This window comes from Paraplanobispora siamensis (genome assembly GCF_016863175.1).
GTDB classification, from domain to species: domain Bacteria; phylum Actinomycetota; class Actinomycetes; order Streptosporangiales; family Streptosporangiaceae; genus Planobispora; species Planobispora siamensis.
The window spans coordinates 1-113,659 of record NZ_BOOJ01000018.1; the positions used below are offsets into that span (position 1 = coordinate 1).

The 113,659-nt window shown below is 70.9% G+C and carries 105 protein-coding genes and 1 tRNA gene (1 of these 106 cut by a window edge); 53 read left to right on the plus strand and 53 right to left on the minus strand.

All coding sequences use genetic code 11. The features are described 5' to 3' along the window. Positions 1-723, minus strand: a 723-nt coding sequence (mshD, locus tag Psi01_RS09050; RefSeq protein WP_204063499.1) for a mycothiol synthase, incomplete at its 3' end; no start/stop codon positions are given. A 129-nt stretch (positions 724-852) separates the two neighbouring features. Here mshD and Psi01_RS09055 point away from each other — a divergent pair. Then, positions 853-2,652 (plus strand): bifunctional metallophosphatase/5'-nucleotidase, encoded by a 1,800-nt coding sequence (locus Psi01_RS09055; protein WP_239127357.1) that lies wholly within the window; start codon positions 853-855, stop codon positions 2,650-2,652. Positions 2,653-2,803: 151 nt separating this feature from the next. On the opposite strand, the gene Psi01_RS09060 is transcribed toward Psi01_RS09055, so the two are convergent. Continuing rightward, on the minus strand, positions 2,804-3,517 hold the full coding sequence (locus tag Psi01_RS09060) for a response regulator transcription factor (protein ID WP_203877304.1): 714 nt from the start codon (positions 3,515-3,517) through the stop codon (positions 2,804-2,806). A 274-nt stretch (positions 3,518-3,791) separates the two neighbouring features. Between Psi01_RS09060 and Psi01_RS09065 the strand changes: the two genes are divergently transcribed. From Psi01_RS09065 to Psi01_RS09105, 10 genes are all read left to right on the plus strand, one after another. After that, complete coding sequence (locus tag Psi01_RS09065; RefSeq protein ID WP_204063501.1) at positions 3,792-4,043, plus strand: MoaD/ThiS family protein; 252 nt, start codon at positions 3,792-3,794, stop codon at positions 4,041-4,043. Between the two features lie 166 nt (positions 4,044-4,209). After that, positions 4,210-4,890, plus strand: coding sequence for an LmeA family phospholipid-binding protein (locus Psi01_RS09070; RefSeq protein ID WP_204063502.1), 681 nt, complete (start codon positions 4,210-4,212; stop codon positions 4,888-4,890). A 71-nt stretch (positions 4,891-4,961) separates the two neighbouring features. After that, positions 4,962-5,474 carry a sigma-70 family RNA polymerase sigma factor gene (locus tag Psi01_RS09075; RefSeq protein ID WP_203877301.1) on the plus strand — a complete coding sequence of 171 codons (513 nt, stop codon included), beginning with the start codon at positions 4,962-4,964 and terminating at the stop codon, positions 5,472-5,474. Then, the gene (locus Psi01_RS09080) at positions 5,471-6,274 is read left to right on the plus strand and encodes an anti-sigma factor family protein (protein WP_239127359.1); all 804 of its coding nucleotides are present in this window, start codon (positions 5,471-5,473) and stop codon (positions 6,272-6,274) included. The genes Psi01_RS09075 and Psi01_RS09080 overlap by 4 nt, the downstream gene beginning before the upstream one ends. Before the next feature lie 87 nt (positions 6,275-6,361). Beyond that, positions 6,362-6,778, plus strand: a complete 417-nt coding sequence (locus Psi01_RS09085; protein ID WP_373872477.1) for a TlpA family protein disulfide reductase — start codon at positions 6,362-6,364, stop codon at positions 6,776-6,778. Positions 6,779-6,869: 91 nt separating this feature from the next. Further along, positions 6,870-6,953, plus strand: coding sequence for a putative leader peptide (locus tag Psi01_RS44540; RefSeq protein WP_373872478.1), 84 nt, complete (start codon positions 6,870-6,872; stop codon positions 6,951-6,953). Positions 6,954-7,016: 63 nt separating this feature from the next. Beyond that, positions 7,017-7,415 (plus strand): DUF4395 domain-containing protein, encoded by a 399-nt coding sequence (locus Psi01_RS09090; protein ID WP_204063504.1) that lies wholly within the window; start codon positions 7,017-7,019, stop codon positions 7,413-7,415. A gap of 15 nt (positions 7,416-7,430) precedes the next feature. After that, complete coding sequence (locus Psi01_RS09095) at positions 7,431-8,270, plus strand: sulfurtransferase (protein ID WP_204063505.1); 840 nt, start codon at positions 7,431-7,433, stop codon at positions 8,268-8,270. Then, positions 8,270-8,575 carry a DUF1416 domain-containing protein gene (locus Psi01_RS09100; protein ID WP_204063506.1) on the plus strand — a complete coding sequence of 102 codons (306 nt, stop codon included), beginning with the start codon at positions 8,270-8,272 and terminating at the stop codon, positions 8,573-8,575. The genes Psi01_RS09095 and Psi01_RS09100 overlap by 1 nt, the downstream gene beginning before the upstream one ends. A 145-nt stretch (positions 8,576-8,720) precedes the next feature. After that, the gene (locus tag Psi01_RS09105; protein ID WP_204063507.1) at positions 8,721-10,040 is read left to right on the plus strand and encodes a hypothetical protein; all 1,320 of its coding nucleotides are present in this window, start codon (positions 8,721-8,723) and stop codon (positions 10,038-10,040) included. A 30-nt stretch (positions 10,041-10,070) separates the two neighbouring features. On the opposite strand, the gene Psi01_RS09110 is transcribed toward Psi01_RS09105, so the two are convergent. From Psi01_RS09110 to Psi01_RS09120, 3 genes are all read right to left on the minus strand, one after another. After that, entirely contained in the window at positions 10,071-11,006 is a 936-nt protein-coding gene (locus Psi01_RS09110) for a hypothetical protein (protein ID WP_204063508.1), read from the minus strand. A 734-nt stretch (positions 11,007-11,740) separates the two neighbouring features. Next, positions 11,741-12,400, minus strand: coding sequence for a DUF4352 domain-containing protein (locus Psi01_RS09115; protein ID WP_204063509.1), 660 nt, complete (start codon positions 12,398-12,400; stop codon positions 11,741-11,743). Between the two features lie 37 nt (positions 12,401-12,437). Next, positions 12,438-13,094: a hypothetical protein gene (locus Psi01_RS09120; protein ID WP_204063510.1), complete on the minus strand. Its 657-nt coding sequence runs from the start codon at positions 13,092-13,094 to the stop codon at positions 12,438-12,440. 166 nt (positions 13,095-13,260) lie between these two features. Between Psi01_RS09120 and Psi01_RS09125 the strand changes: the two genes are divergently transcribed. The 4 genes from Psi01_RS09125 to Psi01_RS09140 all read left to right on the plus strand — a co-directional run bounded on the left by Psi01_RS09125 (position 13,261) and on the right by Psi01_RS09140 (position 20,468). Further along, entirely contained in the window at positions 13,261-15,213 is a 1,953-nt protein-coding gene (locus tag Psi01_RS09125; protein WP_204063511.1) for a DUF2892 domain-containing protein, read from the plus strand. A gap of 179 nt (positions 15,214-15,392) precedes the next feature. Next, the gene (locus Psi01_RS09130; RefSeq protein WP_204063512.1) at positions 15,393-18,365 is read left to right on the plus strand and encodes an ATP-binding protein; all 2,973 of its coding nucleotides are present in this window, start codon (positions 15,393-15,395) and stop codon (positions 18,363-18,365) included. Between the two features lie 101 nt (positions 18,366-18,466). Then, positions 18,467-19,759, plus strand: a complete 1,293-nt coding sequence (locus Psi01_RS09135; RefSeq protein ID WP_204063513.1) for a MurT ligase domain-containing protein — start codon at positions 18,467-18,469, stop codon at positions 19,757-19,759. Continuing rightward, entirely contained in the window at positions 19,749-20,468 is a 720-nt protein-coding gene (locus Psi01_RS09140) for a type 1 glutamine amidotransferase (RefSeq protein ID WP_204063514.1), read from the plus strand. The genes Psi01_RS09135 and Psi01_RS09140 overlap by 11 nt, the downstream gene beginning before the upstream one ends. A gap of 160 nt (positions 20,469-20,628) precedes the next feature. Here the strand turns inward: Psi01_RS09140 and Psi01_RS09145 are convergent, their stop codons facing one another. Next, positions 20,629-20,991: a DsrE family protein gene (locus Psi01_RS09145; RefSeq protein WP_204063515.1), complete on the minus strand. Its 363-nt coding sequence runs from the start codon at positions 20,989-20,991 to the stop codon at positions 20,629-20,631. 78 nt (positions 20,992-21,069) lie between these two features. Between Psi01_RS09145 and Psi01_RS09150 the strand changes: the two genes are divergently transcribed. The 7 genes from Psi01_RS09150 (at position 21,070) to Psi01_RS09180 (ending at position 28,331) form a co-directional block, all read left to right on the plus strand. Further along, positions 21,070-21,579 carry a heme-binding beta-barrel domain-containing protein gene (locus Psi01_RS09150; protein ID WP_204063516.1) on the plus strand — a complete coding sequence of 170 codons (510 nt, stop codon included), beginning with the start codon at positions 21,070-21,072 and terminating at the stop codon, positions 21,577-21,579. 117 nt (positions 21,580-21,696) lie between these two features. Next, the gene (locus Psi01_RS09155; RefSeq protein WP_204063517.1) at positions 21,697-22,002 is read left to right on the plus strand and encodes a DUF2470 domain-containing protein; all 306 of its coding nucleotides are present in this window, start codon (positions 21,697-21,699) and stop codon (positions 22,000-22,002) included. 488 nt (positions 22,003-22,490) lie between these two features. After that, complete coding sequence (locus tag Psi01_RS09160) at positions 22,491-22,916, plus strand: HPF/RaiA family ribosome-associated protein (RefSeq protein WP_204063518.1); 426 nt, start codon at positions 22,491-22,493, stop codon at positions 22,914-22,916. Between the two features lie 173 nt (positions 22,917-23,089). Next, positions 23,090-25,744, plus strand: coding sequence for a bifunctional acetaldehyde-CoA/alcohol dehydrogenase (adhE, locus tag Psi01_RS09165; RefSeq protein WP_204063519.1), 2,655 nt, complete (start codon positions 23,090-23,092; stop codon positions 25,742-25,744). A 95-nt stretch (positions 25,745-25,839) separates the two neighbouring features. Then, a complete protein-coding gene (locus tag Psi01_RS09170; RefSeq protein ID WP_204063520.1) occupies positions 25,840-26,253 on the plus strand; it encodes a Fur family transcriptional regulator in 414 nt (137 codons plus the stop codon). A 52-nt stretch (positions 26,254-26,305) separates the two neighbouring features. Continuing rightward, positions 26,306-27,289, plus strand: coding sequence for a CAF17-like 4Fe-4S cluster assembly/insertion protein YgfZ (gene ygfZ / locus Psi01_RS09175; protein WP_204063521.1), 984 nt, complete (start codon positions 26,306-26,308; stop codon positions 27,287-27,289). 901 nt (positions 27,290-28,190) lie between these two features. Continuing rightward, the gene (locus Psi01_RS09180; RefSeq protein ID WP_204063522.1) at positions 28,191-28,331 is read left to right on the plus strand and encodes a hypothetical protein; all 141 of its coding nucleotides are present in this window, start codon (positions 28,191-28,193) and stop codon (positions 28,329-28,331) included. Positions 28,332-28,352: 21 nt separating this feature from the next. On the opposite strand, the gene dtd is transcribed toward Psi01_RS09180, so the two are convergent. Next, positions 28,353-28,778, minus strand: coding sequence for a D-aminoacyl-tRNA deacylase (dtd, locus tag Psi01_RS09185; RefSeq protein ID WP_204063523.1), 426 nt, complete (start codon positions 28,776-28,778; stop codon positions 28,353-28,355). A gap of 72 nt (positions 28,779-28,850) precedes the next feature. Between dtd and Psi01_RS09190 the strand changes: the two genes are divergently transcribed. Continuing rightward, positions 28,851-29,801 carry an asparaginase gene (locus Psi01_RS09190; protein ID WP_275424507.1) on the plus strand — a complete coding sequence of 317 codons (951 nt, stop codon included), beginning with the start codon at positions 28,851-28,853 and terminating at the stop codon, positions 29,799-29,801. Positions 29,802-29,895: 94 nt separating this feature from the next. Here the strand turns inward: Psi01_RS09190 and Psi01_RS09195 are convergent, their stop codons facing one another. Beyond that, the gene (locus Psi01_RS09195; RefSeq protein ID WP_204063525.1) at positions 29,896-31,593 is read right to left on the minus strand and encodes a DUF2207 domain-containing protein; all 1,698 of its coding nucleotides are present in this window, start codon (positions 31,591-31,593) and stop codon (positions 29,896-29,898) included. Positions 31,594-31,725: 132 nt separating this feature from the next. Here Psi01_RS09195 and Psi01_RS09200 point away from each other — a divergent pair, with 132 nt between their 5' ends. Further along, positions 31,726-32,751, plus strand: a complete 1,026-nt coding sequence (locus Psi01_RS09200) for a neutral zinc metallopeptidase (RefSeq protein ID WP_204063526.1) — start codon at positions 31,726-31,728, stop codon at positions 32,749-32,751. Here the strand turns inward: Psi01_RS09200 and Psi01_RS09205 are convergent. Continuing rightward, the gene (locus Psi01_RS09205; RefSeq protein ID WP_204063527.1) at positions 32,709-33,188 is read right to left on the minus strand and encodes a hypothetical protein; all 480 of its coding nucleotides are present in this window, start codon (positions 33,186-33,188) and stop codon (positions 32,709-32,711) included. The two genes, Psi01_RS09200 and Psi01_RS09205, sit on opposite strands and share 43 nt — an antisense overlap. A gap of 495 nt (positions 33,189-33,683) precedes the next feature. Between Psi01_RS09205 and Psi01_RS09210 the strand changes: the two genes are divergently transcribed. Beyond that, positions 33,684-34,235 (plus strand): SGNH/GDSL hydrolase family protein, encoded by a 552-nt coding sequence (locus tag Psi01_RS09210; protein WP_239127381.1) that lies wholly within the window; start codon positions 33,684-33,686, stop codon positions 34,233-34,235. Here the strand turns inward: Psi01_RS09210 and Psi01_RS09215 are convergent. The 8 genes from Psi01_RS09215 to Psi01_RS09250 all read right to left on the minus strand — a co-directional run bounded on the left by Psi01_RS09215 (position 34,195) and on the right by Psi01_RS09250 (position 48,476). Further along, positions 34,195-34,803 carry a hypothetical protein gene (locus tag Psi01_RS09215; RefSeq protein ID WP_204063529.1) on the minus strand — a complete coding sequence of 203 codons (609 nt, stop codon included), beginning with the start codon at positions 34,801-34,803 and terminating at the stop codon, positions 34,195-34,197. The two genes, Psi01_RS09210 and Psi01_RS09215, sit on opposite strands and share 41 nt — an antisense overlap. A 31-nt stretch (positions 34,804-34,834) precedes the next feature. Further along, positions 34,835-35,764, minus strand: coding sequence for an NAD-dependent epimerase/dehydratase family protein (locus Psi01_RS09220; RefSeq protein ID WP_204063530.1), 930 nt, complete (start codon positions 35,762-35,764; stop codon positions 34,835-34,837). Positions 35,765-35,873: 109 nt separating this feature from the next. Further along, positions 35,874-36,473: a TetR/AcrR family transcriptional regulator gene (locus tag Psi01_RS09225; RefSeq protein ID WP_204063531.1), complete on the minus strand. Its 600-nt coding sequence runs from the start codon at positions 36,471-36,473 to the stop codon at positions 35,874-35,876. A gap of 114 nt (positions 36,474-36,587) precedes the next feature. Beyond that, positions 36,588-38,213: an endo-1,4-beta-xylanase gene (locus Psi01_RS09230; protein ID WP_204063532.1), complete on the minus strand. Its 1,626-nt coding sequence runs from the start codon at positions 38,211-38,213 to the stop codon at positions 36,588-36,590. Between the two features lie 149 nt (positions 38,214-38,362). After that, complete coding sequence (locus tag Psi01_RS09235; protein ID WP_204063533.1) at positions 38,363-39,928, minus strand: cellulase family glycosylhydrolase; 1,566 nt, start codon at positions 39,926-39,928, stop codon at positions 38,363-38,365. Between the two features lie 173 nt (positions 39,929-40,101). Further along, positions 40,102-42,630 (minus strand): glycoside hydrolase family 9 protein, encoded by a 2,529-nt coding sequence (locus tag Psi01_RS09240; protein WP_204063534.1) that lies wholly within the window; start codon positions 42,628-42,630, stop codon positions 40,102-40,104. Positions 42,631-42,757: 127 nt separating this feature from the next. Further along, positions 42,758-45,607: a glycoside hydrolase family 48 protein gene (locus Psi01_RS09245; RefSeq protein WP_239127361.1), complete on the minus strand. Its 2,850-nt coding sequence runs from the start codon at positions 45,605-45,607 to the stop codon at positions 42,758-42,760. 511 nt (positions 45,608-46,118) lie between these two features. Next, positions 46,119-48,476 (minus strand): glycoside hydrolase family 6 protein, encoded by a 2,358-nt coding sequence (locus Psi01_RS09250; RefSeq protein ID WP_204063536.1) that lies wholly within the window; start codon positions 48,474-48,476, stop codon positions 46,119-46,121. A gap of 272 nt (positions 48,477-48,748) precedes the next feature. On the opposite strand from Psi01_RS09250, the gene Psi01_RS09255 reads away from it, so the two are divergent. Beyond that, positions 48,749-49,132, plus strand: a complete 384-nt coding sequence (locus tag Psi01_RS09255; protein ID WP_204063537.1) for an STAS domain-containing protein — start codon at positions 48,749-48,751, stop codon at positions 49,130-49,132. A 49-nt stretch (positions 49,133-49,181) separates the two neighbouring features. On the opposite strand, the gene Psi01_RS09260 is transcribed toward Psi01_RS09255, so the two are convergent. The 3 genes from Psi01_RS09260 to Psi01_RS09270 form a co-directional block, all read right to left on the minus strand. Further along, the gene (locus Psi01_RS09260; RefSeq protein WP_204063538.1) at positions 49,182-50,672 is read right to left on the minus strand and encodes a serine/threonine-protein kinase; all 1,491 of its coding nucleotides are present in this window, start codon (positions 50,670-50,672) and stop codon (positions 49,182-49,184) included. Continuing rightward, complete coding sequence (locus tag Psi01_RS09265; RefSeq protein ID WP_204063539.1) at positions 50,659-51,663, minus strand: LacI family DNA-binding transcriptional regulator; 1,005 nt, start codon at positions 51,661-51,663, stop codon at positions 50,659-50,661. The genes Psi01_RS09260 and Psi01_RS09265 overlap by 14 nt, the downstream gene beginning before the upstream one ends. Before the next feature lie 105 nt (positions 51,664-51,768). Then, the gene (locus tag Psi01_RS09270) at positions 51,769-52,320 is read right to left on the minus strand and encodes a GNAT family N-acetyltransferase (protein ID WP_204063540.1); all 552 of its coding nucleotides are present in this window, start codon (positions 52,318-52,320) and stop codon (positions 51,769-51,771) included. A gap of 195 nt (positions 52,321-52,515) precedes the next feature. Between Psi01_RS09270 and Psi01_RS09275 the strand changes: the two genes are divergently transcribed. Beyond that, complete coding sequence (locus tag Psi01_RS09275; RefSeq protein ID WP_204063541.1) at positions 52,516-53,304, plus strand: MerR family transcriptional regulator; 789 nt, start codon at positions 52,516-52,518, stop codon at positions 53,302-53,304. Beyond that, on the plus strand, positions 53,301-54,143 hold the full coding sequence (locus tag Psi01_RS09280) for a hypothetical protein (RefSeq protein ID WP_239127362.1): 843 nt from the start codon (positions 53,301-53,303) through the stop codon (positions 54,141-54,143). The genes Psi01_RS09275 and Psi01_RS09280 overlap by 4 nt, the downstream gene beginning before the upstream one ends. A 91-nt stretch (positions 54,144-54,234) precedes the next feature. Here Psi01_RS09280 and Psi01_RS09285 read toward each other — a convergent pair whose 3' ends face one another. The 7 genes from Psi01_RS09285 to Psi01_RS09315 form a co-directional block, all read right to left on the minus strand. Continuing rightward, positions 54,235-54,564 carry a DUF2516 family protein gene (locus tag Psi01_RS09285; protein ID WP_204063542.1) on the minus strand — a complete coding sequence of 110 codons (330 nt, stop codon included), beginning with the start codon at positions 54,562-54,564 and terminating at the stop codon, positions 54,235-54,237. Between the two features lie 231 nt (positions 54,565-54,795). Beyond that, a complete protein-coding gene (locus Psi01_RS09290) occupies positions 54,796-55,260 on the minus strand; it encodes a hypothetical protein (protein ID WP_204063543.1) in 465 nt (154 codons plus the stop codon). A 6-nt stretch (positions 55,261-55,266) separates the two neighbouring features. Then, positions 55,267-55,794, minus strand: coding sequence for a helix-turn-helix domain-containing protein (locus Psi01_RS44060; protein WP_204063544.1), 528 nt, complete (start codon positions 55,792-55,794; stop codon positions 55,267-55,269). A gap of 69 nt (positions 55,795-55,863) precedes the next feature. Then, on the minus strand, positions 55,864-56,793 hold the full coding sequence (locus Psi01_RS09300; RefSeq protein WP_204063545.1) for a M56 family metallopeptidase: 930 nt from the start codon (positions 56,791-56,793) through the stop codon (positions 55,864-55,866). Further along, positions 56,790-57,146, minus strand: a complete 357-nt coding sequence (locus tag Psi01_RS09305) for a BlaI/MecI/CopY family transcriptional regulator (protein ID WP_275423605.1) — start codon at positions 57,144-57,146, stop codon at positions 56,790-56,792. The genes Psi01_RS09300 and Psi01_RS09305 overlap by 4 nt, the downstream gene beginning before the upstream one ends. A gap of 81 nt (positions 57,147-57,227) precedes the next feature. Further along, positions 57,228-58,037 carry a class I SAM-dependent methyltransferase gene (locus tag Psi01_RS09310; protein ID WP_204063546.1) on the minus strand — a complete coding sequence of 270 codons (810 nt, stop codon included), beginning with the start codon at positions 58,035-58,037 and terminating at the stop codon, positions 57,228-57,230. Between the two features lie 72 nt (positions 58,038-58,109). Continuing rightward, positions 58,110-58,853: an SDR family NAD(P)-dependent oxidoreductase gene (locus Psi01_RS09315; protein ID WP_204063547.1), complete on the minus strand. Its 744-nt coding sequence runs from the start codon at positions 58,851-58,853 to the stop codon at positions 58,110-58,112. A gap of 98 nt (positions 58,854-58,951) precedes the next feature. On the opposite strand from Psi01_RS09315, the gene mshA reads away from it, so the two are divergent. Genes mshA through Psi01_RS09330 form a run of 3 tightly spaced genes read left to right on the plus strand, consistent with a single transcriptional unit; the run spans position 58,952 to position 61,504 of the window. Further along, a complete protein-coding gene (gene mshA / locus Psi01_RS09320) occupies positions 58,952-60,235 on the plus strand; it encodes a D-inositol-3-phosphate glycosyltransferase (protein WP_275424509.1) in 1,284 nt (427 codons plus the stop codon). A 10-nt stretch (positions 60,236-60,245) separates the two neighbouring features. Then, entirely contained in the window at positions 60,246-60,734 is a 489-nt protein-coding gene (locus tag Psi01_RS09325; protein ID WP_204063549.1) for a type III secretion system chaperone family protein, read from the plus strand. 26 nt (positions 60,735-60,760) lie between these two features. Next, positions 60,761-61,504, plus strand: a complete 744-nt coding sequence (locus Psi01_RS09330) for a phosphoglyceromutase (RefSeq protein WP_204063550.1) — start codon at positions 60,761-60,763, stop codon at positions 61,502-61,504. 76 nt (positions 61,505-61,580) lie between these two features. On the opposite strand, the gene phoU is transcribed toward Psi01_RS09330, so the two are convergent. Then, positions 61,581-62,258, minus strand: a complete 678-nt coding sequence (gene phoU / locus Psi01_RS09335; RefSeq protein WP_204063551.1) for a phosphate signaling complex protein PhoU — start codon at positions 62,256-62,258, stop codon at positions 61,581-61,583. Between the two features lie 159 nt (positions 62,259-62,417). Between phoU and Psi01_RS09340 the strand changes: the two genes are divergently transcribed. Continuing rightward, entirely contained in the window at positions 62,418-63,590 is a 1,173-nt protein-coding gene (locus Psi01_RS09340) for a sensor histidine kinase (RefSeq protein ID WP_204063642.1), read from the plus strand. After that, on the plus strand, positions 63,587-64,276 hold the full coding sequence (locus Psi01_RS09345) for a response regulator (RefSeq protein WP_204063552.1): 690 nt from the start codon (positions 63,587-63,589) through the stop codon (positions 64,274-64,276). The genes Psi01_RS09340 and Psi01_RS09345 overlap by 4 nt, the downstream gene beginning before the upstream one ends. Before the next feature lie 67 nt (positions 64,277-64,343). Here the strand turns inward: Psi01_RS09345 and Psi01_RS09350 are convergent, their stop codons facing one another. Then, on the minus strand, positions 64,344-64,937 hold the full coding sequence (locus tag Psi01_RS09350; RefSeq protein ID WP_204063553.1) for a copper chaperone PCu(A)C domain-containing protein: 594 nt from the start codon (positions 64,935-64,937) through the stop codon (positions 64,344-64,346). Positions 64,938-65,197: 260 nt separating this feature from the next. Here Psi01_RS09350 and Psi01_RS09355 point away from each other — a divergent pair, with 260 nt between their 5' ends. From Psi01_RS09355 to Psi01_RS09370, 4 genes are all read left to right on the plus strand, one after another. Continuing rightward, the gene (locus Psi01_RS09355; RefSeq protein WP_012887713.1) at positions 65,198-65,680 is read left to right on the plus strand and encodes a CarD family transcriptional regulator; all 483 of its coding nucleotides are present in this window, start codon (positions 65,198-65,200) and stop codon (positions 65,678-65,680) included. Between the two features lie 17 nt (positions 65,681-65,697). Then, positions 65,698-66,177, plus strand: a complete 480-nt coding sequence (gene ispF, locus Psi01_RS09360) for a 2-C-methyl-D-erythritol 2,4-cyclodiphosphate synthase (RefSeq protein WP_204063554.1) — start codon at positions 65,698-65,700, stop codon at positions 66,175-66,177. Positions 66,178-66,345: 168 nt separating this feature from the next. Then, the gene (locus Psi01_RS09365; protein WP_203877251.1) at positions 66,346-66,627 is read left to right on the plus strand and encodes a GlsB/YeaQ/YmgE family stress response membrane protein; all 282 of its coding nucleotides are present in this window, start codon (positions 66,346-66,348) and stop codon (positions 66,625-66,627) included. Positions 66,628-66,725: 98 nt separating this feature from the next. Continuing rightward, a complete protein-coding gene (locus Psi01_RS09370; RefSeq protein ID WP_204063555.1) occupies positions 66,726-66,992 on the plus strand; it encodes a GlsB/YeaQ/YmgE family stress response membrane protein in 267 nt (88 codons plus the stop codon). 779 nt (positions 66,993-67,771) lie between these two features. On the opposite strand, the gene Psi01_RS44065 is transcribed toward Psi01_RS09370, so the two are convergent. Then, positions 67,772-69,172 (minus strand): DUF2637 domain-containing protein, encoded by a 1,401-nt coding sequence (locus Psi01_RS44065; protein ID WP_204063556.1) that lies wholly within the window; start codon positions 69,170-69,172, stop codon positions 67,772-67,774. 253 nt (positions 69,173-69,425) lie between these two features. Between Psi01_RS44065 and cysS the strand changes: the two genes are divergently transcribed. From cysS to Psi01_RS09390, 3 genes are all read left to right on the plus strand, one after another. After that, positions 69,426-70,823 (plus strand): cysteine--tRNA ligase, encoded by a 1,398-nt coding sequence (gene cysS, locus Psi01_RS09380; protein ID WP_204063557.1) that lies wholly within the window; start codon positions 69,426-69,428, stop codon positions 70,821-70,823. Between the two features lie 23 nt (positions 70,824-70,846). Further along, positions 70,847-71,815 carry a 23S rRNA (guanosine(2251)-2'-O)-methyltransferase RlmB gene (rlmB, locus tag Psi01_RS09385; RefSeq protein WP_204063558.1) on the plus strand — a complete coding sequence of 323 codons (969 nt, stop codon included), beginning with the start codon at positions 70,847-70,849 and terminating at the stop codon, positions 71,813-71,815. A gap of 76 nt (positions 71,816-71,891) precedes the next feature. Then, a tRNA-Thr gene (locus tag Psi01_RS09390) sits at positions 71,892-71,964 on the plus strand. A 105-nt stretch (positions 71,965-72,069) separates the two neighbouring features. On the opposite strand, the gene Psi01_RS09395 is transcribed toward Psi01_RS09390, so the two are convergent. From Psi01_RS09395 to Psi01_RS09440, 10 genes are all read right to left on the minus strand, one after another. After that, a complete protein-coding gene (locus tag Psi01_RS09395; protein WP_204063559.1) occupies positions 72,070-72,435 on the minus strand; it encodes a hypothetical protein in 366 nt (121 codons plus the stop codon). A 207-nt stretch (positions 72,436-72,642) separates the two neighbouring features. Beyond that, positions 72,643-73,878 (minus strand): site-specific integrase, encoded by a 1,236-nt coding sequence (locus tag Psi01_RS09400; protein WP_204063560.1) that lies wholly within the window; start codon positions 73,876-73,878, stop codon positions 72,643-72,645. Beyond that, positions 73,878-74,063 carry a helix-turn-helix transcriptional regulator gene (locus tag Psi01_RS09405; RefSeq protein ID WP_204063561.1) on the minus strand — a complete coding sequence of 62 codons (186 nt, stop codon included), beginning with the start codon at positions 74,061-74,063 and terminating at the stop codon, positions 73,878-73,880. Before Psi01_RS09405 ends, Psi01_RS09400 begins: the two co-directional genes overlap by 1 nt. Beyond that, the gene (locus Psi01_RS09410; RefSeq protein ID WP_239127364.1) at positions 74,056-75,399 is read right to left on the minus strand and encodes a replication initiator; all 1,344 of its coding nucleotides are present in this window, start codon (positions 75,397-75,399) and stop codon (positions 74,056-74,058) included. Before Psi01_RS09410 ends, Psi01_RS09405 begins: the two co-directional genes overlap by 8 nt. Positions 75,400-75,528: 129 nt before the next feature. Then, positions 75,529-75,666 (minus strand): hypothetical protein, encoded by a 138-nt coding sequence (locus tag Psi01_RS09415; RefSeq protein ID WP_204063563.1) that lies wholly within the window; start codon positions 75,664-75,666, stop codon positions 75,529-75,531. After that, entirely contained in the window at positions 75,663-75,839 is a 177-nt protein-coding gene (locus tag Psi01_RS09420) for a hypothetical protein (RefSeq protein ID WP_204063564.1), read from the minus strand. The genes Psi01_RS09415 and Psi01_RS09420 overlap by 4 nt, the downstream gene beginning before the upstream one ends. Before the next feature lie 17 nt (positions 75,840-75,856). Further along, positions 75,857-76,210 carry a hypothetical protein gene (locus tag Psi01_RS09425; protein ID WP_204063565.1) on the minus strand — a complete coding sequence of 118 codons (354 nt, stop codon included), beginning with the start codon at positions 76,208-76,210 and terminating at the stop codon, positions 75,857-75,859. A gap of 18 nt (positions 76,211-76,228) precedes the next feature. Then, on the minus strand, positions 76,229-76,912 hold the full coding sequence (locus Psi01_RS09430) for a DUF2637 domain-containing protein (protein ID WP_204063566.1): 684 nt from the start codon (positions 76,910-76,912) through the stop codon (positions 76,229-76,231). A gap of 24 nt (positions 76,913-76,936) precedes the next feature. Beyond that, on the minus strand, positions 76,937-78,310 hold the full coding sequence (locus Psi01_RS09435) for an FtsK/SpoIIIE domain-containing protein (RefSeq protein WP_204063567.1): 1,374 nt from the start codon (positions 78,308-78,310) through the stop codon (positions 76,937-76,939). Beyond that, positions 78,310-78,645 (minus strand): SCO3933 family regulatory protein, encoded by a 336-nt coding sequence (locus Psi01_RS09440; protein ID WP_204063568.1) that lies wholly within the window; start codon positions 78,643-78,645, stop codon positions 78,310-78,312. The genes Psi01_RS09435 and Psi01_RS09440 overlap by 1 nt, the downstream gene beginning before the upstream one ends. 137 nt (positions 78,646-78,782) lie before the next feature. On the opposite strand from Psi01_RS09440, the gene Psi01_RS09445 reads away from it, so the two are divergent. The 3 genes from Psi01_RS09445 to Psi01_RS09455 all read left to right on the plus strand — a co-directional run bounded on the left by Psi01_RS09445 (position 78,783) and on the right by Psi01_RS09455 (position 81,053). After that, complete coding sequence (locus tag Psi01_RS09445; RefSeq protein ID WP_204063569.1) at positions 78,783-79,148, plus strand: GntR family transcriptional regulator; 366 nt, start codon at positions 78,783-78,785, stop codon at positions 79,146-79,148. 277 nt (positions 79,149-79,425) lie between these two features. Beyond that, a complete protein-coding gene (locus Psi01_RS09450; protein WP_204063570.1) occupies positions 79,426-80,463 on the plus strand; it encodes a P-loop nucleotide/nucleoside kinase family protein in 1,038 nt (345 codons plus the stop codon). Then, positions 80,460-81,053, plus strand: a complete 594-nt coding sequence (locus Psi01_RS09455; protein ID WP_204063571.1) for a guanylate kinase — start codon at positions 80,460-80,462, stop codon at positions 81,051-81,053. The genes Psi01_RS09450 and Psi01_RS09455 overlap by 4 nt, the downstream gene beginning before the upstream one ends. Before the next feature lie 153 nt (positions 81,054-81,206). Here Psi01_RS09455 and Psi01_RS09460 read toward each other — a convergent pair whose 3' ends face one another. After that, positions 81,207-81,500 (minus strand): hypothetical protein, encoded by a 294-nt coding sequence (locus Psi01_RS09460; RefSeq protein ID WP_239127366.1) that lies wholly within the window; start codon positions 81,498-81,500, stop codon positions 81,207-81,209. A gap of 4 nt (positions 81,501-81,504) precedes the next feature. Further along, positions 81,505-81,630, minus strand: coding sequence for a hypothetical protein (locus Psi01_RS44070; protein ID WP_275424508.1), 126 nt, complete (start codon positions 81,628-81,630; stop codon positions 81,505-81,507). A gap of 206 nt (positions 81,631-81,836) precedes the next feature. Between Psi01_RS44070 and Psi01_RS09465 the strand changes: the two genes are divergently transcribed. The 5 genes from Psi01_RS09465 (at position 81,837) to Psi01_RS09485 (ending at position 89,762) form a co-directional block, all read left to right on the plus strand. Beyond that, a complete protein-coding gene (locus Psi01_RS09465) occupies positions 81,837-82,262 on the plus strand; it encodes a GntR family transcriptional regulator (RefSeq protein ID WP_204063572.1) in 426 nt (141 codons plus the stop codon). 70 nt (positions 82,263-82,332) lie between these two features. Further along, positions 82,333-82,917, plus strand: coding sequence for a DUF6461 domain-containing protein (locus tag Psi01_RS09470; RefSeq protein WP_204063573.1), 585 nt, complete (start codon positions 82,333-82,335; stop codon positions 82,915-82,917). 568 nt (positions 82,918-83,485) lie between these two features. After that, positions 83,486-88,354, plus strand: a complete 4,869-nt coding sequence (locus Psi01_RS09475) for a DEAD/DEAH box helicase (RefSeq protein WP_204063574.1) — start codon at positions 83,486-83,488, stop codon at positions 88,352-88,354. Between the two features lie 22 nt (positions 88,355-88,376). Beyond that, the gene (locus Psi01_RS09480) at positions 88,377-89,027 is read left to right on the plus strand and encodes an HAD family hydrolase (protein WP_204063575.1); all 651 of its coding nucleotides are present in this window, start codon (positions 88,377-88,379) and stop codon (positions 89,025-89,027) included. Positions 89,028-89,486: 459 nt separating this feature from the next. Then, entirely contained in the window at positions 89,487-89,762 is a 276-nt protein-coding gene (locus Psi01_RS09485; protein ID WP_204063576.1) for a hypothetical protein, read from the plus strand. Positions 89,763-89,903: 141 nt separating this feature from the next. Here the strand turns inward: Psi01_RS09485 and Psi01_RS09490 are convergent, their stop codons facing one another. The 3 genes from Psi01_RS09490 to Psi01_RS09500 form a co-directional block, all read right to left on the minus strand. Beyond that, entirely contained in the window at positions 89,904-90,089 is a 186-nt protein-coding gene (locus tag Psi01_RS09490; RefSeq protein ID WP_204063577.1) for a hypothetical protein, read from the minus strand. 65 nt (positions 90,090-90,154) lie between these two features. Then, positions 90,155-90,634, minus strand: a complete 480-nt coding sequence (locus tag Psi01_RS09495; RefSeq protein WP_204063578.1) for a nucleoside deaminase — start codon at positions 90,632-90,634, stop codon at positions 90,155-90,157. 98 nt (positions 90,635-90,732) lie between these two features. Further along, positions 90,733-91,332: a TIGR03086 family metal-binding protein gene (locus Psi01_RS09500; protein ID WP_204063579.1), complete on the minus strand. Its 600-nt coding sequence runs from the start codon at positions 91,330-91,332 to the stop codon at positions 90,733-90,735. Between the two features lie 68 nt (positions 91,333-91,400). On the opposite strand from Psi01_RS09500, the gene Psi01_RS09505 reads away from it, so the two are divergent. After that, entirely contained in the window at positions 91,401-91,883 is a 483-nt protein-coding gene (locus Psi01_RS09505; RefSeq protein WP_204063580.1) for a MarR family winged helix-turn-helix transcriptional regulator, read from the plus strand. Between the two features lie 13 nt (positions 91,884-91,896). Here the strand turns inward: Psi01_RS09505 and Psi01_RS09510 are convergent, their stop codons facing one another. Beyond that, positions 91,897-92,640, minus strand: coding sequence for a class I SAM-dependent methyltransferase (locus Psi01_RS09510; protein ID WP_204063581.1), 744 nt, complete (start codon positions 92,638-92,640; stop codon positions 91,897-91,899). Positions 92,641-92,713: 73 nt separating this feature from the next. Beyond that, positions 92,714-93,091, minus strand: coding sequence for a hypothetical protein (locus tag Psi01_RS09515; protein WP_204063582.1), 378 nt, complete (start codon positions 93,089-93,091; stop codon positions 92,714-92,716). Positions 93,092-93,332: 241 nt separating this feature from the next. Here Psi01_RS09515 and Psi01_RS09520 point away from each other — a divergent pair, with 241 nt between their 5' ends. From Psi01_RS09520 to Psi01_RS09535, 4 genes are read left to right on the plus strand one after another with little or no spacing between them, the layout of a single operon-like run. Continuing rightward, positions 93,333-93,659, plus strand: a complete 327-nt coding sequence (locus tag Psi01_RS09520; RefSeq protein WP_204063583.1) for an acyl carrier protein — start codon at positions 93,333-93,335, stop codon at positions 93,657-93,659. Next, positions 93,656-97,909 (plus strand): non-ribosomal peptide synthetase, encoded by a 4,254-nt coding sequence (locus tag Psi01_RS09525; RefSeq protein ID WP_204063584.1) that lies wholly within the window; start codon positions 93,656-93,658, stop codon positions 97,907-97,909. Before Psi01_RS09520 ends, Psi01_RS09525 begins: the two co-directional genes overlap by 4 nt. Continuing rightward, entirely contained in the window at positions 97,906-98,640 is a 735-nt protein-coding gene (locus Psi01_RS09530) for a thioesterase II family protein (protein ID WP_204063585.1), read from the plus strand. Before Psi01_RS09525 ends, Psi01_RS09530 begins: the two co-directional genes overlap by 4 nt. Then, positions 98,619-99,638, plus strand: coding sequence for an LLM class flavin-dependent oxidoreductase (locus tag Psi01_RS09535; RefSeq protein WP_204063586.1), 1,020 nt, complete (start codon positions 98,619-98,621; stop codon positions 99,636-99,638). The genes Psi01_RS09530 and Psi01_RS09535 overlap by 22 nt, the downstream gene beginning before the upstream one ends. On the opposite strand, the gene Psi01_RS09540 is transcribed toward Psi01_RS09535, so the two are convergent. The 6 genes from Psi01_RS09540 to Psi01_RS09565 all read right to left on the minus strand — a co-directional run. Next, positions 99,607-100,875: an MFS transporter gene (locus Psi01_RS09540; protein ID WP_204063587.1), complete on the minus strand. Its 1,269-nt coding sequence runs from the start codon at positions 100,873-100,875 to the stop codon at positions 99,607-99,609. The genes Psi01_RS09535 and Psi01_RS09540 overlap by 32 nt on opposite strands. 78 nt (positions 100,876-100,953) lie before the next feature. Then, the gene (locus tag Psi01_RS09545) at positions 100,954-104,091 is read right to left on the minus strand and encodes a non-ribosomal peptide synthetase (RefSeq protein WP_204063588.1); all 3,138 of its coding nucleotides are present in this window, start codon (positions 104,089-104,091) and stop codon (positions 100,954-100,956) included. Next, entirely contained in the window at positions 104,084-107,305 is a 3,222-nt protein-coding gene (locus tag Psi01_RS09550) for a non-ribosomal peptide synthetase (protein ID WP_204063589.1), read from the minus strand. Before Psi01_RS09550 ends, Psi01_RS09545 begins: the two co-directional genes overlap by 8 nt. Continuing rightward, positions 107,302-110,484: a non-ribosomal peptide synthetase gene (locus Psi01_RS09555; protein WP_204063590.1), complete on the minus strand. Its 3,183-nt coding sequence runs from the start codon at positions 110,482-110,484 to the stop codon at positions 107,302-107,304. The genes Psi01_RS09550 and Psi01_RS09555 overlap by 4 nt, the downstream gene beginning before the upstream one ends. Beyond that, positions 110,481-110,678 carry an MbtH family protein gene (locus Psi01_RS09560; protein ID WP_204063591.1) on the minus strand — a complete coding sequence of 66 codons (198 nt, stop codon included), beginning with the start codon at positions 110,676-110,678 and terminating at the stop codon, positions 110,481-110,483. The genes Psi01_RS09555 and Psi01_RS09560 overlap by 4 nt, the downstream gene beginning before the upstream one ends. Then, on the minus strand, positions 110,675-113,659 hold the 3' portion of the coding sequence (locus Psi01_RS09565; RefSeq protein WP_204063592.1) for a type I polyketide synthase. Its footprint extends 2,409 nt past the window's final position; 2,985 of the gene's 5,394 nt are visible here — the last part of the coding sequence; its start codon lies off the right edge, out of view; it ends in the stop codon at positions 110,675-110,677. Before Psi01_RS09565 ends, Psi01_RS09560 begins: the two co-directional genes overlap by 4 nt.

Genomic DNA, 113,659 nt, shown 5'->3' on the forward strand with positions numbered 1-113,659 from the left:
GCTTCCGCCGTCCGCACCGCTTCCGCCGTCCGCACCGCTTCCGCCGTCCGCACCGCTTCCGCCGTCCGCACCGCTTCCGCCGTCCGCGCCGTCCCCGCGCACCGCGAGGAAGAAGCCCGCCGGGTCGAACCACGACTCCTGCTCGCGCCGCTTCAGGTCGTCCAGCGTCCAGGCGCCCTGCTCCGGATGACTGGCGAAGGCGCGGGCGTTCAGCGCCACCCAGGCCTCCCCGTCTGTGCCGGGGTCGAAGGTGCGCAGCCGTACCCCCTCGGGCAGTTCGAACCCGGGGATGTCGGCGGACAGCGAGCGCCGCATCTGCCACAGCGCCCTGACCTTCACCAGGCCCAGCGAGGCCGCCAGGGCCTCGGCCCCCGGGTGCCCCCCGTGCGCCCACAGCCGCAGCCTGCCCCCGGTCTGCTCCAGTACGGCCCGCAGCAGCCGGTACCCGTAGCCCCGCCGCCGGAAGGCCGGATGGATCACCAGCTCCCCGCTCGGCCCCTCGACCGGGTCCGTGGGGTCCACGTGCGCGTAGCCCGCGAGGGTGTCATCCGCGTAGAGGAGCACCGCGCCCGCGCGTTCGTCGCCTCCGTACCGCAGATGGAGCATCACGTGTTCGTTGAGGGGGCGGACCCCGTCGGTCTCCGTGGCGGCCTCGACCACCGCGAGAACGGCGGCCACCTCTTGTTCGTCGAGTCGTCCCCGATGTTCCACACGCACGTTCATGCCCTGGACTCTAGGCGGGTTCCGGCCCTTGAGGATCACCGGACTGGCAAAAGACGCCAGCTCAGAGCAGGACGAATCGTTACCTTGCAGACATTCCATGCATAGATAGCCCCTCTAATGTCATTGTTCATGATGTCTCGTTCCTTCCAGCGGTTGGCTCTGGCCGGCGTTCTCGCCTCGGCCGGGCTCGTGATCGCGACGGGGCCGGCCGAGGCGGGCGACACCAACAAGCCCGCCAGGACGGTTCCGGTCCGCCTGCTCTCCCTCAACGACTTCCACGGCCACCTGGAGCCTCCGACCGGATCCTCGGGCCGCATGGTCGACGAGAACGGCGCCACCGTGGAGGCCGGCGGCGCCGCGTACGCCGCCACCTACCTCAAGCAGCTCTCGAACAAGAACACGCTGAAGGTCGCCCAGGGTGACCTGATCGGCGCCACCCCGCTGATCTCGGCGGCCTTCCACGACGAGCCGGCGGTGGAGTTCCTCGGCAAGGTCGGCGTCACCACCTCGGCCGTGGGCAACCACGAGTTCGACGAGGGCTACGCCGAGCTCAAGCGCATCATGTACGGCGGCTGCCACCCGGTGGACGGCTGCTCGCCCGCCGGTGAGTGGAAGGGCGCCAAGTACGACTACATCGGCGCCAACGTCCTGCTCAAGCGGAACAACACCGCCGCCGAGAAGAAGGCGCTGGCCGCCCTCGGCCAGAACTCGGCGTCGCTGCGCGCGCTGCTGAAGGACTACGGCATCCCGGCGCTGCCCCCGGTCTCCATCCGCTGGATGAACGGCGTCCCGATCGGCTTCATCGGCCTGGTCACCCAGACCACCCCGAACATCGTCACCGCCGAGGGCATCAAGGACCTGGAGTTCATCGACGAGGTCAAGGCCGCCAACGTCGCCTCCAGGCTGCTCAAGATGGTCGGCGTCAAGGCGCAGGTCGTGCTGGTGCACGAGGGCGACCAGGTCACCCCGAACCAGTCGCCCGACGCCTGCAGCGCCCAGCCGGGCGCGGGCAACCGCATCGCCACCCAGGTGGACGCCGAGATCGACATGATCCTCAGCGGTCACTCGCACCAGGCCTACCTGTGCACGGTCACCGACCCCAAGGGCAACCAGCGCCTCTACAGCCAGGGCGGCTCGTTCGGCCGGGTCATCAGCCAGATCGACTTTCAGGTGGACACGCGCACCCGTGACGTCGTGCGCTCCTCCGTGGTCGCCGACAACCACGTCGTGACCAGGACCGTCACCCCGGACCCGGAGATCTCCGCGTTCGTCCAGACGTGGAAGGACCGCGTCTCCACGGTCGCCAACAAGCCGATCGGCAAGATCTCCGCGGACATCACCAACACCGCGGTGGCCTCCGGCGAGTCCCCGCTGGGCAACCTGATCGCCGACGCCCAGCTCGCCGCGACCAAGACGGGCGGCAACGCCCAGATCGCGCTGATGAACCCGGGCGGCGTCCGGGCCAGCCTCACCTACGCGGGCTCGCCCGCGGGCGAGGGCGACGGCGTTGTGACCTATGGAGAGGCCTTCAGCGTCCAGCCCTTCAACAACCTGATGCAGGTCGTCACCCTCACCGGTGCGCAGCTGAAGACCGTGCTGGAGGAGCAGTTCGTCGGCGGACCCAACAAGCAGGCGTTCACCAAGATCCTGCAGCCGTCGTCGAACTTCACCTACACCTACAGCGCCGGCGCGCCGTGGGGCTCGAAGATCTCCGACATGAAGATCGACGGAGTTGCCGTGACGGACACCCAGACCATCCGGGTCGCCGCCAACAACTTCCTGGTCGGCGGCGGTGACGCCTTCGACACCTTCGAGCTGGGCACCGACCTCTGGAGCGGGCCGCTCGACATCGACGCGTTCGCCGCCTACTTCGCGGCCAACCCGGTGATCGCGCCGCCGGTCCCCAACCACATCACGGTCACGCCGTAGTGGTGGTGGCCGCGGTCGCGACCGCGCATGAATGACGGAGGGCCCGCCGGATCCGTTCCGGCGGGCCCTCTCGGCGTTCCGTTGCGAGCACCCGGCTGTCGTGAGCGCCCGGCTGTCGTGAGCGCCCGGGCGGGCGGGTCAGCGGGGCGGGTCAGCGGCGGGCGGGCTCGCGGTCCTCGCTGTGCTCGTTGCCGCGCTCGGGGACGAACCGGTAGCCGACGTTGCGGACCGTTCCGATCAGCGACTCGTACTCGGCGCCGAGCTTGGCGCGCAGCCGCCGGACGTGCACGTCCACGGTCCGGGTGCCGCCGAAGTAGTCGTATCCCCAGACCTCCTGCAGCAGCTGGGCGCGGGTGAACACCCGGCCGGGGTGCTGCGCGAGATACTTCAGGAGCTCGAACTCCTTGAACGTCAGGTCCAGCGCGCGGCCGCGGAGCCGGGCGGTGTAGGTGGCCTCGTCGATCGACAGGTCGCCGCTGCGGATCTCGTCGGGCACCTCCTCGGCGGCCGACAGGTTCAGCCGGCCCACGGCCAGCCGGAGACGCGCCTCGACCTCGGCCGGGCCGGCGCTGTCGAGGATGACGTCGTCGGCGCCCCACTCGGCGGTCATCGCGGCCAGGCCGCCCTCGGTGACGATCACCAGGAGGGGGCAGTCGATTCCGGTCGTCCGCAACAGCCGGCACAGGCTCTTGGCCTGGACGAGTTCGCGGCGCGCGTCGACGAGGATCGCGTCGGCGGGAGGCGCGTCGATCAGCGCGGACGCCTCGGCCGGGGCGACGCGGACCGAGTGCAGCAGCAGCCCCAGTGCCGGGAGCACCTCCGAGGAGGGTTCCAGGACGTTGGTCAGAAGCAGGAGGTTGCTCAAGGGCACTCCTTCGTCGGGCTCGCCCACAGTTCGTCGCGCGCGGCGGCCCGTGCGTCCGATGGGGTCACGGTGCCTCCTTACCCGCGTCATGCCGGCGGTAGCCGTACAGAAAACACGTAAGGACCCGGGGGCTACGTCGCCCAGGTCCCGTAGGTGAGGATATCCGACGAGAATGGGACGTCCAGTAAGCGTCCACCTGGTGAACAGCCGATATCCGGTTAATTCAATGTGAACGAGTCCGCACAACACGGTTTTCCGAGGAGTTGAACAGCAGATGGCGACGGGAACCATTCGCTATTGGGCGGCGGCGAAGGACGCGGCCGGGGTGGCCGAGGAGCCGTTCGAGGCAGAGACGCTGGCGGAGTTGGTGGTGAACGTCACATCCGGCCGGGAGGAACTGGCCCGGGTGGCGCGGCGCTCCTCCTTCCTCGTGGACGGCAACCCGGTGGGCATGAGGCCGCACGAGGGGATCGTGCTCCCGCAGGGGGCGACGGTGGAGGTGCTGCCGCCTTTCGCCGGTGGGTGACGCCGGCGGATGATGTCTTTTCCGCGCTTCACGGCGGAGTCACGCGAACGTTTCGGGCAAGATTGCCGGGGGAGGTGCCGCGATGGCACTCTGACCTGATCCACGGGCTCGGTCGACGGGTCCGGCCCGGAGCGGGAACGGCTGGAAACGATCGACGAGGAGTCGGATGCGCAAGCTGATCGTCTTTCTGATCCTGCTGCTCGTTCTCGTCGGGATTCTCGACCGCGTCGCGGTCGCGGGGGTCGAGAAGGAGATCGCCACGCGCGCCACCGTGCGCTACGACCTGGACGTCCCGCCCGAGGTGACCATCACCGGCATCCCGTTCCTGACCCAGGCGATCCAGGGCCGTTACCAGGAGGTCAAGGTCGACGTCGGCCGCATCAACCTCGGCGGCGCCGAGGTGTCGGGCGTGGACGCCACGCTGTACGGCGTGCGGGCGCCGCTCTCCGACCTGATAACGAACGCCGAGCAGGTGGACATCCGCGCCGAGCGGGTGGTGGGCGAGGTCGTGATCCCCGAGGAGACGCTGAACCGGCGGGCGCCCCAGGGCATCAGGATCCAGGCCGACGAGGGGGGCCTGGCCGTCAGCGGGGAGATCACCTTCCTGGGCCAGAAGGTGCCGGCGAAGGCCAATCTGAAGATCGAGATGGCCGAGGGGCGGGTGAAGTTCATCCCGGAGAAGGTCACGCTGGGCGGCGGCATCCCGGTGCCCAACCCCGAGCGGTTCATCGCCTACGAGATCCCGATCGGGAAGCTGCCGTTCAACCTCAAGGTCACCGAGGTGACGCCGGTGGCCGACGGGCTGCGGGTCACCGCGGAGGCGGCGGACGTCCCGCTGCGAGGCTGAGCCGCCCCCTTTCCCGGAGCTCTGGTGTCCCCGTGTCTGAACCGATCCGCCCCGCCGTACGTCGTGAGGATGTGAGTCACGCCGGAACCGCCGACGAGCAGCTCGTCAGAGCTCTCTTCGACGAGCACGGCGGGCCGCTGTACGGCTACGCCCTGCGGCTGACGGGCGATTCGGGGAGAGCGGAGGACGTCGTGCAGGAGACGCTGCTGCGGGCCTGGCGGCATCCTGACGCGCTCAGCGGGCGCTCCATCCGCGCGTGGCTGTTCACCGTGGCCCGTAATCTCGTCTTCGACCAGCACCGGGCGCGCAAGTCGCGCCCCCAGGAGACCGGGGACGAGGCGCTGGCCGTGGTCCCCGCCGACGACGAGCTGGAACGGGCCGTGGAGTCCTGGTCGGTGGCCGAGGCGCTGGCCGCACTCCGACCGGAGCACCGCGAGGTGCTCACCGAGATCTACTACCAGGGCAAGTCGGTCAAGGAGGCCGCCGAGACGCTCGGCGTCCCTCCGGGAACGGTGAAGTCGCGCACGTACTACGCGCTGCGGGCGCTCAAGCTGGCCCTGGAGGAGCGGGGGCTCGCGCCATGATGATGACCTGTGACGAAGCCCGCATGTCGCTCGGGGTGTACGTGCTCGGAGCGCTGGACCCCCAGGAGCGCGCCGAGGTCGAGGCGCACCTCGACGGTTGCGCGGGCTGCCGTGCCGAGCTGGAGGAGCTGACCGGGGTCGCCGGGTTCCTGGACCGGGTGTCGGAGGAGGACGTGGCCCACGCGGCCAGCCCGCCGCACGCGGTGCTCGACCGGCTGCTCAACGCCCGGGTACGGCGGCGCAGGCTCACCCGGGTGCTTCTCTCCTTGGCCGCGTCGGTGGTGCTGGTCGGGCTCGGCGGGACCATCTGGGTGACGGCGAGCCAGAACACGGAGGTCCCGTCGGCCGCCTCGGCGCCGGAGCAGGCCGGTCACGGGGCCGCCCGGGACGCCCCCGCCGGGAAGGACGCCGCCGCGGAGGCCCAGGCGGATCAGAAGGCGGCTCCCAGCGCGAGCGCCACCTCCGACAACCAGGCGATGCTGAGCGGCCCCGTGGAGCTGGTGCGCAAGGGGAGCAAGGGCCCCGTCCGCGCCACGGTGACCGCGGTGCCGGGCGAGAAGACGACCGACCTGCGGCTCATGCTCTCGGGGGTGGCCGCGGGCACCCGGTTCCGGCTGGAGGTGATCGGGGTCGGCGGGGAGCGGCAGACCGCCGGGAACTGGACCGTCGACAAGGCCGCCTACGAGGAGTCGGGCGACTTCGCCGGGACCACCACGATCCCGCCGGGGAACATCGAGAGGTTCGAGGTGGTCACCGACGCGGGGCGGGTGCTGGTCGACGTCTCCACCCCCGGCCGCTGAGCGCCGCCCCGAAGCGGGGCGCCGGGACCTCCGCGCCGGATGGGAATGGTCCGGCGACCGTCCGTGTTGTGCTGCTCGATGACCGGGATGATCGGGCCGGCGGTGGCGGCCGCGACGCTCGCCGTGGCCGTGCTCGTGGGCGTGGTGCTGCGGCGGCGCGACGGCGTGCCGCGGGAGGCGAGGGGTGCGGTGGAACGGCTGACGGCGGGCGACCTCGGCGCCGAGCTGGGCGAGCGCGCCACGCTCGTGCAGTTCTCCAGCGCCTTCTGCCAGCCGTGCCGGGCGACCCGCCGGATCCTCACCGAGGTGACGGACATGGTGCCCGGCGTCGCGCACGTGGAGATCGACGCCGAGTCCCGGCTCGAACTCGTCCGTTCCCTGAACATCCTGCGCACCCCGACGGTGCTCGTCCTCGACCGGTCCGGGCGGGTCGTGAAGCGCGCCTCGGGACAGCCGCGCAAGGCCGACGTGATCGCGGCCCTGGGCGCGGCCGTCGAGGGGTGAACCGGGCACCATATCGTGCACCGGACGGGCCTGTCTCAAGAACTGGACATGGATGTGACAGATAGCGGAACGCCGGGGTAATGTCGTCCGCATGCGTCCCACGACAGAGCTGCTCACGAAGCGGCGCGCGGTTGACTTCTGCCGCGTGGCCACCGCGCTCTGTCGCGCTTCCTGAAAGGGCGATCTCAAGCGGCCCCGTGCCGCACCGATCTGCACGACCCTTCGGGAGCATCTAGTGATGCAGGTTGATCCCCGCGCTCTGCGCTTCGCCGCGATCCTCACCAGTGTCGTCCTCGCGCTCGTCCTCATCCTGGACAGCCCGTGGCTGCTGGCGGCCCAGGCCGTGGTGTTCGCGCTGGGCGCCGCCGGTGCCTCGCCGTACGGGATGATCTTCAAAGGGATAGTGAAGAGTCCCCCCGGGGAACTGGAGGACGCCGGGCCGCCGCGCTTCGCGCAGCTGGTCGGGCTCGCCTTCGCCCTGGTGGGCCTGGTCGGATACGCAACACAGATCACGCCACTGGCCCTCGGGGCCACCGCCGCGGCCCTGTTCGCCGCCTTCCTCAACGCCGCGTTCGGCTTCTGCCTCGGCTGCGAGATGTACCTGATCATTCGCCGTCTACTGCCCGCCGCAAGATAACCCCGGAGGAATCCCATGAGCCGCTCCGCCGTCCTGGTGGATGCCGACTGGGTCGAGGCCAACCTCGACACCCCTGGCGTCGTGCTCGTCGAGGTCGACGAGGACACCAGCGCCTACGACAAGGGCCACATCCGTGGCGCCGTGAGGATCGACTGGAGGACGGACCTCCAGGACCCGGTCCGCCGCGACTTCGTGGACCGCGAGGGCTTCTCCGCCCTGCTGTCCGCCCGGGGCATCGCCAACGACGACACCGTGGTCCTGTACGGCGGCAACAACAACTGGTTCGCCGCCTACGCCTACTGGTACTTCAAGCTCTACGGCCACGAGAACGTCAAGCTCCTCGACGGCGGCCGCAAGAAGTGGGAGCTCGACTCCCGCCAGCTGGTCACCGAGGTCCCGGAGCGCCCGGCCACCGACTACGTGGCCAAGGACCAGGACCTGTCGATCCGCGCCTTCCGCGACGACGTCGTGGCCGCGATCGGCAAGCTCAACCTGGTCGACGTGCGCTCGCCCGACGAGTTCACCGGCAAGCTGCTCGCCCCGGCCCACCTCCCGCAGGAGCAGGCCCAGCGCGGCGGCCACGTGCCCACCGCCCGCAACATCCCCTGGTCGAAGGCTGCCAACGACGACGGCACCTTCAAGTCCAACGAGGAGCTGCAGTCGCTCTACGCCGGTGAGGGCGTCGACTTCGGCAAGGACACCATCGCCTACTGCCGCATCGGCGAGCGCTCGGCGCACAGCTGGTTCGTGCTGCACGAGCTGCTCGAGCAGCCCAACGTCAAGAACTACGACGGTTCGTGGACCGAGTACGGCTCGCTCGTGGGCGTGCCGATCGAACTGGGAGAGGCCCGCTGATGACTGTTCCCCAGGGGTGCGCCGCGCCCGAGCAGACCGTCGCCCTGCCCGCCGGGGTCGACCTGTCCACCCAGGCCGTGATCCAGGGCGTCGTGACCGGTGCCCCGGGCACCGCCTACGCCCGCCTGCTCGACCACGCCGGTGAGTTCACCGGGGAGGTCGTCGTCTCCGACGAGGGCGTCTTCCGCTTCTTCGCCGCCCCCGGTGACTGGACCGTCCGCATCATCGCGGGCGGCGGCGTCACCAAGGACATCCCCGCCCAGGCCCATCTGGGCGAGGTCACCCAGCTGTCCGCGGCTCTCTGAGCCGTCCGGCTGAGAAGGACCGGCCACTCCGGAGGGTGCCGGTCCTTTTCGCGTTCACGCGTTTTCGACGCCGCGGGAACCCTCCGTTGAGCTGTGACCGGGGGACGGGATCGCTACGATTCATCGGGTGTCCGGAACGTCTACTATGTCGCCCCCCTCGCCCCCCTCGCCGCCTCCGCCGGCGTCGCCGCCCCGCACCCGGGCGTTCTCGGCGTACGGGCTTCCGGCGCACGCGCTGAGGATCTTCGCCTCCTGCGGCCTGTCGCTGGTCCTGTGGTTCTCGGCGGGCCGTACGATCCGCTGGGCGCTGATGTGGGCGGCCACGGAGGTGGCCCACGGCGACTACCGGCAGGTGCGGCTCATCGTCGTGATGCTCCTGTACACGCTGATCGTGCTGAACGAGCTCGTGGTCATGGTCGGCATGCTGCACTCCGTACGCGGCGCGCTCCGGGAGATCCGGGTGCGCAGGACCGGGGAGGAGGCGGACGAGAGCCTGTTCGGCGCGCTCAACCGGGCCACGCTGATCTTCGCCACGATCTATCTCGCCTGGAGCTTCCACGTGGAGGACGCCAGGGAACTCGTCGCGCTCGACAACATCAAGCAGATCGCCGAGCACGGGATCCTGGCCGGGGCCGCCAGGGACGACTTCGGGACGCTGCTCACCGGGATGGAGGTGTGGATCTCGGTGGCGATCGCGGTGGCGGCCTACGCGCTCAGGACGCTGTTCGCCTGGTGGCACACCAACGGCAAGGGCAGGGCGAGCGGCATGCTCGCCGCCTTCTTCGAGCTGGCCTTCGCCTTCTACGGCATCAACGCGATCTTCACCCTCACCTCGGCGCGCTCGGAGTGGCTGAAGGACCGGGCCGTCGTGGCCACGTTCGAGGGCTGGATCGAGTCGGCCGAGAAGACGATCCCGGTCTGGAAGCCGTTCTGGGACGGCGTCTCGACGGTCTGGCCCCTCGTGGTGGACGCGCTGATCGAGCCGCTGACCTGGCTGACGGTCGCCGCGCTCGTCTACGGCGCCTTCGCCGAGGACACGCGGGCGGTCGTGCGGGGGACCCGCCTGGAGGGCGTGGCCGACCGCATGGACGACCGCACGCACTCCCTGACCCGCTCGACCGTGACCGTGACCACGACGACGACCGGTCTCCGGGAGCGCTGGGTGCCGCCCGTCAACGCCTTCCGGCTCCTCACCCGGGGAGGGTGGGCGCTGTTCGGGACGTTCTGCCTGTGCTATGTCGCGCTCCACGTGGGGATGGAGTACGCCGACCGTGCGTTCCGGACGTTGGTCGGCACCGACTTCCCGCACTTCTGGCTGCTGTTCGGCCACCCCGTGGACTTCGTGCGGAACCTGATCGTGGCGACGCTGACGGTCTGCCTGCTGGCGGCCACGTTCGACATCGCGTCCACCCGCAGCCGCGAGTCGGGGGAGCCGGACGAGGAGGGCGAGGCGTCCGGCTCCTGAACGGCGGCACCCGCGAGGCGGGCCGGGGACTCACCGCCTGAACAGCAGCACCTGGTCCTGGGGCTCCTGCTCCTTCTGCTGCGGGTCGGGCTTGAACAGATCGGCGACGTCCACTTCCTCGATCGGCAGCTCGGCCGTGGAGGGGATGATCTGGACCTCGACCTCGCCGGCCACGGCCGCGGGGACCACGGCGACCACGTTGTACCGGTACGGGGTACCGATCTTGTGCTCCCCGGCCTCTAGGGGGAGGTTGTGGTCGCTGACCAGCGCCTGCCAGTTCCGGCCGTCGGGATGCACGACCTTGATGGTGGGATCCGCCCGGCGGAGCACCCCCTGCTGGTCCAGGGAGGTCCTGACCACGGTGATCTGCAGCCACTTGCGGCCCGGCTTGGCGGCCTGGCCGTCGACGCTGTCCTTGGGCTCGACCTTGACCTGCCATGCCACGTGCTTGTGCTTCACCGTGGCGCCCGCGGCCACGACATGGACCTGCTCGACGGGATAACGGAGCCGGTAGAAGAGGTAGTCGTCCAGGGTGGGGACCCCGGCGGCCAGCGCCACGGCGACGACCGTCCCGGCGATCCGCAGTGCCGTACGGCGGCGCGGCGCGGGGGCGGCGGCCGGGGAGGCCTCCTCCGGTTCCGCCGGAGTCCCGGCCTCGGATCCGTCCTCTGACGGCGGTGCGGCCGTGCCGGCGGGCTGGAACGCCGGGGCGGTGCCGGCGGCGAAGCCGGGCGGCAACGGCGAGGGGATCGAGGGGAAGGGCTGGGTCGAGGTGCCCGGCCCGTCGTCGGCGGGCCGGGGCGGCGGCGGCCAGACCTGCTGGTCGGGGAAGGTCTGCCGCGGGCGGAGCCACGGCAGACTCTCCGGCTGAGCGGGCGCGGGAGGCGGCGGCGGGGACGGCGGGGCGGCCGGGCGAGGAGTCCGCGGGGGAGCGAAGGCTCCGGGGTGGGCCGTCTGCGCAGGCACGGGGGGAGCGGGGGGCGCGGTCGGGTGAGGGCCCTGCGGGGGTGCGAAGACCCCGGTCTGGTGTGCCTGCGGAGGGGCGGGGGCGGCAGGGGGCGCGGCCCGGTGGTGTGCCTGCGGAGGGGCGGGGGCGGCGGCCCGGTGGGGCGCTTCGGGCTCGGGAGTCCCGGGCGGCAGCGGCCAGGTGCCGGTGTCGGGCCAGGGCGCGCCCCGGTAGGGCTCCTCCTGGGGGGCCGCGTGCCGGGGTTCCTGGGGAACGGCGTGCCGTACATCCTGCTCCGGGGCCGCGTGCCGAGGCTCTTGGGGAACGGCGTGCCGGGACTCCTGCGGGGCGGCGTATCGGAAATCCCGCTCGTGGGGGGTCACGGGCGGGGGAGCCGCGTGCTGAGGGGCGGCGTGCTGAGGGGGCGCGGGCTGGGGAGCCGTGTGCTGGGGCACGGCGTGCTGAGGACCTGCGTGCTGAGGAGCCGCGTGCTGGGAGGCCGTGTGCTGGGAGGCCGTGTGCTGGGGGGCGGCGTGCTGAGGACCTGCGTGCTGGGGAGCCGCGTGCTGGGGGGCGGCGTGCCGCTGTGGCGGGCGGGCGCCGTGACGCGCGGGCGGCTGCTCCTGGAGCGGCGGCTGGGCCGGAGGCGTGTCCCACAGGCCGGGCGCCGGAGGCTCCTCGGGCGTCACCGGCCGGTCCTGGCGGGGAGCGAACCAGTCGCGGGGGCCCTCCCCCTCGGGAGGCGGCGTCGCGGTCACTTCTTGCTCCCGAGCTGGTAGACGTCCTTCGCACCGGAGACCAGACGCCGCGCGGCCGCCTCGTCCAGGCCCAGGTCGATCTCCACCTCCGGCGGGTAGACCTCGCCGACGATCTCGACCGGCAGGCCCACCACGATCCGGGCGCCCTCCAGGGCCGAGGCCGGGACGTCGAAGACCGCCACGCCGTCGACCCACCAGCCCGGCTGGATGTAGGGCTCGGTGATGGTCAATGAGGGCTTCACCTTCTCGGTGGCCGTGTAGCGCTTGCCGTCCCCGCTCAGCAGCACGGGAGGGCCGAACCTCTGCGGGTCGCGCGGGGAGGTCGCCGCCAGCTCGACGACCACGAAGATCCCCGAGGTGGTGGCCTTCTCCGGCTCTCCGGACAGCTGCGCGATCTCGATGCTCTTGGCGCCGTGCACCGCCTTCACCTTCACGGTGAACCGCGAGGAGGCGACCTCCTCGCCCACCCCGCCGGTCCACGTCAGCGGGGCGCCGCGGTCCTCGCGCTTCTCGGCCGCCGACTGCAGGGCCACCGCGGCGGCGGCCAGGGCGAGCCCGGCGAGCGCGGCACCCACCCGGCGCAACCGGCTCGGGGAGGAGCCGGACCCGCGACGCCGGGCGGCCGTCTCGGGCCTGGCGGGGGTTATGGTGCTCACCGGCGCGCTCCCTTCCGCCTGGCGGGGGTCACGGTGCTCATCCGCCCGTGCCCCCGCGCTGGACCGGCAGGACGACCTGCGCCTCGACCTTCGGCGGCGCCTTCTCGCCGTCGCCGTCCGTTTCCAGGGTCAGGCCGAATTCGGCGCCGGTGAAACTCTCCCAGTCGGGGTCGAACGTGCCGACGTCGAGCTGGAGGCTCGGCGGCGCCTCCTGGCCCTCGGCCAGCTCGTATCTGATCACGACGGTGGAGGTCATGCCCGGATGCAGCTGACGGCTGACCACGCCCTCGTCGGGGATCATCGCGATCGGCCCGAGCTCGCTCTTGATCTCCGGGGTCACCTTCAGGATGGACCTGCCGTACAGCAGGCCCTGTTTGCCGCCGTAGCCGGGAGTCCCCACGCTCTCGGTCTTGTCGCCCTTGTTGGTGACCTCGAGCTCGATCTCCACGAAGTTCTTGCCGTCGCCGCCGTACACGTCGGGCTGGAAAACGGTCCGCGCCGTCACGAACTTGGTGGTGAACAGCTTCTGGTCGACGACGGCTCCCGGACCCAGCCGCGACGGAGGCCTCTTGGCCGCCTCCGCGAAGCCGCCGAAGGCGGCGGTGATCCCCAGGACGGTGGCGATCACCAGAGCGGTGAGGGGCACCGCGACCGCGCGCCGCCGTCTGGTACCGCCGCCGGGGGGAGACGTCATGAGAATGCATGTTAATGGCTGATCTCAATATCATCTGACCCATCCATCCCATAAGTCATGGTGAGCCCGGGGAAAATACAGTGGATTGCCGGGAACGCTGCCCTAATAGGTGGTGCAGCTTTTACGCTGTCACGGAGGCGGACGAGAGCCCTATGGCGGAGGTTCCGTGACGGACGTGCATCCCGAGCATGCGCAGCTCCAGGCGGACCGGATCTACCTGGGCTGGCAATATGCCCTGCTGCACCCTGATCCGGGCCCCGCCCCCAGACGTCCGTCCCCCGCCGAGGACCCGATCCCCGAGATCGACCCCGAGTGGATGCGCCGCGAGCGGCTCAACGAGGACCTGCTGAACCGCCCGGTCAAGGTCGTGCGCGGGTTCATGGTCCTGCTGGGCCTGATCATCCTCGGCATCGCCGTCACGGGGTGGATGAGCTGGGCGTTCGCCTCGGTCGGGCTGGTCGTCGCGCTCGGCATCGCCGGTTTCTGCACCTACGCGATCCTCCAGGGGGACCGGGCGGTCCGCCACCGGATCGAGGAGCGCAGGGCGGCCGGGGAGCGGCTGCGGAAGGAACGTGACAGGGAGCACCACCGGGCCCAGGAGGAGCACGCCGCCCGCTATCGCGAGTGGGCAGAGCGCAAGGAGCGGTACGACCGCCAGATCACCTGGTACGCCGTGGCCGTGCCCGACGAGATCGACCGCATCGACGTGGCCGGCGGCACGCTGCCCGGGTGGTCGGCGCTCATCACCCTGCTGGGCGCGACCCGCCTCTACAGCGGCGGCCACCTGACCGTGCTCGACCTGTCCGAGGGCGCGGTCGCCAAGGACCTGATCGAGCTGGCCCGCCGGGGCGGCGACGAGCCGCTGGTCTGGGTGCTCCCGGTGGACCTGCCCAGGCTCGACCTCGGGGCGACCCTGGCGCCCGAGGCCTTCGCCGACGTGCTCGCCCACGTGGTGAGCGTCAGCGAGGAGCACCGCACGACCCGCGACCTGTCCTTCGACAACGCGATCCTGGAGCGGGTCCTGGAGGTCCTGGGCGAGAACGCCACGATCAACCAGGTGACCGCCGCGCTGCGGGCCCTGGCCCAGGTGGGCGACCCCCGGGACGACCTGCGCTACGGGCTGATCACCGCGACCCAGCTGGAGCGGATCGGCACGCTGTTCGGCCGCGGGGTCAGCGACCGGGTGGTGATCGAGCGCGCCTGGGCGCTGGAGTCGCAGCTGCGCAAGCTGGAGACGCTCGGCTCGGAGGCCGTACGGCTCCCGCCCGCGCGCCTGCGGGTGGTGTCCATGGACCGCCAGGCGGGGGTCTTCGGCAACCGCGTCCTGGGCACCTACGTGGCCACCGCCCTCACCCACATCCTGCGCCAGTCGCCCACCTCGGAGCGGCCGTGGTACCACACGATCATCGTCGCGGGGGCGGACAAGCTCCGCGGCGACGTGCTCGACCGGCTGATGGACGCCTGCGAGACCTCCAGGACCGGGCTGGTGCTGACCTACCGCTCCCTCACCCCGACCGTGCGGGAGCGGCTGGGCCGGGGGCACGCGGCGGTGACGTTCATGCGGCTGGGCAACGCCGAGGACGCCCGGGTGGCCAGCGAGCACGTCGGCACCGAGCACCGGCTGGAGCTCGCCCAGCTCACCGAGACGGTCAGCGCCGCGGGCGCCGGCCTCGACGGCGGTTACACCTCCACGATCGGCCGGGCGGGCGACGACGAGGAGCGCGACGTCGGCCACGCCGACCTGAGAGAGGACATCACCGAGTCCACCGAATGGGGCCGCCGGGCGAGCAAGGCCATGGGGGAGACCGAGCGGGTCCTGCACCGTTCCCGGGAGTTCCTCGTCGAGCCGCACCAGCTCCAGCAGCTCCCCACCACCTCGGTGATCGTCACCGACGCCACCGCCGACGGCCGCCGGGTACGGCTCGCCGACGCCAACCCGGCGATCCTGACCTTCCCCAAGACCACGCTGGGGGAGTTCGACGAGATCCGGGAGGCGACGCTGGAGATCATCCGGGAGCCGGAGGCGGAGGAGCAGCCACGCGAACCCACCCCTTTCGAGGCGGCCCCGCCCAATCTGGGCCCCCCGCCGCCCCGGCTCGACTGGCGCAGGCGCCAGTGACCGGGCGCACACGCCAACGAATCGTCCGGATGGGGTAATGGCATGGTCAATGCGGAGGTGCGGTCCATGGAAGAAGTTCGACGGTAGTCGTGTCACGAAGTCTCACCCGGTCCGGGTGGGCGGATCGGTGAAGCGTCAACCCTCCGGCCCGGAGCCGGTTCCCCAGGGTGGAGAACCCAATGCAGCAGATCGTGTCCCGTCTTCCGTACGGCCTGACCGGTCCCTGGTACCGCATTCAGGCGATCACGGCGCCGTCACGCAGCTCATCGGCCGAGTGGGACTTCGTCACCGTCCTGCCGGCCGCGCTCTCGGCGGCCCAGCGCGACCGTCCCTTCGTGATCGGATGGCTCTCCCGGGGATCCGGCGCGCCACTGGAACTGATCACCAACGCCGGGCCGCTGACCCCGCCGCGCCCCCCGCGCCGGGCCGCCGACTTCGAGTCCGAGCCGGCGCCGGGCGGCCCCGAGCCGCTGCTGTTCCCCGGCGGGGCCCGGGGCGTGGAGATCGGCGACGAGTGGCTACGTGACCTCTCCGACCTGGTCTGGGCGAGCTGCCCCGGACGGCAGGCGCCGCCGCTGGACGGCCGGCGCGAGCCGGACCCCGACGAGGTGCGGCGGCCGACCCTGTTCGAGTCCACCCTCGTCACACTGATGTCCCGGCCGTTCGCCTGGCTGGTGGTGGCCGAGCCGACCGACCTGCTGGACGCCGAGGTCTCACACCTGCGGACCCAGCTCAACGTGCTGCGGCAGTACGGCGACGCCTCCGAGCGGTCCCGCTACGACGTCGAGCGGGCCGAGCGGCGCATGCAGGAGCTCGACGCCTTCCGCGAGGCCGGGCTGTGGAACGTGCGGGTGCTGGCCGGGGCCGCCGGGCCCGAGGAACTGCGGCAGATCGCCCCGGTGCTGGTCGGCTCGGTGGAGATGAGCCACCACCCCTACCGCCTGCGCAGCGCGCTGTCCGGCCCGATGCTCCCCCTCGGGGAGGCGCTCTCGGCGGCCATGCAGGATCCGGCCGACGGCGCCGCCACGCCCTTCGCGGCCACCGCCGGGGCGCTGGCCGCACTGGCCGGGCTGCCGCGCCGGGAGGTGCCCGGCGTGCGGGTGCTCGACGCGGGCTTCTTCGACGTGACCAGCGAGGCCGGCGGGACGCCCGGCGAGCCGGTCCTCGACCTCGGGGCGATCATGGACGGCCAGGACCGCGCGGTCGGGTCGTTCGCGGTCCCCCTGGCGACCCTGAACCGGCACGCGTTCGTCACCGGCTCGACCGGGTCCGGCAAGTCGCAGACGGTCCGCCACCTGCTGGAACAGCTCACCGTCGCGGGCATCCCGTGGCTGGCCATCGAACCGGCCAAGTCCGAGTACGCCGCGATGGGCGGCCGCGTCGAGCACCTCGCCCCGGTGACCGTGATCAACCCCTCGGACCCCGACAACGTGCCCTTCAGCGTCAACCCGCTGGCCCCCGAGCCCGGCTATCCGGTCCAGGCCCACATCGACATGGTCCGGGCGCTGTTCATGGCGGCCTTCGACGCCGAGGAGCCGTTCCCGCAGATCATGTCGCTGGCCCTGCAGCGGGTGTACGAGGCCAACGGCTGGGACGTCGTCACCGGCGGCGCGGCCCCGGGGGCGGCGGTACGGCCCGCCGTACCGACCCTGGAGCAGCTCCAGCGGCACGCGATGGACGTGATCAGGGAGATCGGCTACGGCCGGGAGGTCCAGGCGGACGTCGAGGGCTTCATCTCGCTGCGGCTGCGCTCGCTCCGGATCGGCTCGGCCGGGCGGTTCTTCGAGGGCGGCCACCCCGCCGACATCGGCGACCTGCTCCAGCGCAACGTGGTCCTGGCCATCGAGGACGTGGCCAACGACGAGGACAAGGCGTTCCTGATGGGCACGCTGATCATCCGGATCGTGGAGCACCTCCGGATGCGGGCCAGGACCGCCAAGACGTCCGGGCTCCGGCACGTGATCGTGATCGAGGAGGCGCACCGGCTGCTGCGCGACCGGGGCGCGGGCCGGGCCAGCACGCACGCCGTCGAGCTGCTGGCCGGGATGCTGGCCGAGATCCGCGCGTACGGCGAGGGCATCGTGGTGGCCGAGCAGATCCCCACCAAGCTGGTCCCCGACGTGGTGAAGAACACCGCGCTGAAGGTCGTGCACCGGCTGCCCGCCGAGGACGACCGCCGGCTGGTCGGCGCCGCGATGAACCTCAGCGAGGAGCAGTCCCGGCAGGTCGTCTCGTTGCGGCCGGGGACGGCGGCGGTCTTCGCCGACGGGATGGACCGGCCGGTCCGCGTCCAGGTGCCGCTGGGAGAGGACCGCGAGCGCGCGGTCCCCGGGCAGACCCCGCCCATCTGCGGGCGCCGCTCGACGGCGTGCGGCCAGGAGTGCCGGACCGGGCGGGCGTGCACGCTGGTCGAGCTGCGCGAGGCCGACCTGCTGGCCGAGGCCCCCGAGTGGGCGTGGCTGCGCATCTGGACCGACGCGCTGGTGCTGGCGTTCTGCGTCGACCGGCCGCTGCCGGGCGCCCCCCGGGTGGTGTCGGAGCTGTGGGCGGAGCTTCCCGCGCGGCGGCGCGAGTGCCTGCTGGCCACCGCCGTGGAGCGCGCCGTCGCCCGGCGGGCCTGGTCGCTGCGTACCGTCGCCGACCCGGCCGAGCTGACCGAGCGGGTCGCCGCGGCCGCCACCCGGCTGCTGGGGCCCGAGCGCACGCCCGGCGAGCGGCCGGGGACCGCGTGGGTGATCCCGCAGGTGCAGTGGCTGCACGAGGTGGAGCGGCTGTTCCCCTACGGGCACCCGGCGCCCGACCCGCACGCTCCCGCGCCGGCCATGGAGTACGAGCTGTTCAGCCGTCCGGCGAGCGGCGCCGAGCTGCTCGGCCACCGCGCCAGGGCACTGCGGCACCACCCCCTGTCCATGGAGGTGGAGCTCAACCGGGCCCTGGCCTGGCGGGTCCTGCTGGGCGACGACGATCATTCGGAAGTGGAAAGGGACATCCTCATGGTCACGATCGGGGTCGACCCGTCCGAGCGGCTGCGGCACGTGGCCCAGACGATGGGGGCGGGGTGGCTGGAGGGCGTGCTGTCCTGGCCGAACCGCTTCGTCCTGCCGTTCGACACCGAGTCGCAGGAGAGCGCGGAGCTGGCCTTCACCGAGTGAGGGCTCCCGGCTCCGGATCCGCAGGGTGACGGGCTGAATCTGTTATGTCACGAATGCGTGGGTGTAGGCGTCCGCCGTACCGGCCCGGCTAGGATCGGCGCATGAGTCAGCTACCGCTGCGGGCGCAGCTCGCCAGTGCGCTCGGCCGGACGGCCGCGACGCTCTCCCGGGCCACCGGACGCGGTGACGGGTCGGTGATCGGCGGCCGGGTCGGCCTGGCCCTGGAGCCCGACCTGCTCCGCCAGCTCGCGCAGAACCGCAGGCTCGCGCTGGTGAGCGCGACCAACGGCAAGACCACCACGACCCGGCTGATCACCTCCGCGCTGCAGGAGCTCGGCGACGTCGCCACCAACGCCTTCGGCGCCAACATGCCTGCCGGTCACGTGTCCGCGCTCTCCTCGGCCAAGGACGCCCCGTACGGCGTGCTGGAGGTCGACGAGAAGTACCTCCCCGAGGTCATCGAGACCACCGGCGCGGGGGTGGTCGTCCTGATGAACCTCAGCCGCGACCAGATGGACCGTGCCGCCGAGATCTGGCTGCTGGCCCAGAAGTGGCGGCGCGCGCTCGCGGGCCGGAACCTCCACGTGATCGCCAACGCGGACGACCCGCTGGTGACCTGGGGCGCCTCGACCGCCGCCCGGGTGACCTGGGTCTCCGCCGGGCAGCCCTGGAAGGAGGACTCCTGGTGCTGCCCCGAGTGCGGCGGCCCGCTCGACCGCAAGGGACTGGACTACGTCCCGCCCGGCGGGCACGTCTCCGGAGTCGTCGGCCAGAGCAGCCAGGACGAGAACGAGTGGGCCTGCCGCGAGTGCTCCTTCCGGCGGCCCCAGCCGTCCTGGATCCTCGACGGCGATGCCGCGATCGACCCGCAGGGACGGCGCTGGACGCTCGACATCCAGCTGCCCGGCCGGGCCAACCGGGCCAACGCGGTGATCGCCCTGGCCACCGCCGAGGTGTTCGGCGTGCCGGCCGAGCGGGCGCTGCCCCGGCTGCGCGAGGTCAGGTCGGTCGCCGGGCGCTACACCACCGTGGAGCGCGAGGGCCGCTACGCCCGCCTGCTGCTGGCCAAGAACCCGGCGGGCTGGCTGGAGGCCTTCGACGTGCTCGACCCCTCCCTGCCGGTGATCCTCTCGGTGAACGCCCAGGGTCCCGACGGGCGCGACACCTCCTGGCTGTGGGACGTCGACTACCGGGTGCTGCGCGGCCGGCCGGTCTATGTGACCGGTGAGCGCCGGCTGGACCTCGCGCTCCGGCTGGAGGTGGCCTCCGTGCCGTTCCAGCTGGCCGACTCCTTCGGCCAGGCGTTCTCGATCCAGCCGCCCGGCAAGATCGACGTGATCGCCAACTACACCGCCTTCCAGCAGATCCGATCGGAGTTCGGTCGTGCCGTCTGACAGCGTCCTGCGCCTTGTCTGGATTTATCCCGACCTGCTGAGCACCTACGGCGACCAGGGCAACGTCCTGGTGCTGGAGCAGCGCGCCGAGCGCAGGGGCATCCCGGTGGAGACCGTGCACGTCCGCTCGGCCGACCCGGTGCCCGAGAACGGCGACATCTACCTGATCGGCGGCGGTGAGGACCGGCCGCAGATCCTGGCCTCCGAACGGCTGCGCCGCGACGGCGGCCTGCAGCGGGCCGTCGCCCGGGGCGCCGCGGTGCTGGCGGTCTGCGCGGGCTACCAGATCATGGGCAGCACCTTCGGCGGTGAGGAGGGGCAGCCGGTGGACGGCATCGGGCTGCTCGACATCGCCAGCGGACGCGGCGCCGGCCGCGCCGTCGGCGAGCTGGTCGCCGAGGTGGACCCGGCGCTGGGCGTGCCGACCCTGACCGGCTTCGAGAACCACATGGGCGTCACCCGGCTGGGCCCCGGAGTGCGCCCGCTGTCGCGCACGGTCGTGGGCACCGGCAACGGCGACGGCACGGAGGGGTGCTACGCCGGGAAGGTCGTCGGGACCTACCTGCACGGCCCGGCCCTGGCCCGCAACCCCGGCCTGGCCGACCTGCTGCTGACGTGGGCGACGGGCACGCAGCTCCCGCCGATCGACGACACCTGGTTCACCCGGCTGCGTGAGGAGCGGCTGGCCGCGGTCGTGCCCCGCCCGTAGGACGGCGCCTGCGGGCGTCGGCCTGCGGGCCGGCGCCCGCCGGGCGGTCACCGGCGGGCGGGCCCGTTTCCGGGCGGGAGGCTTCAGCTTCCGGGCAGGAGGTTTCAGTCCCCGGCGGGAGACGTCAGGTCCCGGGTGGGAGACGTCAGCAGACGAGCGCTCAGTAGACGAGCGCCTGGACGCCCTCGCCGAGGATCTCCTCGACGAACGTCGGCGCTCCGGCGATGCGGACGCCCTCGATCACGTCGTCCACCGTGATCTCCCGGCGGGCCGCGCACTGCGTGCACAGGGTCACCCGCCCGCCCGCCAGCACCGCGTCGAGCAGGTCGCCCAGCTGGGCGGCGTGCGGCAGGCTGAACTCCTTGGCCCGGCCGGGCAGGGCGAACCACGACGACTCACCGGTCAGCCAGAGGGAGACGGGGACCCCGCTCGCCAGTGCCGCCGCCGCGACCGTGAACGCCTGGTTGCAGCGCTCCGGGGCGTCCGCCCCGGCGGTCACCTTGATCACCAATGATCGTGCCATGACTGAAGACTATTCGGGTCCGCGTCACCGGCGCGAGCCGGGCGGCGGGGCCCGGCGCCTTGGATACCCTTTGGGTTCATGGACGTTCCTGAGCTGCATCCCGACCTTGAGCCGATCGCCTTCCTCGTGGGCCGGTGGGAGGGCGCCGGGGTGGGCGGATACCCGACGATCGAGAGCTTCAACTTCGGTCAGGAGATCGTCTTCGGACACAACGGCAAGCCGTTCCTGACCTACACCAGCCGCACCTGGCTGCTGGACGAGGCGGGCAACCGGGTCCGCCCGCTGGGCACCGAGACCGGCTTCTGGCGTCAGCTGCCCGAGCGCCAGCTGGAGGTGTGCCTGTCCCACCCGACGGGCATCGTGGAGATCTACGTCGGCGAGGTGGTCTTCCACAAGATCGAGCTGCACACCGACGTGGTCGCCCGCACCGCCACCGCCAAGGAGTACTCCGGCGGGCACCGCCTGTACGGCCTGGTCAACGGCAACCTGATGTGGGCCTACGACATGGCCGCGATGGGACAGCCCCTCCAGTCCCACATCTCGGCCGAGCTCAAGCGGGTGGGCGACTTCGTCCCCGGCATCACCTGAGCGTCCCCGGCATCACCTGAGCGTTCCCGGCAGCGCCTGGGCGCCCCTGACATCGCCTGGGCCGCGCGTCGTACGGCGGGCCGTGCCGGGCGGCCGTTCGCGGCTACGATGCCGGGCATGAGCATCCCTTTCACCCCTGACGTCGTCGAGGCCATCAAGCGGCACATGAACGACGACCACGCCGACGACGCGCTGCTGATCGTCAAGGCCCTCGGCGGGCAGCCCGAGGCCGTCGCGGCGAGGACGTCGGATGTGGACGCCGAGGCGATCGAGTTCGTCGCGACGGTGGACGGGCGGGACGTCGCGGTCCGCGTGCCGTGGGGCGCCACCCTGACCGAGCGCGCCCAGGTCCGCAGGGAAGTGGTGCGTCTGTACCGGGAGGCCTGCGCCGCGCTCGGCGTCCCGGCCCGCGGCGAGCATTAAGGCCGAAGCCGTAGAGGCCCGCGGGAGAAGCCGCAGAGGTACGGGGAAGCCCGTAGCGGTTCTGGGAAAAGAAGAACCCCGGGCTGTCTCCTCCCGCTCGGGGCGGAAGGGCCGGATGGACCAAAGGCGGGGGATTCCCGCCCTCCGGCAGCCCGGGGTTCCGGTGATTGTCGTGGATTCGCCGAACGCCGCCAGACGTCCGAACCGAGTCCGGAGCCGGGGCGTCCTAGCGGACAGCCACCTCGCTAGCCCAATAATGATCAACCATTGTCTGGACCACCTCCTTTCTGCGTGATCCGTACGTTATGCGACCGTCTCCGGCGGGGCAAGTAAATATTCTCCAAGCGGATCCGCGCAGGTGGGGAGGCACTCCCCGGCGGGAGGGCAGGCGGGGCCGTACGGCACGCGCGGGCGGGACGAAGGTCCCTGTCGGGGCCGGGGCGGGAGCGAAAGGCTGGAGCCCCGACCAGAGATAGGGAGTGACCGAAATGGCGAAGGCGGCGCACGTCGCACTGACCGCGCAGGACGTCCAGGTGCTCACCCGGGGCCGGGTGCCCCGCTCCGCGGTCGAACGGGTCCAGGAGAGGATCGTCGCTCTCGGCCGGTACTGCGGCGAACCCATCCTGTTCACCCGAGTCAAGATCAACGCTCCGGTGAACCTCGGTTCGGGCCAGCTCACCAGCGCCCAGGCCGTCCTCGACGTCAACGGGAACCTGATCCGCGCGCACGCCGAGAGGGAGACCGCCCACGCGGCGGTCGCAGAGCTCGTCGACCGGCTGAAGGCGCGGCTGGACCGGATCGGCCGGGACTGGGAGTCCACCCGCGACCGCCGCTACCGGGACCTGGTCCGGCTCTCCGCGCAGAGCCGGACCGCCCAGGATGACGAGACCCCTCGCGAACCGCTCGCCGGCTGAGTCCCGGCCGGGTCGTCTCTTCGCGGCCGCGCCCTTCGAGGCCCCTTCCGGAACGGCCTCCCAAGAGATGACCTTGGTCCCGCCCGCCCGGGTCTTTGCGCGGCAGACCCGGGGCGGGCCTCTCCCCGACAGTGGAGGTGAGAGGCCCGCCACACCACACGAGGTGATACGAAATGACCGACTCCCACGGGGGAGCCGCCCCGCCCGCCGACGTCCGGACCGCGATCGACGCCCTGGTGGGCAACGCGCTCAAGGCCCTGGCCGAGTACGACTCCTTCACCCAGGAGCAGGTCGACCACATCGTCAAGAAGGCCTCCGTGGCAGCTCTGGGCCGGCACGCCGAGCTGGCCGCCCTGGCGGTCGAGGAGACGGGCCGCGGGGTGTTCGAGGACAAGGCGGTCAAGAACATCTTCGCCTGCGAGCACATCACGCACAGCATGGCCGACCTCAAGACGGTCGGGGTCATCTCCCGGGACGAGATCAACGGGATCGTGGAGATCGCCGATCCGGTCGGCGTCGTCTGCGGCGTCACCCCGGTCACCAACCCCACCTCGACGACCGTCTTCAAGGCGCTGCTGGCCCTGAAGACCCGCAACCCCATCGTGTTCGCCTTCCACCCCTCGGCGCAGAGGTGCAGCGTCGAGGCGGCGCGGACCGTCCGCGACGCGGCCGTCGAGGCCGGCGCCCCGGAGCACTGCGTGCAGTGGGTCGAGGAGCCGTCGCTGGCGGCGACCGGCGCGCTCATGCACCACGACGGTGTCTCCACCATCCTCGCCACCGGCGGGAACGGGATGGTCAGGGCGGCCTACTCGGCGGGCAAGCCGGCCCTGGGCGTCGGCGCGGGCAACGTCCCGGCCTACATCGAGCGCAGTGCGAAACTGCGCCGCGCCGTACACGACATCGTGCTCTCCAAGACCTTCGACAACGGCATGATCTGCGCCTCCGAGCAGGCGGTCATCATCGACGACGAGGTCTACGACGCCGCGCTGGCCGAGTTCCGGCGGTTGCACGCCTATGTGGCCACTCCGGCCGAGAAGAAGATGCTGGAGGAGTTCGTCTTCGGGGTGACGGCCCACGGGGAGGGGTGCTCGGGAGCGAAACTCAACCCCGACGTGGTCGGCCGCTCCCCGGTGTGGATCGCCGAGCGTGCCGGGTTCGCCGTACCCGGGGACACCTCCGTCATCCTCGTCCCGGTGGAGGGGGTCGGCCCGGCCGAGCCGCTGACCAGGGAGAAGCTCTGCCCCGTCCTGGCCGTCCTGCGCGCGGCCTCGCGGGAGGAGGGGCTGACCCACGCCGAGCGGATGGTGGAGTTCCACGGGCTCGGGCACAGCGCGGTCATCCACACCGAGGACGCCGGGCTCGCCGAGGAGTACGGCAGGCGGGTGAAGGCGGTCCGGGTGATCTGGAACGCCCCGGCCTCACAGGGCGGCATCGGCGACATGTACAACGCCTTCCTGCCCTCGCTGACCCTGGGATGCGGCAGCTACGGACGCAACTCGGTCTCCGACAACGTCTCCGCCGTCAATCTGATCAACATCAAGAGAGTCGGGCGGCGCAACAACAACATGCAGTGGTTCAAAGTCCCGGCGAAGATCTACTTCGAGCCGAACGCGATCCGCTATCTCGCCGACATGCCGGACGTCCACCGCGTCACCGTCGTCACCGACCCCGTCATGACCCGGCTGGGCTATGTGGACCGGATCATCGACGTCCTGCAGCGCCGCGCCGAGCGGGTCGCCCTGCAGATCATCGACGACGTCGAGCCGGAGCCGAGCGTCGTCACGGTGGACCGGGGAGCCGAGCTGATGCGCGCCTTCCAGCCCGACACCATCGTCGCGCTGGGCGGCGGGTCGGCGATGGACGCGGCGAAGGTGATGTGGCTGCGCTACGAGCACCCGGAGGTCGTCTTCGCGGACATGAAGGAGAAGTTCTTCGACATCCGCAAGCGCGCCTTCCGGTTCCCGACGCTGGGGGAGCGGGCCCGCCTGGTGTGCGTGCCGACCACCTCGGGCACCGGCGCGGAGGTGACCCCGTTCGCCGTCATCACCGACTCGGCCACCGGAAAGAAGTACCCGCTGGCCGACTACGCGCTCACCCCGAGCGTGGCGATCGTGGACCCGGTGCTCGCGGCCGAGCTGCCCCGCGTGGTCACCGCCGACAGCGGCTTCGACGCGCTGACCCACGCCATCGAGTCGTACGTGTCGGTCTACGCCAACGACTTCACCGACGGGCTGGCCCTGCAGGCGATCAAGCTGATCTTCTCCTATCTGGAGCGGGCGGTGACGCGGGGCGCCGCCGACCCCGAGGCCAGGGAGAAGATGCACAACGCCGGCACGATCGCGGGCATGGCCTTCGGCAACGCCTTCCTCGGCATCGTGCACGCGATGTCGCACACGCTGGGCGCCACCTTCCACGTGGCGCACGGACGCACCAACGCGCTCCTGCTGCCGCATGTGATCCGCTACAACGGCATCGTGCCGGCGAAGCTGTCCGGCTGGCCGAAGTACGAGGACTACCGCGCCCCGGAACGCTTCCAGGAGATCGCCCGCACGCTCGGCCTGCCGGCCGGGACCGCCGACGAAGGCGTCGAGTCCCTGGCGGCGGCGGTGGAGCGCCTGCGCGACGCGGTGGGGATCGAGCGGTCGTTCAAGGAGATCGGTGTCGAGGAGCGGGCGTTCCTGGACGCGCTGCCGCAGCAGGCGATCAACGCCTACGAGGACCAGTGCGCCCCGGCCAACCCGCGCATGCCGATGCTGGACGACATGCAGGAGCTGATGCGGGCCGCCTACTACGGCCGCCGCGACGGGGAGGCCGTACGGGCCGCCTGACGGGCCCGCGCGGGTCGCATGACGGGCCTGAGTCCGTGAGGACCGGATCGCCGATGATCGGCGGTCCGGCCCCCGGCAGCACTTAGACTCTGCACATGACCGAGACGTCGTGGCATGAGGAGCTGCGGGCGCGCGGCTATCGGGTCACTCCGCAGCGGCAGCTGGTGCTGGAGGCGGTCAAGGCGCTGGAGCACGCCACTCCCGAGGAGATCTGCACCCGGGTACGGGAGACCGCCCGCGGAGTGAACATCTCGACCGTCTACCGGACCCTCGAGCTTCTGGAAGAGCTCGGCATGGTCGCCCACAACCACCTCGGTCACGGCGCCCCCACCTACCACCTGGCGGCCGACGCCGACCACGTGCACCTGGTCTGCCGCGGCTGCGGGGAGATCAGCGAGGTCCGGCCCGAGCTGGTGCAGACCCTGGTGGACGGCCTCGAGCGGGAACTCGGCTTCGCCACCGACGTGCACCACCTGACGGTCTTCGGTCGCTGCCGCGACTGCCGCTGAACCGCCCCGGCCGGTCCCGGGCACGTGTCCGGGACGGCATAGGCTTGGAATCATGCGAAGCCCTCTGCTGGACACCCCCGGTGCGGTCGCCGCCGACGCTCCCGACTCCGACGTCGCCGGACACTACGGCGACCCGTTCGCCGAGCAGCGTGCGCTGCTGGCCGGCGAGGCGATGGTCGACAGGAGCAACCGCGAGGTCGTGAGGATCTCCGGGCCCGACCGGCTGAGCTGGCTCAACGACCTGAGCTCGCAGAAGCTCAAGGACCTGCCGCCCGGGCAGGCCACCCAGACCCTGCTGCTGGACGCCCAAGGCAGGGTCGAGCACCACCTGACGCTCGTCGACGACGGCGAGGCCGTCTGGGCGCACGTCGAGCCGGGCACCGGGGGCGAGCTGGTGGCCTTCCTGGACAAGATGCGCTTCATGCTCCGGGTCGAGGTCGCCGACGTGACGGACGCCTACGCGGTGGTCAGCGTGATCGACGGCACCCGGGTCACCCCGCCGGACGGGGCGGTCCTCGTCGGGGACGACGTCCTCCTCCCCCGTGACCTGCTCCCCGGGCACCTGGGCCTGCGCCCGGCCGGGCTGTGGGCCTACGAGGCGCTGCGGATCGAGGACCACGCCCCCCGCCTGGGCTTCGAGACCGACCACAAGACCATCCCGCACGAGGTCGGCTGGATCGGCGCCGCCGTCCACCTGAGCAAGGGATGCTACAGGGGCCAGGAGACGGTGGCCCGGGTGCACAACCTCGGCCACCCGCCGCGCCGCCTGGTCTTCCTGCACCTGGACGGCAGCGCCGACCGGCTGCCCCGGCGCGGCGCCCCGGTGACCGACGGCAAGGACGAGATCGGCTTCGTCGGCAGCGCCGCCCGCCACCACGAGCTCGGCCCGATCGCCCTGGCCGTGGTCAAACGGACCGTGCCGGTGGACGCCCCGCTCCAGGCCGACGGGGTGGCGGCGGCCCAGGAGGTCATCGTCCCGCCGGACGCCGGCCGCAACGTCCAGATCGACCCCGCCCTGCGCCGCCGCATCCGCTGAGGAAACCGGCCCGCTGTTCGTTTGAGAAATGAAACTCCACAGGAAAATCCCGCGTAGGGTTTTCCTGTGGAGTTTCTCAATCGGACGGACGAGCTGGCGATGCTCGGGTGACGCCTGTCGGGAAGCAGTGCGGAGCTACTGGTCGTCTACGGGCGACGGCGTGTCGGCAAGACCGAGTTGCTCGCCCACCTTGCTGCAGGGATGCGTTCGTTCTACTTCGAGGCGACGGATACGGTCGCTCCGCAACAGTTGCGGGACTTCACCGGTGAACTCGCCGTGTCCGGAAGAACGAGCTGCTGGCCGCACAGTCGGCCGAGCTGGAGACGGCTCTCAGCCGATGGTGGCGTACGACAGGCCGGAATCTCCCACTGGTTCTGGTGCTGGCCGGCAGCGAGCTCGCGTTCTTTGAAGACGAGGTGCTGGCCGGGCGGCTCTACGGCCGGCGAACCGGCCGGCTGAGGCCGGAACCCTTCCTGGCGAAGGAGGCGGCACTCTTCCACCCCGGCTGCTCCGCCGAGGACCGGGTCCGCGCCTATTCGATCTGCGGTGGGGTCCCCTACTACCTGGAGCGGTTCACCGATGACCGCCCGCTCTCTGAGCGTCTGCTGACAGAGGTCTTCGAGCGCACGGGGCCGACTCCAGCGAACATCACCAAAATCCTGGGCGTGCTCGAATGTCTGGGGCTGGTCGAACGGTTGCGGCCCGTCACGGCGCCGCCACGCACCAAGAAGACGGCATACGCGATCAGCGATCGGTTCCTGCGTTTCCACCACGGGTTCGTCGAGCCTGCCAGGTCTCAGCTACGGACCAACGCGCCGGCCGCCGCGTGTCTCAATGACCCGGTCCTTCCTCAGCTTGATCATCATGCTTCCTGGCATGGGAGGAGATATGCCGGCAGCATGTGCTCCGTACGGTCCCCGGCGTCACCGGAGCCCGGGAGAAATATGTTTTCTCCCGCAACGGATTCAGCGCCCGGCTTCGGGACTATGCGGCGACCCTGCCCCGGTTGCATCTCGTCACCCCGCAGGAGATCTACACCTGAAACACCGGGCCGGCGCGGGCGTCAGATCTCCAGGATCAGGGTGATGGGGCCGTCGTTGGTCAGGGAGACCTTCATGTCGGCGCCGAAGACGCCGGTCTCCACGTGCGCGCCGAGCGCGCGCAGCTCCGCGCAGACCGCCTCGACCAGCGGCTCGGCGACCGGGCCGGGGGCCGCCGCCTGCCAGGTGGGGCGCCGGCCCTTGCGGGCGTCGCCGTACAGGGTGAACTGGCTGATCACCAGCAGCGGGGCGCCGACGTCGGAGCACGACTTCTCGCCGTGCAGGATCCGCAGGCCCCAGAGCTTGGCGGCCAGCTTGGCCGCCTCGGCGGGGGTGTCGTTGTGCGTCACGCCGACGAGCACGAGCAGTCCCGGCTCGTCGATCGCCCCGACCGTCGCACCGTCCACCACCACCGACGCGGAACTCACCCGCTGAACGACCGCACGCATCCCACCATCATCCCGTGTTTCCGGGGCTCCGTAGACTCTGCGCGAAAGGAGACAAAGGTGTCTACTGGGTCGTTGGTTGTCGAAGTAGTCCGTTCCGGATTCGTGGAGTCCACGCACCGGGCACGAATGCTGGCGGTGAAGGCGGACGGTTCCTTCGCCCGGGCGCACGGCGCGGTGGACGCGCTGGTCTCGCCCCGGTCGTCGATGAAGCCCCTGCAGGCGCTCGGCATGGTGCGCGCGGGGCTCGCCCTCGAAGGGGAACTGCTCGCGCTGGCGTGCGCGAGCCACGCCGGGGAGTCCTTCCACGTGGACGGCGCCCGCACGATCCTCAAGGAGGCCGGGCTGGACGAGAGCGCGCTGCGCTGTCCGGAGGACCTGCCCGAGAACGCCGAGGCGCGCGAGGAGGTCCTGCGCTCGGGCGGCGACAAGGCCCGGATCTACATGAACTGCTCGGGCAAGCACGCGGCGATGCTCGCCACGTGCGCGGCCAACGACTGGCCGCTGGAGACCTATCTGGACCCGGCGCACCCGCTGCAGCGGGCGATCCGCGCCACGGTCGAGGAGCTGACCGGTGAGCGGGTCGCCGCCACCGGTGTGGACGGCTGCGGCGCCCCGCTGTTCTTCGTCTCCATGCTGGGCGTGGCCCGCGCCTTCCGCGCGCTCGTCCTGGCCGAGCCCGGCACCCCCGAGCGCCGCGTCGCCGACGCCTTCCGCGCCCACCCCGAGTGGACCTCCGGCACCGTCCGCCCCGAGGCCCGGCTGATGCGCGCGATCCCCGGCCTGATGCTCAAGGCCGGAGCCGAGGCGTTCGACGCCTTCGCCTTCGAGGACGGCCGCGCGGGCACGGTCAAGATCGAGGACGGCGGCCAGCGCGCCCGCGTCCCCGTCACCGTCGCCGCCCTGCGCGCCCTGGACCTCGACGCCCCCGAGCTCGACGCCCTGGCCACCGGCACCCTGTACGGCGGCGGCCACCCCGTCGGCGAGATCCGCCTGCGCCGGGAACCCTCCGGCTCCGCCGGCTGACCGGGACATGAAAGCGACGCCGGGAACCTCGACGGAATCGGGAGCCTGGCGTCGCGCTTTCCCGGTCAACCCACTTCCGTGCCCGCTCCCGGCTTCAGAGGGACCGGAACTGGCGGGTGGCGGAGATGGCTCCTGAAGTGGTCATGGTGAAGGTGCGCATCGAGTCGGCGAACTTGGACAGGTCCCACTCGGCCGGGCCGTGGTACCAGTACAGGTTGTCGGCCTGCCGGCCGTTGCCGGTGACGGAGGAGACCACGCGGGCCCAGCGGTCGACGCTGTCGAAGATCACGGCGTAGGGGAGATAGCGGGAGAACAGCTCGACCCGCTGGGCCTCGGGGACGGTGCCGTCGATGTCGCCCTCGGTGAGATAGCGGCGGAAGCCCAGGGTGTGCGCCAGGGCTCCGGAGCCCTTGGCCGTCTTGGCGGGCATGTACTGGCCGCCGGCCGCCAGGGCCGCTCCGGCGATGATCACGGCCAGGCCGAGCAGACCGTACGTGGTGAACCAGGCCAGCGCCACCGTGCCGAGGACTCCGGCGAAGGTGAGCACCACGCCCAGGGTCGTCCAGCGGGTGCGGACGCTGTCGGGGCGGCGGGCGAACCAGCCCTGGGTGACCACGTCCCGGTACAGGGCGTCGCGGACCTTGCCGAGCTTGGCGCCGAACGACCCGTGCAGCTGGGAGAGCAGGACGGCGTCACGGCCGTCGAAGATCGCTTCGTAGAGGGCGCGCTCGTACGGCAGCAGCGAGGTGACCGGGGCGCTGGGCAGGCGCACCAGCATCCAGTCGGGGGTGTCGTAGGTCTGGCGGGGCTGCTCGTCGATGCGGAGATAGCCGCGCACGGCCAGGTCCACGATCGTGGCCGTCACGTCGATCACGTCGGCCTGCTCGTCCATGAGCGTGCCGATCTGGCCGGGGCGCACGCCGTCCGGCGGGGCGAAGTGACCGTTCTCGATCGGGGTCAGGGCGCCCGACTCGTGGTCGACCACCCGGGCGTCGCGCCCGCGGGTCCAGTACAGCAGGCCGATGCCGCCGAGCAGCAGGACCAGCAGGCCGACCAGCGCTCCGCCGGTGACGGTGTTGAGGGTGAAGGCGTTGGCCAGCTCGAAGCGGCGCTCCAGGACGGGCCCGCCGGTGGTGGCGCCCCGGGGGTAGCCGACGACGACGGTGAGCACCTCGCCCGGGCCCAGGCCCTGCTGCTCGAAGTCGGCGGTGGTGCCGTTGTGGTCGGGGGAGGCCACGGTGCAGCCGACCGCGGAGGTCAGCACGCCCGCGAAGCAGGACAGGTTCTGCAGCTGGGCCGGGCCGGTCACCTTCACGGTGGCCTGCTCCACCGGGACCGTCCAGCCGCCCACGGCGTACCAGCGCAGCTCCTGGATGTCGGCCAGCGGGGTCACCGCGCCCCTGACGTCGTACTCGAACGTCGCGGTGCCCGAGCCCTTCAGGGTGATCTCGTCACCGTTCAGGGTGGCGTCGCCCTTGAGCCCGCTGATCGGGTAGAGCCGGTCGTTGGCGTCGTCGTAGCGAGTGCGGCCGATCAGCTCGCGGGTCGGCGGGCTGCCCTCGAAGGTCACGGTCTCCTTGACGTGGAGAACGCCGTCCTGTCGCAGCTGGAGCTCGACCTGGTGGCTCTTCACCGCGTTCGCCGCGGCCGAGGAGGCCTCCACCGTGCCGGACGCGGCCGACGAGGGGTTCGCCGTACCCGCCGCGAGCGCGGGGGAGGCGCTCAGAGTCAGCCCGAGGGCGACCGCGGCGGCAAGGCTCCCGGCCGCCCGATGCAAGAAAGATCCCGCCATGGGTCGGGAGCCTATCGAGAACGGCAGACGGGTGATGGACACCCCCGGTCTGATTTTTCCGCCGATGAACTGACAAAGGGTTACATCCGCTAGATTGCCGCCCGATGATCCTGTCTTTGGAGAGGCGGTCGCATGCGCCCACGCGGGCCGAGCCCCCTGGCCTTCGGTGTTTTCGGCGTCCTCGCGACGACTTTCGCCGTTGTCGTGGTGGTGGCCGCGCTCACGGGCGGTGACGAGGCGCAGTCTCCGGCCGGGCCCGGCTCGGGGCCGGTGGCCACCCAGACGGCCGAGCCCGTCCCCACCGACGGCACCGAGGTCATCCCGCCGTCCTACCGGCCGCCGCAGCGGCTGGACCTCGGCACGCAGGGCGGCTCCGAGATCGCGCTGACCTCCAACGGCGCCATGCAGGTGGACCTGCGGTACATGAACCGGTCCCAGACCGGCGCCCGGCTCAAGCGCAACCCGCTGTACGGCACCGGCATGATGCGCCCCACCAGCTGCCGGGCCCCCCGGCCCTCGACGCAGCAGCGTGACATGCTGACCTATCTCAACGCGGTGACCGGCTGCCTGGACCGGGCCTGGTCCGCCAAGTTCTCCCAGGCGGGGGCGGTCTTCCAGCAGCCCCGCCGGGTCTTCTGGGCGCGTCCGGGCCGCGGGCCCTGCGGCACCTACCCGGCGGCCGGGGCCGCCGCCTACTACTGCCCGTCCAACCGGGGCATGTACATCGGCCTGTCCCACGTGATCGAGCAGAGCGGCAACGCCGACCCGGCCCAGAACCACGTGCCCTATCTGGCGGTGCTCGCCCATGAGTACGGCCACCACGTGCAGTCCATGGCCGGCATCGGCGGCGCCTGGTGGTGGGAGGTCTCCGACCGCTCCAAGTCGGCCCGGGACGCGCACTCACGCCGGTCGGAGCTGCAGGCGCAGTGCTTCTCCGGGGCGTTCATCCGGACCGTGCGGGTGCCGCTCGGCGTCACCGCCGCCCGCTGGCAGGCCGTACTGGAGCAGGACTATCGGCGCGGCGACGACCAGAACGGGCTGGGCAGGCGCGACCACGGCAACGGGCAGAACTTCGCCGCCTGGCTCAACCACGGCTGGAAGTACGCCAGGCCGGGTTACTGCAACACCTGGACCGCCCCGTCCTCGCACGTCAGCTGACCCTCCCGATCGAGCAGGCAGCTCAGGACCGGCCCGGCGCCGCCGATCCGCTCGCGGACTCCCGGCCCGTCCCCGCCCGCCACGTGACCGCCGGAGGTCACGAGGACGACGAGGACGGTGAGGAGGACGACCGCGAGCCAGATCACCATGGCGCCGGCGGCGAGCTCCAGGATGAGGCCGCGCCAGCCGGAGCCCCCGTCCCGCGGTCGCGCGCGGTGCGTCCTGCCCAGGGCGGCGAAGCCGAGGGCGGCGGAGATGATCGGGAGCAGGGCGGCGGTCCAGGAGGCGAGGGGCAGGAAGCCGGACAGGAGAGCGGTCGCGCCCGTGGCGAGCGCCGCGAGGCCGAGGGCGCTTCCGGGCTGCGGGCGCCGGGTCGCGCGGTCGTGGCGGCCGGAGTAGGGACGGGGGTCGGATGGCAGGCCGTACGCGTAGGTCATGCGTCTCTCCTGTCCGGGGGGTGGAGTCACACTGTTGACGGCTAGATACCCACCCGGGTTGCCGTTCTCTGGGAAATAAATCGGCGTTTCTGGAGCCCGCCGAATGGTTTTTAGTCCTTATAGGGTGATATTCCGGTCGGCTCGCAGAGAAGATTTTCCATTCCGTGATTTTCCGGAGCCGGTGGCTTGCACCCGGTTACACTCGGTCCTGTTCACGAGGGTCTCCCGGGATGGCCGAGGGGCGCCGCTCCGGGGGGAGGCAGGCGCCGGTCCGGCCGCGCGCTCCCGGGAGATCGTCGTTCATGTCGGCGGTTCAGATTCGTCCGGGGTGTCATGCGCGGGCCTGTTGAGAAACGACCTCGGTTATCCGCGATAGCCGTTTTTATGGTGATTTGCTGCCTTATTTCAGGGTGTTCCCATGACGCCGCGGCTCTGCCGGTCGATCGGTCCGCGGACCTGCCGGTCATCCGGTCCACGGCCCGGGCGCCGGTCGTGATGATCATCGGGGACAGCTTCACCGTCGGCTCGGGACCGGTGGCGCGCTGGCAGAGTTACGCCGCGCAGACCGCCCGCGCGCTGGACTGGCAGCTCATCACCGCCGGAGCGGCCGGCACCGGCTTCGCCACCCCCGGCCGGGTGGGCCGGACCTTCGAGGACTCCTTCCGTCAAGAGCTCGCCTGGCGCCCGGCCCCCGACCTGCTGATCGTCTCCGGCGGCCACAACGACCGCCGTCCCACGGCCGGCCAGGTCCACCGGGCCACCGTCCGGCTGCTCGACCTGGTCCGGCGGCGCTGGCCCGACACCGCGGTCGTGGTGATCGGCCCGCTGTGGATGGGGGCCGTCCCCCGCTGGGCCTACCAGGTCAGGGACTCCGTCGCGCGCGCCGCCGAGGAGACGGGCACGACCTTCCTCGACCCGCTCGGCCGCCACTGGAGCAGGACGATGATCCTGCCGGACGGCGTGCACCCCACGCTGGAAGGCCACGCCCGCATCTCCCGCTGGCTGGTCACCGCCCTGGACGAGAAGGGTCTGCGCTCCGCCTTCTGAAGCCTCTTCCGGACCTTCCGGAGACTCTGACGGCCGCGTACACCAGGCCGGCCACGGCGAGCACCACCTCCGCCACGGCGGCCGCGGTCTTCACGGTGGTCAGCGCGGGCAGCCACGCCGCCGGGCCGGGTCCGGGATAGCGGGTCAGCAAGATCACCAGGACGACGTTCTCCGTGTAGTCGGCCACCAGCGCCGCCACCGGAACCGGCCAGATCCACCACCGCACCCGGCCCGCGCCCAGCGCCGCCGCCAGAGCGCAGGTCAGGGCCAGCAGCGGCGGGAAGAGCAGGTCGAGAGTGGCCAGCAGCGTCAGATAGCGCTCCCGGCCCTCCTCGCCGTAGGCGGCCAGGGCCCGGTACACGCCCTCGGCGGACTCGCGCGGCTCCAGATCGAGGATGCCGACGCCACCCGAGACCTCCTTGACGCCCGCCGCGCTGAACGGCAGGCCGACGTTCGCCAGCAGGACGACCGGGGCCAGCAGGGCCAGCAGGATGACGAACGTAAGGGGCCGGACGAAGCGCGCGGCGTCCAGGGCGCGGGACGTCCCGCCGGGAGGGGAGAGCGTCATCGGGCCGTCTCCTTCGCATGGGGGGAGAGCGTCATCGGGTGATCTCCTTCAGGGTCGCGGGCAGTCCTTCGCGGATCGACGGATGGCGCAGGGTGAAGCCGGTCGCGGTCAGCGCCGAGACGTCGGCGGCGGCGTCCAGCGTCAGCGTCTCCAGCGCGATCCGGCCGACCAGCTGCGCGGCCGCCCAGCGGGGCAGCGTGCGCGGGGCGGGGGCGCCGAGCAGCCGGGCGGTCTCCTCCAGCAGTTCGCGCAGCGTCGTGGCGGTGCCGTCGGCGGCCACGAAGCTCCGCCCCGCCACGCCGTCGAGCCCGGCCACGTGGATCAGGGCGCGTGCGGCGTCCTCGACGTGGATGAGTGGGAGCCGGTTGTTCCCGGAGCCGGGGACCGGCACCCGCCGCCGGGCCAGGCCGGGCACGATCACGTCGCCGAAACCCTTGCCCGGACCGTAGACCATGTTCCCCAGGCAGACGTGGACGGCCGGCAGCCCCGACTGCTCGATCAGGCGCCTGACGGGCAGGCCGATGTGGGCGAACCCGGCGGGCACGGTGCGCAGCGGGGAGGCGTGGGACACCGTACGGCCCGCGCCCGGGTCCAGGTCGTCGACGCCGCTGACCGAGACCAGCAGCGGCCGCTCGTGCGCGGGCAGGGAGCCGAGCGCCCGCAGGACCCCGGAGGTCGTCCCCTGCCGGGCGGAGCTGACCCGCCGGGCCGCGCGCAGGGTCATCCGGCCGGGCAGCCGGGGCTGGACGAGGTCGACGACGGCCGTCGCCCCCCGGGCGGTCTCCGCCCACGTCCCGGGGTCGTCCGCGGTGGACAGGTGGGGCGTCCCGCCCGCCTCCGTCACCCGCCGGGCGGCCTCGGCGCCGCGGACGAGGCCGGTCACCTCCCACCCGGCCGAGACGGCCTCCCGTACGGCGGTGCGCCCGATGAAGCCTCCGGCTCCCAGGATGAGCAGTCTCATGTGACTCCTCCGCTGATGCGAACACTGTTGTGAGTCAAGATGGTTAGCACTTGCTAACTCCACGGTGCGGAAAAAGGCCCCCGCGGGGGCCGTGGGCGTCAGCCGCCGGTCATGGTTCCCGTGCGGCGATCATGCGGGTGATCAGGGGGTTCAGTCCGGCGCGCACCTCCTCTGAGGAGAGTTCCCCGAAATGCCGCATCCGGGCGTACTGTGCGACGGTGCCGGAGAGCGCGGCGACCATCAGGTCGACCGGGACGGCGGTGGTGACCTCGCCCTCCGCCACTCCGTCGCGGAGCAGGGCGCGCAGCAGCTCGATGAGGGAGTCCCGCCGTTCGGCGGGGGACAGCCGCGGCCAGTAGACCCGGAGGTTGTCCTGTACGTAGAGGAACACCTCGGGCTCGCCGTCCAGCAGCGTGGCGAAGGCGTCCAGCAGCGATCCGAGCCTCTCGCCGAAGGGGCGCCCCGGCGCGCAGGCCAGCGCCGCCCGGTCGTACAGGCGCCCGTAGCACCTGCCGAACAGGTGCAGGGCCAGCTGCTCCTTGGAGGCGAAGAACTTGAACAGGGCTGGATTGGTGTATCCGCTGGCCCGGGCGATGTCGCGCACGGTCGTGCCGTCCACGCCGTGCTCGACGAACAGCCGCAGCGCCTCGGTCAGGATGCACCGCTTGGACGGCGGGTCGCTCTCGCTCACGAGGAAGGGATGGGCCATGGAGAGGAAGTTAGCATCTGCTAACCACCCTTGTCGAGCGCGGGCCGGGGGTGACGGGTACGGTGACCCGCCACCCCCGGCGTGCCGAAAGCCTCTGCGAGGCCCCGCGAAGCTCTAGGAGATGGCCGGGGAAGGCGGGGTGCCGGTGCCGTTCCAGGAGCCGATGAAGCCGAAGGTGGTCGAGCCGCCGGCCGGGACGGTGCCGTTCCAGGGGGCGTTGGAGAAGGTGAAGGCGTTGCCCGAGGCCGACATGGTCGAGCTCCAGTTCTGGGTGATGTTCACTCCCGAGGGATAGGTGAGGGTGGTCCGCCAGGAGGTGACGGCGCTGGCGCACTTGACGGTGACTTCGCCCTGGAAGCCGCCCTGCCAGGAGTTGACGAGCCTGTAGGTGGCGGTGCAGCCGGTCCCGCCGGGTCCCGCCGGGGTGGTGAAGGTGGTGGTCTCGGAGTTCGCGGAGGTGTTGCCGGCGGCGTCGCGGGCGACGACGTGGACGGTGTAGGCAGTCTCCGGGGTCAGGCCGGTCAGGGCGACGGAGTTGGTGGCCGAGGATGCCAGCCTGGTGGTGCCCCGGTAGACGTCGTAGCCGGTGACGGCGCGGTTGTCGGTGGAGGCGGTCCAGGTCAGGGTGGCCCCGGTGGCGGTGACGGCGGAGGCGGCCGGCCTGCCGGGCGTGGACGGCGGGGTGGTGTCGTCCGGTGCGCCGCCCGCCAGGGCGTCGTGCACCGCCGTGTACGACGGCTTCTTGCCGTAGTTCTCGTCGTAGATCAGGGCCGCGCCCTCACCGGGGAAGGTGTCGGGCACCCAGGAGTGCCTGTCGGTGAAGCCCCAGATCGTGACGCCGGAGCATCGGCTCACCGCCAGGCAGGCCTTGACCACGTTGGAGTAGTAGGTGGCCTGCGTGGCGTCCTTGGTGGTGTTCCTGGGGGTCTGCATCCGGACGTCGAGCTCGGTGACCCTGACCTCCACGCCGAGATCGGCGAAGCGCTGCATGTTCTCCTGGATGTTCGGGAAGCCGTACTGGATCGCCAGGTGGCTCTGCATGCCCACGCAGTCGACCGGCACGTTCTGCGCGCGCAGCGACCTGACCAGGTTGTACATCGCGGTGCTCTTGGCGTTGACGCCCTCGACGTTGTAGTCGTTGATGCAGAGCTTGGCGTCCGGGTCGGCCGCGCGGGCGGCGCGGAAGGCGTCGGCGATGTAGCTGTCGCCCAGCCTCTGGTACCAGAACGAGTTGCGCAGGCTGCCGTTCTCCTCGAAGACCTCGTTCACCACGTCCCAGGACTTCAGGACGGGGTTGCTCGCGTAGCGCCCGGCGACCCTGGCGATGTGGTTCTGCATCGCCGAGCGCATGGCGTCGGCGCCGAGGTTCTGCACCCAGCTCGGCGTCTGGCTGTGCCAGACCAGCGTGTGCCCGTGCACCTGCTGGCCGTTCGCCTCGGCGAAGGCCATGATCTGGTCGGCCCCGCTGAAGTTGAACTGGTTCTGGCTGGGCTCGGTGGCGTCCCACTTCATCGCGTTCTCGGCGGTGATCTGGTTGAACTCCGAGGCCGCGATGGTGCGGTAGGCGCTCTCGTTGGCCAGGGGCGAGGTCGCCACGGCGGTGCCGATGAACTTGCCGCGCGCCTCGGCGTGCGCGCGCAGGGTGTCGGAGGCGTGGGCCGGTGTGGCGGGCAGGACGGCCGCAACCACGGGAAGGGCGGCGAGCGTCCCGGCCAGGATCGCTCTGCGGATGGCGGACATGGGGTTCCTCTCTGTGCCTGATCTGTTCTGTGCCTGATCTGTTCTGTGCCTGATCTGTGCCTGAAACTTCAGGAGATTGGGCGAAAGTTTCGGAGACGGGTCTGGGGGAGGGGGTACGGCGCGGCGGCCGTACCCCCTTGTGGGAAGGGTCAGGAGATGACCGGAGCCGGCGGGGTGCCGGTGCCGTTCCAGGAGCCGATGAAGCCGAAGGTGGTCGAGCCGCCGGCCGGGACGGAACCGTTCCAGGCGGCGTTGGAGAAGGTGTAGGCGTTGCCGGAGACGCTCAGGGTCGAGCTCCAGTTCTGGGTGACCCGCACCCCGGCGGGGTAGGTCAGCGTGGTCTTCCACGAGGTCACCGCGGAGGTGCACTTGACGGTGACCTCGCCCTGGAAGCCGCCCTGCCAGGAGTTGACGAGCCTGTAGGTGGCGGTGCAGCCGCTCGGCGGGGTCGAGGTGGTCGTGAACGACGTGCTCTCGGAGGCGTCGGAGACGTTCCCGGCGGCGTCGCGGGCCACGACGTGCACGGTGTAGGCGGTCTCGGGAGTGAGGCCGGTCAGGGCGAGGGAGCCGGTGGCCGAGGAGCCCAGCTTGGTGGTGCCCCGGTAGACGTCGTAGCCGCTGACGCCGCGGTCGTCGGTGGAGGCGGTCCAGGTCAGGGTGGCCCCGGTCGAGGTGATCGCCGACACGGCGGGCTTGCCGGGCCTGGTGGGCTTCTGCGTGTCGGGGGTGCCGCCCCCGCCGTAGATCTTCGCCTCGACGGCGGTCTGCGCGATGCCGTCGGGGCCGTTGAACAGGCGCTGGCCCCAGGAGGTCAGCGCGTTGACGTTGAAGTTGGTGACCTGGTCGAGATACTCGACGCCGCCGCCGTTGCCGCTCCAGGACCAGCCGAAGTAGCCCAGGCCCCGAGCCTGAGCCTGGGACATGATCGTGTCCTCGTCGGGGTCGCCGTCGGAGTGGTTGTGCCCGAACTCGCCGACGACCAGCGGGAGGCCGGCGGTCTCGAACGCCTGGAGATAGTCGGTGACCTCGGCCGCGGTGTCGAACACGCCGTACATGTGGATCGAGAAGATCGTGTTGCGGTCCGGGTCGGCGGCGAAGACGGTTTTGGCGTTGTCACGCATGGTGAAGCGCCAGTCCTGGCCCCAGTTGGGGGCGTCGACCATGAGCGCGTGGTCGAACCCGGCCTCGCGCATGCGCTTGACCGCGTTGGAGGTGACCTCGGTCCAGCCCGGGGTGACGGCGTTGTTGCCGATCGGCTCGTTGCCGATGTTGATGATGACGTAGTCCTCCTGGCCCTCCAGCGCGCTCTTCACGCTGACCCAGTAGTTCACGGCCTGGTCGAGGGTGTAGGCGCCGGCCTGCTCGCCGTACCCGGTGGTGTCGTGGTTCTCCAGCACGCAGATGAGCTTGTTCTGTTTGCACAGGGAGACGACGTTCGCCACGTCGGCGGCGTTGTTGGGGGTCCACCGGCCGCCGCTGAGCACCACGCGCACGGCGTTGGCGCCCAGGGACTTGATCCCGGCGAAGGAGCCCGTCTGGGAGGTGTACCAGGTGTGCGCGTGGGAGGTGCCGCGCAGGATGAGCGGTGTGCCGTCGGCCTCGACGATCTCCGCGCCGCTCACGTGGATGCCGGTGTCGGCGTGGGCGGGAGGCGCCGCGGCGAAGACCGAGACGAGGGCCGCGGCGAGCGCCGCGATGGTGAGTCGTGTTCGCATGACCTACCTCTGGGAGCCTCTGTGGGGAAGGTGGCCGGCCGGGCGTAGGGGTCCGGCCACGCCCGGCCGGGGTTCGGGGTCGGCCCGCGGCGCGGCCGATGTGGGCGATCGGCTCGCGCCGCGGGCGGGGGGAAGGGCCGGTGCCGGCCCGCGCCGCTGGTGATCGGTAAGGGTCAGTTCGCGGTGCAGCCGATCGGCGTGGGCACGCCGTTGGCGCCGTTCTGGCTCGCGGTGAACCCGAACGAGGCCGTCGCGTTCGGGGCGAGCGCCCCGTTCCAGGCCACGTTCTTGACGGACACCTCCGCGCCCGTCTGGGTGTGCGCGCCGTTCCACAGCTGGCTGATCGTCTGGCCGTCGGGGAAGCGCCAGGTCACGGTCCATCCCCTGATGGCCGCCGCGCTCTCGTTCTTCACGGTGACCTCGGCCTGGAAGGCGCCCTGCCAGGAGTTGGCGATCCGGTAGGCGGCGGTGCAGCCGCCCGCCGGGGCGTCGGTCGTGGTGAAGGACGTGCTCTCGGAGGCCTCCGAGGAGTTGCCGGCCGCGTCCCTGGCCACCACGTGCACGCTGTACGCCGTCGAGGGGCTCAGGCCGGTCAGGTCGTAGGAGGTCCCGGAGGCCGTCCCCACCTTCGTGGCGCCGCGGTAGACGTCGTAGCCGCTCACCCCGACGTTGTCGGTCGAGGCCGTCCAGGTGAGCCTGGCCGAGCTGCCGGTGACCGCGGACACGGCGGGCTTGCCGGGCCTGGAGGGCGCGATCTCGTCGTCCTCGGGCGGCGGCTCGTCACCGGGCGGGTTGCCCCAGATCTTCGTGCTCCCGGAGTAGACGGTGATGTTGTCCACCCGCACCGGGGTCGCGCCCGGCGTGGTGGCCACGCCCTTGTACGACCAGTCGTTGGACGGGTCCCAGGTCCCTGTGCTGGCGATGCGGAACTGCACCTCGCGCCGGTGCTGCGACTGCCCGGCGGGGGAGATCGAGGTGTTGGAGCAGTCGACCGTGACGTAGTAGGTCTTGCCCGACAGCAGGGTCGGGCCGGTCGGGGGCGAGCACTGGTTGTAGGCCGAGGAGACCGTGACCTGGCTCGCGGTGGTGTCGCCGTCGAGGGTGAAGTAGTAGCGGAAGGAGCCGTCGGTCAGGTTCCGGGCCGGCCAGGCGGACTGGTTGCGGACGATCGCCTTGATCTCGGTGAAGTTGTTCCCGGAGGCGTTCACCCCGGCCTCGATGAAGATCTCCGGCCCGTCCGGGGTCTCCCTGACGGGGAAGTTCGCCGCCGGGGTCCCGCCGTACTCCTTGTACAGCCGGGCCAGCGCGCTGGTGAAGCCGGCGTTGTAGTCGGTGGCGACCTCGTTCATCACGTAGTCGTCGCGCTTGTCGGTGTACTTGTCGTCGGGGTCGGGCGGGCCGCCGACGAGCGCGCCGTACAGGGTGTGCCGGGTCTCGGCCGGGTTGGTGATCTGGTCGGTCCAGGAGCCGTGCGCGGTGCGGTGGTGCGGGTTCTTCGGCGGGTTGGCGCCGAAGCCGATCACGTAGGAGGAGTTGCGGGGGTTGTCGCCGAGCGCGTAGTCGATCTGCCGCTTGGCGAAGTCGTGATATCTCGTCTTACGGGTGGCGTCGGCGATCGAGTCAGCGTGCACCAGCGCGGCGAAGGAGGTGTTGGCCGCGTAGCGCAGCGATCCCCACCGGTCGAGTACGGCCTGCCCGCCGGGCGAGTAGCGTATCCGCTGCCCGTTGACCCCGACCGTCCAGTAGTCCAGCCACCGGTTGGCGTCGTCGAGATAGCGCTGCTTGCCGGTCAGCTTGTGCAGCAGCACGTAGGCGCCGTAGGACTTGTCGTCCCAGGCGATCGTCCACTTGTAGGACCTGGTGGTGGACTGCGGCTCGGTGCCCAGGTTGTCGTAGTACGACTCGGCCTTGGTCAGGTAGGACGCCTCACCGGTGGCCCGGTGCAGCCAGATCGCGCCCCACACCAGCTCGTCGTTGTAGCCGCTCCAGGAGTTGTAGTAGCCCTGGGCGTCGGTGATGCACTCGCTGTACTTCTTGCGCACGGTGTCGGCGAAGGTGTACAGCTCCCGCGCGTGCTTGACCAGCGTGTCGGCGTAGGCCGGGTTCGTCGGGCGGAAGACGATCGACGAGGCCGCCATCGCCGCCGCCGTCTCGCCGGCCAGGTCCGAGCCGCCGCAGGAGGCGTCGATCTTGAACGCGGGCCGGTCCATCGCCATCGCCTCGGCCGGACCCCACCAGGCGTGGTCCCGGCCGCCGTGGCCGACCTGCCCGTAGAGCACGTTCGGTGAGGGGTGCGCCTTGATGAAGTAGTCGTTGACGAACTTGAGGTTGTTCAGCAGGTGGGTCAGCTGCCCGGAGCCGGCGTAGGCGTCGCGGTACTCCACCGCGCCCCAGGCCAGCATGGTCGTGGTGAAGGCCATCGGCAGGCCGAACTTCACGTGGTCGCCCGCGTCGTACCAGCCGCCGGTCAGGTCGAGCCCGACGTCCTTGCCGTCGTCGAGCCCCGAGTCGCCGCGCCAGGAGACGCGGTTCCAGCTCGGCAGCTTCCCCGACTGCTGGGCCTCGTAGAACCAGATGGACTTCTGCAGCGCCTCGGCGTAGTTGAAATCCGCCGCCGCGGACGCGGCGGCGGAGGCCGATACGGCGGGCACCGGGACGGCCGCCAGGGCCGCCAGGGCGAGCACCGCCAGGGATCTCTTCATCGTGGGGGATGCCTCTCGGGACGATGGTGCCCGGGGCGCGGCGGCAGGTCAGGGGTGCCGCCGCGCCCCGAGGTCTTCGGGTCTTCTCCCGACGGGGTGGCCGGTCAGGACGACCGGCCGGGACTCGTCAGGGGAAGAGCCGGCCGTACTCGGCCAGGGCCACGGCCACGTCGACCTGTGCCCAGAACCGGTGGTAGTTGAAGGTCGGCGCGGGGCCGGTGCCCTTCAGGTAGGCGTCCACCTTCGGCCAGTCCGGGTCGTTCTTGTAGAAGGAGCGGATGGACAGGAAGGTCGAGTTGCTGTCGATCACGTCGCCGTTGGGCATCTTGCCGGTCCAGCCGGCGGGGACGTAGACCGGGTCGTCGATGCGGTTGTAGTCGGCCTTGGTCTCGGGCGTCGAGACACCCTTGGCGTCCTGGTTGTTCTTCCACATGCCGTCGAGCAGGCCCTTGGCGATGTCACGCGACTTGGTGTCGCCCGACTTGGCCGCGTAGTACATCAGCACCTTGGCGTAGGAGCCGGCCACACCCACGTCGGTGGTGTAGTCGCGGATGCTGACGTGCAGGCCGGAGTTGGAGCCGGGGTTGGCCGGGTTCCAGGTGTCGGGCTGGCCGGTCCACACCAGCGTCGAGGGGATCTGGTAGGTCCCGTCGGCGTTGACCGTGGTGTTGTCGGTGGCCCACTTGACCCACTTGTCCAGCACGACCTTGGCGTCGGCGTTGCCGGTGGCGTAGTACAGCTCCGCCACGCGCTCCATCGACCAGGCCTGGAAGCCGAACCACTGGTTCGACGGCGGGTCGTGGTAGACGGGCTGCCAGTCGTAGGCCATGCCGTAGAAGGTCGGCAGGTTCGACGGCGGCGTGGCGTAGTGGCCCTGCCAGCTGTTGGTCGCACCGCCGGCGATGGCGCCCTCGGACGACTGCAGCCAGCGGTAGAACTCCAGCTGCCGCTTCAGGCTGGTGCTCCAGTCCTGTACGGCGGTCGCCCCCTTGGGCTTGAGCGCGTCCACGCTGGACAGCACCCAGGCGGCCATCGGGTTCTGGTAGCCGGAGTGGTTGTGGCTGGAGCCGATCCGCCAGGCCCAGCCCGCGGAGGTGTCGATCGCGCCGCCCCAGGCGTAGTACCAGCTCAGCAGGTAGGCGGAGCTGTCCTTGCCGGTGCCGGCCGGGCAGGAGGTGCTGGTGCAGCCCTGCTTCTTGAAGTACTTGTCGTACATCGCGTAGCGCAGGTAGTCGCCCATCTTCGCGGCCTTGGCGACCGTGGCGGAGATCTGCGACTCCTTGCCCTGCTCCTTGGCCCAGGTGTGCGCCCAGTAGGCCACCTGGACGGCGCGGGCGTCGGCGTCGGGGGCGTTGGTGTACTTCCACTGCTTGGCGTAGGAGGAGTCACCGGTGAACAGGTCCAGGAACCCGTTCTTGCCGCCGTGCTTGAAGGTGTCGCAGGACGGCTGCGGGATGGTCTCGAAGACCGACTCCTCGGGACCGCGCTGGTAGGTGTTGATGTAGGCGGGCCTGGTCGTGCCGTCGCCGCAGCGGCCGAAGCCGTAGGTGTTGTCGACGTCCAGCAGCCAGTGCATGCCGTACACGTCGCTGGTGCCGTAGGCGGTCTTCAGCTCGTTGGCGATCGGGTCCACGCCGACGCTGACGCCGCCGTCCAGCTTGGACGGGTACTGCTTGATGTCGTCCCACTCACCGGCGTAGGTCGCGGGCTTGGACGGGTTGTAGAAGGAGTTCGTCGGCTGGTCGGCCGTGGCCGGGATGATGTACTTCTCCATCGAGGCCCAGGCGTTGTTGAACTTGCTCCAGTCGCCGGTCACCTTGCCGTAGGCCGCCTCCAGCCACAGGTAGTAGCTGTAGGCCTCGGAGGTGGTCTCGTGCCCGTGGTCCGGGGCCTCGACCATGAACGTCTCGACCGAGTGGTACGGCACGCCCTCGGGGGAGAAGTAGCCGTTGGCCGGGTCCTTGAGCTTGTTGTACATCGTGGTGAAGCGCTTGATGTACTCGTTGTCGCCGCCGGGAGTGTCGTTGTCGACCTCGGTGGCGGTGGCCTTGGCGGCGGTGTGCCCGGTGGCGGCGGCGGTGAACTCGGCGCTGCCGGAGGTCGTGTCGGTGTCCTCGGCGGCCTTGATCTTCACCGTCTGGGCGGTGTTCCAGTTGGCCGGGGTGAAGGTCAGCGAGGCGCCGGTGTCCACCGACAGGTCGGCGTCGCCGCTGCTCCGCTCGGTGGTCACGGTGACGTTCGCCGCCGGGGCCTTGGAGAGCTTGACCGACAGGTTCGCGTCGCCGCCCTCGGGGACGGCGAGCGTGGCCGGGGTGACGACCACGGCGGGCGCGGCGTCGGTCTTCACGCTGATCCCGACGGGCTCGGAGGTCTTGGCCAGACCCTTGTCGTCGGTGGCCTTGGCGGTGAGCGAGTAGTCGCCGGCTGCCACGCCGGTCCAGTTGTAGGAGTACGGCGCGCTGGTGTCGGTTCCCAGCAGCGTGCTGCCGTTGAAGAACTCGACCTTGGACACCGTGCCGTCGCTGTCGGAGGCGTCGGCGGTGATCTCCACCGTGGCGGGGGCGGTGAAGGTCGCTCCGGCGACCGGCTTGGTGATCTTCACGCTCGGGGCCTGGTTGCCCGGGTCACCGCCGCAGGTGACGCCGTTGATCGTGAAGGCGGTGGGCTTGGGGTTGCTCCCCGACCAACTGCCGTTGAAGCCGATGTTGGTCGAGGCGCCGGTGGCGAGCCTGCCGTTCCAGTCCATGCTCTTGGCGGTGACGGAGGTGCCGGTCTGCGACCAGGTCGCACTCCAGCCCTGGACCAGCTTCTGCGTGGTGGTCGGGAAGTCGAACCCGAGCGTCCAGCCGTTCAGCGGATCGCCCAGGTTCTTGATCGTGATGTTGGCGGTGAAGCCGCCCTGCCAGTCGTTGGTCGAGTAGACGACGTCGCACGCGACGGCCGCGTGGGCGGGGGCGGCGGTCAGCGCACCGGTCATCCCGACCGCCAGACTGAGCAGAGCCAGCGTCGCGACCCGTCTCCGACCCCGTTTACCGGGGTGTGGGAGCGCTCCCGCTCTATGGGGGGATGTAGGCATCGAAGAGGTTCCTCCAGGGGTGGGTCCGCCGTGATTCCGCTGGTGACGGCCTCGCGCCGGATCGAGCAAGGGGGAAAGTGTGTGGGAGCGCTCCCAAAGAGGATTCTGGAGGGAGCCGCGGGGATGTCAATGGCATGAGGGCCCGGTTACGCCGAGGTTTCCCTCCGATGCCGGTCAGGCCACTGTGATGTGTCCGGCCCGGTTTCCGGAACGTGAAACTTTCAGCCAAGTGCTTGGTTTGGTGCTCCGGGCATGATCATCTATGGCGCCTCCGTCCGGAGGCGCCCCTCTCGGTTTCCCCTCGGTTCTCCCGGCTCCCCGGCGGCTTTCCGGCTCTCCCGCCGGTCTGTCGGCCTGCGCCCTCGCCGTCCACCCGGCCGGGTCTCGCCGCCCGTGGGCCGGGCCCGCGCCGTCAGCGCAGGGGCGGGTCGGCGAGCCTGGCGCGTTCGAGGGCCATCTCCGCCCACCACTGCCCGCCGCCCGGCGGTACCGTGCCGTAGACCGGGTCCTGCGGGCCGTCGGTGCCGCGCGTGCACGGCCCGTTCGACTGGCCGGGGACGGAGATCCACAGATAGGCGTCCACGAGCTCGTCGCCGGTGGCCGTCGTCGGACGGGGGCCGACGCCGCGGCCGGGAGGGTTGCACCAGGTCTGCGGCTTGACGTACTCCTTGTCCGGCACCCACTCGCCCCGCCCGTTGCGGCTGGTGTCGATCACGAAGTGCGGCAGCACGGCCGGGTCGTCCGGGGCCGCCGCGACCTCCGCGTCCACGCAGTCCCGCGTGCCCGCCGTCACCTGGACGTGCACGCACCTGGCCAGGCGGGAGCCGTACTCCACGAGGTCCGCGGTGGGCTGGTAGCCGCTCGCGTTGAGGAAGAACCCGTCGGCCCCGGTGATCCCCGCCCTGATCAGCCGGTGGCCCATGTCCTCCAGGCTGGGCCACTTCTCGAAGTTGCCGTCGAGGTAGACGGCGGTGCGGGGCAGCCTCCCGAGCCGCTCGACGGCGTGGGAGAGGTTGGCGAAGCGGCTCTTCCCGGTCGCGGCGTCCCCGCGCTCGCACTCGGCTGTGCCGGGAATCTTCACCAGGCTGTTCGGCTCCAGGATCACCACGGCCCGTGCGTCGCCGATCTCCTCGGCGACCCCGTCGATCCAGGACCGGTAGGCGGCGTCGCCCGCGGCCCCGCCCACGGGCCCGACCGGGCGGCAGTCCTTGAACGGCAGGTGGTAGGTGACGAAGACCGGCACCGAGCCGGTCTTCCCGGCCGCCGCCAGGGTCGCGGCGACGGTACGGCGGGCCTTCTCGCCGGAGGGCCCCTTCAGCCAGACGGCCTGGGGGACCTCCGCGAGCGCCTCCAGCAGCTCGGCGTCCCGGGCGCGCCCCGCGGCGGCCCAGACCTTCGCCTGCCGGGCGGCGTCGCTCTGCGGGGGCGTGAAGAGCCGCAGGCCGTCCTCGTCCAGCGGGTTGGGGCCGGAGGCGCTCATGGCCCGGACCGGGGTCTCCGAGGTCGCCGTGGCCGCCGGGGACGGCGAGGTCGTGGCGGGCCCGTCCGTGCGGCCGGCGGCGGCCGTACCGGGTCCTGAGGAGGTCGCGGCGCCCGGACCGGAGGACGCGGAACGGGCGGACCCGCCCAGGATGCCGGGCTGCAGGGCAACGACCGCCGCGGTCACGACGGCGGCCGCGGCGACCGCCGCGCCCGCCCACACCCGCCCGCGGGACGACCGCCCGGCGCCGCCCTCACGCGTCGGCTCCCCGCCGCCTCCGGGTCCGCCGCCGGACATCGGCTCCCCGGCCTCCGGCGGGGACGCGGGCAGGGGCGGGACCGTGCCCGGCGGGGACGGGTCCACGGGGAGGGCGTCCGGCCGGGTTCCCGGTGAGGACGGGGGCGTTTCCGAGGAGGACGCGGGCGGAGACGGGACCGTGCCCGCAGGGGCCGCGCTGAGGGCGTCCAGCAGTTCCTGCGGGGTGGGGCGGTCGGCGGGGTTCTTGGCGAGGGCGGCGGTGACCAGGGGCAGCAGGGGGCCCCGGAGCCCGCGGAGCCCGGACAGGTCGGGCTCGCCGTGCAGCACCCGGTACAGGATCGCGGGGACGGAGTCGCCGTCGAAGGGCCCGCGCCCGCAGGCGGCGAAGGTCACCACGCCGCCCCAGGCGAAGACGTCCGAGGCCGGGGTGACGGGACCGCCGCTCACCTGCTCCGGCGACATGTAGGCGGGGGTGCCCACCACCGCGCTGCTGGCCTGGCCGTGCCCCTCGACCAGGCGGGCCACGCCGAAGTCGATCACCTTGGGGCCGACCGGGGACAGCAGCACGTTGGACGGCTTGAGGTCACGGTGGACGACCCGGGCGCCGTGGATGGCCCGCAGGGCGACCGCGACGCTGGCCGCCAGCCCGTCGAGGCTGGAGCCGGTCAGCGGGCCGTCGCCCGCCACGGCCTCCTGCAGGCTGGGGCCCGGCACGAACTCCGTCACCAGATAGGCCAGGTCCCCGTCCACGTCGGCGGCCAGCACCGGGGCGGTGCAGAACCGGGCGACCCGCTGCGCGGCGGCGACCTCCTGACGGAAGCGGCGGCGGAAGCCCGGATCGCCCGCGAGGTGCCAGTTGATCACCTTGACCGCGACCCGGGCGCCCGCCTCGTCGGTGGCGAGGTAGACCACGCCCATCCCGCCCTGGCCGAGCCGGCCGGTGAGGGCGTAGGGTCCCACCCGGCGCGGATCGCTGTCCCGTAGAGCCTCCATCGTCCCCCCGTCGAGCCCCCGCCGCAGGATCGCGAGCACAGCCGGATGATCTTAAAGGCCTGATCCTACTTTCTGGGGACTCCTGCGTCTTTTATGGGATCTGCGCGGTTTGTCGCCAGAAATCCTGACCAACAGTGAAGGGGATCGCGTCCACCGGCGGTAAGCGCGCCGACGAGCGGCAAGTATCCTCGTATTGTCGGGACACCGGGGCTGTGTCCTCTTGATCGTCCCTGTACGTTGACCTTAACTGGCCATCGCGCCTGTCGCACCATCACAGCCGTTCTTCGGCCTGGCTCATAGGCAGGCGAACCATGACGAAGTTGTCCATCCAGGTCACGCACTACCGCGCGTGCGTGGTCGTTTCCGTGGCCGGTGACCTGGACAAGGTCTCGACCCCCGAGCTGGACCGGACGTTCACGGACCTGCTGGCGGAGGGGCACGTCCACATCATCGTCGACGTGTCCGAGCTGGAGTTCTGCGACTCCACCGGGGTGTGGATGCTGCTGTCCGGACTGCGCCGGACCTTCGAGGCGGGCGGGTGGCTCCGGCTGGCCGGGGTCAGGGGGTTCCTCGAACGCCTCCTGGAGCTCACCCGGCTCGGCGACGCCTTCCCCACGGACCCGAGCGTGGCCGAGTCCCTGCGCCACGCCCCCACGCGCCGTACCGGCCCGGCTCCGCCGCCCACGGTCGCCTGAGCGGCCCGCGGAGGAAGGCGGGCCCGGTGTCCGCCGGGCCCGCCCCGGTTCATCTGGCCATCGCCAGCGCCACGACCACGAGCTGGTCGTTCAGCGCCTCACGGAACGCGTCGGTGATCGCCCCCTCGCGGTGACGATCGGCGATCTTCCCGCGGACCTGTGAGAGGTCCCGGCCGCAGCAGACGCTGTTGGACAGCACCTGCCGCAGGTCCAGCGCCACGTCCGGACGGATCGCGCCGGTGTTCTCGCCCCGGGCGAGCAGGGCGTTGAAGCGCCGCACGCTCGGGCCGAGCGCGAGCGCGGGCGAGGACGGGTGGGTGGCCTCCACCATGAGCATCGGGGTGGCCGTCTTCTTGGCGGGACTGTCCGCGACCTCGTCAGCGGGCTCGTCGTCCGGCTCGCCGACGGACGCGGTGGGGCCGACGGGATCAGTGGGGCCGACGGGATCGGCGGGATCGGCGGGATCGGCGTCGGTCCGCGGCCCCGGCGAGCGGGCGCCGGAGGGTGAGGGCTCCGCCGTCACGAGCGTCGAGACCGAGGGTTCCACAGTCACGGGGACGGGGACCGAGGGCGTCCCGATGGCGAGGCCGGTGCCGGGACGCGGGTCGAAGACGCCGGTGAGCTGGGCCCACGTGAGCGCCCCCGCGGTCAGCACCGCGACCGCCGCGACCGTCACGGCCGCCGCCCTGCGCGGCGGCGACGACCGGCCCGCGGTCGGCGCCGCCGTCAGGATGGCGGCCACCTGCCGGGCGTCCGGCCGCAGCCGCGGCTCGTGCGACAGGCAGCGCCGGCACAGCGCGGCGACCTCGGGCGGCAGCCCCGGGACGTGCGGCTCGGGCGGAGGCCGGTCGCGCCGGGCCTGCTCTATCTCCTCCCAGGTCCGCTCCGGGTACGGCGTGCCGCCGGTGAGCATCTCGAACAGCAGCACGCCCAGCGCGTAGACGTCGCCGGCCGGGTCGGCGGCCGTGCCGGTCAGGCGCTCGGGCGCCACGTAGGGCGGCGTGCCGTACTCGGAGGCGCGGTCGTCGCCCTCCTCGCCGATGAAGGCCGCGATGCCGAAGTCGAGCAGCTTGGCGCCGTCGGCGGTCAGCATCACGTTCTCGGCGGTGACGTCGCGGTGGACGATGCCCCGCTCGTGGGCGGCGGCCAGGACGGTGGCCAGCTTCCCGGCCACCGTCACCGCCTCCGCCCACGGCAGCGGGCCCTCGGCGAGCCGGTCGGACAGCGGGCGTCCCTCCAGCAGGCGCATCACCACGTACGCGGCCAGGCGGCCCTGGGCGGTGACCGTCTCCCCGTAGTCGTAGACCTCGATCGCGTCGGGGTGGATGAGGCGCGCGGTGGCGCGGGCCTCGCGCCGGATGAGCTCCCGGTCCGCGCCGAAGTCGCCGTCCAGGATCTTCACCGCGACCATGCGCTGCAGGGACTGGTCGAAGGTGCGCCAGATGACGCTCATGCCGCCCCTGCCGATGGGCTCCATCAGCAGATACCTGCGCGCGAGCACGTCGCCCGCGCGCAGGCCGCCGGACTCAGGCCGACTCACGGACCACCAGCTCCGTCGGCAGCGTCGGGTTGTCGCGGACGGGGTCGGAGGAGCCCATCGACCGCAGCAGCAGCCGGGTGGCGGTCGCGGCGAACTCCTCCACGGGCTGGCGGACGGTGGTCAGGGTGGGGGAGGTGCGCCGGGCGATGGGGGCGTCGTCGAAGCCGATCACGGCCACGTCGTCGGGCACCCGGCGCCCGGCCCGGCGCAGGGTCTGCACGGCCGCCGCAGCCATCACGTCGGAGGCGGCGAAGATCGCGTCGAGGTGCGGCATCCTGCGCAGCAGCCACTGGGCGGCGTGCACCCCCGACGAGTGGGTGAAGTCGCCGTAGGCCACGGGGATGGCGGGCATCCCGGCCAGGGAGAGCGTCCGGGTGAAGCCGTCGAGCCGGTCCCGCGCCGCGGGCAGTCCCGGCGGCCCGGCGATGGCCGCGATGGCCCGCCGGCCGCCCAGGAGCAGGTGCTCGGCGGCCTGCCGGCCCCCGTCGTGGTTGTCCATGTCCACGTAGGGCATGTCGACGCCGTCGGGCAGGCGGCCGGCGCTGCGCACCGGGATGCCCGAGGCCGCCAGCGTCACCACGAGCGGGTGCCGCTCCCGCGCGCCGATCAGCAGGATGCCGTCGACGCCCCCGGCGACCAGCTGCGGGGTGGCGATGGTGGAGGTGGCGGAGCTGGCCGTCATCACCGTGAGCGGGATGCCGTGGGCGGTGAGGACCTCCTCCGCTGTAGTGATCATCCTGGCGTAGAAGGGCTCGGTGAAAAGCCGCTGCGACGGCTCGCAGACGACCACTGCGACGGTCAGGTCGCAGCGGCGTCCCGTTCCGCCCCGGGGAGCGCGGTGCCGTACGTAACCGAGCCTGGAGATCGCGTCGTGAACCTGCCTGCGGGTCGAGGTGCTGACTCTGACAGAACCGGTAAGGACCCTGGACGCCGTCGCGGGGGACACACCCGCTTCAGCAGCGACCTGGGCGAGGGTGGGCACGTCGGGCATAACTTCCTCCACACCTAAATGCCGTGCAGGTGGGAGCGCTCCCAGAGAACGTAGCATTGTTTCGGAGAGGTCAACAGATGTTTCCGAAAAATCACTGGATGTCTGTCAGATTGACTTGACCCTCCAGTCAGGGGCGAGGACTGCCATGATGATCGCATCATGCCATTCGCCGTCCCATAACAACGCATCTCGCCGCACTCCCTCCTGGACGAAGCCGACCTTACGGTAGACATGGGCTGCCCGCTCGTTGAACGCGTAGACCTCCAGCTCGATGCGGTGCAGGTCCGTGGTGGCGAAGGCGTGGTCGAGCACGAGCCGGATCGCCTCCGTGCCGTACCCCTTGCCGAACACCCGCGGGCCGGACAGCGCGATCCGCAGGTTGCACGAGAGGTTGCCGGTGTCCAGCTCGTTGAGCACGACCTCGCCGACGTAGGCGTCGTCATCGGCGGTGCAGATCGCCAGGTCCAGCCGGTCGTCGTGTTCGCCGCGGGAGCCGTACCAGGCCGCGGTGGACCGGTAGTCGACCTTCCCGTGGGAGCCGGTCAGCCGCGCGGTCTCCGGGTCGTTGACGAGCTCCCAGAGGCCGTCGACGTGCTCGGGGCCGACGGGCCGGAGCGTCACGCGCTCCCCGTGAAGAGTGGGCTTGTTCGCGAACATCACCCCGCGTGTCTAGCGGCTCGCGGCCGATGCGGGCAACTTGTTTCGGACCTGTTGACAACCGGGATTCGGCGCGTCCGGTCGGCCCCCGAACCGGCGCCCCGGGTCCGGACCTCCGTTCGGGGCGGGCCGACCCGGCCGTGAGCTGGGACGTCGGTTTGACCTTGACGTAACGTCAACGTTTCTAATGAAGACATGCGGATCGGCGAACTCGCGGCGCTGGTCGGGGTCTCCACCCGTACCGTGCGCCACTATCACCACCTGGGCCTTCTTCCCGAGCCCGTACGGCTGGCCAACGGATACCGGGAGTACCGGCTGCGCGACGCGGTCGCCCTGGCACGGGTGCGCCGGCTGGCCGAGGTGGGCCTGTCCCTGGACGAGATCCGCGACGTGCTGGCCGACGACCGCGGCAGGGAACTGCGCGAGGTGCTCGTCGAGCTGGACGCCGACCTGGCCCGGCAGCAGGAGGCGATCGGCGTCAGACGGGCCCGCCTGGCCGTGCTGCTGGCGGAGACGGAGTTGCATCCCGACTCGACGGTGTCCCCGGACATGGCGGCGGTGCTGCGCGACCTGTCCCCGGCGGACTCCGCCTTCGCCCGGCTCGACCGCGAGATGCTGATGCTGGCGGACACCGCGGCCGACCCCGCCGGCCGCGCCGAGCTGATCGACCTGATGCGCCCGCTCACCGAGCCCGAGGCCCTGGCCCGGGGCCACGCCCTCTACGAGCGGCTCGACGCGCTCGCCGACGCCGGCCCCGACGACCCCCGGATCCCCGCCGTCGCCGCCGACCTGGTCGCCCACCTGCCCGCCGAGATGGCGGCGGCGATGGTCGCGAACCTGCCGGGCGCCGAGGACCCGGCCGCGCCGGGATCGCGCGGCGACGGCGAGGGCGGGGCGTGGCTGGAGGCGTTGTCCGCCGAACTGTCCCCCGCCCAGGCCGAGGTCTTCCGGCTGGTCGTCGTCACACTGAAGGAGAGAACGTGATACTCAAGATCGCCCGTGCGGCGGCGTTCACCGTGCTCCCCGTCGAGCTGCTGCTGGTGATCCTGCTGGTGTCGGGGGTGTCCCTGCCCACACCGGTGATCGCGGTGGCCGAGGCGGCCGTCGCGGCGGTGCTCCTGCTGGAGGCGGTGGCCGCCCGCCGGCTGTACCGGGCCGAGCGCCGTGCGGGCGCCGGCCGCGGGGAGGCCGCGCGGGCCACCGTGCGGCGGCTGGTGCCGGAGCAGGTGCGCAGGCTCATGGCGTTCGACGCCAAGGGAATGGTCAGCCTCGTGCTGTGGGCCGCCCGCCGACGCGACGGCGTGCCGCCCGGGTCGGTCGCCGTGTCGTACTCGCGGGAGCAGGCCACGATGATGACGTTCATCCTGTTCCTGATGGTCGTGGAGACGGTGGCCCTGGAAGTGCTCCTGCGGGCATGGGGGGTGCCCGATGGCCTGCGCATGGTGGTGCTCGTGGTGGACGTCTACTCGATCTTCATCGGCCTGGCGGTCGGCGCGGCCTGCGTCACCCGGCCCCACGTGGTCTCCGCGCGGGAGCTGCGCGTGCGCTACGGAGCCTTCTTCGACCTGCGCATCCCCCGGGAGCTGATCTCCTCGGTACGGCAGTCGCGCAACTACAACGAGTCCGGCATGGTCGCCGTGAAGGACGGCCGGCTGTCGGTGGCGGTCTCCTCGCAGACGAACGTGGTGGTCGAGCTGGAGGAGCCGATCACGATCGTGCGTCCCCTCGGCGGCCGGGCCGAGGTCACGGTGGTCCGCTTCTTCGCCGACACGCCGGGCGCGGCCCTGGCCGCCCTGCGGCCGGCGCAGCACCACGACGCCTGACCGCGCTCCGGGGAGGTGGCAGGCCCCCGCTCACCGGGGGCCGGGCCGCTCACCGGGAGTCGCTCACCGGGAGTCGCTCACCGGGAGTCGCTCACCAGGGACCGTAGGGACCCGAGCTGCCGCCGCCCTTGCCGATCTCGCGCACCGCGGGCCGTACGTCCGCCAGGTAGATGCCGGAGGCGATCACCGACGCGATCGTGAAGATGCTCAGCGCGTACAGGTAGCCCACCGCCGCGGCGAACGCGAACAGCGTGGCGAACCCCAGGATGAGCATCCACAGTTTCTTGCTCAGCTTGCCGGTGACCGCGAAGGACCGCGCGGGGGTGCGGAGCGCGTGCACGAGCGCCCAGACCGACATGGCGAACGCGCCGAGGGCGAGGACCCAGAAAATCAGGTCCAGCAGGCTGTGGATCTGGAACATCGTCACTCCAACACGCTGGCCTTACCGATACCTCCCAGCCTAGGCGATGTCGCGCTTGCTTAGGTAAGGCATCTCATCCGGCTGCGCCGGACGGGCTGGAGGGGCGGGCCGGGGCCGGCGGGAGGCGGGGAGGCGGCCGGGGGAGGAGGAGGGCGGGGCGGAAGACGGGAAAGACCCGCCCCGGAGTGCCGGGACGGGTCTTTCCTCTCGGGACGTGTCAGCCTCGGAGCGTCAGGCCTTCGCGGGGGCCTTGGGCGCGCGGGTGTTCTTCTTGGGGGCGGGGGCGGCGGCGATCGCGGGCTCGGCGGCCTCGGAGACCTCCTCCAGCTCCAGGGCGGCCTCGCCGCTCACCTTGGAGACGACCTTGCGGCCCCGGTTGGCGAACTCGTCGTAGAGCTCGACGGCCCTGGCGGTCAGCTGGTCGGCGTAGCCGCGGGCCTTCTCCGGCAGGTCCTTGGCGTAGACCTCGGCCCGGTCGCCGAACTGCTTGGCGTAGCCCTCGGCCCGGTCGGCGATCTGCCTGGCCTTCTCGGGCAGGTCCTTGGCGGCCTCGCGGAACTCCTCGCGGCGGCCCTGCAGCTTCTGGATCTGCTCGGGCAGCTCGCGCAGCTTCTCCACCGCGAAGTCACCGGCGCCGGCGACGGCGTAGAAGGGCTTGGAGTCGGTGAACTTCTTGACTTCGGTGGCGAGGGTCATGATGGGTTAACCTTCCTTCGTTTCCGGGGTGACGTGACCGTTGACCGAGGACGCCGTGTAGGGCTTCAACGCGGCGGTGAACTCCTCGGGCAGCGGCGACTCGTCGTCCGGCGAGGATCCGGCGTCACTCTCGTGGGGCTCCGGCGAGGGAGGCGCGTTCTTGGCGGTGCGCGCATCCTCCTCCGGGGCCCCGACCCGGTTCTCCTTGCGGAACGACTCGTAGATGTCGATCAGCACCTGGCGTTGCCGCTCGGTGATGAAGTTGTCGGCCCTGATCGCGGCCAGGACATCGCTGTCCGGCTCGCGGTCCTCGATGAGACCGGCCTGGACGTACAGCGCCTGCGCGGAGATGTGCAGACCCTTGGCGATCTGGTTGAGGATCTCCGCGCTGGGCTTGCGCAGCCCGCGCTCGATCTGGCTGAGATAGGGGTTGGAGACCCCGGCCGCGGCGGCCAGCTGACGCAGCGAGATCTTCGCCTGCGTGCGCTGCTCGCGGATGTACTCACCGATCGAGCCGACCTTCGGTAGTGCCATGTCTCAAGTCTGCATCATGCTGCTTGCAATTGCAAACGCACTGGCTAACGCCTGCAAGCACTCTGCCCGTCAGTGAGGCATCACCCAGAGCAGCGGGGCGGAGGCGGTCAGGGCCATGGAGAAGGTCACGATGCCGTAGCGCACCCGGCGGGGAAGCCGGGGACCCGGCGTGACCAGGCGCTCGACCCTGGCCATCACGGCGGCGGTGGCGCCGGCGGTGGCGCCAAGGGCGCCGTGCGGGGTGGGGATGGCCCCGGCGGTGCCGAAGCGGAGCAGGGCGGTGGCCAGGCGGCGCGGCGAGCAGTAGCGGCGCGCGGCGTCGTCGGCGGCCATCTCCACCAGGAGACCGACCTCGCGCTGGGCGTCCTCGACCGTGCGGGACCAGGGCAGGGCCCTGCGCAGCGCGGCGAACGGCAGCAGCACCAGGTCGTGCCGCTCGCGGACGTGGGCGGCCTCGTGGGCCAGCACCGCGGTCAGCTCCGCCGGGGAGAGCAGTTTCAGGGTGCCCCGGCTGATCACGACCTGGGAGCGCAGGCCGGGCACGCAGTAGGCGGCCGCGGCCGGGTGATCGACCACCCGCACGCCGGGGACCTCGGGGTCGTCGCTGGAGATGAGGGCCAGCAGGGTGCGGTGGCGGCGCCGGGCGCGGAAGGTCTGGACGCCCGCGGTCAGGAGCACCACGATCAGCACGGTGAGCGCGGTCAGCCCGGCGATCAGGGCGAAGATCCTCGGCAGGTCGTACGGCCCGGGCGGGCCGTACCCGCCGGAGAGCGCGGAGGCGGCGAAGACACGCAGGCCGCCCAGCACCCCTGCCCCGTAGGGCTCCAGGGCGTAGGCGAGGAGCGTTCCCGTCCCGGCCAGGCCCCAGGTCACCCCCAGCGCCTGCCACAGGACGATGGCCACGTGAGGGGCCCGGTAGGTCCAGCGGGCCCGGGTCAGCCGCCAGGCTCCGACCGCGCAGACCGAGGCGAGGAACGCCAGGGCCGCCGCGGTGATCACTCTTCCTCCAGCTCCGTCAGGGCTCTCCGCAGGATCTCGGCTTCGGGGCCGGAGACGGCCTGGGCGAAGCGAGTGAGGGCGGCCGACCGGTCTCCGGTCAGGTCGAGCGCCTCCAGCATAAGCTCGGCGATGTATGCGTCGCGGCTTTCGGCCGGTTCGTACCGCCATGCGCGTCCGTCGCGGCTGCGGATCAGGAAGCCCTTGCGGGTCAGCCGGTCGAGCACCGTCATCACCGTCGTGGGCGCGAGGTCGCGGTCGGCGATGAGACGCCCGACCTCGCGGGCCGTCACAGCCGAGGGCTGCGCCCAGATGACGTCCATGATGCTGCGCTCAAGCTCACCGAGACCCTTCACACCCATAAGCCTAACTCCGGCACCACGAGGGGTAGTACTACGGGTTGTCGAGTTGGGCCCCGCCCGGCGGTCCGGCGGTATCTACGCGGTCTCCGGGGCCGGGGCGACCGCCTGCCAGGGGACGGTCACCTCGCCCAGCCGCCACCGGGAACGCCCGCCCAGCCGGGGATGGCGGGGGACCGGCCAGGTCGAGGCGAGCATCTCGACCGCGGCGATCCAGCGCTGCCGTACGCCGTGGGGGGCCAGCGGGGCGCTGACGGCCCAGGCGTGGTCGAAGTCACGCAGGAAGGCGTGGATCGGCTCGCCGGGCACGTTGCGGTGGATGAGCGTCTTGGGCAGGCGCTCAGCCAGGTCGGAGGGGCGCTCGAAGGCGTCGAAGCGGGCCGACAGGGTCAGCGTGCGGGGCCCGGAGGCGTCCAGCCCGGCCCAGACGGCCCGGTGCCCGACCTCCGAGCAGGTCCCCTCCACGATCACCCCGCCGAGCGCCAGCCGGGACCTGAGCAGGTCCCAGTAGTGCCAGGCCTGCGCCTCGCCGTACTGCCGCAGCACGTTGAAGGCCCGCACCAGCAGCGGCGGCCGGTCCACCGGCAGCTCGAACCCGCCCAGCCGGAACGACAGGCCCGGCACCTCGTACGGCCTGGCGGCCGCCACCCTGGCCGGGTCGATCTCGATCCCGACGACCTCGGCGTCCGGCCGGAGGCGGCGGATCCGCAGGAACAGCTCCAGCGTCGTGATGTGCGAGGCGCCGTAGCCGAGGTCCACGATCAGCGGCCGGTCGGCGGAACGCAGCAGCGGCCCGTACGTGGAGACGATCCAGCGGTCGGACCGCCGGAGCCGGTTGTGGCCGGTGGTCCCCCTGGTGATCTCGCCGACCGGCCTCCTGGAACGCACCCCACCATTGTCGGCGGCCCGCTCACCTCCCGGGACCACCCGCGCGGCGCTCCCGGCCCGCTCGCGCCCCCGTCAGGAGGTGACGCGGTGGACCTTGTGCTGGGCCGCCTGGGCGCGCGGGCGGATGACGAGGCGGTCGATGTTCACGTGGGCGGGACGGGTCACGCACCAGGCGATGGCGTCGGCCACGTCGTCGGCGGAGAGCGGGTCGGGGACGCCCTCGTAGACCTTCCCGGCCCGGTCGGCGTCACCGCGGAAGCGGTTCAGCGAGAACTCCTCGGTGTGCACCATGCCGGGCGCGACCTCGACGACGCGGACCGGCTCGCCGCACAGCTCCAGCCGGAGCACCTCGGTCATCGAGGTCTGCGCGTGCTTGGCGGCGTTGTAGCCGCCCCCGCCCTCGTAGGAGACCAGCCCGGCCACCGAGGTCAGCATCACCAGCACCCCGTCGCCGGAGGCGATGAGGCCGGGCAGCAGCGCCTGGGTGACCCGGAGCGAGCCGAGCACGTTGGTGTCGTACATCCGCTGCCAGTCGGCCACGTCCCCGGTGGCCACCGGCTCCAGGCCGATCGCGCCGCCGGCGTTGTTGACCAGCACGTCGCAGCGGTCCAGCGAGCCGGCCAGCTCCCGCACCGACTCCTCGGAGGTCACGTCCAGGGTCACCGGGCGGATGCCGGGCACCTCGGCGGCCAGCTTGTCCAACCGGTCCCGGCGACGCGCGGCCGCGACCACGTCGAAGCCCTCGGCGGCCAGCCGGCGCGCGGTCGCCTCGCCGATCCCGCTGCTGGCACCCGTCACCACAGCTGTCTTCTTCATGGCTCGCCATCCTGCCAGGACCCCGCAGGCTGTCCCCTGCGGGGCCATATGTCGGGAATGTCGCTACGGGATGGGTGGTTGTAACCGTCTCGGAGGTGGTGTCGGTGAAGCGACGACGGGTCAACCGGGTCGCGACGATCAGCATGCACACGTCTCCCCTGGACCAGCCGGGGACCGGGGACGCGGGCGGGATGAACGTCTACATCGTGGAGTCGGCCAGGCGCCTGGCGCAGCTGGGGATGGAGGTCGAGATCTTCACCAGGCAGACGGCGCGCGACCTGCCGCCGGTGGCTGAGATCGCCGACGGCGTCTCCGTCAGGCACGTCACCGCGGGGCCGTACGAGGAGCTCGACAAGGGCGACCTGCCGGGCCAGCTGTGCGCCTTCCTGTCGGGGGTGCTGCGCACCGAGGCCATGTACGACCCGGGCCGCTACGACGTCATCCACTCCCACTACTGGCTCTCCGGCCAGGTGGGCTGGCTGGCCAAGGAGCGCTGGGGCGTCCCGCTGGTGCACACCATGCACACCATGGCCAAGGTCAAGAACCTGCTGCTGGCCGAGGACGACAAGCCCGAGCCCACCGCCCGCGTGCTGGGCGAGGAGCAGGTCGTCGAGATCGCCGACCGGCTGGTGGCGAACACGCCGACCGAGGCCCGGGAGCTCATCGACCTGTACGGCGCCGCCCCCGACCGCGTCGAGGTCGTCAACCCCGGGGTGAACCTCACGGTCTTCCAGCCCGCCTCGAAGGGCGCGGCCCGGCACCGGCTGGGGCTTCCGCAGGACGCCCACGTGCTGCTGTTCGTGGGGCGGGTGCAGCCGCTCAAGGCCCCGGACGTGCTGCTGCGCGCCGCCGCCCGGATGCTCGTCGACGACCCCTCGCTCCGGTCGAGGCTGGTCGTCGCCTGCGTGGGCGGGCCCAGCGGCAACGGCCTGGCCCGGCCCTCCTACCTGACCGACCTGGCCGTCCACCTCGGCATCTCCGACGTGGTCAGGATCGTGCCCCCGGCCCCCCAGCACGAGCTGGCCGACTGGTACCGCGCGGCCGACGTGACCGTCGTCCCCTCGCACAACGAGTCGTTCGGCCTGGTCGCCCTGGAGTCCCAGGCCTGCGGCACCCCGGTGGCCGCCGCCTCCGTGGGCGGCCTGCGCACCGCCGTACGCGACGGTGTGTCGGGGCTGCTCGTCGAGGGGCACGACCCGCACGACTGGGCCCAGGTCCTGAAGAGGTTCGTGAGCGAGCCCCGCTGGCGCGACGAGCTGGCGGCCGGAGCCGTCGTCCAGGCGGCCGCCTTCGGCTGGTCGGCCACCGCCGCCCGCCTGGCGGACGTCTACGCCGGGGCGATGGCGAACCTGCACCGGGCTCCGGTCGCGGTGAGCTCGTAGGGTGAACCCCATGCGCGACGTGATCGAGGCGGCGCTCAAGGGCGCCGAAGTCTCCTACGAGGAGCCCCGGCCGGGGGCCTTCCTGGTGAAGCTCCCCGGCCAGCACAAGCTCGCCACCATGACCTGGCTGATCGTCGGTGACCAGGCGCTGCACGTGGAGGCCTTCTTCTGCCGCCAGCCCGACGAGAACCACGCCGAGTTCTACCGCTGGCTGCTCACCAAGAACGGCTCCATGTACGGCGTGCACTTCGCCCTGGACCCGGTCGGCGACGTCTATCTGGTGGGCCGCGTCCCGCTGGCGGCGGTGTCGGAGGAGGAGATCGACCGGCTGCTCGGCTGCGTCCTGACCTACTCCGACGAGGGCTTCGACCGGGCGCTGGAGCTGGGCTTCGCCTCCTCCATCCGCAAGGAGTGGGAGTGGCGGGCCAAGCGCGGCGAGTCCCTCGCCAATCTGCGCGCCTTCGCCCGCTTCGCCGATCCCGAGGCGGGCGGCGCCTGATCCGGCTCGCTCGCTAGGCTTGGCGTATGGCGACTTTGGTGCTGCTTCGGCACGGCGAGAGCGAGTGGAATGCCAAGGGCTTGTTCACCGGCTGGGTGGACGCGGGGCTCTCGGCCAAGGGCGAGGAGGAGGCGCGCCGCGGCGGGCGGCTGCTGCTGGAGGCGGGGTTGCGGCCCGACGTGGTGCACACCTCGCTGCTGACCCGCGCGATCCAGACGGCGAACCTCGCCCTGAGCGAGGCCGACATGCTCTGGCTGCCGGTCACCCGGTCCTGGCGGCTCAACGAGCGTCACTACGGCGCGCTCCAGGGCAAGAACAAGGCGCAGACCCGCGAGCAGTTCGGTGACGAGCAGTTCATGCTCTGGCGCCGTTCCTACGACGTCCCGCCGCCGCCGATCGAGGACGACGACGAGTTCTCCCAGGCGGGCGACGCCCGTTACGGGCTGCTGCCCAAGGAGCTCATGCCGCGGACGGAGTGCCTGAAGGACGTCGTCGAGCGCATGCTCCCGTACTGGTACGACAGCATCGTCCCCGACCTCGCGGCGGGCCGGACCGTCCTGGTCGCCGCCCACGGCAACTCGCTGCGCGCCCTCGTCAAGCACCTCGACGGGATCGGCGACGACGAGATCGCCGGCCTCAACATCCCCACCGGCATCCCGCTCGTCTACGAGCTGGACGACGACTTCCACCCGCTGGCCAAGGGCGGCCTCTACCTCGACCCGGAGGCCGCCAAGGCCGCCATCGAGGCCGTGGCCAACCAGGGCAAGTAACCCCGGAAGCCCGAGAGGGCGCCCTTCCCCCGGGAAGGACGTCCTCTTTCCGCTCTCTTCCGTTCTGCCGAGCCGATCAGGCCGTCCCCGGGACACTCTGCGGAGCACGGCCATCAGCACGCGAGCCGGTGACGAGGTAGACCACGTCGCGGGCGACGCGCACCGCGTGGTCGGCGTAGCGCTCGTAGTAGCGGCCGATCAGCGTCACGTCGATGGCCGGCTCGACGCCGTACTTCCAGTCGCTCGCCAGCAGGGCCTTGAAGAGCTTGCGGTGGAGCTTGTCCATCGCGTCGTCGTCGTGCTCCAGTTCCAGGGCCGACTCCACGTCGCGGGAGGCGACGCAGCTGCCGGCCTTGGTGACCAGGCGCTCGGCGATCTGGCCCATCTCCAGGATGGTCACACGCAGCTCCGGCGGGATCGCCGAGTCCGGGTGGCGCAGCCGCGCCACCTTGGCCACGTGCTCGGCCAGGTCGCCCATGCGCTCCAGGTCGCCGCCCATCCGCAGGGCGGTGATGACCATACGCAGGTCCACGGCCACCGGCTGCTGCCTGGCCATCAGGTCGAAGATCGACGTCTCGATCTCGGTGAAGATCCGGTCCACCTCCGCGTCCCGGGAGATGACGCTCTCCGCGAGTTCCAGGTCGGCGTCGAGCAGGGCGGTGGTGGCACGGGAGATCGCCGACCGCACCAGCCTGGTCATCTCGACCAGTCTGACGGTGAGGGCGTCGAGCTCCTCGTGATAAGCGTCACGCATGAGTGTCACCGTACGCGCGCGTCAGTGAACGAACCCCGACCAAAAAGTGAACTTTGCGGGAAAGGCCATGACCAGGCCTCCGTGCGCCGTCTTGATGGGCAAAAGCCGCGCTTACCATCGAGAACGTGACGCCGACAGGAGGACCATGTGAGTGAACTGATGGCGAGTCTGGCCGCGCTGGCCGGTTTCGTCGTGGGAGCGCTGGCCGTGATGGTCGTCCGCCAGACCACCGCGCAACCGCGGATGACGATCCCGGTCGAGGATCTCGAGCCCGGGGCGCTTCCCCAGGGCGTCGCCTCCGTGCTCGCCGTCCTGCCGTCCTCGGCCGTCGTGCTCGACAGGGAGGACCGGGTGCTGCGGGCCAGTTCGGCCGCGCGGGCCTTCGGCCTCGTCAAGGGCGACCGCCTGGTGACGGCCGAGCTCCTGGCGATGGCCAGGCAGGTGCGCAGGGACGGTGAGATCCGCGAGAGCGAGATCGACGTGCCCGGCCACAAGTTCGGCCAGGAGTCGACCAACTTCGCGGTCCGGGTCGCCCCGCTGGGCTCCTACGGCCAGGTGCTCGTCCTCGCCGAGGACCAGACCGAGTACTACCGCGTCGAGGCGGTGCGCCGCGACTTCGTGGCCAACGTCAGCCACGAGCTCAAGACGCCCGTCGGGGCGCTGAGCCTGCTGGCCGAGACGATCCAGGACGCCGCCGACGACCCGGAGGCGGTCACCCGCTTCGCCGGTCGCATGCAGCACGAGGCCGCCCGGCTGACCTACCTGGTCCAGGACCTCATCACCCTGTCCCGGATCCAGGGCGCCGAGCCCATCCCCACCCCGTGCCCCGTCCCGATCGACGAGGCGGTGCACGACGCCATCGACCGCTGCAACACCACCGCGGCGGCCAAGGACATCGCTCTGGTCGCCGGCGGCGCCGAGGGCCTGCAGGTCTGGGGTGACGAGGAGCTCCTGGTCACCGCGCTGCGCAACCTCATCGACAACGCCGTCGCCTACAGCCCCGAGCACACCCGGGTCGTGATCAGCGCCAGGCCCGCGGGCGACTCCGTCGAGATCAGCGTCAACGACCAGGGGATCGGCATCCCGGAGAGCGCCCAGGAGCGGATCTTCGAGCGGTTCTTCCGCGTCGACACCGCCCGTTCCCGCGCCACCGGCGGCACCGGTCTCGGCCTGGCCATCGTCAAGCACGTCGCCGCGGCCCACAACGGCACGGTCACGGTATGGAGCAAGGAAGGCTCCGGCTCCACCTTCACTCTCCGCCTGCCCGCCTTCGGCGGCGTGGCGGTACCCGCAAAACCCAGCACCACGACCCCCCTGGAGGCCGCGCAGTGACCCGCGTACTCGTTGTCGAGGACGAGGAATCGTTCTCCGACGCCCTGTCGTACATGCTGCGCAAGGAAGGATTCGAGGTCGCGGTCGCGGCCACGGGGCCCGACGCGCTGGAGACCTTCGACCGCAGCGGCGCCGACCTGGTGCTGCTCGACCTGATGCTCCCCGGCCTGCCCGGAACCGAGGTCTGCCGTTCCCTGCGGCAGCGCTCCAACGTGCCCGTCATCATGCTGACCGCCAAGGACAGCGAGATCGACAAGGTCGTCGGCCTGGAGCTCGGCGCCGACGACTACGTCACCAAGCCGTTCTCCTCCCGCGAACTGGTCGCCCGCATCCGCGCGGTGCTGCGCCGCCAGGGCGACGTGGAGGAGCCGGGTACGGCCGTGCTGACCGTCGGGCCGGTCCGGATGGACGTGGACCGGCACATCGTCGCGGTCCGCGGCGAGCAGGTGCAGCTCCCGCTGAAGGAGTTCGAGCTGCTGGAGATGCTGCTGCGCAACGCCGGCCGGGTGCTCACCCGGGGCCAGCTCATCGACCGCGTCTGGGGCGCCGACTACGTGGGCGACACCAAGACCCTGGACGTCCACGTCAAGCGGCTGCGCGCCAAGGTGGAGGCCGACCCCTCCGACCCGCGCTGCATCCTCACCGTCCGGGGCCTGGGCTACAAGTTCGACCCCGTGGAGGAGTGACCCTCCCCGTCGCGCAGAGGGGGTGTACGGCTCGCGTGAGCCGTACACCCCCTCGTCCGTTCCGCGGTCAGTGGCCGCCCGCGCCCTCCGTGTCCGTGGCGGAGGGGGTCGGCGACGGCGTGGGAGCCGGCGAGGCGCCCGACGGGGACGGCAGAGCCGTGAACTCCCGGCTGCGCGTGATCACCGGGACCTCGATCGTGACGACGCCGGCCTTCTGGAACTGCAGCTGCACCTTGAGGGACTCACCACCCTTGAAGGGCTTCTTCAGCTGCTCAATCATGATCGTCGGAGTGGGCCGGCCGACGATCGCGGCCTTGCCGACGGGCAGCGGGACGGGCGCGGTCACCTTGGCGGTGCCCACCGAGGGGTCGACGCCCAGGCCGATGAGCTGGTCGTCCTCCCGGCCGTTGTTCACGATGTAGAGGTGGAGCGGCATGGACGCGCCCGCCGGCAGGGACCCGCCGGAGTCGGGGCCGAGGAAGTACGCCTGGGGAATGGCCAGGTGCCTGTTCTCGTCCACGATCTTGACGCTGAGGGCCTCGGTCGGGGCGTACGGCTGAATGGTGATCGCGTCGAATCCGGCGCCGCAGCCCGCCAGGACAGGGGCGGCTGCGAGGAACGCGGCGGCGGCGATCGCCCGGTGACGGCTGATGCGGGTCACGGTGCGAGTTCTCCTTGTCACACTAGAGATATGGCAGCGCCAACCCTATCTGTGGACTTTCCCGGGTTTTCGGGCGACCCGCCTGATCACGACGGGAGATGGAGCCCAGGTCATCAACGTTTTTTACCTGTCGATTCACAGAGTCGAGCAGTTGTCAAGACTCAAAACGCGGCTTTGACCTGCAGTTATGGTGATTTCACTGTTCCGGGAGCCTGTGGATACGTGGTACTCTGGAGTACAGCGGAAGGGGTACTTGTCACATGACTTTCCAGGTCGGCGACACTGTCGTCTACCCCCACCACGGGGCTGCTCGGATCGAGGCGATCACGACCCGAACCATCAAGGGTGAGGAAAGGACCTACCTGGTTCTCAAGGTCGACAAGGGCGACCTTACCGTCCAGGTGCCGGCGGACAACGCCGAACTCGTGGGAGTTCGCGACGTCGTCGGCCAGGAGGGCCTTGAGCGCGTCTTCGACGTGCTTCGTATGCCTCACACCGAAGAGCCCACGAACTGGTCCCGCCGCTACAAGGCCAACCTTGAGAAGCTGGCGTCCGGCGACGTCAACAAGGTGGCCGAGGTCGTTCGCGACCTGTGGCGACGAGACAAGGAGCGCGGACTCTCCGCCGGCGAGAAGCGCATGCTCGCCAAGGCGCGGCAGATCCTGGTCAGCGAGCTCGCCCTCGCCGAGAAGACCAATGAGGACAAGGCCGAGGCCCTGCTGGACGAGGTTCTCAACTCCTGAACACGACATTTCCAAGGGTGGGCGTCGGAGTCGACGTCCACCCTTTCGCATCCGGGCGACCGCTGCACCTGGCGGGCCTGCACTGGCCGGGCGAGACCGGCCTGGCCGGGCACTCCGACGGCGACGCCGCCGCGCACGCCGCGTGTGACGCGCTGCTGTCCGCGGCCGGCCTCGGCGACCTCGGAGGGCTGTTCGGCACCTCCGATCCCCGCTGGGCCGGTGCCTCGGGCGTCTCCCTGCTGGAGGAGACCGCGCGGCAGGTCCGTGCGGTCGGCTTCGAGATCGGCAACGTGGCGGTCCAAGTGATCGGGAACCGGCCCAAGCTGGCGCCGCGCCGTACGGAGGCCGAGAAGGTCCTCAGTGCGGCCGTGGGCGCCCCTGTGAGCGTCAGCGCCACGACGACCGACGGTCTCGGTCTCACCGGCCGGGGCGAGGGTGTGGCGGCGATCGCCACCGCGATCGTGGTGAACCTGATTCAAGACCCGCGCGTCTCTTAGAAGGGACGCGCGAGCGCTCCTGCGGCCGGTGAGTAGAACCTGCCGGAACATCCCAGAGGGCGGCCCGTTTCCTGGCGCGGTACGGGCCGCCCCTTTTTCGATGGATGATCTATGAATGTCCTGGGTAACCCCTTATTAACCATGTCTCGTAACGGGGGGGAGCCGGACATGTTGGGCTCGATCATTTCCGCGATCGTCATCGGCGCCATCGTCGGTGCACTGGCGCGACTCGTCATTCCGGGCAGGCAGAGCATCAGCATCGCGCTCACGCTCATCGTCGGTATCGCGGCGGCACTCATCGGCACGCTCATCGCGGGGGCCATGGGCTTCGCCAACACCGGGGGGATCGACTGGTGGGAGCACATCCTCCAGCTCGCGCTAGCGGTGGTCGGCGTTCTGCTCGTCACCCAGATGCGGCCCGGCAGGACCGGGAGGGCCGATCACATGTGATCTGACATGGAATTTTTCCTTTCACAGGAATAACCCTGACCCACGGGGTAGCGACCTTTCCGTGAGAGTGAAAGTCTCACCCTCACGGGGAGGTTGATATGACCATCGCGTCCATTCTCGGAGCCATCGTCATCGGCGCCATCGTCGGCGCTGTCGGCCGCCTTCTGCTTCCCGGCAGGCAGCCGATCGGATGGGTTCTGACCATCGTCGTCGGAATCGTCGCCGCGCTCATCGGTACCGCCATCGCCCAGGGCCTCGGCGTCGCCACCACGGACGGCATCGACTGGATCGAACTTGTGATGCAGGTCGTGCTCGCCGTCGTCGGTGTCGGCCTGGTCGCCGGGCTTCGCCGGTCCAGGGTCTAGCGACACCGCCGCATATAACCACTAACCACCGGTGACTTCACCGAGGCCGTACTGGGCACTCTCCGGCCCGGAGATGCTCGTGGTGACACCCGAGATGTCGCCGTCATCCAGGAAGACCCGCTCGGTCCCACAATCCGGCAGGCCGGGCGGGTCGCGGCCGTCCCACGCCGGTGCCGGCGACGCGCCGCACCGGCCGGGACCGGTCCCCGCGGGGACCGGAGGTGAGCAGATCGCCGGTCCGCAGCGGGGCGCCGCTCACTGTGTGTGGGCGAGAAGCTGCGGGCCGGTCCAATATTCAGGTATTCGGGGGAGGAAGGGCGGCCAGGACGGGATCCGGCCGTTCGCCTCTCTCCCACGGGACGACCACCGGTCGCCGTGATGCCGGTCGCAGTGACATCGGACGGATGCCCGCCGCGCCGACGCCGGCCGGACACCCGCCACTGCGATGCCGGAGGACACCCGCCGCTACAGGCGGCAGGCGCCGCGACAGGCGGCAGCAGGACTGCGCTGACCGGCCGGACGCCGGCCGCGCAGTAGAACGACGGATCCCGCGGCGGATCTCCTCGAAGCGGATCTCAGCGGGCGGGAACACACCCTGGACCAGGGCCGGCTCCTCCAAGGCCCCGGAGCCGGCCCCATGGGTCCAGGCTTTCGACGTTCCGCCTCCATCGATCCGGGCCCTGACGTTCCGCCCGGAACCAGCAGAACCCGGTTTCCTGTCCGGGCTTCTCCCTGCTTCCCCCGCCCCGGTTTCTTCCTGGCCCGGCCTCCCGGGCGCGTCACTCCTCCGGAGGGACGGGAGTGCTCCGCATGCGGCCCGAGGGCGGGGCGGCGTCGTCGGTGTACGGCCTGCGCCGCTCGGAGGCCTCCTCATGGCCGGCGCTCTCCTCCGGGCCGGCGGTCTCCTCCAGGTCCGCGGCCTCGGAGCCGTGGGCCGGGTCGGGGGAGCTGTCCGCGCCGTGGGCCGGGTCGGGGGAGCTGTCCGCCGCCATGACCCTGAACGGCTGGGTGACCTCGCCGCGCTCGCCGGCGGAGGCCCCCGGCTCGGGGTGGTCGCCGGTCTCCGCGGGGACGTCCCAGGTCTCCACCCGCTCACTGACCCGCCCGGCGGGCTCGGGCTCCCCGGCCGCGTGGCGGGGCGGGTGCACGAGCAGGTCGGCGCGGACGGGACGCGTCAGGTCGCCCCAGCGCACCGGCCTGTCCAGCGGGTCCTGCTCGCCGGCGGGGGCGGGTACGGCGGGCCGTACGGGCTCCTCGGCGGGAGCGGCGGCGGGGGCCTCCTCGGGAGAGGAAGCGGTGGGGTTCTGGGCGGAATCCTGGGCGGGGGCCTTCTGGAACGGGGCCTTCTGGAACGGGGCCTCCCGGGCAGGGATCTCTCGGGTGGGGACTTCTTGGGCGGGGATCTCTTGGCGGGGGATCGACGGGGGCGGGGGGATCTGGTCGACCTCGGGCGTCTCCGGGGCGGGGGTCGGGCCGACCACGGGAACCGCGGGCAGGTCCTGGTGGGGGGCGGACTCCAGCGGCGGGGCCGCCTGCGGGTCGAGCCCCGTCTCCGCCGGGGGATGCGAGACCGGAGGGTGCGCGGCCGGGTGGGCCGGGCGGGCGGGGTACTCCGCCGTCGGCAGGTCCGACTCGGGGAAGGGCACGATGTCGTGACCGTGCCCGGCGGCCCGGGAGTCCATCGCGGCCCGCCGCGCGTGGGCGTGCTTGATCAGCAGCAGCCAGAGCCACAGCGCGACCGCCAGCATCACCCACGGGGCGACGGCGACCACGATGGCGGCCTGCCGTACGTCCACCGTGGCCCGCATGGCCGTGGTCACCTCGACGGTCACCACGGCGGCGAGCAGGAGCACCAGGACGAGACCCGCCTGCAGGCGGGCGGGCCAGCGCCCGCCGCGCAGCAGCAGGACGCTGATCATCGTGACGGCGAGCAGCGCGTCGAAGCCCGCGGGGTAGAGGTAGGCCAGGTCGGGCCGGGCCTCTCCGAGGATGGCGAGGTCGCGCAGGTCCTCGAAGGAGAGCACGCAGGCCGCGCCGGTGAGGGCGGCGACGCCGACTCCGGCGAGGGCGATGCCCGCGTTGCGCAGGGCGGTGGAGGCCCGGCTGCGCTCGGCGGGGGCGGGCGGGGCTGAGGACGGGCGGGAGACGGAGTCTGCCGCCGCGGGGGATTTCACGTCCATGGCGGTTTCGAGCGTACAGAATCGGAAGACGGCATGATCGGCGTAAGGCGCCTCCCACGGTGCGTGTCGGGATGATGTGCGCCGCATGTGGGTCGATGTGGCAAAGGCCGTGGACGGTGATTCTTCGCCGGGCGTTGGGGACATCCCTACCTTGAGGCCATAAGACCGTTATGACCGCAAAAGGCGGCACCGAGTGGCTTCAAGGTCCGATAACCCGGCCTGTGAGGCGAGGTGAGGCGTTAGCCTTGCCATCGTGAGTCTGCGCCTATATGACACCAGCACACGTACGGTCCGCGAGTTCGTTCCGGTGGAGCCCGGCCGGGCGTCGATCTACCTGTGTGGTGCCACCGTCCAGGCTCCGCCGCACATCGGTCACATCCGCTCCGGCGTCAACTTCGACGTGCTCCGGCGCTGGATGACCCGCTCCGGCTACGACGTCACGTTCTGCCGGAACGTCACCGACATCGACGACAAGATCATCCGGGTCGCGGCCGAGGAGGGCGTGCCCTGGTTCGTGATCGCCGAGCGCAACCAGCGCGCCTTCACCTGGGCCTACCAGGTGCTCGGCTGCCTGCCGCCGACCGTCGAGCCGCGCGCCACCGGCCACGTCCCCGAGATGATCGAGCTGATGGAGCGGCTGATCGCGGCCGGCCACGCCTACGCCGCCGACGGGGACGTCTACTTCGACGTCGTCTCCTACGCCGACAGGTACGGCTCGCTGTCCAACCAGAAGCTGGAGAACATGCGGGCGGCCGGTGACACCGACACCGACACGGCCAAGCGCGACCCGCGCGACTTCGCGCTCTGGAAGGGCGAGAAGCCCGGCGAGCCGACCTGGCCGACCCCGTGGGGCCGCGGCCGTCCCGGCTGGCACCTGGAGTGCTCGGCCATGGCGACCAAGTATCTCGGGCCCACCTTCGACATCCACGGCGGCGGCGTCGACCTGATCTTCCCGCACCACGAGAACGAGCTGACCCAGTCGCAGGCGGCCGGTGACGGCTTCGCGCGCTACTGGATGCACAACGGCATGCTCAAGATCGGCGCGGAGAAGATGAGCAAGTCGCTCGGCAACTCCCTGCTGATCCCCGAGGTGACCAAGAAGGTCCGCCCGGTCGAGCTGCGCTACTACCTCGCCGCCCCGCACTACCGCTCGGCGATCGACTACTCCGAGGAGGCGCTGTTCGAGGCCGCCGCGGCCTACCAGCGCATCGAGGGCTTCGTCACCCGGGCCGCCGAGGTGATCCACGACGTGGACGCCCACGCCCCGCTGCCCCAGGCGTTCACCGACGCCCTCGACGACGACCTCGGCACGCCCCAGGCGCTGGCCGTGGTGCACGAGGTCGTCCGCGAGGGCAACGTCGCGCTCGCCCAGGGCAACAAGGAGCAGGTCGCCAGGCTCCTGGCCGAGACGCAGAACATGCTCGACGTGCTCGGCCTGGACCCGCGCTCGGAGCAGTGGCGTTCCTCCGGCGGCGACTCCGGGCTGCGCGCCACGGTCGACTCCCTGGTCGCCGTGGCCCTGGAGCAGCGTCAGGCGGCCCGCGCCCGAAAGGACTTCGCCGCGGCCGACGCCATCCGCGACCAGCTCGCCCAGGCCGGGATCACCGTGGAGGACACCCCCCAGGGACCGCGCTGGGAACTGTCACGGTAGTCGCAGGCCGTACCCTAGACACCATGGCTGGTGGGGGTAAGGGGTCCGGGCGACCCGCGAAGAAGAAGAGTCCGACCAAGGGCACGGGCGGCAACGTCCGCCGCGGCCTGGAGGGCAAGGGGGCGACCCCGCCGGCGCACATGCGGCACTGGTACAAGGACAAGGCGCGCACCGAGCGGATCGAGCGCGAGGAGAGGACCGGCAGGTCCTCCTCCTCGCGCCCGCAGACCCGCGCCCGGCGCAGCGAGGACACGCCCGAGTACATCGGCGGGCGCAACCCCGTCGTCGAGGCGCTGCGCGCGGGCGTGCCGGCGAACGCGCTCTACGTCGCGCAGCGCATCGACAACGACGACCGGGTCAAGGAGTCCGTGCGCATCGCCGCCGACCGGGGCATCGCGATGCTGGAGGTCACCCGGGAGAAGCTCGACCGGCTGACCGAGGGCGGGGTGCACCAGGGCCTGGCCCTGCAGATCCCCGCCTACGACTACGCCCACCCCGAGGACCTGGTCGAGGCGGCCAGGGACGCCGCGGAGACCCCGCTGATCGTCGCCCTCGACGGCGTCACCGACCCGCGCAACCTCGGCGCCATCGCCCGCTCCGCCACCGCCTTCGGCGCCCACGGGCTGGTCGTCCCCTCCCGGCGCTCGGCCGGGGTGACCGCCGGAGCCTGGAAGACCTCCGCGGGCACGCTGGCGACCATGTCCGTGGCGCGCGCGGCCAACCTCACCGCGACCCTGCGCGACTACCGCGACGCCGGCCTGTTCGTGATCGGCCTGGACGGCGAGGGCACGGTCGACGTCGGCGACGCCAACCTCCTCGACGGCCCCCTGGTCGTGGTCGTCGGCTCCGAGGGCAAGGGCCTGTCCCGCCTCGTCCGCGAGGCCTGCGACCTGGTCGTCCGCATCCCCATGAACGCCGCCGCCGAGTCCCTCAACGCGGGCGTCGCCGCCGGCATCGCCCTCTACGAGGTGGCCCGCCACCGCAAGTCCTGACGGTTTCCCCCCGGCCCACACGCTTTACCTCAGTGACGCCGGGGGCCAATGCCGACTACACTCGTCAGACGACCATGCCGACGTAGCTCAATCGGCAGAGCATCTGTCTTGTAAACAGAAGGTCAGGGGTTCGATTCCCCTCGTCGGCTCGCAGGTAGAAGGCCCCTTCCGAGGTTTGGAAGGGGCCTTTTCGATCTCTATACAGCAGCGAAGTACAGCAACGTGAGCGGAAGATTCCTGCCTACGGCTGCTGCTCACCTCACGCCGAGCTCCTTACGCATCAGTCTCAGGTACTCATCGAACGCAGCTGTGATCGGTACCTGATCGCCCTTCCCATCCGTCCGGAAGTACGCCATGAGTTCCTTGGTCGCCTTATCGGCCGCACTGTAGGTAGAGGCAGACGCGAAGATCTGGACGGTCAGAAGCCGGTTGTACAGTGAATCAAAGTCGTCCGCTTCGAGGTCTGACGGCGCTGGGCCTTCGTCGTACGGAGTATGACGCGCCGCGTTCGACCAGTAGCGTTCGAAGACCCTGAGGAACTCTACGTACGCCTCCCGTCGCTGATCATAGAGGCGTCCTTTTGCTTCCCGCCGTCCTTGCATGTATTGGCCGAGTGCCACTCCAGCGAGGGCACTTAACGCTCCTAGAACGACTGACCACACAGGAGGACTCCTTCGCGATCGTGGATGATCGAGTCACATGATCGAGCATTGGACAGCCTGTGCGCGAGCTGATGCATAGCAAACGCTCCGCCTTGATGGACGGAGCGTTTGCGAGCTCTGGGGAGGATGCCAGCTCAGCGCATCGACATATGCTCCCTTCGTTTCCTAGTCCCCGTGCTGAAGAGTCTGTGCCAGCCGGCCGAGAGCCTTTCTGGTCTCCGGGCTGGAGATCTGCGTGTAGACGTTCATGGTCATCGAGATCTGGGAGTGCCGCAGGATGCGCATCGCGACGCGGGGGTGAACGTCGAGGGCGGCCAACAGCGACGCGCAGGTGTGCCGGGTGTCGTGGACGCGAATGCGGGGGACGCCGGCCTTCCGGCAGTGCGCCTCGAAAGCGCGGTTGAGGTTGCGCGGTTCGATCGGGGTTCCCTTCCGGGTGGTGAACACGAGGTCGGAGTCCTGCCACTTCTCGCCCGCGCTCTCACGGGCTTCCCGCTGGGCATCCTGGCGATGCTTGAGGGCGGCGATGCACAGCCCGAGCAGCGGCAGGGACGCCGTCGAGTCGTCCGTCTTGGTTCGGTCGCGGTGGAGGAGCTTGCCGCTCACCCGGGTGAGTTGGTGAGCGATGTGCAGTTCTTCGCCGTCCAGGTCGACGCAGTCCCAGACCAGGCCGAGCACCTCACCACGGCGCAGGCCGAGAACGAGGATCAGCACATAGGCCGCATACAACGGGTCGTCGACCGCCCGCAGGTGTTCGAGGAACCGCCGCGCCTCGTCGACGCTCCAGACCGGATAGTGGCGCTTCTTCTTCGTCTTGCTCGCACTCGGCACCATGGTCAGCGCCGCCACATTCTTTGAGATCATCTCCTCTCTGATCGCCTGGTTGAGCGCCGCGCGGAGGGTCCGGCGGATGGCTGCGATCGTGCTCCGGGACGGATAGCTCTTGCAGCACTCCCCGAGGGCACAGCACTTGCGCCTGCCCTCCGGCCGCTTATGGTCCTTCTTCTGATCACAGCAGGTGCAGAGCGTCGGCAGCGTGTTGAGCCAGGTCTGAACGTCCCGGACCGTGAGCTTGTCGAGCCGCTTCTTACCCAGGCCGGGGACGATGTAGAGCCGGACGAGCGGCTCATAAGCCACGTAGGTCGTCGGCTCCCGGTTGGGCTCCACCACTTCGGCAAGCCAGCGCGTCAGGTACGCGGCAACCGTGGGGTGCTTGGTCGGCACCGGCCCCTTGTTCGCCAGTTCGTGGAGCTTGAGCCACTTCTCGTGGGTCTCCTCGCGGGTCTTGCCGTAGGCCCACTTGCGGGTCTTCTTGCCCTCGGGCGTGGTGACCCAGACGTAGCCCGCCCAGCCGTCCTTGTAGGGGAAGACCGAGCCCTCACCGTTCGCTCGCTTACCCATCAGGCAGCCTCCTCACAGAGCCGGGTCACGTAGTCGTTGAGTGCGGATTCCGGGATGCGGCGGCACCGTTCACCGACGAGGACGGAGGCGAGTTCGCCGGAACGGATGAGCTGGTAGACGGTCCACCGGCTGACCTGGAGAGCGGCCATGGCCTGGGGGACGGTGAGCAACTTGGGACTACTCATGGCCGCCTCCCGAGTCCGGGAGACGGGTACAGGTCAGAGCGGCGGCGAGGACCGCGTCACCGATCGAGTAGCCCTTGCCCGCGTACTCCCATTCGGAGATCACGAGGATGGTGTCTTCGTCGAAGAGGGGAAGCCGCCCGGTGGTGATCGCTTCCTCACGCATGTGATCGGCCCGCGCCTCGCGCAGCGCGCCGAGGGTGGTGGAGTAGCGGCGGGATTTGGTGGAGAAGTGGCCGCGGAAGCCGAGCATGTGCGCCCACGGGATCAGCCGGAGATCGGCCAGTTCTTCCAGTGCCCCAAGCCGGAGACACTCGGCGATCAGCCGCCGGGCATGCTCACGTAGCGGCAAGGCGGCCAGGTCCTCCAAGGCGCTGACGCGCCGGTCCAGGGTGCCGACGCATTCGGCGGCCTTGGTGGCGTACTTGGCGATGTAGCCGGCCACGGCCTGGTCGGTCAGTTCGCCGCCCAGAGTGATGGGCCGGATGTCGAGCTGGGATCCCCAGCGCAGCACCCGAGCGAGTTCACCCCCAGCCGCCGGAGCCGTGACCGCCACGGCGGAGGTGGCATGCCGTACAGCGTCCGCCAGGGCGTCAGCCGTCGCCCAGGCCGGGGGCGGGGAGGTCGGTCCGGCGGGGCCGTCGAGACGGATGACAGCGTGGAAGTGCACGACGCCGCGTCTCTGGTACTCGGCGACCTTGGCGAAGGAGACCACGGCCTGTTCCCGCAGCTCTCGCAGGGTCAGGCCCGCGGCCTTGGCCAGGCGGCGGCGCAGGGCCAGGGTGAAGCGCCGCCACAGCTCCGGGGCCAGGGCGTTGAACAGCACCGAGCCTGCGTAGTCGTAGCACTCCGGGCACAGCGGCTCTCCAAGGCATGTCTCGTCGGCCCCGTGCCGGGCCGTACAGGACATCACCCGCCCGTGCGGACACGTCGAAGCATCACGCCGGGCGTGGCAGGGCAGGACCTTCCCGCCCTTCTCCCGCCGGGCATGGACGAGGCCGAAGGACGGCGCGGTCAGGGTGACGAACAGGCACGGGTGAGCGGTGACCGACTCGGGGACGCCCTTGCCCCCGACCAGGCCCGCCCGGACCAGTTGGTAGGTGTCGGCTCGGTAGGTCTCGGCGCAGGCGGGGCAGCGCGAGGCCCGGCGGGTCTTGCACGGCACCCGCAAGATGCCGTCCGGCTCGTGGCGGGTGCTGTAGCGGTGCAGCAGGGCGCCCGTGGCGGGGTCGATGTGCTCGACGTGGCCGCGCAGGTGGATGGGCTGTAGGCAGCCGCCGGTGCGGCGGATCTGCGTGGCCCAGCGGGCGTAGTGGGGATCGTTGAGCCGAGAGATCATCTCGGCTACTGCGTGTGTGCTTGGCATGATGGGGCAGTCCCTTCCGGGCTGATGGGTTCGGCATGGGATGGCCCCCGGCGTGACGAACGTCTTGGCGGATGTGTGGTCACGCCGGGGGCGCCGAAGGTCTCAGCAGAAGCCGAGGCCCTCGCAGTGCAGGCAGGTTTCGGAGTAGCTGTCGACGCCGGTCCCGCCGCAGTGGCAGCACTGCCAGCGCTTGGGAGCTAGGTCGACGAGCGGGGCGCGGTCGTCTTGGTGCTCGGTCATGTGATCCACCTCCCTCCGTCCCGCTTGGGCGCGGTATCGAGGTACACGCGCCAGGTGTATGGCCGATGTGGCAGCGGCCGGACGGGCGAGATCGAGCCGATCGGCAGGATTCTCCGGATCTTGTTGACGGCGTGGACGACTTCGGCGTGGGTGCCGTCGATGCGGATCTTCATGGCGGTTCCTTTTCTCTTCAGGCGGCCGGGGCCGAGGTGTTGGGCGGTTCGGGGGCGACGCAGCCCTTGTAGGACTGCTCGGCTTCGTGCCGGGCGCGAGCGGCGGCCGGGATGCCGACCGCGACGTAGGCGACCGGGCCGAAGGCACGGGTGACCCGGTAGTGGGCTTCCTCGCGGTCCCGGGGGTCGGGTTCGGTGCCGAGGAGTGCGGCGATGTCGTCGATCTCGGCGCGGAGCTCGTCGTCATCGCCCTCGATGAAGTGGTGGACGTTGACGGAGTACGGGGCCGGGAGGCCAGGCGTGGCAGCCAGGCAGGCGGCCAACTCGATCAGGCCCTTGAGCAGGGCGTTTCGGTGTTCGTCGGTGTTCATGGTGGTTCTCCCTTCGGTTCAGGCGGGTTCGGGACTGTCGCGCAGGGTGCGCAACAGGTCGGAGGCGAGTTGGGCCGAGACCCCGAGCCGGGCGCGCAGGGCGTCGGCGGTGATTGGGCGGCCGTGCTTGGCGTGGTGCTCGTCGGCGATGCGCCGGGCGAAGTCGACGAGCGCGGCGGCCGGACCGGTCTGGCTCTTGTCGGATACGGCCGGGCCGGGCGGAGCCAGTTCGGCGGGTACGGCCGAGGTAGGTTGTACGGCCTGCGCCACAGGCACGGGCGCGGGGGTCGGAGACGGGTCGGGAGGAGCAGCCGAGGTACGGCGTTCCAGCATGGAGACCGCGATCAGGAACGCCCCGGCGGGAGTCGCGGCGCAGATCCATCCCCAGGCGGACGGATCGGCCTGCGCCAGGTTCGCCGCCAGGGACAGGACGATCCCGCCGACCAGGACGAGCGTGGGCCAGGAGATCCACCCGGTTCGCCGGCGGCTGGTCTTGCGGTCCCGCTGGCGTTCCCGCGCGGCCATGACACACGTCAGATCGACGCAGACCGCCACCGCCCAGGCCATCCAGCCGCTCTGTCCGTGCTCGGTGGCGGTGTCGCGGATGTGGGTGAAGCTGCCCGCCCCGGCGATCAGGGCGAGGATCAGCACCGGGGCCGAGTCGGCGAGCCGTACGGTCAGGCGGGGCGCGTTCGTGGTCATCGCGGGTGTCCTCCCTTCCATTGCTCAGGCGGCGAGTTCGGGGTTACCGGCACCGGGCAGTTCGTGACCCAGGCCGGAGGCGGCGACCTGAGCCCACGAGGGGGTCAGCTCCGCGTGGGCTTCGGAGGCCCGCTTGGCGGCGTCGGTGGAGACGTAGCCGGAGCGCGCCCGCGACCAGCGGCCATCGGAGCCGGTGACCACGGCTACGCCGGGCTGTTCCGGGGCGATGGAGCGGGCCGCTACGAGTGACTCGGGGTCGAGGTCGCCCAGGGTCATCACGGCGGTTTCGGGATCGTTGACCCGGTGGCAGACCCGCCCGCCGATCTGGGCACGTAGGGCGGTCACTCCGGGGCCGAGGTCGGAGCCGATGCGCTGACCCGAGAGCACCAGGTGGATGCCGAGGGCACGACCGAGCTGAGCGATGCGCAGCAGCGCGGTAGCCGTACGGGTGATCTGATCCTTTTCGGCCTTGTCGGCGCTGAGGAACAGCTCCGCCAGCTCGTCGACCAGGACCACGACCGGGATGGGCCGCAAGGCGTCCGGGAGCTGCCAGATATCGCGCACCGCGTAGCGGCGGCAGGCGAGCATGCGCGCGCCCATCATCGCGATCAGGTCCGACAGCAGGTCGAGGCATTCGGCGCGGGTGGTGGCCAGCGCCGACAGCCGTGCCTCGTAAGCCGACAGCTCCATGCCGCCCTTGAGGTCGAAGCCGACCAAAGCGACCGGTTGCGGAGCCAGACCGACCAGGAGTGCGTTGATCAGGTTGGACTTGCCCGACTGGGTGGCACCCGCGTTCATCCAGTGCGGGATGAGCCGGAAGTCCATCCGCCAGGCCGCGCCAGTCTCCAGGACCCCGACGACCGGCCTCAGCAGGTCATCGGCCCGCCAGCCGCCGGGCGGCTCCATCGGGGCCACCGCGGGGGCGATGTGGGTGAGCGGGTCGGCGGTGATGCCCTGGAGGGTGACGCGGCCGGGCCGGGAGCCCACGACCCGGACCGCTTCGATCCGCCAGGCGTGCGCCAGCCGCTCGCACACCTTGGCGTAGTCGTCGGGGATCTGCCCGTCGAGCAGGTGGAAGGTGATGCGGAAGCCGTTGCGGGTGGGCCGGGGCAGGCCCATCCACGGCTTGGTGTCGACCGCGATCCGCTGAAAGCGCCGCTTGACCCGTACGACGCCGGTCGAGGCGACCAGGCCAGGAACCGTGGTGAACCACCAGCGCTGCCGCTTCTTGGTCAGCCCGCAGCCGGAGGCCACGTGCCGCCAGGTCCAGCGCAGCCAGATCACTTTGCGCGGGAAGATCAGCGCGTACCAGTAGGAGAGCGGAGCCCAGCGCCGCCAGACGATCAGGAGCAGCAGGACGGCCAGGACCTTGACCAGGGGGTGGCTGACGTCGATCATCACTCCGCCCCCGTTCTGATTGAGACGGCCGGGGCGAAGGACTGGGCGCGGTAGGAGATCCCCCACCGGTCGCCCTGCACCCAGACATAGCCGACCAGGCCGATCGGGACGATCTCCTCACCGGCGATCACGGACGGTTCGGGGGTGGTGCTGACCTTGACGAGCTCCATCCGGTTGAAGCCGTCCTCAACCAGCAGGGTGAGCTCGTACATGACGTTGCCGTCCTTGTCGCGCTTGATCTCGCCGGTCTCCTTGTTGACCAGGCGCGGCTTGGGCGGCTTGACGCAGGTGATCTGGAGCTTGGTGACGTCGACGGGGATGGGGATGGTACGCATGATCGTTTCCTTTGTTCGTTGAACTCTTAGGACTCATGGAACACTTGGAATTCTAAGTTGTCAATGAGTACTTCGACTTCTTGGTTGGTTTCTTTGCGGGGCTGTGCTGAACTGGTGGCGAGACGAGGAGAGTCCTGATGGTGGAGAAGAGCGGTCGTCCGGCCTACTTGCAGATCGTCGACGAGCTGAGCAAGCAGATCCGCGCCGGCTCACTCGCGCCCGGTACGGCGCTGCCCTCCATTGCGCAGCTCTGCCAGCGCTTCGACGTCTCCGCCAGTGTGGTCAAGGCCGCCATCAGCGTGCTCCGCACTCAGGGCCTGGTAGTAGGCCAGCAGGGCAAGGGCGTGTTCGTCAGTGAGACGCCCGCCGTACCCGCCGAGCCGCAGTCCTCCGGTGAGGCCGATGAGATCCTGGAGCAGCTGGCCCAGATGCGCCAGGGCCTCAAGGATCTTGGGGATCGGCTTGCGGCTCTTGAATCGGCAGTGTTCCCAGGGCGGAAGTGATCTCGCCGATCCGGCATGCCAGCTCGTCCAGATCTTCCCTGATCGAGGCCAATTCCCACATAAGCCGCTGTCTGTCCACTCTCATGGTGATCTCTCCTGCTTTGCAGTTCATTCCGTCTTTCGGAATGGCTCAAGTTCACCGTGAGCTGGGGGTTTCCGGTATCACGCAGATCTAGCTAAGCTTCTTCAGTTCGTCTCAACGAGCGTTTACACGAGCGTTTTCACATGCACGACCCCACCGCGCACGACCCTCGAAGCGTGAAGGCGAAGGTATGCAATGAAGACGACCCAGCGACCCGGCTGGACCCCTTCTCGTCTGCGCGAGCACCGCGAAGCCCACGGCCTGACCCTGGAAGCCGCAGGTGAACGGCTCCGTCAGGCGGCCGGCCGCCACGGGCTGAGCGTCCCGGCGGCCAACTTCCAGACCCTTTGGGGCCACGAACACGGATCGATCTATCCGGGGCCGCATTACCGCCGTGCTTACTGCCTGCTTTACCAGGCCACCGAGCCAGAGCTTGGCTTCCGTCCCCCTTTGCCCGGTGAAATACGGAAGGCGGAAATTGTGATTTCTGATTTGCCTCCTCCCGCTGATCCCGCAGCCGACAACGCCGCCGCCCAGGTCATTGAGGAGGCGTTCACCAAGGTCTCCGTCGGCGGCATCGAGCCGGGCGACTCCCCGCAGGCACTCCTGCGCAACCGAGTGGTCGACGCCTGGAGACGCCGCCACGGCGGCGGCAGCCCCAAGCCCATCCTCGTCCTCGTCGGCGGATACGCCGGATCGGGCAAGACCGAGTTCGCCCGCTTCCTGTCCGACATCACCGGCTGGGCGTTCCTGGACAAGGACTCCCTGACCCGGTGCATCGTCGAACGGCTGCTCGTCTCCCTCGGCGGCGACCCCCACGACCGCCACACCGACCTGTACCTCAAGGAGGTCCGGCCACTGGAGTACCGGTGCCTGATGGAGACCGCATGGGACAACCTCCACGTCGGCACCTCCACCATCCTGGCGGCGCCGTTCATCGCCGAACTGAAGGACGAGGCGTGGTTCGCCCGCCTGGAGAACCGGTGCACGGCCCGGGGGATCGACGTGGCCGCGATCTGGGTCCGGTGCGATGCCGAGTCCATGCGCGAGTACATCGAGTTCCGAGGAGCCTCACGGGATGTCTGGAAGCTGGACAACTGGCAACAGTACATCGATGGCCTGGCCGTCGATACCAGCCCATCCACCACCCACCTGACGATCGACAACCGGCTTGGCGCGGCCATCAGCCTTGCCGACCAGACCCGCGAAGCCCTCAAGCGGATCCTGTCGTGACCCCGCGCGGGATCGTGTTGTACGGCCCGCCCGCCAGCGGCAAGGACACCGTCACCGCCACCCTGCACCGGCTGGATGCGCGGTTCGTGCTGCTGCCCAAGCTCAAGGTCGGCACCGGCCGGTCGGACGGGTATGAGTTCGTGTCGGCCGAGCACCTGGAACGGCTGCGCAACGAGGGCCGTCTGCTGGCCGAGACCCACCGGTACGGCAACATCTACGCCATCGACCGCCAGGCGATCGAGACCCGGCACGCCGCCGGCGCCGTACCGGTCGTGCACATGGGCAACGTCCCCGATCTGCGCCGGCTCATCGGCAGCGACCCGGACGGATGGTTGCGCGTGCTGCTGTGGGTGCCGCGCGAGACGACCGCGCAGCGATCGAGCGCCCGAGGGGACCCCGACACCGCCAGGCGTCTTGCCGCGTGGGATGAGACGCTCGCCGACCTGGAGGCCAACGCTGACGCCGGGTTCTTTCACCTGCGCCTCCACACCGACCACCTGAGCCCGTACGCGGCGGCCCGCGAGATCATGACAGCCTACGATCGTCTACGGACGGCCGGATGTCCTCACGAGGAGGGATGCCCCCGCTGAGCCGGGCCGCCACCGGATGCGGGATCAGGTCGAGCCGCCACCAGGTCCCGCAGCTTCGGCACCGTGTCCCGTCCGGCAACGGGTGCTGATAGGTCCATTCGACGTCGTCATGTCCGCACGCGTTCGGAGCGTCGTCGAGGCCGGAACAGCCGATCATCGTGCCTGCCCCAGCAGGATCCGTGTCCATAGCCGTTCGGCTTCTGGGGCACGCAGCCACGTGGTTTGGTGCTCGATCACGCCGTCTGAGCGATAGATGCGCCGGACGAACAGCAGGCCGCCCGCCTGGCACAGCTCATAGACGATCCGCTGGCACTCGCAGGTGTGATCGCGTACTCGAACCCGATCCGCCCGCGGAGCGCATTGCTGCCAGGCCAGCTGCTCATAGCCGATTTGAGGCGCGGACGGGTGGACGCCGTGATAGCTCTCGGCGAGGTGGCCCAGGTCCACGACCTCACCTCGCGTGCTCGGGGAAGCGGGAAGCGATCTCATGCTGCCGCTGGAGTTCGGTCACCAGCGCGGCGGCATCGTCCCCGCTGACCGTCTGCGCCATCCCGGCGTCGATTTGCGTGTCGCTCAACGCTGTTCCACGCCGGGTGGCGTACCAGCTTCCCGGGCCGTCGTCGGTAGCGCCGCGCCAGATCACCCAGCCCGAGTAACAGGCTGCCAGCTCCTGAAGTGTCATAAGCCCAGCCGATCAAGAGGGAGTCATCTCTCTATGAATGTAGCTACATACCAATGTACGTGCAATCGAGAGTGCGTACAGTGCTACATAGCTTCGGTGCCATGGCCATCGACCCCAGCGCCGACCGCCCGGTCTACAAGCAGCTCGCCGACCTGATCCGGGCACGCATCGAAGAGGGGGAACTCCGCCCCGGGCAGAGACTCCCTGCGGAGAGCGACTACGTGGCGGAATTCGGCATCTCCCGCGACTCCGTCCGCAGAGCCATGGCCGTACTCAGAGGAGAGGGGCTGATCGTGACCGAGCTACGCGGCTCACGAGTCCGCGACGCCGGCGAAGCCGTCACCGTCCAGGTAGCCCCCGGCGCGCAGGTCACCGCCCGCATGCCGACCGAGCCCGAACGCAAGCAACTCGGCGTCGCCGAAGGCGTCCCCATCCTCGTCATCACCGAGCCGGATGGAGAGACCCGCCTACTTCCCGCCGACCGGACGATCATCGAGACCGGCGCCAGGGGAGAGGACGAACGATAGGCGTCAGCGCCATCCTCATCGGCGAACCACCCATGCCTGTTGTGTCGGTCGGTGCTGAGAGCATGACGGGATGATCACGATGCCTGACGATTACACCTGGCTCATCGAACGTGTGAACGGCGCCTGCCTCACCTACATCCGCGGCCTGACCGCCGAAGAGGTGATAGTCCGGCGCGGTGGCCGCCCGGAAGAGTTCGTACCCATGCCCTTCTGGGAACTGGGCGCTGCCACCGACTCCGGCGTATCCCTCGGCGTGCTGGCCATCGGCGACTGGGTGTTCACCATCGAGCCCGGCCGGAACGGCCTCGCCGAAGAAGTGATCATGCCGATGTCGGCAGGTGCCCGCGTGGTCGCCCACAGCCATCTCGACATCAAGGCCCTCGACTACTTCTACTGGATCGAGGACGGTGAGCTCCAGTTCTGTTTCATCGCCCAGGAGGGTTACCTGCAACAGGTGCCGGACGAACTTACCGAGACCATGAACCTCATCGACTCCGCCTACCCTCCGCTCACCGACCCTCACGAAGGGCCGATGTTCCTGCTGGCCGAGCACCTCACCGGGATCAAGCTGACACCGCAACTGCTGGAGGAATCCATCTACTTGAGCGGAGTCGTCCCCGAACCTCAGTCCTGGGAGAAGCCCTGGCCGTGGTGAACCGGATCTAGCGGGAACAGCCTCAGCGGTAAAGATCATCAAAGCTCGCGAACTGCGGATGAGGACTTTCTCTACGTCTTCAAGGCGGTCCGCCTCTGGCGTCCCGCGACGCGCCGGTCGGCCAGCGTGCCCGGCTGCGGCTCTTCGGCCGGTCCGGGCCCGCGCCGCCCGCGCGCTGAGGAGCCTAGGAGATGTCACCAATGAAGGCCGTGACGATCGCTCACTTCGGTTCTCGTCATAGGTGGTCGGGGCGATCGGCTGCCGCGCCGCTTCCGTTGCTCGGGCCTGGCGGCCCTGCGCTCCGGGTCGGCTTGCCATCGAATAGCTCGGAAATCTCGCCGTAAGACATACCAGGACATAGCCCGTCGAGGCGACAAGGAAGCTTAAGGGATCTTGTGGGTTATGGGCTAAACATGATCGAAGATGCAATGGCGGGGAACTCTGGAGCCGTGGCCAGTGCCGTGTTGGACACCGTAGAGTTCCATACTCCTGTGTGATTTTCCCGGCGCGCGGGATCGGGCGCCGTTGACTTTGATGGGAACGGGGCGCAGTGGCCACAACTACGACGGTGCACGACGTCATCGAGGCGATCCGTGACAGCTCTGATGTGAACCGTGACCGTGGCACGCGCTTTGAGGAGCTGATGGTTCAGTACCTCAGTGCCGACCCACAGTGGACCGAGCAGTTCAGCCGGGTCTGGATGTGGTCCGACTGGCCAGGGACTGCCCATGACAAGCGAGACACCGGCATTGACTTAGTCGCCCAAGACCGCGAGACCGGCGGGTTCTGCGCCATCCAGTGCAAGTTCTATGAGCCCCATCACACCGTCCGCAAGGAGGACATCGACTCTTTCTTCACCGCTTCAGGCAAGGGCGGTTTCACCCGGCGCCTGATCATTTCGACAACGGACAAGTGGAGCGTCCACGCCGAAGAGGCGTTGGACGATCAGCAGATCCCGGTCACCCGTATCGGCCTGGCCGACATTGCCAACAGTCCGGTGGAATGGCGACTGCTCAAGACCCTTGAGCAGTTCGAAGCGGAGCTGACGCTGCGGGCGAAGAAGACACCGCGTAAGCACCAGCGCGAGGCCATCGACGACGTCTTCAGGGGCTTTGCCGAGCACGATCGCGGCAAGTTGATCATGGCTTGTGGTACCGGTAAGACATTCACCGCCCTGAAGATCGCAGAGCGGTTGCAGCAGGAACGCGCCCAGGCCGGAGCGGGAGAGCGGACTACCATCCTATTCCTTGTCCCCTCCATCGCGCTGCTCTCGCAGGCTCTGCGTGAGTGGTCATATGAAGCTGAGGTGACCTTGCGTGCCTTTGCGGTGTGCTCGGACACGAAGGCTGGCAAGCAGCACGCCATCGGCGATGACAAGGACATGTCTACCCATGACCTGGCCCTGCCCGCTACCACCGACCCGGACCGCCTGATTCAGCAGATGGCCAGCGTGGAGGCAACGGCCGGGCTGACCGTGGTCTTCTCTACTTACCAGTCCATTGCAACGGTTGCGGCAGCACAGAAGAAGGGCCTACCCCGCTTCGACCTGATTCTCTGCGACGAGGCCCATCGAACCACTGGTGTCACCCTGGCCGGCCACGACGAGTCGGCGTTCAAGCGGGTCCATGACGATGGCTACCTTGGTGCGGACCGCCGCCTGTATATGACGGCGACTCCGCGTGTCTACAGTGAGGAGACCAAGACGGAGGCACGGAACGCGAAGGCGGACGTGGCCTCAATGGACAGCGAAGAAGCCTATGGTCCGGAGTTCCATCGTCTGGGGTTTGGCAAGGCGGTAGAGCATGGTCTGCTCACTGACTATAAGGTACTCATCCTCACGATCGATGAAGGTGTTGTCGCCAAGACCCTTCAGACGGGCTTGGCCGGTGGCGAGGCGGAACTGAACCTGGACGACGCGGCTAAGATCATCGGCTGCTGGAACGCACTGGCCAAACGCACCGGCACCTTTGCCGATGGTTCTGGGTTTGCCCAGGATGAAGCGCCCATGAAGCGTGCGGTAGCCTTCGCCCGCTCCATCGCTGACTCAAAAACGATCACAGCTCGCTTCAACGCGGTCGTCGAGGCGTATGACGACGCAGACGATGAGATCCTGCGTTGCGAGGTCGACCACGTCGACGGCACCTTCAACGCCCTGAAACGTAACCGGCTGCTGGACTGGCTAAAGCAGGACCCTGGTCCCGCCCATGCTCGAATCCTCTCCAACGCCCGCTGCCTGTCCGAAGGCGTCGACGTCCCGAGTCTGGACGCCGTACTCTTCCTCCATCCCCGAAACTCCGTGGTCGACGTCGTCCAGTCTGTCGGCCGAGTGATGCGCCTGGCCCCTAGCAAAAACTACGGTTACATCATTCTGCCTGTCGCTGTCCCCGCGGGGATGTCACCGGAAAGGGCACTCGCCGACAACCAGCGCTTCAAGACGGTCTGGCAGGTTCTCCAGGCCCTACGCGCTCACGATGATCGCTTCAACGCGACCGTCAACCAGATCGACCTGAACAAGAAGAAACCCGACAATAAGATCGGTATCGGTCATGTCGGCCCCGAGGATGAATCGATCGGAGATAAGGACGGCTCCAGCACCGACGACAGCGCCGAGAAGGCCAAGGATAAGGAAGCTCAGAGCGCCCAACATATCCAGGAAGCGCTGTTCTCCATCAGCGATTGGCGAGAAGCGATCTATGCTCGCATCGTCGACAAGGTTGGTGAGCGCCACTACTGGGAGGACTGGGCTAAGGACATCGCCCAAATCGCCGAGCGCCATGTCACCCGCATCAAGGCCGCACTGGCGATCTCTGAAAAGAAGGCCGCCTTTGAAGAGTTCGTCGGTGAGCTACGCGCGAACCTGAACCCTCAGGTCAGCGAGGCCGCCGCCGTTGACATGCTTGCGCAGCACATCGTTACCAAGCCTGTCTTTGACGCCTTGTTCAAGGATTATGACTTCGCTGCGCACAATCCGGTCTCCAGAGCCATGCAGCGGATGCTTGACATTCTCGACGACCAAGGCTTGGACGCTGAGGCAAGGACCCTTGAGGCGTTCTACCACTCAGTACGGGTCCGCGCCGAGGGCATCGACAACCATGAGGGCCGGCAGCGCGTCATCATCGAGCTGTACGATAAGTTCTTCAAGACTGCCCTGCCAAAGACTGCTGACGCACTCGGCATTGTCTACACCCCCATCGAGGTCGTCGACTTCATCATCCGCTCCGCGGACCAGGCCCTCGTCAAGCACTTCGGGCGCTCCCTATCCGATGAGGGCATCCAGATCATCGACCCCTTCGTCGGGACTGGCACATTTCCCGTACGCCTCCTCCAATCCGGCCTTATCAATTCCGAAGACATGCTGCGCAAGTACACGAAGGAACTGCACGCCAACGAGATTGTGCTCCTCGCGTACTACATCGCTGCCATCAACATCGAGGCTGCCTTCCACGATCTCGCCGGCGGCGACTACCAGCCTTTTGAGGGCATCGTCCTCACCGACACCTTCCAACTCGCCGAGGGAACCGCCAAGCTTGACGGAATGGACGTCCTGGAGGGCAACAGTGAGCGTGCGAAGAAGCAGCAGAAGCAGGGCATCACCGTCGTCATCGGCAACCCGCCGTATTCGGTGGGGCAGGACAGTCAAAACGATGACAACCAGAACCTCAAGTACGGAGTTCTGGATGAGCGCATCTCCGCTACATACGCTGCGCAGTCGACGGCAACGCTGAAGCGGAATCTGTACGACTCCTATATTCGTGCCATTCGCTGGGCCTCTGACCGGATCAAGAACGAGGGAATCGTCGCGTACGTCTCCAATGGCGGCTACATCGACGGCAACACCTATGACGGACTGCGCAAATCCCTGGTTAACGAGTTCGATGCGATCTACTGCTACAACCTGCGGGGCAACCAACGCACGGCCGGTGAGCAATCCCGCAAGGAAGGCGGCAAGATCTTCGATTCTGGCAGCCGAAACACCGTTGCCGTCCTGATTCTCGTCAAGAGCGGTAAGGACTCTGGCACTGGTGCGGGGTGCACGCTGCGCTACCGTGACATTGGCGACTACCTCAGCCGCGAGGACAAGCTCCGCATCATTGGCTCACAGAGTCTCGACGCGGTGGACTGGCAGCAGATCACGCCGAACATGGACGGGGACTGGGTCAATCAACGGGACGAGCGTTTTGCGACCTTCGAAGCCATTGCGGAGAAGGACGGCACGGAGCGGGGAAGAACTGTCTTCGCCGTGCACTCGAACGGGCTCAGTTCCTCGCGCGATGCCTGGGTCTATAACTTCTCTGCGGAAGTGGTGCAGACTAATATGAAGTCGATGATCGACTTCTATAACGAGCAGGTCATTGGCTTCGCGAAATATTGCCAGGTTAACGGTGTCACGAGTCCCACAGCCAAGGACGCTGAACAGTGGATCGACAAGGACTCGCGAAAGATTAGCTGGTCGTCCACTCTCATCCCTAAGGTTGCACGTGGTAAGAGAGTCGGCTTCGACTCTGATCACGTGGTCACTGCGGTCTATCGGCCATTTAATCGTCAGGCACTCTATTTCGATCGGGATCTGAATGAGCGGCCAGGCAAAATGCTTCAGATTTTCCCGACACCGGAGCATGAAAATTTCGGCTTCTATATCACTGGCACAGGTGCCGACGAACCATTCTCCGTCCTGATGACCGATGCCATCCCCGACCTGCATGCGGTCGGTACCAAGAGCGTCGGCCCTCTTTTTGCCCGCTACACCTACCGTGAGCTCGGCAAGGGCGACGATCTCTTCGCTGCCTTTGAGGAAGACTGCGGACATGAGAAGGTCGATAACATTACCGATGCTGCTCTTGTGGCCTACCGCAAGACCTATGCCGACTCCGGGATCACCAAGGATGACATCTTCTATTACACGTACGGTCTGCTCCACTCGCCCGAGTATCGCGACCGCTTCGCCTCCAATCTCAAAAAGTCCCTCCCTCGCATTCCCAAGGCACGTAACTTCCGCGGCTACGCCGACGCTGGTCGGAAGCTCGCCGACCTACACCTCCACTACGAACGGGTCGAGCCGTACAGGGGAATCAAGGAGGATGTCGCCGGAAACGCAGTCAGTACTTCTCCGCGAGAGCTGTACCGCGTCGCGAAGATGAAGATTCCCAAGGTGAAGGGAAAGCCGGACCGCACGACGATCATCTACAACAACTGGGTCACCCTCACTAACATCCCGGAGGAGGCGTACCGTTATCAGCTCGGCGCGCGCTCCGCGATCGAATGGATCATCGACCGTTATCAAGTGAAGGTCGACAAGGCATCCGGCATCACCAACGACCCCAACGACTGGTCTGACGATCCGCGCTACATCATCAACCTTCTCAAACGGATCGTGACGGTCAGCTTGGAGACGATGAAGATCGTTGACCAGCTTCCGCCACTGGACATCGTGGAATAGGCGCTTACCCGTAGGGCGACTTATGCAACGGCTTGTGCTCTTCGACTTGGACAACACGCTCGTGAACCTGGACGAGGCGTTCCGGGAGTGGGTCGCGGAGTTTGTCGAGGAGCACGGCCTCGGTTCCGAGGCGGTTGACTGGCTGTTCGCTCTCGACCGGGAGGGCTATCCGCATCGTGAGGTCTTCTTCGGGGTGGTTCGCGAGCACTTCACCCTGTCCGAGTCGGCCGAAGAACTATGGGGTCGTTATCGACGGCGTATGCCGTACCTGGTGCGCTGTCGGCCCGAGGTGATGGACGGGTTGTTACGGCTCCGCGCGGCAGGGTGGAAGATGGGCATCGTCACCAACGGGACGGCGGACAACCAGCTCGGGAAGATCCAGCGGACGGGGCTGGCCGAGGCTGTCGACGCCTACGCGCTCTCGGGACTCGAAGGCATCCGTAAGCCGGATGTCGGGCTGTTCGAGATCGCCGCCCGGCGGTGTGGCATGAGTCTGGGCGCCGGGGGATGGATGGTCGGTGACCACCTGGTCGCCGACATCGGCGGAGGACGGGCCGCCGGCCTTCGTACGGTCTGGATCGACCGGGGGACATGGCCGAGGCAGGAGCACGAAGCGGACCACGTTGTCACGGACGTGCTCCAGGCGATGGAGATCCTGCACGGCGAGCGCTGACCGAGGGATCATGTCACAGCTCACCGGGAGTGCTGTACAGCAGCGCCGTACAGCAACACCGCCTTACACGATCACACGACACCATCCCCTATCTACTGCTTCACCAGGGCGGGACGCCGCTGACTAGGTGTCTGCCCTTCCCTTGTAAACAGAAGGTCAGGGGTTCGATTCCCCTCGTCGGCTCACAGAGAGAAAGGCCCCTGAACAGGCGTCACGCCGTCAGGGGCCTTCCTGTTCGTCCAGATGACTCCGCGATCCTGCCAGTCGTGTGCGGCCGGTCCTGGTCATGCCCTGACTCTCCGCCGGGAGCCGGCAACGCGGTCTCGTCACTCGCACGCTCCTACGGCTCGCGGTAACGTCGGTGTCGATATGTCGTGCACGAAAGTCGGAGGTGATCACGGTGCATCCGGTCTTGTGACGGCCCCAGCCCGGGGTGTCACGGAGCCGGAAGGTGACCGTATGAGCAAGACCGACAAGACCCGGCCCTGGTGGGTGCGGATGGCCGACGCGCCGATGGTGACCTGCGTGCCCGTGCATGATCACAGGTTCGAGCCGTGCACGCTGCCGGACGAGATCACTGCCGGCAGCGCGTCCCTGAACCACCGCACGAGTGGCTGTCACTGGCGCGCCACCGCCTACTATCTGTTCGACTGCGGTGGTGTCGGCGGGGGCCGCGAGGGATACCACCTGCGGCGTCAAGAGCGTCGCCGCAGCCAGCACCAGGTGCGCTGCTAGCTGCGCATCTGGCACGGCGAAGACTGAGAGAAGGGGCAGGGCCCGCATGTCGGCGGACCCTGCCCCTGCTCGTGTCCGCCGGCCGATCGGTGTCTCGAGATCGCCGTGCTGCGCCGGCCGTTCCTGGACGGCCGCAGACGATCATCTTTCCGTGATGGGTCCCACGAGCATCGGACGGTCGAGCATGTCCGGGGTGAACGGCACCCCGGTTACCTTCGCCGCCAGGGCGAAGCCCCTCGGCACGGCGGTGGAGAAGTCGTCCTCCCAGGCGGCATCCCACGCTGCCTCGTCCTGCGGCTTGTCCACCCCGATGCCCGGCTCCCGCATGCTCCGGCCCGCAGGGTCATCAGGCCCGGTCGGGGTGCGGAGGGGCCGTACCGGTCCTGGGAGATCTACGGCTGCTTCTGGTGGAAGCGGCGGTGCAGGGCGTGGACCTGGTCGGTCAGTTCTGCGGCGGGGCCCTCCACCGTCACGCCGGGGGCGACCTCGTGGACGGGCAGTGTCCGCACCGGGGACGGTGGGACGCCGAGTTCGCTCAGCCAGGCGGACAGCTGCTGCGAGGAGGCGGCGTAGACGATGCGGCCCAGGCCGACCCAGGCGTGGGCGGCGGCGCACATGGGGCAGTGTTCGCCGGAGGTGTAGACGGTGGCTCCGGCCCGTTCCTCCGGGGTCAGGTGCGTCGCGGACCACCGGGCCAGCTCGAACTCGGGGTGGCGGGTCTGGTCGCCCGAGGCCACCTCGTTGTGCCCCTCGGCCAGCACCTCCCCGCCGGCGGACACCAGCACGGACCCGAAAGGCTCGTCGCCCTTCTCCAGCGCCTCCGCGGCCAGCTCCACGCATCGCCGCAGATGCCGAAGGTCTCCTTCGTCCACGGGCGCACCTCCCCTGCGAGAAGATCGGATCTCCGACGGTACTGCCCGCCCGCGGCCCCCGTCACGCCCGGGGCGCGCTCACGGGTACGGCCCGCCGGTCAGGCGGGCCAGTCCGGGGAACGGCCGAGCGCCGCGAGGATCCGGTCGAGGGCGGAGGCGTTCCCGGGAGCGGGCAGGCCGGGGCGGAAGGCGGCGCCCGGGCTGAGCCGGTGGTCCCCGTCGGGAACCGCCAGGGCGATTCGCAGGGCGTCCCCGGCCAGGTCGTCGTCCAGCTCGAAGGGCAGGCCGAGGGAACGGGCGACGTCCCAGGCGTGCACCACGTAGTCGATGAAGTGGAACCCGATCGCCTGGGCGCCGGGGAAGGCCGCGCCGGGGCCGAACTCCGGGAGGGCGAACGTCCGCTCCGGCACGTCCCGTCCGGCGAAGGCGGCCAGGACGTCGTCGGCGGCCTCGGCGTACTCCGTGACCGGGTCCTCGCCGAGCGGGCGGAGGCTCCAGACCGCGAGGTCGGCGCCGTGGCCCCGCGCGGCCGCGGCGAACCCGCGGTGCTGGGCCGTCATGTGGGCGAGCAGGTCGCCGAGTGTCCAGGCCGAACACGGCGTGGGGCGGTCGAGGTCGTCCGGGGTCGCCCTCGCCACCAGTGCGACGCTCGTCCGGACCGCCCGCTCGTCCGCCGCCCGTAGATCAACAGTCTGCATGACCGGATGATATGCATATGCTTATCATCTGTCCATGCCTATCATTTGCGACGTCGTATTTTTGTGCCATGGCGGAGAGCGCGGCGGACGGCCCGGAGACCGATGACGGACGGCCCCACCTGGCGGCGATGACGGTCCCGCTGGGCCGTGCCCTGATAGCGGCCGAACTGCCGGTGCTGCGGGCTCACGGCCTGTCCATGTGGGCGTACGCGGTGCTGCTCGCCCTGGGCGAGGAGCCGATGCGCAGCCAGAGCACGCTGGCGCAGGCCATCGGCGCGGACAAGACGCGCATCATCGGGGTGCTCGACGGGCTGCAGGATCGCGGGCTGATCGAACGGCGGCCCGACCCGCGCGACCGCCGGGTCCGCCTGCTCCTGCTCACCACGGAAGGGCGGCGGCTGCGCGACGCCGCCCGGGCCGACATCAGGCGCTGGGAGGACCGGCTGCTGGCCCGCCTCGCGGACGACGACCGCGAGGCCTTCCTGCGCGGCCTGCGGACGCTGTCCGCGCTGTCCGAGCAGGAGATCGCCGACCCGGACCGGCCCTCATGACACGGGACGGTCCTCAGCCGCTCGGCGGGATGCGGTAGACGGACACATGGGAACGCGACTCGGCGGTGAAGGCGGCTCCGGTCCAGTCGGCGTGCCTGCTCTCCGGCTCGAATCCGGCCAGCTGGGCCATGAGGTCGAGCTCGGCCGGCCAGATGTAGCGGTGCGGGCTGCGGAACAGCCGGGCCTGTCTGCCGTCGTCGAACCTGAAGTGGTGCGACACGACGTGCTGGCGCAGGACATCGTAGGTGTCCAGGCCGATGTAACCGGGCTCGCAATGCCAGACCGTGGCCTGCTGGCCGGGGGGAAGCCTCTGCAGCTCGGGCACCCAGAGCTCGATCACGAACCGGCCGCCGGGGGTGAGGTGGCGGGCGGCGTTGCGGAAGCATTCGACCTGCTCGGCCTGGGTGAGCAGGTTGGAGATCGTGTTGTAGACGAGGTAGACGAGCGCGTACTCCCCCGGGGCGGTGGCCGTGGCCATGTCACCGATGATCACAGGGATCGCCGCTTCGTCTGCCTTCGTCCGCAGCTGATCGACCATCGGGCGCGACAGCTCGATGCCGGTGACCGGCACCCCCCTCTCGGCGAGCGGTACGGCTACGCGACCGGTTCCGATGGCGAACTCGAGCGCCCGTCCGCCATCCGCCAGTTCGGCGAGGCGGTCCACGGCCGGCCCCAGGACCTCGGGCGCGAACATGCCGGTGCCCGGCGTGTCGTAACGCCGGGCGGTCTCGGCGTCCCAGATCTCATCCTGTCGCATGCCGGCAACGGTGGCAGCGGGCGTATGCGTTGTCCAACAATTTTGATCTCCCGGTCACGGCAGGCGTTCACCGTCACCGGTGTTCGCGGGTCTCGGCCGGCCGGGTGCCGGCGGCCCGGCTGATCATGGCGTGGGTCTCGCGGTAGGCGAGGTTCGCGGCCGCGTGGGCGATCTGCGCGGCCTGCCTGGCCTGCAGGGCGCGCTGCCGGGCCTGCTGCGCCTGCTGCTTGGCCTGCCGGAGCCGGTCGGCGGCCTGTTTGACCCGTTCGGAGGCGGAGCCGTCCTGCGCCGTGGCGGGGTCCTGGCGCTGCGGTACGGCCCGCCGGGCGCTCCTGCCCGGTTGCCCCTGCCGGTGGGCGGCCTGGGGGGCCCGCTGTACGGCTCGCCCGTCGGGGTCGTCCACGTCGCTTCCCGTCGCGTGGCTGCGCTCAAAGAACAAGATTCGCCTCATCCTCTGTCCACCGTGCTCGCGTCATCACTGTACCGACGAGCCCGCGTGATGATCAGCCCTGGTCGGCGTTCTGTTCACGACCACCCCGGCGGGTGTCCGCGATTCCTAGGCCGTAATTTCCGGAGAAATACGAAAAATCCGGGCTTGTCGATGCTTATGTGACTCGGGAAGGATGCGTATGCCGGACGGTGATCCCGCCGGCAGGAGGCCTCAGTCTTCAGGCTCAGACAAAGGATGCCGGATGACCCATGCCAGTCGGCCGACGGACCACCAGCGCCTGGTGGCGGAGCTCGTGGAACGGCGGCTTGGCCGCCCCCTCGATCCCGACCTGAACTTCTTCGAAGCGGGACTGAACTCACTGACCCTGGTCGAACTGCACGACGACATCACCACCGCCCTCGGCGTCGACCTGCCGGCCACCGCGCTGTTCACCCACCCCAACCTGGCCGCGCTCAGCCGCCTGATCGCGCAGGGCGGCGGGCAGGCGCGGGCCGAGACCACCAGACGGCGGCCGGTCACCGGCAGCCGCCGCGACATCCGCGCCCGCCTCCGGGAGGACGGCCGGTGACCGATTCCGAGCCCGAGACCGAGTTGGAGGAGAGGCCGGTCGCGATCATCGCCCAGGGCCGGTTCGCCGGGCCGGACGACGCCGTCGAGGAGGCGGGACACGATCCGGCGGCGCAGGTCGTCCGAGCGTTCGACGGGGTGCGCAAGGCGTGCGCCGCGTTGCTGGCCGGAGAATGCGAGCTGGCCGTCGCGGAGAGCACCGACGTCGCCGCGCTCACCGGGACGCTGGTGCTGCGACTGCTCGACCGGGCGTTGCTCGACGGCGACATCGTGCACCGGATCATCTGGCCGGACGACTCCTCGATCGAGGACGGCTATCCGCCCGTCCACGCCCCCGCCGCCGCCGGGCCGCGCGTGGTGGTGTGGTCGGGCCGCACCCCCGAGGAGGCGGACGCCGTACGGCGCAGCCTGGCGGGTTTCTTCGCCGGCTTACGCGGGGAGCTGTTCGCCGACGCCGTCGGGACCCTGCAGCGGGGCAGAGCGGTGCACCCGGTGCGCGGAGCGGTGGTCTGCGAGAGCGCGGCCGAGACCGCCGCGGCCCTGACCGCCGCAGCCCCTCAGGGCGCGGCGGAGACCCCTCAGGGCGCGGAGGCCGCCCCCCGGGCCGCGGACGCCGCTGACGCCCGCACGGCCGAGGTCTTCCACGGCCGCGCCGGCACCGCCCCGGCCGTCACCCCGGACGCGGTGCACCCCGAGCTGGCGGCGGCGCTGTACGGCGTCGACCGGGTCTTCACCGAGACCGTGGACGTCTGCGCGGAGGCCTTCGAGGCCCACGGCGTCGAGCTGCCGGCCGACTGGACGGGCGCGGCCGCGGCCTTCACCATGCGCCACGCCCTGACCGCCGTGCTCGCGGACCTGGGCGTCGTCGCACCGATCACCCGTCCGCTCGGCGAGCTGGTCGCGGAGGCGGTGCGGGAGGACCCGGCGGCTCACGACGATCGGGCGTCCGCCGGAGCGGACGTCTGGGGGCGGGACCGGCGCGGGTTCCTGGCCGCCCTCGCCCGTCTCTGGGTCGCCGGCTGCCCGGTGGACTGGCGGGCGCTGGACCCCGACCACCCGTTGCAGCGCATCCCGATTCCGAGGCCGGGCGACGAGCTGCCGCCGTCCATGGAGCCCGTCCGCCCGCTCACGGCGGTGCCGTACTCCTTCTGGGTGCTGGAGCAGCTCGCCCCGGACAGCGGCGTCTCCAACCTGGCCGTCGCGTTCAGGACGAGTGAGACCCTCCGCAGGCTGCCGCTGCAGATCGCGGTGAACCGCCTGGTCAAACGGCATCCGGCGCTCCGGCTCAGGTTCCCCGTGGTGGGCGGCGCACCGGTCAGGCACCTCACGGCGCCGCAGGACGCGCAGCTCAAGCTCGTGACCCGGTCCACGACCGAGGAGACGCTGGTCGCCGACCTGCAGCGCTTCCTGGACGAGCCGTTCGACCTCGGCCGCGACCTGCTGATCAGGGCGGGCCACTTCACCCTGCCCGGCGGCGGCAGCGTCGTCTGCCTGGTCGGCCACCACATCGTCATCGACGCCCACTCCATGCAGGTGCTGGTGGAGGAGCTGGGCCGCTTCTACGACAGCCAGACGGGTCACGACCCGCTGCCCGCCGAGCTGACCGTCACCGCGCCCATGCTGGAGCCCGGCGCCCCGTCGCAGGAGTCGCTGGACTACTGGCTGGAGCGGCTCGACGGCGCGGACCCGGCCGCCATGGTGCTGCCCGGCAGCAGGCACTCCCCGTCCAGCCCCACCTTCGCCGGGCACACCTGCTCGTGGGAGGTGGACGAGGAGACCGTCAAGGCCCTCGACGAGCTCCGCACGAGGCTGCGGACCACCGGCAACATCGTGCTGGCCACCGCCTTCCTGCTGACGCTGCGCGGCCACGGGGCGGGGCCCGACCTGGTGGTGGGCATGCCGGTCAGCACCAGGTCCGCGACCGGACAGGGACACGTCGGCTACGGCGTCAGCACGCTCCCGCTGCGCGTGCGCGCCGAGCTGGACGAGGACTTCGGCCAGGTCGCCAGGCGGGTCGAGGAGGTCTGGGCGGAGGGCGTCGAGCACGCCGACGCGTCGGTGGAGGCGGTACTGGCCCACCGCGGGCACGGCACCGACGACTGGCGGGTGCCGCTGTTCCGGCACATGTTCAACTACCGGCCGTGGAGCGACGAGCAGGTGCGCATCCGCGGGGAGGTGCCCGGCTACATCGAGGACCTGTTCGACCGCAGCCGCCTCGACCTGCAGGTCGTCGCCGTGCAGGAGCCGGGCAGGCTGACGATCAGGGCCTGGCACAGCACCGAGGTGCACGACGAGGCCGAGATCGAGGCGTTCGCGGCCCGGATGGCCTCGGTGCTCCGGCAGGCCGCCGCGGGAGCGGTGGCCGACGTGCTGTCCCCGGCGGACCGGGCGCTGCTCGACCGGGTCAACGACACCGCGCGCGAGTGGCCGAACACGCCGAACACGCCCGGCACACCGGGCATATCGGGCACGCTGCTCTCGCGGATCGGGCCCGGGCAGGCGGTCGCGGTGCGGGAGGGCGCGCGCGAGGTCGCCTACGACGAGCTGCTCGGGCGCGCCGCCGCCGTACGCGAGCTCCTGCGCGAGCGGGGGGTGCGGCGGGGCGACCTGGTGGCGCTGGGCCTGGACCGCTCGGCCGACCTGGTGGCCGCCGTGCTCGGGACGTGGCAGGCGGGGGCGGCGTTCCTGCCGCTGGACGTCCGCCAGCCGGAGATGCGTCTGTCGTACCAGGTGTCCGACTCCGGCGCCCGCCTGGTGATCACCGGTGCGGAACGGCCGGAGTGGGCGGGCGGTACGCCCGTGGCGGCGATGCCGGAATCCACGGCCGTCCCCGGAGGGTCGTGGGACATCGCTCCGGAGCCGGGGGACATCGCGTATGTGATCTACACCTCGGGCTCCACCGGCAGGCCCAAGGGCGTCCAGGTCACCCATGCCAACCTGGTGAACCTCGTGCTCGACTTCGCCGACCGGCTGGGCGCGCCGCGCTCGGTGCTCTGGTCCACCACGCCCTCCTTCGACATCTCCTGGCTGGAGCTGCTGCTGCCGCTGGCCGTCGGCGGCACGGTCGTGGTGGCCTCGGACGAGGACCAGATGCAGCCCCGCCGGTTCCTGGAGCTGGCCGGAGCGGTCGAGGTCGCGCAGGCCACGCCGACCGCCTGGCGGCTCATCGTGCCCGAGGCGGGAGGGGAGCTGGCCGGGCGCACGGTCCTGTGCGGCGGCGAGCCGATGCCCGCCGCGCTGGCCAGGGACCTGCTGGGGCTCGGCTGCCGGGTCTTCAACGTGTACGGGCCCACGGAGACCACCATCTGGTCCACGGCCGCCGAGCTGGTGGAACCGCCCGGCGACCCGGTGCCGGTGGGGGAGCCGCTGGCCAACACCCGGATCCTCATCCTCGACGACCACGGTCGTGAGATGCCGCCGGGCGTGCCGGGGGAGCTGTGCATCGCGGGCGACGGGGTGAGCGCCGGCTATCTCGGCCGGCCGGAGCTGACCGCGGAGCGCTTCGGGCGGCACGGGCGCCACGGCCGCTTCTACCGCACCGGCGACCGGGCCAGGCTCCGCCACGACGGCGTCCTGGAGCTGCTGGGCCGCGACGACCGGCAGGTCAAGCTGCGCGGCCACCGCATCGAGCTGGGCGAGGTCGAGGCGGTCCTGCACGAGCACGCGGCGGTCCGCGCGGCGGCCGTCGTCCTGGACGGCGACCCGCAGACCGACGGCCGCCTGGTGGCGTTCGTCGAAACCGGCCGCGAAACCGCCCCTGAGCCGGGCCAGGAAGCCGCCCATGGGGCCGCCTCGGCCGCCTCCGAGTCCGGCCGGGAACCCGCGGCCGCTCCCGACCCCGGTCGCGAAGCCGCCCGCAAGGACATGCGCGAGGAACTCTGGCGCTTCGCCAGGACCCGGCTGCCCGACTACGCGGTGCCCACCGAGTACGTCTTCACCGACCGCCTGCCCACCACCGCCAACGGCAAGATCGCCTACCTGGAGCTGGCCGTACCCGAGGAGCAGCGGGGCGCCCCGCCCGAGGCGGGCGAGGGGCTCGTGCGGAAGGTCGTGGACCTCTGGCGGGACGCGCTGGGCCGTCCCGGCCTCGGCCCGCACGACAACTTCTTCCTCAACGGCGGCCACTCCGTGCTCGCCGTCCGCCTGATCCCCCCGCTCGAAGAGCTGGCCGGACGATCCCTGCCGGTCCGGGCCGTGTTCGACCACCCGACCGCCGCCGAGCTGGCCGCCCACCTGGGAGGCGCCCGATGACCCCGTGGTTCGTCCAGGTCAAGGAGGGAGAGCGGGCCCTGGTCGCCTTCCCGCACGCCGGCGGCGGCCCCTCCTCGCTCACCGGGCTGGCCGAGCACTTCCCGCCCGAGGTGGGCCTGTGGGCGGTGAACCTGCCGGGCCGCCAGGCCAGGCTCGCCGAGCCGCCGCGCACCGACCTCGACGGGCTGGTCGACGACCTGGCCCGGGACCTGGCCGGGTGGCGCGAGCCGTACACGCTGTTCGGATACTGCAGCGGCGCGCTGCTGGCCTACCTCGTCTGCCGCCGGGTCATGGAGCTCGGCGGCGCGCCGGAGCGGCTGGTCGTGGCCTCGTTCGCGGCGCCGGACATCACGCCGCTGATGCGCCGGCTGCCCGCGCTGCCGTCGTGGCTGTTCTGGGAGCAGTTGCTCGACCTCGGCGGCGTCCCGCCCGAACTGGCCGAGCGCGAGGCGCTCTGGCCGGTGCTGGAGCCGGCGCTGCGCGCCGACTTCGGGCTGCTGGCCGGTTACCGGCACCGGACGGCGCCGCCGCTGCCCGTCCCCGTCACGGTCCTGTACGGGACCCGGGACCGCTCGCTGAGCCGGGGCGGCCTGCTGGGCTGGCGCAGGCACAGCGCGCACCGGCCGGCGCTGCGCCCGCTCGACAGCACCCACTGGCTGGCCGAGGAGACTCCCGGCCCGCTGGCCGCCGCGATCACTCAGGAGATGGGATGCGCCTCGGTTACAGCATGAGCTACTGGGGCGGCGCGGGGCTCGGCCCCGCCGACCACCTCGCGCTGGTCCGCGAGGCGGAGGCGCTGGGCTACGAGTCGGTGTGGGCGGCGGAGACGTACGGCACCGACCCGGCGAGCCTGATGGCCTGGATCGCCGGCCAGACCGAGCGGATCGTGCTGGGCACCGGCGTGCTGCAGATGTCCGGGCGCAAGCCGGTGGTCGCGGCGATGACGGCGGCCACCATCGACCAGGTGTCCGGGGGCCGGGCCAGGCTCGGGGTGGGGGTCTCGGGGCCGCAGGTGGTGGAGGGCTGGCACGGCGAGCGCTTCGAGCGGCCGCTGGCCCGCGCCCGGGACTATCTGGAGGTCGTACGGCTGGCGCTCGGCGGCGCCCCGGTGAGCTATCGGGGACAGACGCTCACGCTGCCGCTGGAGGGCAGCGAGGGCAAGGAGCTGTCGCTGGCCGTCTCGCCGGTGCAGGAGCGGTTGCCGGTCTACCTGGCGGCGATGAGCCCCAAGATGGTCGAGCTGGCCGGGGAGCTGGCCGACGGCTGGCTGGCCATCCACTTCCCGCCCGAGCACCTGGCCGAGATGCGGGCCCACCTGAAGGGACGCGACATCGACGTCGCGCCGATGCTGCTCACGCTGGTCGAGGAGGACCAGGAGCTGGCCTACGACATGATGCGGCCGATGCTGTCCCTCTACCTCGGCGGCATGGGTTCACGGCGCACCAACTTCTACAACCGGCTGGCCGCCTCGCTCGGCTTCGAGAAGGAGGCGGACCGGCTGCAGGAGGCGTTCCTGGACGGGCGGCAGGGCGAGGCCATGGCCCTGCTGCCGGACGCGCTCATCGACGCCATGACCCTGTGCGGCCCGGCCGGGAAGCTGCGCGAGCGGGTCGCCGCCTACCGCGAGGCGGGCGCGACCAGCCTGATCGTCGGCCTGGTCACGCCCACCCGGCGGTTGCGCAGCCGGCAGCTGCGGCTCATCGCTCAGCTGGTTCGGGCATCTGCTTGAGCTTGGCCAGCGGCGACCACGCCAGCGCGGCGATCGGCACCAGCGCGCCGATCGCGATGACCGCCCACAGCGCCGGCCGGATGCCCACGGCCCCGGCCAGCAGCCCGGCGCCCAGCGCGCCCAGCGGCGCGGGGATCAGGCCGAGCGAGTAGATGGAGGCCACCACCCGGCCCTGGAGATGCGGCGGGGTGATCGTCTGCACGAGCGTGGTGTTGGTGACGAAGAAGATCTGCGCGGTGGCGCCGGTGAGGACCTGCGCCACCACCAGCATGGTGACCTGCAGCCAGGTCGGCCCGGAGGCCAGCGGGATGAGGAAGAGCGCCATGTTGCCGTACGCGGTCGACCAGAGCAGCACCCCGCCGACGGAGTAGCGCCGCATCACCCGTACGGCCAGCAGCGCGCCGATGATGGCGCCCACGCCGCCGCCGGCCAGGATGCTGCCGAACCAGGCCGCGGGCACGCCCAGCTCGCGGATCACGTACAGCGCGTAGATGGAGTTCATCGCGCCCAGGATGAACAGGGAGTACGCCGCGGAGGAGATCGCCAGCGGGCGGATCAGCGGGTGCTTCATCACCCACAGGACGCCCTCCCAGATGGCCCGGTGGATCTGCCGCGCCGTGGTGTCGTCGGCCTCCGGCCGGTCCTCGGGCCGCTTGATGAGCGCGACCGCGACGGCCGAGGCCAGGTAGGACACCGCGTCGACGATCAGCAGTACCGGCGCGGCGATCACTTTGAGGAGCGCCGCGGCGACGCCGGGACCGAGGGTGTTGGCCAGCGACTCGGTCAGCTGCAGCTTGGAGTTGCCCTCGAGGAAGTTCTCCGGCGGCACCAGGAACGGGAAGTAGCTGCGGTAGGTGACCTGGAACATGGTCCCGAACAGCCCGATCAGGAAGACCACGACGTACAGCCAGGCGAGCGTGAGCATGTCGGCGAACCAGGCGACCGGGATCAGCGCGAGCAGCACGGCGCGCGCCACGTCGGTCCAGATCAGGATGGGCCGCTTGCGCACCCGGTCGGCCAGCACCCCGAACAGCAGGAACAGCACCATCGGCGCCCGCAGCAGGAAGCCGACCACGCCCATCTCCTCGGGGGAGGCGTTCAGCACGGTGACGGCGATGACGGGGATCGCGAAGTAGGTGACGTACGACCCGAACTGCGACAGGCTCTGTCCGGCCCATAACCGGAGGAAGTCGGCGTTGCGCCACAGGCTCGCCTGCTCACTGGTGGGGGGTGCCATGGTCCATCCGCTTTCTGGTGTTCGAGGCCGCGTCGGCGACCGGGGGTTCGTGGAGGGTCGGAGGGCAGGCGCCGGCGATCATCCCATGAGCCTTTTCCGGTCCGCGGGACTGAGCAGGGCGAACGCCCCCGTTTCGGACTTCGGTACGGCCCGGCGCGGGCGGAGGACGGTCGCCAGCTCCGCCACGGACTGGTGCGTGAACAGCTGCCGCAGCTCCACGTCGTAACCCGCCGCGCGCAGCCCCGCCACCACCTTGAGACTGCGGATGGAATCGCCGCCGACCGCGAAGAACGAGTCGTGCCGGCCGGGCCGTTCCAGCCCGAGCACCTCCTGCCAGACGCCTGCCACGGTCTGCTCGGCGCCGGCGCGCGGCGGCTCCCACGGCAGGTCCGCCCGCCACTCCGGGGCGGGCAGCGCGGCCCGGTCGAGCTTGCCGTTCGCGGTGAGCGGCAGCTCGTCGAGGTGCACCCACGAGACAGGGATCATGAAATCCGGCAGGACGGCCCGAAGGTCCGGAACGCCGCCGTCCCCGACCAGATAGCCGACCAGACGGCCGTCGACGAGCCCGGCGGCGGCCTGCCTGACGCCGGGCCGCTCCCGCAGCACCGCCTCGACCTCGCCGAGTTCGACGCGCATGCCGCGGATCTTGACCTGGTGGTCGGTTCGGCCCAGGTATTCGAGCTCACCGGTGGGCAGCCAGCGGGCCAGGTCGCCGGTGGCGTACAGGCGGGAGCCGGGCGGGCCGTAGGGGTCGGGCAGGAAGCGTTCGGCGGTCAGTGCGGGGCGGCCGGTGTAGCCGCGGGCCAGTTGCACGCCGCCGATGTGGAGCTGGCCCGGCGCCCCGACCGGCACCGGCTGGAGTGACTCGTCGAGCACGTACAGCCGGGTGTTGTCCACGGGCCGCCCGATCGGCACCACCGTCTCGCCCGGCAGGCAGCGGTGCCAGGAGACGTCGACCGCGGCCTCGGTCGGGCCGTACAGGTTGTGCAGCTCGGTCCCCGCCGGCCACTCGATCCCGGCCGGGAGCGCCTCGCCGGAGCAGATGACGCGGGCGGGCAGGCGGACGTCCTCCTCGAGGAGGAAGGCCTCCAGCATGGAGGGCACGAAGTGGACGGTGGTGACGGCCTGGCGGGTGATGAGGTCGCGCAGGTAGGCGGTGTCGCGGTGACCGCCGGGGGCGGCGACGACCATGCCGGCACCGGTGATCAGGGGCCAGAACAGCTCCCAGACCGAGACGTCGAAGGTGGTGGGGGTCTTGTGCAGGATGCGGTCGTCGGGGGTGAGGCCGAAGGCGGCCTGCATCCAGTGCAGGCGGTTGACGATGGCGCGGTGGGAGACGGCCACCCCCTTGGGGCGGCCGGTGGAGCCGGAGGTGAAGATCACATAGGCCAGGCTGTCCGGATGCACCCGGGGCGGCGCGGCCTGGTCGTCGGAGGGCCCGGTCAGGGGCAGGGGGGTGGTGGCGCCGGTGTCGGTGCGGGTGAGCCGGAGGCGGCCGTCGGGGGCGCCGGTGATCAGCAGGGTGGCGCCCGCGTCGGTGAGCATGGCCTGGCGGCGGGCCGGCGGGTCGGCGGGGTCCAGGGGCAGGTAGGCGCAGCCGGCGGTGAGGACGCCCAGCAGGACGGTGGGCAGGTGCAGGCCGCGTTCCAGGCAGACGCCGACGGGCCGGTCCTGGCGGGCGCCGGCGGCGCGCAGGTGCCGGGCCAGGTGACGGGCGTACCGGGTCAGGTCCCGGTAGGTGAGATGGTCGGTGTCGTAGCGGACGGCGACGGCGTGCGGGGTGCGTCCGGCCTGGGCGAAGATCAATTCGTGCAGGGTGCCGCCGGGGTGCTCCCGGTCGGTGGCGTTCCAGCGGGACACCACCAGCTCCCGCTCCTGCGGCGGCAGGAGATCCAGCTCGCCCACGGGCACCTCGGGCCCGGCGGCGACCGCGCGCAGCAGCGCCTCGAACCGCTGCGCCAGCCGCCGCACCGTCTCCGGCAGGAACAGCTCCCGGTTGTAGACGAACCGCCCCGCCAGCCCGTCGCCGGACTCGGTGAGGTACAGCTCCAGATCGAAGCGGGTGGTCGCGGTGCCCAGCTCGAACCCCTCGCCGCCGGCCCGGTAGTTCTGCAGCGCGAACAGCACCTGCAGGTACGGCCTGCTCACGTCGCGCACCGGGTCCAGCTCGGCCACCAGCTTCTCGAACGGCAGCTCCTGGTGCTCGTAGACCTCCAGCGTCGCGTCCCTGGTACGGCGGAGCAACTCGGCGAAGCCGGGGTTCCCGGCCAGCCTGGCCCGCATCGGCAGCAGGTTGACGAACAACCCGACCACGGACTCGAACTCCGGCCTGCTCCGCCCGGCCACCGGCGAGCCCACCACGAAGTCGCTCGCTCCCGACCACCGGCCGAGCAGCACCTGGAAGGCGGCCAGCAACGCCATGTACGGCGTCGCCCCCTCCGCCGCGGCCAGCTTCCGCAGCCGCCCGGTCACCTCCGCGTCCACGGTGAGATCGCACCAGCCGCCCCGCACTCCCTGCACCGGCGGGCGCGGCAGGTCCAGCGGCAGGTCCAGCGGCGCCACCCCGGCCAGCTCCGCGCGCCAGAACGCCAGCTCGCGGTCGAGCACCTCGCCGGTCAGCCGTTCCCGCTGCCACAGCGCGTAGTCGCCGTAGCCGATCTCGGGGGCCGGGCCCGCCTCGCCCAGCAGTTCACGCACGATCAGGTCGGCGGACCAGCCGTCGGTCACGATGTGGTGGGCGGCGACCAGGAGCACGTGGTCGCCGGGCGCCAGCCGTACCAGTACGGCGCGCAGCAACGGGCCGGCGGCCAGGTCGAACGGGAGCGCGAGGTCAGCGCCGAGCACCTGCCGGGCCTCCTGCTCCGAGGCCGCCGCCACGACCCGCAGCGGCACCCGCAGGCGTTCGGCGATCCGCACCTCGGGCCGCCCGTCCGGCCCGGCCGGGAAGGTCATCCGCAGGCTCTCGTGCCGCGCCGCCAGGGCGTCCAGCCGCTCCTGGAGCAGCGCCACGTCGACGGGCCCGCGCAGGCGGGCGGATACGGGCAGCACGTACGCGCTCGTGCCGGGGGTGAACTGCTCCATGAACCACAGCCGTTCCTGCGCGAACGACAGCGGCGGCGCCGTCCCCCCGGGCCGGCGCGCGATCGGCCGCTCGGTGTTCAGCCCGGTCACGGCCTTGCGGAAGCGCGCCTCCAGCCGGGCCCTGCGCTCATCCACGCGCGCTTGCCTCCCGGTCGAACTCCGCCTCGGCCAGCCGTTCGAGCGCGGCGGCCAGCTCGCGCGGAGTGGGATGGGTGAAAGTGAGCTTCAGCGGCACCTCGAGGTCCGCGGCGGCCGCGATCCTGGCCGTGGTCCTGGTGGCCAGGAGCGAGTGCCCGCCGAGCCGGAAGAAGTCGTCCAGCGCGCCCACCCGCTCCAGCCCGAGCACCTCGGCCCAGACCGCGCACACCAGCTCCTCGGCGGCCGTGGCGGGCGGCTCGTAACCGGTGGCGGCCTGCCGTTCGGGCGCCGGCAGCGCGTCCTGGTCCACCTTGCCGCCCGGGGTGAGCGGGATCCGGTCCACCACCACGATCGCCCCCGGCACCATGTGCGGCGGCAGTTCGGCGGCAAGGTGCCCGCGCAGGACGGTCTCCATGCCGGGCCCGCCGTCCGCGCCGGGTACGGCGTAGGCGATCAGGCCGCCGTCGCGCACCACCACGGTCGCCCGGGCCACCGCCGGGTGCGCCAGCAGGCAGGACTCGATCTCGCCGGGCTCCACCCGGTAGCCGCGCACCTTCACCTGCCGGTCGAGCCGGCCCAGGATCTCCAGCTTCCCGTCCAGGCGGAAGCGGGCGCGGTCGCCGGTGCGGTAACGACGGGTGCCGTCCGGGCCGGGCAGGAAGCGCTCGGCGGTCAGCGCGGGGGCGCTGCGGTAGCCGCGGGCCACGCCCGCGCCGCCGATGTACAGCTCGCCCGCGGCGCCCGGCGGGACCGGGCCGCCGTCGGGGGCGAGCACCTCCAGCGTGGTGCCCGGCAGCGGGCGGCCCACGGTCGGCCGCCGCGCGGACTCCGCCGGGTCGAGCTCGGCGGTGGTCGCGATGATCGTCGTCTCCGTGGGGCCGTAGCTGTTGACCAGCCGGGCCGCCGGCGGCCCGGAGGCGTACCAGGCGGCCAGGGCCGGGCCCGGCAGCGGATCGGCGCCGAGGATGAGCAGCCGCAGCCCCGGCGGCCAGGCGACGCCGGCGGCGAGCAGCTCCTGCCAGTAGGAGGTGGGCAGGTCGATGACGGTCAGCGCGGCGCCCTCGGGGGTCTTCAGGAAGTCCGGCAGCGGCTCGTCCGGGCACAGGACCAGCTCGGCCCCCGCCGCCAGCGCCGGGTAGATCTCCTCGGCGTGGGTGTCGAAGCTCGCCGAGGCGAACTGCAGCACCCGGTCGCCGGGGCCGACGCCGTACTCGTCCCGCATCCAGTTCACCCGCGCGGCCAGCGCCCCGCGCGGCACCTCCACGCCCTTGGGCCGCCCGGTGGAGCCCGAAGTGTAGATCACATACGCCAGCGCCCCGGGATCCGCACCGCCGGGAAGTCCCGCGTGGTCCTCGCCCGAGTTCTCGCCCGGGTCGTCGAGCGGGATCACCGGCAGGTCGCACTCCAGCAGGCCGTCCTGCGCCAGCAGCAGCCCGGCCCCGGCGTCCCGCAGCATCCACCGCAGCCGCTCGGCCGGGTAGCCGGGGTCCAGCGGCAGATAGGCGCCGCCCGCCTTGCCCACCGCCAGCATCCCGGCGACCAGCTCCACCGACCGGCGGGCGCACAGGCCCACCACCGTCTCCGGTCCCACCCCGGCCGCGGCCAGCCTCCCGGCCAGCCGGGAGGCGAGCGAGTCCAGCTCGGCGTAGGTCACCCGGCGCGGGCCCTGGGTGACCGCGACCGCGGACGGCGAGAGCCGGGCCCGCTCCTCGAACAGCGCGATCACGTCGCGATCCGTCACGGCGCCCGGCTCACCGGCCGGCAGCCGGTCCTCCGGCAGCAGCATCGCGGCCCGCAACGCCGACAGCGGCGCCTCGGGGGAGTCGGCCACCGCCTCCAGCACCCGCTCCCACCGGCGCAGCAGCCGCACCGCCGTCTCCCCGTCGAACAAGTCGGCGGCGTAGGAGAGCAGCGCGTACAGGGTGCCCTCGCGCTGGGTGACGTCCAGCATCAGGTCGAACTTGGCCTGCGCCGCCCCCGGGTCGAAGACCTCCACCTCGATCCCCGGCAGCGGCAGCGCGGAGGCGTCCTTGTCCTGGATCACGAACATCGCCTGGAACAGCGGCGTCGTGCTCAGGTCGCGCCGTACGCCGAGGTCGTTGAGCAGGCGCTCGAAGGGGATGTCCTGGTGGGCGAAGGCGTCCAGGACCGTCGCCCTGGTGCGGGCGAGCAGGTCGCGGAAGGCCGGGTCGCCCGACAGGTCGCCGCGCAGCACCAGCGTCTCGGGGAAGAAGCCGACGACGTCCCGCAGCTCGGGCCGGTCGCGCCCGGCGGTCACCGAGCCGACCGCGATGTCGTCCTGCCCGGAGTGCGCCCACAGCAGCGTCTGGTAGGACGCCAGCAGCACCATGAACAGCGTGCACCGCTCGTCGCGGGCCAGCCGCTCCAGCCGCGCGGTCAGCTCGGCGCCGATCCTGCGCGCCCGGTAGTCGCCGCTGGGCCTGCGCACCGCCGGGCGGGGCCGGTCCACCGGCAGTTCGAGCGGCTCCAGCCCGGCCAGCCGGGCGCGCCAGTAGTCGAGGTCGCGCTGCGACGTTTCGCGGGAACGCTGCCAGGCCGCGAAGTCCCGGTAGTCCAGCGACGGCTCCGGCAGGTCCGCCCGGCCTCCGCGCAGACCGGCCGTGTAGCAGGCGGCCAGCTCGCCCAGGAGCTGCTTCAGCGACCAGCCGTCGGCCACGATGTGGTGCAGCACCAGGCAGAGCACGTGGTCGGTCTCCGACAGCACCAGCAGGTGCACCCGCACCAGCGGCCCGGCCGCCAGGTCGAACGGGGCGTTGGTGAGCTCGGCGACCAGCGCCGTGGCCCGCTCCTCCCGTTCGGCGGCCGGGACGTCGCCCAGGTCCACGAGCACCGGTTCGAGCTTCACCGACGGATCGACCACCAGCACCGGCCGGCCCGCCTCGGACGGGAAGCGGGCCCGCAGCATCGGATGCCGCGCCGCCAGCGTGTCCATGGCGTACCCGAGTGCCTCGGCCGAGAGCCGGCCGCGCAGCCGCTGCACCATGTACATGTTGTAGGAGGCGTCGGAGGGATCCAGCCGCTGCAGGAACCACAGCCGCTCCTGCCCGTAGGACAGCGGCGCCGGTCCGTCCGGGTCGGGGCGCGGCGGGATGCCCGCCGCGCGCACCGGCCCCCGGTCCCGGAGCCTGCGCTCCAGCGCCGCGCGCTGCTCCGGGCTCAGCCGCGCCAGCCGTTCCCGCATGTCACTCATGCGTCCGCGTCCTCCACAGGGTCATCCGCCAGCAGCGCCTCCAGCTCGGCGGCGTCCCCGAGCTGCAACTCCAGTACGGCCAGCGCCTGCTCGGCCACCGTGGTGAGCTCGAAGCAGTCCCGCAGGTCCATCTCGATCCCGTAGATCTCCCGGTACCGGGTGACCAGCGACACCGCCAGCAGCGAGTGCCCGCCCAGCTCGAAGAAGTCGTCGTTCACGCCCACCCGGTCGCGGCCCAGCAGCTCGCCCCAGAGGGCGCACAGCTCGGCCTCCAGCGGCGTGCCGGGCTCGGCGTAGGCGGTGCCCAGGTCGGCGCGGCCGGACCCGGTGGGCGGCGGCAGCGCGTCCCGGTCGAGCTTGCCGCTCGGCCCCAGCGGGAACTCCGTCACCTGGACGAACGCCTGCGGCAGCAGCGGCGGAGGCAGCTTGCGGGCCAGCGTGCCGCGCATGGCGTGGGCCAGCTCGGCGGGCTCGCCCGTCCAGTCCACGTACGCCACCAGCCCGCGCCCGCCCGGCGCGTCGTCGCGCAGCGCCACCACGGCCCGCCGCACGCGCGGGTCCTCGGCCAGCACCGCCTCCACCTCGCCCGGTTCGACCCGCCAGCCGTGCACCTTCACCTGGTCGTCGATCCGGCCCAGGAACTCCAGCTCGCCGTCGGGCCGGAGCCTGGCCAGGTCACCGGTGGCGTACAGCCGGGAGCCCGGCGGGCCGTACGGGTCGGGCACGAAGCGCTCGGCGGTCAGCCCGGGCCGGCCCGCGTAGCCGCGGGCGACCTGGACGCCGCCGATGTGCAGGTGTCCCGGCACGCCGACGGGCATCGGCTCCAGCCGCTCGTCGAGCACGTGCAGCCGGCAGCCCGGCATCGGCCGGCCGATCGGCAGCGTGGTGCGTCCCTCGACGTCCTCGCATTTCCAGGCGGTGACGTCGACGGCCGCCTCGGTCGGGCCGTACAGGTTGTGCAGCTCGGCGCCGGGCAGCCGCTCCAGGAAGCGGGCGGCCATCCGCGGGGGCAGCTCCTCACCGCTGCACACCACCCGCCGCAGCGACGTGCACGACTCGATGCCGGGCTCCTCCAGGAACAGCGCCAGCATCGAGGGCACGAAGTGCATCGTGGTGATCCCGTGCTGCTTGATCAGGTCGCGCTGGTGGTTGGGATCGCGATGCCCGCCCGGCCGTACCGGGACCAGGACCGCGCCCTGGGTCAGCGGCCAGAAGAACTCCCACACCGACACGTCGAAGCTGGTCGGCGTCTTCTGCATGACCACGTCGGTCGGGGTGAGCCCGAACCTGTCCTGCATCCAGGCGAGCCGGTTGACGATGCCGCGGTGGGAATTGACCACGGCCTTCGGCCGGCCGGTGGAGCCGGAGGTGTAGATCAGGTAGGCGGCGTCGTCCGGCCCGGTGACCGGGTCCAGGTCCTCGGACGGCTGGTCGAAGTCGTCCTCCAGGAACACCGGCTTGGCCACGCCCCCGGGCAGCGCCTCCCGCAGGTGGCGCTGGGTCAGCAGCACCCTGGCGCCGCTGTCGGCCAGCATGAACGCCAGCCGGTGCCGCGGGTACTCGGGGTCGAGCGGCACGTACGCGCCGCCCGCCTTGAGCACCGCGAGCAGCGCCACGACCAGCTCGGGCGAGCGCTCGGCGCAGACCGCGACCGGATCGCCGCGCCCGACCCTGATCTTGCGCAGCCAGCGGGCCAGCCGGTTGGCGCGGGCGTTCAGCTCGGCGTAGGTCAGGGTGACGTCGCCGAAGACGACGGCCGGCGCGCCGGGCGTGGCCGCCGCCTGCGCCTCGATCAGCGCCGACAGCGTGCCCTCCGGCACCGCGAGGTCCTCGGAGGCGCCGAGTGCGAGCACCCGCTCCCGTTCCTCCGCGGTGAGCAGCGGCAGCGCCCGCACCGCCAGATCCGGATCGGCGACCAGGCCCTCGACCAGCGTGCGCAACTGGGAGTCGAACCGCTCGATCGTCCCGTGGTCGAACAGGTCGGTGGCGTACTCCAGCCGGGTGTGCAGCCTGCCGTCCCGCATGTTCAGGTCGAGCTGGATGTCGACCTTCGCGCTGCCGTTGGCGACCTGCCCCTCGTTGGTGCCCGAGGCGAGGTTGAACATCACCTGGTACAGCGGCGGCACGCTCAGGTCGCGGGTCGGCTGCAGGTCCTCCACCAGCCGCTCGAACGGCAGCTCCTGATGGTCCAGCGCCTCGGCCACCGTGGTGCGCACCCGCGCGACCGCCTCGCGGAAGCTCGGCGAGCCCGACAGGTCCACGCGCAGCGGCACCGCGTTGACGAACATCCCGATGACCGGCTCGGTCTCCGGCAGCAGCCGCCCGGCGATCGGGGTGCCCACCACGATGTCGTCCACGCCCGACCAGCGCGACAGCACGGCCGCGTAGGCGGTGAGCATCACCGTGAACAGCGTCGTGTTGAGGTCCTTGGCCAGCCGCTCCAGCCCGGAGCTCAGCTCGGGGGAGTAGACGCCCAGGAACGCCTCGCCCCGGTAGGTACGGCGGGCCGGGCGCGGCCGGTCGCCCGGCAGGCCCAGGTCGGCGGGGATCCCGGCGAGCCGCTCCCGCCAGTGCGCCAGCTCGGACTCCAGGAACTCGCCGGTGAGGCGGCCGCGCTGCCACACCGCGAAGTCGGCGAACTGGATCTGCAGGTCGGCCAGCTTGGGCGCCCTGTCCTCGCCGATCGCGTCGTAGCACTCCTCCAGCTCGTCAATGAAGATCATGCTGGAGACGCCGTCGAACACCGTGTGGTCGAAGACGATGACCAGCCGCAGATCGTCGTCGGCCATCCGGACGTGCCTGCCCCGCCACAGCGGCGCCTGCTCCAGTACGAACGGCGCCGCCGAGTCGGCCCTGGCCAGCCGCTTCAGCTCCGCCTCACGCTCGGCCGCCGGCAGGTGGGTCAGATCGGTCTCGACGAGCCGGGCGGGAGGCGCGGAGCCGCTGACGATCTGCACGACCTGCCCGTCCCTGAACTCGAACGTGGTCCGCAGCGCCTCGTGCCTCTGCACGACCATGTCGATGGCCTGCTCCAGGCGGCGCGGGTCCACCGGCTGCCGGGCGGACATCGGCATCAGCATGCCGATGTTGTAGACGGCCAGGTCGGGTTCGAAGCGGGCCAGGAACCACATGCGCTCCTGACCGGACGAGGCCGGGAAGACATCGCTCGCCTGGTTCACCTGGCGCCCTCTCCGGCCATGGCCTCCCGCAGGCTCCTGGGCCGCATGTCGGTCCAGACCTGCTCGATGTGGGCCAGGCACTCGTCCTTGGTGCCGGAGAACCCGGCGTCGTACCAGCCGGCGGGGTTGTCCCTGCCCACCGGCCAGATCGAGTACTGCTCCTCGTCGTTGAGCACGACCTTCACGTCACTCACTGCTCGCTCCTCCGCGGAAGCCGTGGGATGGTCTGACCGGCCGGCTCGGCGGCGGGCGCCCGGCCGGCCTCGTCGATGAGCCCCGCCACCCCCGCCACCGTCGGCTCCTCGAACAGGCTGCGCATCGGCAGCCGGACGCCCAGTTCCTTGCGGATGAGGGCGATGAGCTGGACCGCGATCAGGGAGTTGCCGCCCAGCTCGAAGAAGTCGTCGTCGACGCCGATGTGATCGCCGCCGAGCACCTCGCCCCACAGCCTGGCGATGGTGGCCTCCACCTCGCTCCGCGGCGCGACGTACCCCTCGCCGGGGGACTTGGCCTGCCGGTCGGTGACGGCGGCCGGATCGAGCTCGGACTCGACCGTCTCCTGGGTCAGCGAGCCGACCCCGGCGATCAGCTCGGCGACCGGTGTGGCCGCCACCACGACCTGCGGCCCGAGCGGTACGGCCAGCAGCCTGCGCAGCGCCTGCGCGCCGTCGGCCGGCCTGATGCCGACGGCGTCCTCCGGGGTCGCCGCCGAGGTGCCGGCGCGCTGGGAGTCGGCCTCGGCGGCCACCCCGGCGGCCACGGCCCCGCTGTCGATGCGGCGCAGCACGTAGTCGGAGATCTGCACCAGCACGGTGCCGTCGGGCGCGATGAGCGTCACGTCCACGGCCAGCACCTCGTCGGTGTCGCTGCCGGTGATGCGCACGTGGCTCCAGAACGCCTCGGGTATGGCGTCCCGTACGGTGATCCGGCCGTAGCCGAGCGGCAGGTAGTTGCCCTGGACCTCCACCCAGCTGAAGGAGGTGGCGCTGTCCAGCATGGCCGGGTGCAGCCCCCACCGGTCCAGGTCCTGCAGCACCACCTCGTCGGCCTCGAACAGGCCGAGCACCTCGCCCTGCCCGATGTAGGCGTCGCTCAGGTTCCGGCCCCAGTGGGCGCCGAGCGTCAGCAGCCCGGACAGCGGCACCCCGCCCTGGCCGTCGGGCGAGGGCGCGCACCGATCCATGATCACCCCGAGGTCCACGCGGTCGGCCGGGGCCGGGTGCACCTTGGCGGCCACGCCGCGGGCGTGGGTGCGGTGGGAGTCGCCGACGATGCTCTGCACCTGGAACTCCGCGCCGTCGGACTCGGGGGTGAACATCACCCGCACCTCGGCGGTGGCCCCGTCGGCCACCGACAGCGGCTCGACGAAGACCACGTCCCGCAGCTCGATCAGCCCGTCACCGGGGAGCACCGCCTCGGCGGAGGTCCTGGCCAGTTCGAGGTGGCCGGTGCCGGGCAGCACCGAGACCCCGGAGATGCGGTGCTCGTCCAGCACCCAGTGGGTCTGCGGGGACAGGACGCCGCTGCACCAGCCGAGCTCCTGGCCCTCGTGCCTGGCGTTGATCACGGGGTGGTCGATCGCCTTGATCCGGTCACCGCGCTGCAGGGCGGCGAACCCGGCCGGCGCCGCGGTCTCCGCCGCCATGCCGACCTCCAGCCACCTGCCCCAGTTCACGCTGACCAGCCGGGCGGTGTTCCAGCCGTGACCCGCGCGGGCGTGCGCGTCGAGGAAGTTGTTGGCGGCGCAGTAGTCGATCTGCCCGAACCCGCCGGCCACCGCGGTGATCGACGAGCAGAACACCACCGCCTCCAGCTCCAGATCGCCGAAGGCGGCCTGCAGCGCGAGCGTGCCGAGCACCTTGGGCCGAAGCACGGCCTCGGCCGCCTCCCGCTCCTTGATCTCGGCCATGCCGCCGCCCGGCAGACCGGCCGCGTGCACGAGCACGTCCACCCGGCCGAACGCGGCCAGCGTCTCGTCCCTGACCCGCCGCATGTCGGCGGCGTCGGTGACGTCGGCAGCCAGGCACAGCACCTGCGCGCCCGCCTCCCGCATCCGGCCGATCGCCTCGGCCGCCCTGGCCTCGCGGGCCGAGCGCGGCGGCCCGTCCGGCAACCCGCCGCGCGAGAGCAGCACCAGCCGCACCCGCGCCCGGTCGGCCAGGTCCTGGGCCAGCGAGATGCCGATGCCGCCCAGACCACCGGTGATCACGTACACCTGGTCGTCACGCGGCTCGACCGGTTCGTCGGCCACCTCCAGCTGTTCGTAGCCGAGCAGCCAGCGCCGCCCGCCGCGCAGCCCGACCGGGGCCAGCAGTCCGGCCTCGCCGGGCTCGGCCTCCCTGCCCAGCTCGGCCGAGACCGCCCGGGCCCAGCCCGTGTCGATCCCCGCGTCCGGCGCGTCGATCTGCCGCACCCGCAACCACGGCGTCTCCAGCGGCACCACCCGCGCGAACGCCGCCAGCGTCGCGTGCTCCGGCCTGGTCAGGTCGCCGCCGGTGACGTCCATCGTGCCCGCGGTGATCAGGTCGAGCTGGACGCCGCCCGCGGGCTGCGCCGCCGACAGCGCCTGCACCAGGGCGAGGACGCCGAAGAAGCCGTCCTCCTGCGCCTGCCAGGTGTCCCGGGGACCGGTCGCGGCCCACGCGTGGACGACGCGTCCCGGCACCTCGCCGACGGCCTCGAGCAGCGCGTCGTAGTCCTCCCGTACGGCCGGCCGTACCGTGAACCGGTCGCCGTCGGCGGTGAAGCCCGTGCCCCGGCGCACCTCCAGCACCTCGGCCCCCGAGGCGCGCAGCGCGGCCGTCAGCGCGGCCGACTCGTCGTCCACGAACGCCAGGCACCGCGTCACCGGCGCCGGACGGGCCGGGCCGGGCGGAGCCTGCCGCCAGACCGGCACCCCGTACCACCGCTCGACCGGCAGGTTGCCGTGCGTCTGCTGCGGCATGGCGGTCCCGCCGACGAAGCTGCCCTGCGGGTCGGGGTCGACCCACGCCCGCTGCCGCTCCCAGGCGTAGCCCGGCAGCGACACCCGGTAGCCCGGCGCCCCGAAGTCGGACAGCTCGACGCCGTTCACCCACAGCGCGCCCACGGCCTGCGAGAACACCTGCACGTCCCCGGCCTTGTCCCGCGGCCCCGGCAGCGACGGCAACGGGGCGGGCGCGCCGGCCGGCAGCTG

Coding starts and splice junctions, on each gene's coding strand:
- Psi01_RS09055 (WP_239127357.1), top strand. CDS start 853: ATGATGTCTCGTTCCTTCCAGCGGTTGGCTCTGGCCGGCGTTCTCGCC.
- Psi01_RS09065 (WP_204063501.1), top strand. CDS start 3,792: ATGGCGACGGGAACCATTCGCTATTGGGCGGCGGCGAAGGACGCGGCC.
- Psi01_RS09070 (WP_204063502.1), top strand. CDS start 4,210: ATGCGCAAGCTGATCGTCTTTCTGATCCTGCTGCTCGTTCTCGTCGGG.
- Psi01_RS09080 (WP_239127359.1), top strand. CDS start 5,471: ATGATGATGACCTGTGACGAAGCCCGCATGTCGCTCGGGGTGTACGTG.
- Psi01_RS09085 (WP_373872477.1), top strand. CDS start 6,362: ATGATCGGGCCGGCGGTGGCGGCCGCGACGCTCGCCGTGGCCGTGCTC.
- Psi01_RS44540 (WP_373872478.1), top strand. CDS start 6,870: ATGCGTCCCACGACAGAGCTGCTCACGAAGCGGCGCGCGGTTGACTTC.
- Psi01_RS09090 (WP_204063504.1), top strand. CDS start 7,017: ATGCAGGTTGATCCCCGCGCTCTGCGCTTCGCCGCGATCCTCACCAGT.
- Psi01_RS09095 (WP_204063505.1), top strand. CDS start 7,431: ATGAGCCGCTCCGCCGTCCTGGTGGATGCCGACTGGGTCGAGGCCAAC.
- Psi01_RS09100 (WP_204063506.1), top strand. CDS start 8,270: ATGACTGTTCCCCAGGGGTGCGCCGCGCCCGAGCAGACCGTCGCCCTG.
- Psi01_RS09105 (WP_204063507.1), top strand. CDS start 8,721: ATGTCGCCCCCCTCGCCCCCCTCGCCGCCTCCGCCGGCGTCGCCGCCC.
- Psi01_RS09120 (WP_204063510.1), bottom strand. CDS start 13,094: ATGACGTCTCCCCCCGGCGGCGGTACCAGACGGCGGCGCGCGGTCGCG.
- Psi01_RS09130 (WP_204063512.1), top strand. CDS start 15,393: ATGCAGCAGATCGTGTCCCGTCTTCCGTACGGCCTGACCGGTCCCTGG.
- Psi01_RS09135 (WP_204063513.1), top strand. CDS start 18,467: ATGAGTCAGCTACCGCTGCGGGCGCAGCTCGCCAGTGCGCTCGGCCGG.
- Psi01_RS09145 (WP_204063515.1), bottom strand. CDS start 20,991: ATGGCACGATCATTGGTGATCAAGGTGACCGCCGGGGCGGACGCCCCG.
- Psi01_RS09150 (WP_204063516.1), top strand. CDS start 21,070: ATGGACGTTCCTGAGCTGCATCCCGACCTTGAGCCGATCGCCTTCCTC.
- Psi01_RS09155 (WP_204063517.1), top strand. CDS start 21,697: ATGAGCATCCCTTTCACCCCTGACGTCGTCGAGGCCATCAAGCGGCAC.
- Psi01_RS09160 (WP_204063518.1), top strand. CDS start 22,491: ATGGCGAAGGCGGCGCACGTCGCACTGACCGCGCAGGACGTCCAGGTG.
- adhE (WP_204063519.1), top strand. CDS start 23,090: ATGACCGACTCCCACGGGGGAGCCGCCCCGCCCGCCGACGTCCGGACC.
- Psi01_RS09170 (WP_204063520.1), top strand. CDS start 25,840: ATGACCGAGACGTCGTGGCATGAGGAGCTGCGGGCGCGCGGCTATCGG.
- ygfZ (WP_204063521.1), top strand. CDS start 26,306: ATGCGAAGCCCTCTGCTGGACACCCCCGGTGCGGTCGCCGCCGACGCT.
- dtd (WP_204063523.1), bottom strand. CDS start 28,778: ATGCGTGCGGTCGTTCAGCGGGTGAGTTCCGCGTCGGTGGTGGTGGAC.
- Psi01_RS09195 (WP_204063525.1), bottom strand. CDS start 31,593: ATGGCGGGATCTTTCTTGCATCGGGCGGCCGGGAGCCTTGCCGCCGCG.
- Psi01_RS09200 (WP_204063526.1), top strand. CDS start 31,726: ATGCGCCCACGCGGGCCGAGCCCCCTGGCCTTCGGTGTTTTCGGCGTC.
- Psi01_RS09205 (WP_204063527.1), bottom strand. CDS start 33,188: ATGACCTACGCGTACGGCCTGCCATCCGACCCCCGTCCCTACTCCGGC.
- Psi01_RS09210 (WP_239127381.1), top strand. CDS start 33,684: ATGATCATCGGGGACAGCTTCACCGTCGGCTCGGGACCGGTGGCGCGC.
- Psi01_RS09215 (WP_204063529.1), bottom strand. CDS start 34,803: ATGACGCTCTCCCCTCCCGGCGGGACGTCCCGCGCCCTGGACGCCGCG.
- Psi01_RS09220 (WP_204063530.1), bottom strand. CDS start 35,764: ATGAGACTGCTCATCCTGGGAGCCGGAGGCTTCATCGGGCGCACCGCC.
- Psi01_RS09225 (WP_204063531.1), bottom strand. CDS start 36,473: ATGGCCCATCCCTTCCTCGTGAGCGAGAGCGACCCGCCGTCCAAGCGG.
- Psi01_RS09230 (WP_204063532.1), bottom strand. CDS start 38,213: ATGTCCGCCATCCGCAGAGCGATCCTGGCCGGGACGCTCGCCGCCCTT.
- Psi01_RS09235 (WP_204063533.1), bottom strand. CDS start 39,928: ATGCGAACACGACTCACCATCGCGGCGCTCGCCGCGGCCCTCGTCTCG.
- Psi01_RS09240 (WP_204063534.1), bottom strand. CDS start 42,630: ATGAAGAGATCCCTGGCGGTGCTCGCCCTGGCGGCCCTGGCGGCCGTC.
- Psi01_RS09245 (WP_239127361.1), bottom strand. CDS start 45,607: ATGACCGGTGCGCTGACCGCCGCCCCCGCCCACGCGGCCGTCGCGTGC.
- Psi01_RS09255 (WP_204063537.1), top strand. CDS start 48,749: ATGACGAAGTTGTCCATCCAGGTCACGCACTACCGCGCGTGCGTGGTC.
- Psi01_RS09265 (WP_204063539.1), bottom strand. CDS start 51,663: ATGCCCGACGTGCCCACCCTCGCCCAGGTCGCTGCTGAAGCGGGTGTG.
- Psi01_RS09270 (WP_204063540.1), bottom strand. CDS start 52,320: ATGTTCGCGAACAAGCCCACTCTTCACGGGGAGCGCGTGACGCTCCGG.
- Psi01_RS09275 (WP_204063541.1), top strand. CDS start 52,516: ATGCGGATCGGCGAACTCGCGGCGCTGGTCGGGGTCTCCACCCGTACC.
- Psi01_RS09285 (WP_204063542.1), bottom strand. CDS start 54,564: ATGTTCCAGATCCACAGCCTGCTGGACCTGATTTTCTGGGTCCTCGCC.
- Psi01_RS09290 (WP_204063543.1), bottom strand. CDS start 55,260: ATGACCCTCGCCACCGAAGTCAAGAAGTTCACCGACTCCAAGCCCTTC.
- Psi01_RS44060 (WP_204063544.1), bottom strand. CDS start 55,794: ATGGCACTACCGAAGGTCGGCTCGATCGGTGAGTACATCCGCGAGCAG.
- Psi01_RS09315 (WP_204063547.1), bottom strand. CDS start 58,853: ATGAAGAAGACAGCTGTGGTGACGGGTGCCAGCAGCGGGATCGGCGAG.
- Psi01_RS09325 (WP_204063549.1), top strand. CDS start 60,246: ATGCGCGACGTGATCGAGGCGGCGCTCAAGGGCGCCGAAGTCTCCTAC.
- Psi01_RS09330 (WP_204063550.1), top strand. CDS start 60,761: ATGGCGACTTTGGTGCTGCTTCGGCACGGCGAGAGCGAGTGGAATGCC.
- phoU (WP_204063551.1), bottom strand. CDS start 62,258: ATGCGTGACGCTTATCACGAGGAGCTCGACGCCCTCACCGTCAGACTG.
- Psi01_RS09340 (WP_204063642.1), top strand. CDS start 62,418: ATGGCGAGTCTGGCCGCGCTGGCCGGTTTCGTCGTGGGAGCGCTGGCC.
- Psi01_RS09355 (WP_012887713.1), top strand. CDS start 65,198: ATGACTTTCCAGGTCGGCGACACTGTCGTCTACCCCCACCACGGGGCT.
- Psi01_RS09365 (WP_203877251.1), top strand. CDS start 66,346: ATGTTGGGCTCGATCATTTCCGCGATCGTCATCGGCGCCATCGTCGGT.
- Psi01_RS09370 (WP_204063555.1), top strand. CDS start 66,726: ATGACCATCGCGTCCATTCTCGGAGCCATCGTCATCGGCGCCATCGTC.
- Psi01_RS44065 (WP_204063556.1), bottom strand. CDS start 69,172: ATGGACGTGAAATCCCCCGCGGCGGCAGACTCCGTCTCCCGCCCGTCC.
- rlmB (WP_204063558.1), top strand. CDS start 70,847: ATGGCTGGTGGGGGTAAGGGGTCCGGGCGACCCGCGAAGAAGAAGAGT.
- Psi01_RS09400 (WP_204063560.1), bottom strand. CDS start 73,878: ATGGGTAAGCGAGCGAACGGTGAGGGCTCGGTCTTCCCCTACAAGGAC.
- Psi01_RS09405 (WP_204063561.1), bottom strand. CDS start 74,063: ATGAGTAGTCCCAAGTTGCTCACCGTCCCCCAGGCCATGGCCGCTCTC.
- Psi01_RS09410 (WP_239127364.1), bottom strand. CDS start 75,399: ATGATCTCTCGGCTCAACGATCCCCACTACGCCCGCTGGGCCACGCAG.
- Psi01_RS09415 (WP_204063563.1), bottom strand. CDS start 75,666: ATGACCGAGCACCAAGACGACCGCGCCCCGCTCGTCGACCTAGCTCCC.
- Psi01_RS09420 (WP_204063564.1), bottom strand. CDS start 75,839: ATGAAGATCCGCATCGACGGCACCCACGCCGAAGTCGTCCACGCCGTC.
- Psi01_RS09425 (WP_204063565.1), bottom strand. CDS start 76,210: ATGAACACCGACGAACACCGAAACGCCCTGCTCAAGGGCCTGATCGAG.
- Psi01_RS09430 (WP_204063566.1), bottom strand. CDS start 76,912: ATGACCACGAACGCGCCCCGCCTGACCGTACGGCTCGCCGACTCGGCC.
- Psi01_RS09435 (WP_204063567.1), bottom strand. CDS start 78,310: ATGATCGACGTCAGCCACCCCCTGGTCAAGGTCCTGGCCGTCCTGCTG.
- Psi01_RS09440 (WP_204063568.1), bottom strand. CDS start 78,645: ATGCGTACCATCCCCATCCCCGTCGACGTCACCAAGCTCCAGATCACC.
- Psi01_RS09445 (WP_204063569.1), top strand. CDS start 78,783: ATGGTGGAGAAGAGCGGTCGTCCGGCCTACTTGCAGATCGTCGACGAG.
- Psi01_RS09450 (WP_204063570.1), top strand. CDS start 79,426: ATGAAGACGACCCAGCGACCCGGCTGGACCCCTTCTCGTCTGCGCGAG.
- Psi01_RS09465 (WP_204063572.1), top strand. CDS start 81,837: ATGGCCATCGACCCCAGCGCCGACCGCCCGGTCTACAAGCAGCTCGCC.
- Psi01_RS09470 (WP_204063573.1), top strand. CDS start 82,333: ATGATCACGATGCCTGACGATTACACCTGGCTCATCGAACGTGTGAAC.
- Psi01_RS09480 (WP_204063575.1), top strand. CDS start 88,377: ATGCAACGGCTTGTGCTCTTCGACTTGGACAACACGCTCGTGAACCTG.
- Psi01_RS09485 (WP_204063576.1), top strand. CDS start 89,487: ATGAGCAAGACCGACAAGACCCGGCCCTGGTGGGTGCGGATGGCCGAC.
- Psi01_RS09490 (WP_204063577.1), bottom strand. CDS start 90,089: ATGCGGGAGCCGGGCATCGGGGTGGACAAGCCGCAGGACGAGGCAGCG.
- Psi01_RS09500 (WP_204063579.1), bottom strand. CDS start 91,332: ATGCAGACTGTTGATCTACGGGCGGCGGACGAGCGGGCGGTCCGGACG.
- Psi01_RS09505 (WP_204063580.1), top strand. CDS start 91,401: ATGGCGGAGAGCGCGGCGGACGGCCCGGAGACCGATGACGGACGGCCC.
- Psi01_RS09510 (WP_204063581.1), bottom strand. CDS start 92,640: ATGCGACAGGATGAGATCTGGGACGCCGAGACCGCCCGGCGTTACGAC.
- Psi01_RS09515 (WP_204063582.1), bottom strand. CDS start 93,091: ATGAGGCGAATCTTGTTCTTTGAGCGCAGCCACGCGACGGGAAGCGAC.
- Psi01_RS09520 (WP_204063583.1), top strand. CDS start 93,333: ATGACCCATGCCAGTCGGCCGACGGACCACCAGCGCCTGGTGGCGGAG.
- Psi01_RS09530 (WP_204063585.1), top strand. CDS start 97,906: ATGACCCCGTGGTTCGTCCAGGTCAAGGAGGGAGAGCGGGCCCTGGTC.
- Psi01_RS09535 (WP_204063586.1), top strand. CDS start 98,619: ATGCGCCTCGGTTACAGCATGAGCTACTGGGGCGGCGCGGGGCTCGGC.
- Psi01_RS09540 (WP_204063587.1), bottom strand. CDS start 100,875: ATGGCACCCCCCACCAGTGAGCAGGCGAGCCTGTGGCGCAACGCCGAC.
- Psi01_RS09550 (WP_204063589.1), bottom strand. CDS start 107,305: ATGAGTGACATGCGGGAACGGCTGGCGCGGCTGAGCCCGGAGCAGCGC.